The organism is Chryseobacterium sp. AG844 (genome assembly GCF_003182335.1).
Taxonomy (GTDB): Bacteria; Bacteroidota; Bacteroidia; order Flavobacteriales; family Weeksellaceae; genus Chryseobacterium; species Chryseobacterium cupriresistens.
Genome location: NZ_QGTV01000014.1, coordinates 1 through 115,343, shown reverse-complemented (window position 1 = coordinate 115,343; position 115,343 = coordinate 1). Strand labels below are relative to the sequence as shown.

Below are 115,343 nucleotides of genomic sequence, written 5' to 3'. Positions count from 1 at the left end.
TTATACAATTATGGGCATAATCACAGATTTTTTCCCTTTTATAAAACATCACTCTCTCAGTAAGAAAAAGACTCCGGATACTAACAATGTGTGATAACTGCAATATAAAAAACAAGCTGTAATACATAGGTTATAAAAACACCACCTTGTACTGCAGCAATTAAGTTATATTAAATTCCACGTCATGAACACAAATCATCATAAAGGTGACAAACCTTTCAAATTCCTGAAAACTGGAATTTACAGTCAAAATAAATTTATAACTTTCTTGCAAAGAAAATTAAATATTATCACAGAATTGACGCATTAAAAAGTTATGCTTAAAAAATACCCTAAAAGCGTTAAAAATAAATGTATTATTTCTACTCCATATACGACAATAATAAATAGAATCACATGACTTGCAGCATATTAATGTAATTTATTTAGATATACATTTACTGCTCATAATAGTTGTACATTCTCATTAGTACAATTGACTCTCCCCTAAAAAGGAGGGTTTTGTTATATACTCTCCTCCTAAGCATTAGAAAGGTTAATATCTGTAGGATATTAAATCGGACTGTAAAATTTACTATATAGTGTTTCCAGGATATGAGTGTAATTATACCTCTACAGAAATCTACTCATAATAGCAGGGATTTTTTATTTACACAGTTTTCGATTTTGCAAAATGTAATGACTTTTGTATGGGAAATTGTAATTGCTATGCGAAGCCGAAAGTGAAAATTCTAATTTTCATCATCATAGTGCCGTTGACCACTCCTTTAAAGATGTTATCGTTTTAGTAAGAGTAACAAATACTATATAGCTTTCAGAAACCATCAAAACGAAATAAGACAAAGCATCAATATTCCAAACAAATTTGAATTCTAACATTAAGCTATGATCGGAGGAATAATAAAGTATAGTAATGTTATGTTTTCTGAATAGCGTAATTATATATTGTATCTTCACTAAGATATAAATACAATCTTGTCTTAAAAATTCCTAAAAATGTTTTTTTCAAAATATAAACACGTTCTATTGTATGTAGCTTTTCTAGCTGATAATCAGTTAGAAAACATTCTATAGCATCTATATTTTCTCCAATTAATTGATCTTCTGATATAATATTCTGACTTTTATCGTGGAAGTAATATTTTTTACTAGTCATATCGATAAATAATTTTTATTTGTAAAATCTTTTTTCTGTTCAGAGTACTTTTCAAACTTTTAAAGTATTGACTTAACCCAAGTTGTGAACCAATTTCTGTGTTATCTCATTAGTTTTTATTTGAAATTTCAATATTTGGGCAACATCTTTATAATCATATGATTTGTACTCATTACTTGTTGCATAGTCATAAAACAAAATATGGTTTACTGCAATAATTCCTAATAAGTAATAACTTTTAATTTCCAAGATCATGTTTATGGATTTCCATGATTTTATAGGTATAAGTATCTCATCTTTGATTTATATTTTCCATTTATTCTGTTATAATCGAAATTTTAGCTTTCTCTCCGTTTTAATGATTTCCGATAGTGAGAAATTATAAGAAAGGTCGGTTTGGTAAGGAAAAAAGTTCTTTTCATGAGCCTTCAAACGTTTTTTTGGATTCATGATGAAATATATTCTATATCAACCATCATATCATATAAACTAAAGATGGCCGTTTCACTATATATCAAGCTATATAATGCATAACTTAAATAGGTTTATGGTACAATTGTAATAAAAAGATAAATTAAAAAAATAGCGATCAATACAATTCCCTGCATGATATTAGTTCTGCCTGTTGCCAGTGAAACAGTAATAATAAAAAGAGATAGCCCTAAAAGTATTGTTGATTTGATATCTATCCCCAATGTCATTCTTATACCGGTTATTACAGATATAATGGCAATCGCAGGAATACTTAGTCCGATACTCGCTAAAGCTGAACCAAAAGCCAGATTTAATGAAGTTTGAATCTGATCACTTTTTGCAGCTCTGAATGCAGCCAGACCTTCCGGAAGCAGAACAATACCAGCAATAATGATACCTACAAGAGATTTGGGGGCACCCACAGAAACAACTATATGTTCAACATCCTTTGAAAGAAGTTTTGCCAGCAAAACGACTATTCCCAGGGATAAAATTAACAATATACAATTGATATACAATTGTTTTGTGGAAATTATTTTATTATTGCTTTCTACAGGCAGATTCTCGGATAATTTGTTTTGTGGAGAAATGAAAAAGCTTCGATGTCTAAAAGTTTGGATCATGGTAAATCCAAGATAAAGCCCTAAAGAAATCAAGGCGATAAAAAGCAGTTGGAGGGACGTGTATTCGCCTCCGAGGTGACTTACCGTATAATTGGGCAGAATAAGCACAAAAATAATAACAGAGGTCAGTGTAATCAGTGCCGTACTTACCCCCTGTAAGGTAAAGCTCTGTTCTCTATATCGCAAGGATCCTATCACAATACAGCTTCCAATGATTCCCGTAAGGATTATCATCACTGCAGCAAAAACCGTATCTCTGGCAAGAGTAATGGTTTCTAAACCTTTTGCGCCCATCATAATGGAAATAATAAGCCCTACTTCTATGACCGTAATGGCAAATGCCAAAAGCAAAGTTCCAAATGGTTCCCCCAAACGATGCGCAATAACTTCGGAATGGTACACCGCAGCTAAAACACTTCCTATTAAAAATAAAGTAAGAATCACAGAGTAATACCCTGAAGAAAAAACAGAATTTCCAACATAAGAGAACCATGCCAGGATAGGAATCAAAAATGTCCACATCCTTAAATATTTTTTTATATACATAAAAACATTAATAATTTTTTTACCATTGAATTCTCTTTTGGAGAGAATCAGCAGATTTATATTCTCCTTTTCAAAAACAGTTTTATAAATGATTTGAAGTGGAACAGAGAGGTATGCCGGAAGTATTAAATAATGAAAGGAAAAGAAGTGAATACACTGGTTCTTAGAGTCCAGATTGTCAGCTCAATGCAATTATTCAGCAAGATACAAATAATCAATCACTTATTTGGAATTATTGAGCAGTATTTTAAGTTTGTAATCATTTCTTAGACTTAACCACCTCCATTACTTTATAAGGAGTCATCAAACACTGCTTTTATGATCAACCACATTTCAGATGTTCAAAATAAGCTGGAATTTTGTAAAAGTGTGATATGTGCAACATAAAAGAAACAATCTGTAATACAATAGATTAATAAATACCCAACTTTGTATTGTAGCAATGAAGTTACACTAAAACCTACCTTATGGACACAAACCACAACAAAGGCAACCAATCTTTCAAAATTCCAGGAGACTGGGATGTGCAATCAAAACAATTGAAAGAAAAATTTTCAACATTAACGGACCACGACCTGAAGCTTGAAGAAGGTAAAGAAAAGGAAATGCTGGAAAGAATCGGAAACAGATTAAGAAAAAACCGTGAAGAAGTTCTCAATATTATCAAAGAAATCAATCTTTCATAAATTGTTTTCAAGGACAGTTAAAGCCAATGAAAAGATATATTTATCAAACGCTTTCACTGGAAAAAGGGATGGAATATTAGACAGTTCTGTCCCTTTTATTTACAATACCATCTGCTCTTTTTATGTTTAAACCCACAGTGATGAATCATAGAGAACTTGAAAAATCGAAAGTATATATTACAAGCCAGATTGTAGATTACATTCCAAATTCTGTAGTCAGTAAAAATATACTTGAAAAACTGACCGGTAATATCAGTGTTTTATCTTTTGATGACAAAGAAGGGTTATCTGAAAAGATATCTCCTTTCGATACTGTTGCACAGATCATTGAAGGTAAAGCTGAAATCATTATAGACGGAGCTTCTTACTTTATGGAAGAAGGTGAATGCATTATCATTCCTGCCCATAAACGTCATTCAATAAAAGGAAATAAACGCTTTAAGATGATAGTAACAATAATAAAAAGCGGCTATGAATAATCTAAACACTATATCTATTTTAACGAAAAAGATATTTAAAAAAACAGTTGAAATCCAAAAAGAATTTCCTGAACTGTATGAACTTCTAGATGAAACTCCATTATTTTTTTCTGAGAAAGAAAAAAATATTACGATAAAAGATTTAAGACAATATCTTGTTTCCCTTATCATACAACAAAAATCCTTTGAAAAAGGAACTATGAAGAAAAATGATCTACAATAAAATTCTAATGAAAAAGTTAATCAAGCATCCAAAGAGCAAATCGGGTCTCAGAAATAAAAAAAATATTTCAAGAAGAGCCTATTATTCCCAGTTTACCTCTCTGTTCTATCTGCGAAATACCAACATCACCTTAGAAAGAGACGCTAAAGAAATTCTTAGAATGTTAAAAGAATTACAGCAGCTTATTAACAAATCAAGATTGATATTTAGCACATATTGCAGCTTAAGCCAGCATAACCTGTGGCAGTCTGTTTTAGAAGACCTGAGTGAGAACATAAAGAATATTAGAATCCAGTTTGAATATATACTGGGAAATATTATTAAAAAAAATAAAATCAATTCACTCATATTCTGGCAGCAAAACAAATTCTACACAGATGAAATGGAAGTAATCCATAAAAAACTTATTCTGTTGACTATTCAGATTTTACCGGAAGAAGAAAGATTATCTTGGAAGGTAAATATTTATAATTTTTATAATGAAATTTTTTCTTTACTTACTCCACTTATCGGGATGTGCAGGCTTGAATTAGACTTTATAGAAAAATATTCACCTAAAACCTTTAACCAAAATGTTATGGATATTATTAAAGATATTCCAGAAAATTACACATTACAGGAAGCAAAGGAATATGAACATGAATACATAAAAATATTAACTAACTACAGTCATGAATTATGTAGGAAAAATAATTTTTGGGGCAGCCTATTGTATATCCTTTCAGGCGGCTTGTACCCATTACCATCAGAACGTACTTTAACTAAAAAAAGGATCTACAGAAAAATAAAAGATAAACTTTCTTGACAAAGCATCAACCTAAATTTTCCATCCTATTAAATAGTTTATAATGAAAACAATACATCTCTTTCGGTTTAACGATTCTATTTTCCGTAAAATTCCTTTCTTCAAAGAAGAAAATAGGCTGAAAACCGATGTAACAGAAATTGATTTAATGAATATTGAAATAGTAACTGAATATATTGTGAAAACGCATGATGACTTTAGTTTCGACAACACATCAGTAAATGATCTTTTATCGATGTGCAAGAAAGCTCAAAAAATAATTGAACATTACTTTGTTTTGGGAGTGAATGATTATGATGTTATTTGACAATTACTAATCAGACCCTATTCAGATAAGGAAATAAATGGAATTAATCCAATATACTATCATTACTATTATTTTTTTGGTAGTGTCTCATTAACTGTGTAAGTTAAAAAGTTATTCTGGAAAATTTTGAGTCCCTTAGAGCTCAAAAAATTTTACGGAAATAACTTTTTATTATTTTTTAACCATTACATAGTTATGATAGACAAAGAAGACTTATTAAACGATAAGGATTTCTATAGATCCTTTTTAAATTTCCCACCAAATGTTTCGAGATCTCTTCGTTTATGGGTACAAGAACGAACAGCCAAATAGACAGTTATTATTCCAACAGTAATTTCTACAAGTGTTGAAAACTTAATTGCATTAAACAAAAGTCTAATAGAATTTGTATGATAAATTGGGGAGACATAATTCATTTTTAATTTTGCTTAATCGAACCAAATCATCGATAAAAGTGTTTGAAGATACGCTCGTCTTGGTCACAAGACCGACATTTGAAGATTTCATTCTTTGATGTCGGTTTTTTTTATTCCTAATCCGTTGTTATACTGGTGTATACACTGAGCAACGATATTCATTTTAGGTGTTTGAAAACTTTTTCCGTCAAATTCTACTTTTTGGGGAAATATCAAACACACTATAGTTCCCATTGTAAATTCTGATTATTAAAGATCAATAATTCAAAAGATAAAAACGAAGTCAAAAAAGATTATAATATTGGCTTTACTAATAAGCCGGCAGCCTATTTATCAAAGCAATAAACGATTTTTAATTACTTAACGGAATATTAAAGCAATATTTGCAGATCATATGTTTGAATATTTTATTATAAAAAAATAGATTGTCCAAAAGAACAATCTATTCAATATATAGCATTACTGTGTTTGTAGATCAGGTTGCAACTAATTAAAAAAAGCATTTACAAGCTTTATGAAAGAATCCTAATTTCTACAATCCAGTGACACTGAATAATAACTTTAGCCCAGACTATTATATAGGTAAATGAGTATCCTCAGAAGGCCGTAACTAGAGTATTATGTAACTTAGAAACACTACCAAATTAAATGGATTGCCAGCGTTTAAAGAAACCATTCCGGTTACAATAGCTGAATATTGTAATTTCACATGTACAGGAAGTATTTATTTCAACTTGTGCATGTACTATGCAGTTTAAAAACAAAACAACAATAGGTAATTTTTTTTCATTCTAGTGTTTATTTGTAATGTAAATGATATGAAATTAAAATCAATAATATTTATTAGGCATTATATTTCGTATTTTTTTATTTTTTTACTAAAACTAATTTACTCTTTCTAATGATAAACGTACTACTCTGAAAGAAGTAGGAGTACCGGAAGCAAGATAGGTAAATCCTCTCATTTGAATCTGATCTCCAGGTACTAAATCTACTATTACACTCCAGGTATTGGAAACGGTTTCATTTGCATAATTTGTTCCTGCCCCTCCAGGTACTGCGGTCGTGGAACGATTGCCTATCTGAACGCCGTTCTTAGTTGGAAAAGCCATGAAAGAATAAGTGGTGGGAACATTCCCATTTATTAACAGCCCTGCAGTATATGAGATTATATATGTTCCCCCTTGATTAGCAGGAACAGTAAGTGTGGTATTATTTGTTCTCCATGATGAAAGATTACCACTTCCCTGACTTATATCAAAGGTAGTAATAACATTGTCAACAGTCCATGGAACACTATTACCATATACTAATGCACTATATCCTAGTAGTGTACCACCAGAAGCCGGGGTAACAAGGGATTTCCATATAGTGCCATCAAAAAAGTAATATCCTACAGCTGTTACATTGATTGTTTTCGCCGAAGGTGAATTTGTTGCTGCTGTAACATAAACAATAGAACCTGTTTGATTAGTTGAATAAACGTTATCTTTTGCTTTTAACTGATCTCCTGTTAATCTGGGAGGTATAAAACCATCTGTTACGGTTGGACTTGCGGCTTGTCCTTCCACATCTAATGTAGCTTTAGGTATTGGAGTATTAATACCTACTTGAGATTTGTAAAATCCAAGAATCAGGATTGTACAGAATAAGAATAAATTTTTCATGTGTTTAAATAAATTTTACGTGTTTTATCGATGCATAGGCATTATGAAATAACCTCTAAAGAAATTTTTGGCGGTAATATGAAAGTTAAGAACACTATTTTTATCTATATTGAATCCCGTGTTATATAATGGTTCCGTTTACCAGTAAGATTTGACCAAAATAAAAAGCAGAAATCAAAGCAGTTTACCAATAATTGTATTTTTTTATTGTGTATTTTTTATTATCCAGCTTTTACACTTTATTAATATTTTTTTTAAAAATTGCCCATATAGCGCAACGTAAGATTAGAAAGCGTACCATTGGGGGTGATTGTAGCAGCATCTGTAAAAGTAGGGTCTTTATAATATCTGTTTATGGAAAATCGGATCCTGTCATTTACATTTAAAGTCACAAACCCAGAAATAGCTGTGTTGCTGTCAAGAATATTTTGACCGCTAGGAAACCCATATGCAGTACGCAGATTAGGTACAGGTTCTACACCATTGACCAAAATGATTCCTTCATAAGCATCTCTGGCTGGATTATTACCATTTGTGACATTGTGAAGAGAAATTACGCCCTGAACATGATAAGTACCTGCTTTTTGCACAACCAGTTCTCCAGCTGTATTGACTGAAAAGTTACCAGTATCATTAGCAATAAGTGTAGTACTATCAAAACCAAGAGTTCTTAAGTTGGTTGAAACAGAAGTTAAAGGACCTTCATCAAATACATTTTTACAACTTACATAAGTAATGGTTTTGTCCTTGGTCATTTTATTCATAGAAAAAAAGGGAATCCATGTATTACTTGTATTGTTCCACCAATAGAACCCTCTTTCAATAGCCACAGTGAGAGGATCTTCGAAGTCAAGGAAAACCAATAATCCATGCTGCTTGGCACTTGTTACATTCAGTGATGTTACCCTTGGTATAATTACTCCTTCGTTACTCTGCGGATTATCTTTATCAATTGTTTTAACTTCTAAAGTGGTTTTAGGAGCATTAGTATTGATGCCAACCTGAGAACTTAAAAAGCCAAAACAAAAGATGTTACCAAGTATAAGTAAAGTTGATATATTTTTCATAATTATTAATCCAGATAAGATAAGGTTAGTGTATAAACAGACTCTGGCCCAACTTCCGTAGTACATGAATTGATTCTCCGTGTCTGTACCGATATTCTCTGCCCTTTAGTTAATGTTATAATATTCGAAATCGTATGATTGGTACTTCTTTTAGCATTATCTGCCGCCGGTAAAGGTGATTTGGCTATAAGTACAGGAGTAGCCGCATTGTCTATAAAGATTCCCACTTCTGTTACCGTTGCCCCGGTATCACCTGTATTTTTGTATACACCACCGGTAAAAAACACTGAATAATTTCCAGTTCTCCCTACAACTACATCACCATTCTGTAATGTGTAATTTGCATCCGGAGCTTTCAAACCTGTAAAGGGGGTTTTAAACCAAACATTAGTATTTGTGTTACTATTGGAAATTACAGGAAATCCATTTCCTGAAGCAATCGTCTTAAATAGATTCTTTCCTAAAATCTTAGTCTGGAATATATACTGCCATAATTTTTTGGAATCATCCCAGAAATAGTATCCCTCAAAACCTGCCGTACTAGCGTTATCCAAAAAAACCAGCATTCCATTCTGAATCTGAGCAGGATCCACAGATGAAAATCGACTTACAGTTGGGAATAACATACCTGCAGAGTTTTCCGGAGTATCAGTATTTTTTGCCTGTATATCCAGCAGAGCCTGCGGAGCACTGGTGTTTATACCTATCCCATTCTGAGCAGACAAACATTCTACAGCAAGCATTAAGAAAAATAAAGTTATCTTTTTCATTACATTAAAGATTAATCATTCAGATATGTCATTGTAATACAGTTGGTTCCATAACCTGTGTATGATGTACTTCCCGTCTCAGTAGTTTTTTGTACTGTCACTATTATAACATCATTCTGAGCCAGATTTAAAATTCCACTAAGCGCCACGCTGGTTGCTGTTGTACCTTCATTAGTTATCGAATTGGAAGTTGTCAAAACTGTTAATCCGTTCTTTTTTATTCTATAAGTATAAATTGCTCTATTCTCATTAACTGTACCGACGTTTTTTTTTAATGCTGAATTAAAACTGACCAGATAGGTTCCGCTTTTTCCTACAGTAATCTGATTACCCGAAACAGAAAAACCTGTGGTATTATATGCCTTTAATGTATTAAATAATACATTATTCTCTGTATTTCCGGAAGCAGAATAACCAACTCCTGTTACTGCATAAATACTATCATCATACAGCCGGTTATAACTACTAAGAAAGGAAACCCAGCTTATGCCATCCCAATAATAAAAACCATCCGGAAGTGTAGCGTTCTGAAATAAAAAAATAGTATGCCCCTTCGACTGAGCAATAGGAAATGATTTTACTCTGGGAATCAAGATCCCATCCATCCCCGTAGGAGCCGAAATACTTGTCGGCTCCATATGAAGGCTTGCAATGGGAGAAGTTGTTCTAATCCCCACTTGAGCTAGGTGGAACATTGGAACTAATATAGCTCCATACATAATAAATTTTTTTTGCATGTGTATGTTTTTAGAATTGTGTTTTACCTTTAATTATACCTTACTAAGAAGGATATAATTATAATTTTTCATCTTAAACTGTATTCGTAACCGTGCAAATAATTACAGTGTTACTTAATGCAAATCACATGAAATTACTTTATATATGCAAAAAAAGCCAGGTACCAACGAAGTACTTAACATTACAAAACACTGATAATCAAACACAAAACCTTTTATTCTAATTTTCCCGAACCATAGAGTTGAATCATCCTCATCAGGAACTTTAATCCTCTTTCTTAAATTATTTTTTTGTTCCTGATGATCTGTACTGCTCTAAATATATGCTTGCTATATATTTCGTTGTAAAGCTTGAAAAATATATGCACAGAAGATAAGTTAAGAAACTTTAAGATTGGCATGTAGTTCCAGGGTCTTTTTCCGAAAGTCGGGAACTGTTCCTAACAAAGCACCCAAAATTCTGGACTGTTATTCTTTGCAAGTTGAATATCTGGTTCCAACTCGTGCCAATAGACAGCTTAATAGTACTACTTCAAGACAATATTCATTACGATACAATATAAAGTCGCTGATATAATCTTTATATATTGTATCTCTATACTTTTATCTTGCTGTAATCATAAGTTTTACTAAGACCAGAATATCCGTTATTTTTCATTTGCGCTTTTTTATATGAAAGAATCTAAAGCTCCAAGTTTTAAAGGGACGAAGCAAAACAATTCATCGATTAAATCAAAAGAAATAAGGCACCCACAAAGTACCTTAATAAAATTAGCGTAGAAAATATATTATCAGAAAACACTATTTAACCCAAGAGTCATATTCTCTTTTCAGAAGTATTTGAAATCCTTTCTAAATATTAATTTCTTTATCCGTCTTATTTCTTATCCAAACTACTATATCTTCCTGTGCAGGGATATTTAATCTTTTTCTTAGATTATATTTATTATTTTTTATCGTCTGGACAGCCTTAAAGGTATAATTAGCAATATCTTTTGTATTAAACCCTAAATAAATATAAGCCGATAAGACGAGTTCGGAAACTTTTAAAGTAGGATTAATACTGAGAATTTTACTACGAAAATCAGGATATACTTCTTGAAAACGTCCCCAGAATTCGGGATGGTTTTCTTTTGCCAATTGTATTATTTCATCAAAAGTTTCATTTACTTTTTGCTCTAATACTTTCACCTGTAAATCTTTTTGCCAAATAGTTGTTGTACTCTCTTTCAACAACAGATCCTTTTTCTGTATTTTGTTGTAATATCCAAAGCATCGTAAAACTATTAGAATAGTTATCCCTGAAAATAATCCTGTAATTATGTAATACCATTTCTTATTCGAATCTTGGATCTGTTTCTTTTCATCATCTATGATTTTTTTTCCAGAGGTCTGTAAAGCAATCAAATTACCTTTCTCAAAGCTATCCCTAATTTTTGTATATTTTTTCAGATATTCATTGGCTTTATAAAGATTATTCTGAAGATTATATATTTCAGCTATTTCTTTGTAATTCTTCATCATGTTTTTGGGTCTGTTCATCTTAATTGATAAAGCGAGAGATTTTTCGTAGAACTCCAAAGCCTTATTGTAGTTTTTTATACTTTCATAATACTGTCCGGACATATAATTAAATACCAAAAAGTCAAATGTCTCCGTAGAGTTTTTAAGTAAACCTTCAGCCTCGTCAAGATAAAATTTTGCAGAATCAGAATTTTTCTTATTTTCGAGAAAATAGCTTGTAAGATTAGTTGCTTCCACTACTCTTGGTAAAATTTTATAAGCTTTGTGTATATAATAGTACATGGAATCATTATATTCAATCAGTCCGAAGTTTATAGCTTTACACCCATAAATATAATGAAGACGTTTTCTCTTTCGCTGTTTATCTTTTATTTTCACAGCTTCTTGAAGTGCTTTATCAAAGCTTTCGTTGGATTTTGCTATTAATCCTAATTCCTGGTAGTTTTTTCCGTAAGCAGCAAAAAATGCTGAGAGTAATGCAGGATCGTCTTCAAATGTATTATACAAAGCTTCCGCCTTTTGCAGGTATAGCTGTTCTTCATTGTACTTTCCCAAGGAATGAAGAAAATTTACCATATGAATATATCCTCTTGCCTTGCCTTTTGTATAATTTATTTCCTCTGACAATTCTATTGACTTTTTAGTTTGTTCAATCCCATCATGAATTCTGCCTTTCTGAATGTATTGGCTTCCTATTTTGTTTTGTAAACGGTCTATTTGTTCAGGAGACCATTTCTGAGTATAGAATATACCGGACAAAAACAAAAAAAAGATTAATAATATCCTCTTCACTGCCAGGAATAATATACCCTTCTTATTTTCCTGAAAAGAAATACTTTTTGCCCCTACATCCATTGAAACATATAAATTATTATTAATTACACCTATCCCTTCCTGCGCGAAAATAATTTTGATAAGGGATAAAAAAAATAAAGTTATCTTTTGCATAGACATAATTATAATTTACTACAGTTGGTCAGCTTCTGATTTGTATAAAGTCCTTACTGCTATAGTTCCTTTTATAGTAGCTTAGGAAGTATCATTACATTTAACTGGGCAATTAGAAGAGTTTCAATCCAAATTCATTGAAGATAAAACACTTGTTTTCTAAAATAACCTTTACAAAACCACAAAAGGTTTCATTTTAAAACACTTGAGTTCACTTAAGTAAGCTTAAAATAAAAATGCATAAAAGTGCACATAAAATGAAAACCAAAGATTTTCACAAAATTTAAGTGTACTTATTATACATAAAATCTGACTCTTAAAACGTAAGTATTTAAAACCTTTGTGTCTTTTGTAATTAAAAATAATGAATATAAAACTTTAACCAGCTTCATCATTAACAGAATCTAACAACCCTGCTACATATATTAGAAAATAATCAAAATTTTAAAAAAGTCAACAAAAAACTCACACATTCAAAAATAATAAAATAATCCAAAAATACAATTAAATAAATGTTAAATGATAAAAAATAATAAATAATATTTAAAAAAAACAACAACATAATAGATAATTACACAAAACAAAGCAAGCGCAAAAATTAACACAATCATCAAATTATCAGCTCTTTATTATAAAAAAAACAACTAAATACATCTAAAATTGAGACAATTTATTTGAAATAACTAATGCAATTGTACTAAAGCAATGGACTGATAATTAAATAATCCGACTCTTATCTGTTCGATACATACCTTGAATTCGTTAAATAATACTCTTTGGATATTTATTCAAGTTCTATATAAGATTTACAAAAACCACCTGAAGACTAGCCGTACTTAGTTTGCCAGTTTTAGGTTCTTATAATTAAATTGCAGAAGTTTTATTTTAAGGAAAACGACGTTATAAAAATGAACTTTTCAGTTCTTACTTAATTTGGTTTAAACGAACTCAATCACCTTATAAGTGTTCAAAGATAATCCTGTTGGGGTCATAAAGATTAAAACAGCTTCAACTTAATCCAAATTGAGCCATTTTTATTTCAGACTATTCGTTTAAAACTTTTAGTATATTTAATCATGATTGTATAAATATTTTGAAGGGGCTAAATAATAATTGATGAAATTAATTCGTGTAATTAAAAGAACAATTAATCGCATTTTATTTATAAATTGATAGAAGTAGTAACAAAAATTTTTAAATCTTCATTTTAACCCTTCTCACCCATCCTGTTCAAAATCACTCTTCTCAGCCTCTCTTCATTTTCATCACCCCAATATCCTAGTGCAGAAATTATCGGAATCAATGTCTTTCCAAAATCTGTGAGAGAATATTCAACTTTTGGTGGAACCTGAGCATAAATTTTCTTTGTAACAAGTTCGTGCTCTTCAAGTTCTTTTAACTGGATATTTAAAACGCGTCTCGAAGCATCCGGAATTTTACGCTGTAATTCACTTGGGCGCAGATGACCCTCATTGATAAACCACAGCAGACGGATTTTCCATTTACCGTAAAGGACTTCACCGATAAGGTCAAGACCGCAGTTTAAATTCAAGGGTATTTTTCTTTCATGCATACACAAATTTAATCCAATGTGCCAAATTGCACAATAGGGGAAAAAATTATCCCTATGCAATTCAATTTTCCGTTATTGCCTGAAAAAGTGATACTTCGGAAATTTGTATCAAAGAATTTAACAATGGAAAATCTATTTAATTACAACAACGAACTTCAAGGTAAAATTGCCCTAGTAACAGGCGGAACAAAAGGAACCGGTAAAGCAATAGCAGAAAGACTGCTGCAAGCTGGTGCAACGGTTATAATAACTGCGAGAAACGCGCCTGAAAAAGAAAACAGCAACCTGCATTTCATTCCTGCCGATTTGAGTAAAGCAGAAGGAACACAAAAAGTCATCAGCGAAGTGCTGTCGGCTTATGGGAGACTGGACATTCTTGTGAACAACCTGGGTTCTTCATCAACACCCGCTGGTGGATTTGCAGCATTAACCGATGAAGATTGGGAATCAACCTTACAAGCTAATTTGCTTGCTCCGGTTCGACTGGACAGAGGGTTTTTACCACAAATGATAGAGCGAAAAAATGGTGTAATTATTCACATCGCTTCCATCCAGGGTAAATTACCCCTTTATGATTCAACCTTACCTTATGCAGCTTCAAAAGCAGGACTGAGAAACTATAGTAAAAGTTTATCGAACGAAGTTACCCCAAAAGGTGTTCGGGTACTGGCTGTTTCACCAGGGTGGATCAATACAACAGCTTCGGAAGCCTGGCTGGGTGAAATTGCGAGAAACGCAAACAGTACTATAGAAGAAGCGCAAAACAGCGTTATGGATGCATTGGGCGGAATACCTTTCGGAAGACCTGCCGAACCGAAAGAAGTAGCTGAATTAGTTGGTTTTCTTGTTTCACCAAGAGCCAGTTATTTAACCGGAACTGAATTTATAATCGATGGCGGTACAGTGCCAACCATTTAATCATCTTAAAATACCATACAATGAATTTACCAAACATTATTTCAGAATTGGTGAAAGCCCAAAACGAATTTAACAGTGCAGCCTATGCAAATTGTTTTGCTGAAAATGCGGAGGTATTTGATGAAGGCAAAACCCATAACGGAAAAGCAGAAATTGAAAGCTGGATTGACAAAGCCAACAAAGATTACAAAGCCAGTATGAAACCATTAGATTATAACGAAAGTGAAAACATCTTATCGGCGGAAGCTTCGGGAACATTTCCGGGCAGCCCAATTGTTTTAAAATATCATTTTCAATTGTCTCACGGACTCATTCAATCTCTGAAAATAACGGGTTAATATTTCAATAAGCCTAAATGTACTGGATTATGCTATAAAGTTATATATTTCAATGATTTACAGATGATTACTAGAGTCCCTTTGAAACGTAAGCACAGCTTTCATTAAAATCTACTTTTGACCGTTTCGTTTACAGTTGATATACTCTAATTTCGATGTAGGTAACTCAATTATTATTTTCTTCCCTATATTTATTGTTTATTCAATCAAAATCAAATGAATTTAGACTTTGAAACATTTAAAAAAGACATCAATTGGTTTATCAGGCCAAATGATCTTGTTACATTGTATGATACAGAATCAGTTCTGAATCTTTCCGATAATTTTACATCAACATTCCCTAAATTATCTCAACTTATTCAAAGGGCCAGAAAGCTGGAATTTAGTGTAAACAATAATCCCTACCGATTGTTCTCATGGACCAATAAGTACAATAAAAGCTGTGGCTGGTTAACCAAAATTGAGTTAGAAGATACGGATAACATTGTGTTAGCAAAAGAACATGAATTATTACTTAAAGAGATAGGCGGGATTTCAGAATCTTATCATCAGCCCGAACCGGCCCTGACTAATAATCAGGACTATTTATTCTTAAAATCTGCCTGCATAACGGGAATCGGCGAATGGGAAGAATATTATGAAAATCTTTGTGAAGAAGAACACAAACAACCGATACAATATAATGACTTCATTTGCTTTGCCCTGGAAGCTAATGGCAATATGACAATGTATGAAAAGAATTCAGGGAAGGTACTTTTATTTGCACATGATCATTGGTTTGAGAATGTTGATCCCCTTGAAGATCAGCCTGAATACACTTTTTACACAATACAAGATGTTGACAATTTTGTAGATTATGTTGAAAAGATGGCTGAGGAATGGTCAGAGGCTGTATTATAATGTAATTGAGACTGTTCTACATTTTAAAACTTAAACAGGAAATGATTAGAACTGCAACAGCAGCCTTATACAATATCAAAATTGTAAACAAAAAATCCCGGATAAACCGGGATTTTAATTTGTAATTCAAATTATTTTATCTCTACAGGAACTGAGATTTTGTCCCAATCCATTGTGAATCCGTTACTGTTTATTTTATAAACTAAAGTTTCCTGTGTTGCTGGCAAAGCCTTTGTTTTTACGTCAACACGTAAAGCATCTTTAGCTTGTTCATATTTATAAGCACCCCATTGTTTTGGTTCTTTGTTAAAAATGGCTGTCCAGGTTCCGCTTTGTTTAGGGATTAAGAAAAAGCTGTATTTACCTGCAGGCAGTTTTTTACCCTGAACGGTAATATCTTTATCCGTTTCAAAAGTAGTGGCTTCATTGGCTCCCGCCCGCCAAACTTTATCATAAGCTTCCAGACCGCCCCAAATTGTACGTCCTTTCACAGAAGGGCTGCTATAGTTTATTGTAATGTTGGCATCTTTAATTTTTCCTGTAGCCGTAGCAGGAGGGCTGGCAGGTTTTTTAGCCTCCTGTGCAAAGGCATTCATTGAGATCGTCATCGTAGCAACAAGTACAGTTGCAGATTTAAGAATCGTTTTCATAATATTTTTATTTGTTTGTTTTTAATATTGTTCGTTTACGAATTTACTGTTTTCTGCTTATAAAACAGCAAACCGATTGCAGAAAATATAATGACTGCTGCTGCCCCGATTACATTAAGCCAGAGGAAAGAAACGATATCGAACTGATACACGGCAATAACCGTAATTTCCGATAAAATGGCAGCAATAAATACATTCGGACCGTTGATCTTTTTATAGTAAAATGCAACAAGGAAAATCCCCAATATAGGTCCGTAGAAAAGAGAGCCTAATACGTTAACCGCTTCAATAAGTGAACCCATCTGAGTGGCAAACATAGCTACACCGATTGAAAAAATACCCCAGGCTAAAGTATGCAGGCGGCTGTATTTCAATTCGGTTTTATCATCAGGAATTTCTTTGCTGTATAGTAAATGAACATCTTTTAATGAGCAGGCGGCAAGGGAATTCAGTGCTGCCGAAATGGAACCCCAGCTGGCCAGAAAAATGACGGCAAAAAGCAGCCCGATCATTCCTGCAGGCAGTGTATTTTTCACGAAATACAGGAAAATATAATTCGTGTCCGTTTTCTCCGCATTATAATTTGAATTATTAATAGCTTCCTCTACCCTTCCATGCAATGCTTTTACTTGCGATTGCGTATCTTTAAAATCCTGAATCGTTTTGGCAAGCTGAGGAGAATTTTGTTCTTTAAGCTTTAAAATTTCTTTCGATTCTGCATTAAATTTTATTTGTAAATCCTGATGCTCTTTTTCAAAAACTGCAGCCTGCTCAGGTTGTTTTTCCTTTAAATACTCATAGGAGCGTTCGTTAAAATAAATCGGAGCCGGTTTCAGAGAAAAGAATGCGAAAAGCAAAGCACCAATCAGGAGAATAGCAAACTGCATGGGAATTTTAACCAGTCCGTTCAACAGCAAGCCCATTTTTGCATTGGTATTATCTTTCGCAGTGATATATCTACCGACCTGGCTCTGGTCCGTACCGAAGTAAGAAAGCGCCAGAAAAAAACCGCCAATCAAGCCACTCCAGATATTGTATTTATCTTTCCAGTCGAATTCGGTGGTGATGACATTGAGTTTCCCGGATTTTCCCGTCAGATACAGCGCATCACTAAAACCAATTCCATCCGGCATATTCTGAATAAGGAGATACCCTGCAAAAGCCATCGTTCCCAGAATAATAAGAAACTGTAATTTCTGGGTATGAGCAATAGCTTTTGCCCCGCCAACATAGGTATAAATCAACAGAATACCACCTGTTAACACATTGGTTACATAAATATTCCAGTTTAAAACACTTGATAAGATGATACTCGGAGCATAAATGCTGATCCCCGTTGACAAACCCCTCGAAAAAAGAAAAAGCAATGAAGTGAGTACCCTTGTTTTTTTATCAAAACGGTTTTCTAAATATTCGTAGGCGGTGTAAACATTTAAGCGCTGAAATATCGGGATGAAAGTAATACAGATCACAATCATCGCCAAAGGCAAACCAAAATAATACTGCACAAAGCGCATTCCGTCTGTATAAGCCTGTCCCGGAGCTGAAAGAAATGTAATAGCACTCGCCTGGGTAGCCATAATACCGATCAGCACAATATACCAGGGCATTTTATTATCTGCTTTCAGGTAGGATTCGTTGCTTTTCTGGCCACGGCCGATGAATACGCCGTAAACCACCACTGCAACAAGTGTAATAACGAGAACGGTCCAATCTATAGTACTCATGCCCAGAATTTAGTAAACCAATAATAAAATGCAATCTGCAAGATTAATGCAGCTGTTAATAACAGATACCAGGTATTCCAATTTTTAAGTTTTTTGTTCATTAGTTTTTCTGTGCAGATAAAAAGTTTAAAAATAAACGTGCTGCTCCGGCATTTCCTGCAGGCAGCTGTCTGAAAAATGCCAGTGGCGTATAAATAAAATTACCTTTCCCGTACTTCGCGTATAAAGTTGAACCCTGAAGAGGCTCTTCATCTGCATCGTGCATTTCAAAAAGCGGTTCATACGCTGCATCCCATTGAGCGGGGAAATAGGCACCACGCTCCTGTACCCAGCCCTTAAAGTCATCAGCAGTGATTTTATTCGGAAAGTTCAGTAGTTTATGATTGGGATTTAAAAACTTTACCGCAGCATTTTCTTCCGTAACCCGTTTATTGGCAATAATGAAATTGTACATTCCCAATTGATCAACGGTGGTATCCTGGTTGGTGTTATACTGCATCACCAGATTACCTCCGGCTTTGGCATAAGACCATAAAAAAGGCATCCAGCGTCCCAGCTTTTTCTCCGTGTTGTTGGCACGGACACCAAGCACGATGGCATCATATTGCGACAGCTTGTTTTGACTGCCGTTTCCACCAGATTCATCTAAGTTACCATAAAAATCTCCGTCTTTAAGGATATCTACCTGAACTCCTGCAATGCGTAGAAATTCAGGAATGAAATCACCCGCACCTTGTACATACCCCACTTTTTTAACTTTGGCCTGAATATCACCTTTCATCACCGTCACAGTGGCAGGCTCAAAATATTGTAAGGAAGGTAAATGCGGATACTGAATTAACACCTGTTTTTTATGATAAGTGACTCCATCCGCAACATAATTGGCATCCAGTTGCAAACGGGTTGAGTTTATTGAGGCAAGCTTAGCTTTCGGAATAACATAATCAAAGGTAAAATCTTTCCCTTTTACAGAACTTACTTCAGCACTTCCTAATTTTTCTCCCTTATACATCAGATTCAGAATTCCTTTATTGAACGGTTTGTTGGAATTAACCTTAAAATTTATACTCAATCGTAGATCTTCATTTTCTTTGACCAGATAAAGCGGCTGTGTAAATTTCAGCTCCACAGCAGGAACAATACGCAAGGCTTCCACCACATCACCACGCACAGGGTCCAATTTCTTGAAAGATAAAGGAAGCTTAACCTGAAACTTTTCCGAACCGATTTTTAAACCGACCCAAACATTCAATGGTGATTCTACTTCAGGCAGACCAACTAAAGTTTCATCCGGAACAGCGAAAGTTGCTGCGTTCACAGGTGGTTTTGCCAACCAGTAAGGTTCTGTAACTGCTGCATCCGCAGGAATCTGAATATCATGCTGAATGGTAATTAAGGAATCTTTTGACAGTTCCCTGTTGAAACTTTCTGATTGACTTAACCATTTAACATTTTCTAAAATGACAGGACTTACAGTTCTTGAAATCAGATTTAACCTGAAATTATAATGATCTCCGGCAACCGCTTCAGCCTGATTGGTAACCACCTCGCCCATAAACCCGGCACAACTTAAAATAATGTTGTCAAGAGATTTAACTTTATCCTTTTTCTGGTCCGAATCCCGCAGCGCCATGACCTTTTTTCTTAATGCAAGCAAAGCAGGCAGGCTCTGATCGGGGTTATTGAAATTGAAAGCGGAAATAATCTGATCTAATGACTGGTCAATATCAGCATTTCCCTGTGAAGTCCAGGTTTTAGTAACTCCGTCAAAAAGGCTTGCTTTTGCAGGCTCACCGGCAACGTGGGCAAAATATTCTGTTCTGATGCCGGCTACAGACTGGGTTCCTGCACCCTGGCTTTTATGTAAACTTCTGCTTAATCCTGCCAGCTCCCCATAGCCCATTCCCAGTTGCGCATCATATTGCCCAACGGTAACTTTCAGTTGATTTTCAGCTGTAGTATTAACTCCTCCAAACCGGAAAGTATTCCACAATACACGTTTTGGCTGCCATGTATTCACATATTTCAGCTGATCCGGGAAAGCATTTTTATCACCTGCCAGCTTAAAAGCTTTTTCCGCTACCACAGCCGAAGCTGCATGTTGTCCGTGCCCTGCCGCAGCAGTAGGAGGAAAACGACAAATGATAATATCCGGACGGAATTTACGGATTACCCAGACTACATCTGCTGTAATACTGTCTGCATTCCATTGTTTAAAAGTGTCGGTCGTATTTTTAGAAAATCCGAAATCAATAGCACGGGTAAAAAACTGTTGGGCACCGTCTAACTTTCTTGCTTCCAAAAGCTCATGCGTTCTGATTAAACCCAATGCAGCACCCTGTTCCGTGCCTAATAAATTCTGACCGCCATCACCTCTGGTTAAAGATAAATACCCCGTTTCTACATTTTGACCATTGATTAACCAGGAAAGCAATCCTGTATTTTCATCATCGGGATGCGCCGCAAGATATAAAACTTTAGGCAGGTTTTTAAGGGTTTTGATTTCGCGGTAAATTTCAGATGATTTTGAAGGCCGGACCTGCTGGGCCGAACAAAAAACAGTATAAAATCCAAGGATAAATACAGTGCTTACTTTTTTGAACATTTGAATTTGCTTTGCAGGCAAATATAAGTAAATCATCCTTCTTTCAACATTAAAAGAATCAGACTGTGAATTTTACAGAAAGGTTTTTCAAAATTAACCACAAAGTCCCAAAAGTTTTTATTGCTTAAACACCTTTGGTATACTTCTATACACAAAGTAGATAGCTTAGCTTAAAAAGCTTTTGTGGCTTTTATTACTCGTAAAAAACAAAAATTAAACGGTTAAAAAAATGAAATTTTTATCTTAAAAAACATATCATAATGAAACTGAATATTACCAATTAGTTAATTTTTATCAATCACAAAGGTTTTTTTTTCATTTTTCACAAAAAAAAGAATTATATTTGGTACACACAAAATAACACCCTCATATGAAAACAAAATTTACACACCTCACTGCTATTCTTATTTCAGGAGTTTCCTTTTCCCAAGTAGGGATTAATACTGCCTCACCTAAAACAACATTGGATGTATCTGCTACAAGAGATACTTCGGGGCTGATTACGAATAACTCACAAACATTCGGATTACAGGCCCCAAGACTCACCAGAGCTGAGCTTACAGCCAATACCGCTACCTATGGTATCAATCAGACCGGCGCATTAATTTATATTACGGACGTCACCGGCGGAGATGCCACAGGGCAACGTATCAATGTTACTGCTATGGGCTATTATTATTTTGACGGAACAGTATGGCAAAGACTGACACAGGCTACCAATGCCGTAGCTCCGGCAATTTCTGCATTACAATGTACTACAGCTTACTTAAGTCCTTCTACTTATACTCCCGGTACTCCTTACACCGGAAACCTGAGGGTTACCTATAATGGAGGAAACGGCGGAGCATATAATTCAGGAACTCCTTTTACTATCAACGGATTGACTTTCCAGCTAAGACCCGGAACTTTAGAGTTTGGTGATGGCGAACTGGTATTCTCAGTAAGCGGAACTCCCACCACTGCTAATGACATGACTATCCCAATGACCAGCAGTACGGTTTCTTTCCTAACAGCAGCGCAAAACTGTACCGCTACAGTGGGAAATAGCAGCCGTGCAGACATTACTCCTGTTGCTGTGATGGGATATCCCACCCTAACAACCGATTCCAACGGGAAACAAGCCTATACTTTTCCTCTTGCTACCCCGGATGGTAAGTATTCTATCAGAGTAATATTTGACACCACCAGTGGTACAACTGCTGCAGTTCCAAATGTACAGTTATTTAATAATACAGGGGCTACCGTGAATCTATATTGGAATTACAATACCGAATATGGCGGTTATATTGGAGCAGCTCAAACTACCAACAATATTACTTCAGGAGTATGGGGCGGTATGGGAGATGCAACAGCTACCTGGTTTCCTCAAGGCACCGGAGCAGTAGGAAGCGCTTACTGGGGGAACGCAGGGATTATAGATGGTTCCAGTGGCGGACCTGAGCATAGAAGATATACCTGGATAGACAGCAACGCTTCTTCAAAAACTGCTTATACCGCAACCATTATGGCAGGAGCCCCCACCTCAGGGAGTGCCCAACCCAACCTTTCTAAAATTTACATAAAGATAGAGCAAGTAAAAGCTCAATAATATAATGCCCCTGAAAAAGGGGCATTTTTTATTTTTAATGGGTTTCAGCTATCTTCTTTTCTCTTCTTCTCTGAAGAATAAGGTGTGCAGCATCCAGCATTTTCACCGTATGAATATAGGGCATAACGATATTCCTTTCCGGTAGATTTTCATAAACACCCATTGAAAAATAGACGATTCCGGACATAAAATAATCAAATTCTTTGAGGGTGTAGGCACTGAAGGCTTTTTTGAAAACCAGCAGAGGATTCCGGTATTCTTTCTCCGAAAGCAGACCAAGAACCCAAGGGGAAATCTTTTCCGATTGTGTATCGACCGTCCATTTTCTGTCCTTCAGCATCATGAGATATCCTGCCCGGATCAATGACCTCATCGACTGATGAAACTGGAAGATCACCGCCGGATCTTCATGGATCCAGCTGTTTCTCTTTACCGCATAATTCATAATGTTGCTGAGCCTTTCTTTGGAAACATCCAGCTCATTGAACTGAAAGAAAGTTTCTATCAGCTGCAAGCCGGAGTTCTTCTTTTCTGTCCGAAACCGGGGATCGAAGTTTGTTTTGCTTTTTTTCATTGTTTGTGTTTTTTAGTGTTGAAATTTTTCTTAACCATTAAGAGCTTTTGAGGGATGAAGAACCGTTAAGGAATAGCTGAAGCTATTTTTTAAGCGAACCGTTTTATCTTCTTCAATTTTCTTAATGGCTTATTTTTTATAAATGTAAGAAAAGAAATTCAATTACGGTCGATCGACCGTAATTTTTTATTATTTAATTATTTCATTTGTCACATGACAGATATAAACGAAAAAATTTGTTTATACATTACAAAGAAATGGTTGATACCTTGGCTTCAGGAAGGCAAGTCACAAAATTCTTTTGCCAAAAATCATGGTGTAGAAGAAAGCACCATTAGAAAAATTAAAAGTGAAGAAACTTACAGAATACCTGTTGAAACACTTTTTAAAATATGCGAAGCAAGAAAAATTAGTTTATCTGATTTCTTTAAACTTATAAATGAATAATCCTGACGAGAGTTGGGATTTTTTTTTGCGAAATTTTCAAATCTTTAAGAAATTCCGTGAAAATACGGATTAAAAATTTTAAGAGGCTTTTTATTTTTGGCATTTACGGAAATCCGTAATTACTTTCAAGCTATTACATATATTTTAGACTTATAAAAAATTAACAAATGTGGGCAGACAATGAAACATCTGAAGATTTATTAGGATTTAAGGTACATGCAGATTTATTAATAGACGTTATTAATGACAAAAATGTTTTACCAATTACAATAGGAGTTTTTGGAGATTGGGGAAGTGGAAAATCAAGTGTCTTACAAATAATTAAAAATGAATTTGAGAGTGAAGAAAACAAGGAATCACTATGTATATATTTCAACGGCTGGACATTTGAAGGTTACGATGATGCAAAAGCAGCATTATTAAATTCTATTCTTAAAGAAATAGATGGTAATAAAAAATTGTCCTCCGAGGTAAAAGATACTGTAAAAAATAAAGCTAAAAAACTTTGGAAATCTATTGATTGGATGAGAGGAGCAGGCATGTTGTTAAAAAATATTGCTCTTCCTGCCGTTTCAGCTTATTTTACCGGAGGGACTAGTTTGATTCCTTATACGATTCAAAAAATATCTGAATGGAGTAACGATCCACAGAAAATCATTGAAAAATTACAATCGGATGAAGGTAAAAAACTATATGAATCTTTTTTAAAAGAGAGCAAGGATGAAAGCGTACAACAAATTAATGCAGTTGCAGATTTCCGTAATGATTTTTCTGAATTACTCGAATCCACAAACTTCAAAAGGCTTATAGTAATTGTTGATGATTTAGATAGATGTACTCCTGAAAGAATTATTGAAAACTTAGAAGCAATAAAGTTATTTTTAAATGTACCCAAAACAGCATTTATTATTGGTGCTGATCCACGAATAGTGAAACATGCAATAGAACAAAAATATAAAAATAATAAAGAAATAGAAGAAGATAATAATAGAATTGTTATTGATTATTTAGAAAAATTAATTCAATTACCATATTCTTTACCACGACTTTCCGATTCGGAAGTTGAGACGTATATTTCTATGCTTGTTTGTAAAAAAGAATTAGAAGAAACTCAGTTTATCAAAGTTTTGGATGGGTTCAAACAATTTAGAGAGAAAAACAAATATTCTTCCTTTGGATTATCAAATTTTGAAAGTATTTTAAGTGCAAATGACTTTCAAAAAGTAAAATCAAACATTATAACAATTCCATCTCTAGTACCATTAATAACTAGTAGTTTGTATGGCAATCCACGCCAAATCAAACGATTTTTAAATACCTACACAATTAGAAAGAGATTGGCAAAAGTTGCGTCTATTGAGAACTTTCAGGATGCAATTCTAGCAAAACTCATGATTTTAGAATACTCTGAACCCAAACTTTTTAAGCAACTTTTTATTTGGCAGACAGATAAAGAAGGAACTCCTGAAGAGATCAGTGAAATTGAAGGCATCTGCAAGGATAAGGATTTAAACAAACTACTAACCGAACTAGCAGACTCAAAATTTAAAGATTGGAATAGGCCCAAAATAATAAATTGGCTTCAAGTAGAACCTTCACTACAAAGTGTTGATTTAAGGGATTATTTCTGGATAGCACGGGATAAATTGAATGACTCAATATCAGCTTCAAGTCTGATTCCTCCAATTGTAAAGGTACTCTTCAATGAGCTTCAACCCGATCAGATGACATCAACAGTAACAAGGAAAATAATAGAAGATAAGTTTAAGGAATTAAATGATGCTGAAAAAGAAGCATTCTTCAATTTATTATCCACCACTTTAAAGCGTAATCCTATTTCTAAAAGGAATTATGAAATATTCAATGAGTTAATAGAATTAAAAATAGAAAATGCTCCTTATCATTATATAGAATCACTAAAAGTTATAAATGATTTAGATATAGATGCATCTATAGGATTAAGACTAAAGAATTATAAATCACATCCAAATATGGGTGACTTTTTATCTGATTATTTTAAAGATAAGAAGTCTAAAGCAGCAAAAGCATTTAATTTAAAATAATATGGGAACATCTAAATCTTTTTCTGATGTTAAACACTCTATGGTTCCTAACTGGAAAAACTTGAGTTCTTCTTTAACATCAAATTGTAATGGATCAACATTATCTACCGAAAAAAAACAAGCAATTATGAACAACTTTGTCTCTTCTTTAGGAGGATCCGCTATAGGAGGACGAGGAGGGTCAAAGGTAGGAGGACAAAGTGGTATCAAAACAGCAAAGAAAATTGGAGGCTTTCTCTCAAAATTTGTTAGTTCAAATAATAAAATTCGAGAGGCACTTACTTTTATAGGAATTACTAACCTTGATAACAAAAGTGTTAATGATATTATAAATCATCTAATTGAATATTGTTCAACTGATTCAAGTTCAATTGATGATATTGCAGCAAAAGAAGCTACTAGACTATTAATGGAAGAATTAATAGGTCAAGCAAATTCCATAGATGAAGTAGAAACTCTCTTATCAGAAAAGTTTGAATCTAGTTCTTTAGAAGATATTATAATTGGATATTTTGGAAATTATATCAACGAACTTTTATCAAAATGGTTTTATGAGAATTTAATTAAAAATAAGAATGAAAATGATTGTAACAGCCTTTTTTCACAAATTAAGAGTTTCATCAAGGAAAGAGTTTCAGATATGCATAAAACAAATCCATTACAAAATGTTGATTGGGGATCAAATGATGCCGATACACTAATAAAAAATATTCAACAAGATGTATTAACCGTTTTTGAATAATTATGAAAGTAACAATAAAATTCGACCCAGCACAAGAAGGAAAATTTTCTAATATAAAGCTTTGCTTCATAGAAAATGGCATAGAAAGAAAGGTTCCTTTAACTTTTCTTAAATATGAAAATGTTTTCGATTTTAATGTAGATTTTACTACATTACGTTTCGATTTCTTTCTAATTTCTGCATTAGTATATGGTGTAGATAATTTATTTAATAGAGAAAAATATTCTAATGATGGTTGGACAAGAGATTTAGAGGTGGATTTTCCTGTCCATAACCTTAGCACTTGGCAAGGAAAAGAAATAAAATTAAAGAAAATCTTAGATTTTTTAACTGGTGATTATTGGACTATAAATTTTATCCAAAACTCACATGTGGAATATTATTTCCCTCGACAAAGAAGACGAAAAATTCCAGTTTACGACAAAAATTCAATAAAATCAGCAAGTCTTTTTTCAGGAGGTTTAGATTCTTTAATAGGAGTAATTGACGAACTTGAAAAATTAAATCCAAATGAAAGAATTTTATTGATTTCCCATTTTGATTATAAATCATCAGGCCCAAATGGAGACCAAAAAAGGTTATTAAATTATCTACAACGAAATTATCCAAATAAATTTTATTGGGTACAATCCAAATTAGCTCTTAGCAGAAAAGATGATAATGACAATAATATATTTATTGAAAATAATTATAGAAGTCGATCTTTATTTTTTATTGGTTTAGGAATATACATATCACCAATTAACACTTTAATAATTCCTGAAAACGGAACAATTTCTATTAACTATCCCTTAACACCTTCTAGGGTTAGCTCCTTGAGTACTAGAACAACGCATCCATTTGTTTTAAAGAACTTAAAAGAATTATTATTGGAAATAGGATTACCAATACAATTAGAAAATCCATATTCATTCTCTACAAAAGGCGAAATGATTGAAAACTGTTCAAACCCAAGAGCTTTGCAGTCAAGTTTTAGCTTATCCGTTTCCTGTGGTAAAAGAGGAAGAAAGCAACATTGGGCTATAAAAACAGGAACTGAACAATGTGGAAAATGTATGCCTTGTATATACAGAAGAGCTGCTTTAAATAAAATAAATCTAGATAATGAAATCTTTGGTAATGACATCTTACAACAGTCTTCATTAACTAATGATTTACCAGCATTATTTAGCTATTTAAATCGAAACATTTCCCTAGAAAAAATGAAAAGAGACATATTAATTAACGGCAATATAGATATTGATAACTTGGAAAACTACGCACAAATGGTTTTAAGGTCAAAAGATGAAGTTCTACAATTATTTAGAGATAAAGGTAATAACTTTACCAAATCTAAATTAGGACTTTTATGATTATAGACACCCATTGTCATATTGATTTATACCCAACCCCAGAAAAGGTATTACAAGAATGTATAGATACTAATATGATGGTAATTTCAATGACAAATCTGCCTAGCCATTTTGAAATGGGATATCCACATTTTAGAAACTTAAAAAAGATTAGATTAGCTTTAGGAATGCATCCATTATATGCAGAAATCCATAAAAAAGAATTTGGATTATTCTTAAAAAACCTTCCTAAGACATCCTATATAGGAGAAATTGGGCTAGATTTTTCAAAAGAGGGATATGCTACGAAGAATATACAAATTGAATCTTTTACTAAAATATTGGAAACCATTTCAGGAAAGAAGAAAATTTTAAGTATACATTCAAGAGGCGCGGAAAAAGAAGTTCTTGAACTTTTAAAAATGTACAATATAAAGTCTGCTATATTTCACTGGTACTCTGGGTCTTTAAAGCTTATTGATAAAATTGTTAATGAAGGATATTATTTCTCAATTAATCCAGCAATGATTAAATCTGAAAAAGGAAGGAAAATTATTGAAAAAATACCAATTACTAATCTATTAACAGAAACAGATGGTCCATTTACTAATATCAATGGAAATATATTAAGACCTATAGATGTTATTAATGTAAATAATTATTTTTCAAGCGCTTGGGGCAAAACCATTTTTGACGTTGAAAAGATAATTTCATTAAACTTTCGAAAACTATTAGCGAACATAAAATAATATAATTTTAGTCCCAATTTAATTACATAGTAGAAGTTAGAATTCATTTTTCAGCTCTCTCCAATATTGGATTATTTAATAATTTTCGTTTAATCACCCCATAGCAAAAACTTTCTCCAAAGTCAGAAGACTTTGGAGAAAGTTTTTGCTGACGATTCATAAAAAACCTACACCTTCCTAATTTCATTCCGCGTCAGACTGATATAATTAAACATACAAAACGTCGCCACCGCCCCGAAAGTATGCCACAAAAAGTGGGTTCCGAAGCTGAACCATTCCCATTTATCAGCGATACGGAAAGTCAGTGCAAAAACAAAGGACAGCACCGCAAAGCCTACCCATTTGCCGGCTTTCCATTGGGTATACATCAGATACCTGAGTACCGAGAAAACTACCAATGAGGCCATGATGGCATAATTGACGTTGATAAAAAGGGAAGGATTATCATTCAGAATCCAGTTTCTTAAAGCAAACATCAGAGCGACATATCCCAGAACCATTACAGCAGCATAATACCATCGGGTGCTCTGTGCTACAAAATAAAACCCGGCAGACAGGCATAATAGCATAATCGGAAGCCAGTCCATCATAATAAATACTGGCCATTGTCTGAAAGAATGGTAAACCGTTCCCCCAATGGCACCGATATATAATAAAACCAGGCAGTAGGTTAAAAAAGGATATTCTTTGAAGTTACCTTTCAGCTTAATGGTCCAGAAAATGGCTATGGCTAAAAACAATAAGGCTGTTAATGCATTGAAAGGCTCAGGGAACAACTGAGTCATATCTGTTTCTTTGTATAACAGGCCTCCATCCGGAGGTATCGGGTTTATCGACATTGTCTTTTTTATATTATATGGATAGGCCTGTTTTAGGATGTAAAATACAAACACAAGCCATTTTTTCTAAACATGAGTAAATCATACACTTACTTCTTCTAAATATAGAAAAAATTATGGCATCATCTATCTGCGTGCCCAAATTATATTTTATTGCAACTGTCCTCCTACTCCATCAAAGAAGCCAAAGCTGAAACTGTTATCAATTCTTTTTGCTGATAAAATAGCTAGCGGTAAATGCTTTTCAAGGAGGTATTTATTCGCCAGCACAAAACTAATAAACCTCTGTGGTGCTTTTGATTATGGAGTTCTTTGCAGTTCTTCAGGTATTTTTAATTAAGATTTGTTTTCAAAATTTTAAGTTTTTTTTAAATACCACATCTTTGCAGATATGCCGTTTGAGGCACAGCACTTGCAAAGTTCATAGTACCAATTTAAAATATAAAAATATGAACAACGAGAAAACAGTTTCAGTATTGAATGATTTACTGAACATTACCAACGACAGAATTCAGGGATTTTCAAAAGTGGAAGACAAAGTATGGGACGAGTATCCACAGCTGAGAGCAGATTATGATACCATGGTAGCCCAGTCTCACAAGATGAAAAACGAATTGAGCAATCTGATTACGGAAAGAGGCGGCACACCGGATCAATCAGGATCTACTGCAGGAGCCATCCACAGAGCATGGATTGATGTTAAAAATTCTTTTGCTGCAGATACAGCCGGCTCTACGTTAGGAAATGTTGTATATGGTGAAAGTGCTGCTATAGATGCGTATCAGGATGCATTAGACAGCGGTGATCTTTGCCCGGAAAGTTCCAGAGTGGTATTGGATCAGCTTCATCAGCTCAAGGCTTCTCATGATAAATTTGAAGTTCTTGAAGATCTAAAGAAGTAGATATCCTCTTTCTCATGAGGTAAGTTTTTATTTAATCATCACACAACAATCGGACGTTGTAATCGGAGGTCATAAACCTTCCGAACTTAACACAAAAAACAGTACTATGTCAAAGAAAATCGCAATACTGGCCACACATGGCTTTGAAGAGAGTGAATTAAGTTCACCTAAAGAATATCTGGAACAACAGGGATGGACCGCCCATATTGTAAGTCCAGAACCGGGAAGCATTAAAGCCTGGGCAGAAAAAGACTGGGGAAAGGAATATCCTGTAGATCAAACGCTGGACAATGCAGCCGCTTCAGACTATGATGCGCTGGTATTACCGGGAGGAGTTATTAATCCCGATCAGCTGAGGACCAATGAAAAAGCACTCACCTTTGTAAAGGATTTTTTTGCCCAGCATAAACCTGTAGCAGCCATTTGCCACGGACCGCAGGTACTGATCAACGCGGGTGTGGTAGAAGGCCGGAATCTGACTTCCGTCAACTCCATCAGCCAGGATTTAAAAAATGCAGGCGCACGCTGGGAAGACAGCGAGGTGGTAGTAGATGAGGGACTTGTTACGAGCAGAACACCAAAAGATCTTCCTGCCTTTAATGCCAAAATGGTAGAAGAGATCAGGGAAGGAAAACATACAGAACAAACGCTCTGAAACAAATAAAGTCTGGCTCTGCCAGGCTTTTTCTTTTCATCAAACATTTATATGCCTAAAAAGTACCACATTTCTATCTTATGGCAAAAAAATTGTAATTATTAAAATCAAATCACAATCGTATGAACAATATAGTAAAAATTACATTGGCTCTTGCAGCAGGAAGTTCTTTGCTTTATATGGGCCTGCGAAAGAAAGGCAAGAAAAGCAAAGTATATCTTGCCCCTGACGGAAACACTTATAAAGAAAACCAGATTTACCGTACTTACGATAATAAGCTTTATAAGAACGGCAAGGAGTTTCATTATTCCATGCCACAGTTAGAGGATGATCAGTCTTTCAATAAAAATTACAGTACGGTTACTGATACTGTTTATTCCAACTATAAAACCGATCATAAAAGCACCCAATATCACCACAAAGGTATAAGGCATCAATAAAACGAGGCCGCAGCTATACACTACACCACAACACTAACCACAAAAAGATAATAGTATGAGAAATTTATTATGGCTTGTTGCAGTCATCTGCATCGCAGTCTGGCTACTCGGAATGCTTGGAATCATTCCCGGTATGGACACAGGAAGTTTAATCCACACCCTTCTGGTGGTTGCCATTATTGTCGTTCTGATCAATATTTTTACCGGCAGAAAGCCTCTTAATTAAAAACAAAAAAATCAGAGTAGAACACCATCTACTCTGATTAATTTTAATAAGCTATATAAGATAAGGTTAGAATTCTTTTTGTTGAAAACTGTGCGTCATCATTGGGAATCCATATATTTTTTCAGGTCTGAAATAGTTTTAATTTTAAGTTCATCAGCCTGTTTCCTCCGCATCATCAAAGCATATGCATTGTTAAAACCAAGTGGCTGCAGCCATTCAATTCCGTATTGTTTCTGAAATTCCCGGTTGACATACTCCAATGTTTTTTCCGGACTTTTAGAGACTTCTTCTATCGTTTTTGCCGAAGGTTTCAGCAAAACAAGCAGTCCGGTTCCTGTGTATTCAGGATATACATCAATGGCGTCATTCATCAGGGCATCAAAGCAGATTTTCGTTCCGCCGAGCCCTGTTTTTGTTTCTACTTTATAATCTGTGTAGCCTTCAATGAGCATTTTGTACATTTCGGCCAGAATATATTGCTCACCAAAAATTTTGGATCCGATTTTTATGGTTTGGGAATTTCCTTTGCGTGGATCTTTATATAAATTTGTTTTCATTAAAAAATCTTTAGCAATTTTTTCGGGAGTCTGTTTAAGATAATCGGCTTTGTAATTCAGTTCTGTCATGATAGAATCATTGAATTTACCTGCCAAAAGGTTCAGTGTTTTTTCCAGTCCGGGAAATTTTTCCAATGTTTTTGTTTTGATTACCGGAGCCGCAAAATAAGGAGGAAAAATCTTTCTGTCATCTTCCAGAACATACAAATTAAAAGCTTTGATCCTTCCGTCTGTTGAATATCCGCTGATGAGATCCAGCTCTTTTTCGTAGGCTGCTTTGTACATAATGGCATCACTTACAACCAGTGGATGTGCATCAAGCCCATATACCGAACGAAGTCCCAGATTTCCGTCCTGCCGGCCCATAAATTCAGGGGTAAAACCTGCCTTAATCTTATGGTTTGAAACAGAAGTTAAAAGATAAACAATTCCGATAACAGCCAGAGCAGCCGGAATAATATATTTTAATTTCTTTACAGACTGATAGCTTAATTTCTGTAAAACGGCAATGGTCTGATCTAAGAGAACAGCCAGTAAAGCTGCGGGAATTGCACCGGCCAGAATCATATGGGTATTATTAAGGGAAATTCCACCAAAAATAAATTCACCCAAACCGCCTGCCGCCACAAATGAAGCTAAAGTTGCCACCCCCACATTGATCACCGCTGCCGTCCTGATTCCTGCAATAATAACAGGCATCGCCAAAGGAAGCTGAACTTTGAAAAGCAGCTGTTTTCCATTCATTCCCATTGCTTTTGCAGCTTCTGTTACCGCCGGATCTACTTCCGTTATTCCGGTGTATGTATTCCTGATGATCGGTAAAAGAGCATAGATCAGCAATGCAACAATGGCCGGAGCTGCTCCAATCCCGAAAACAGGAATCATAAAACCAAGCAGCGCAATACTGGGAATAGTCTGTAAAATCCCTGCCATTCCTAAAACAGAACCTGATAATTCTCTTTTTCGGGCAATGAGAATTCCTAAAGGCACCCCGATCATGATCGCCAGAAACAGAGATAAAAAAGTGAGTCCCAGATGCTGTACAACCTGATTAAGCAGTTTTTCATGCTGCTCCGTGATAAACTGCCAAAAACTTTGCTCGCTCATACAGTCTGGAATTTTCGGTATTCATTAAATGCTTTAACCAGATTTTCGTAATCTTCGGAAAGGAAAGTATCTGTACTCAGATGTTGCAAAGCGTCCCAAACATTGGTATTATCAGAAAACTGAAGTTCTTCATAGAAACGGCTGCCTTCAATCAGAGAGCTCAGATCTTTCAATCTGGCTACTTTGTATTCCAGTAAAAGCCGGTTTTTAGCAAAAAAATTCTTAACAAAATCATTTTTGGGCTGATACAACATTTCTCCCGGAGTTCCTGTCTGAATAATTTTCCCCTGATCCATCAGGCAGATTTTATGACCTAAATCGAAGGCTTCCTGAACATCGTGAGTCACCAGAATAATGGTTTTACTTTTAAGTTCTTCCAGGGATTTGAATTCTGAATGAATATCACTTTTGGTGATATTGTCCAGCGCTCCGAACGGCTCGTCCATCAGCAAAACAGGGACATCGGCAATCAAAGCCCTGGCAATTCCCACTCTTTGCTGCTGTCCGCCGCTTAATTCATTGGGAAACCGTGTAAGCACGTCTTCAGAGAGATGGAGTTTATCTAAGAGTTCAAGAGTTCTTGCGGCTGTCTTTTTTTTATCCCATTTCAGCAAATCGGGAATAACTGCTATATTCTGTTGTATGGTGTAATGGGGGAACAACCCGGAATGCTGCATGACAAATCCAATTCCCATGCGCAGCTCTTCCGCTTTTTGTAACTGAATATTCTTGCCATCAATCAAAATAGTTCCGGAATCTACTTCGATGAGGCGGTTTATCATTTTCAGCATGGTAGTTTTTCCGCAGCCGCTTGTTCCCAGAAGCACCAGAATTTCCTTATCATTGGCCTGAAAGGAAATATCATCAACTGCTTTTTTTCCGTTAAAACTTTTTGAAACCGATTGAACTGTAATCATAGGCAAAATTATTGTGCAAGTCTGATTCCGGTGAACTGCCACTGTAAATGAGTCGGGAAAAAGTTCCGGTAGGTATTTCTGCTGTGTCCCGGCGGAGTGGCTACCGAAGCACCACGAAGCACCATCTGGTTCACCATGAATTTTCCATTATATTCTCCCACTGCTCCAGCTTCTTTTGTATATCCAGGATACGGAAGATAAGCGGAATTCGTCCACTCCCAGCGGTTTCCCCAGTTGAAACAGGCTGATGCAGCTTCCCATTCAGCTTCGGTTGGCAGGCGTTTTCCTTTCCATGAAGCAAAAGCAGAGGCTTCGAAAAAACTGATATGGCAGACCGCTTCCTCTAAGTCGATTTCCTGTAAGCCGTTTAAAGTATAGTTCATCCACTTCCCATCAATGAAATGCCAGTATAAAGGGGATTTTACATTATTTTGCTTTACCCAGTCCCAACCCTCGGCGTGCCAGTGTCTGAAATCTTCATAGCCTCCGGCTTCCATAAATTCTACATATTCTTTATTGGTCACCAATTGACTGCTAATTTTAAAATCATTCAGATATACCCTATGCCTTCCCAGCTCATTATCAAAACAGAACCCTTCACCTTTAAAACCGATTTCATAAATTCCTTCTGAAAAACTGATCATTTCTGAGTTTCCGGCAGATTCTTTTTTTGAAATATTTTCTTTTTTATAAGCAGGAAATAAAGGATTGTGTCCTAAAATGTATTTGATATCTGTAAGTAACAATTCCTGATGCTGCTGTTCGTGGTTTAACCCTAATTCCAGCAGAGATTCCAATGGCTGTGTAAGATATCCGCTTTGAAGAAATTCATCCATCTTTTGATCCACGTATTCCCGGTATTTAAAGACATCAGAAACAGATGGACGGCTCAGGTTTCCCCTGTCGGTGCGGATAACGCGGGCTCCGATGGTTTCGTAATAACTGTTGAACACAAAATTATACTGAGGATCAAAAACTTCATATCCTGGAAAATTGGACTGTAAAATAAAGGTTTCAAAAAACCAGGTGGTATGGCCCATATGCCATTTCGGAGGGCTCACATCTACGACGGGCTGAACTACATAGTCTTCAATTTCCAGAGGGCCGCAAATCTCAACGGAACGATTTCTAACTTCAAAGTACTTTTTTGTCCAATTTTTATGAGTATTCGCTTTTACAGACAATACATCTTTTTTCATAAAAAAATCATTTTTAAATTATACCATCCAGATAGAATCTACAAACCAGTTTTTAGAATCTTTAATCTCAGCAAGAATATGAAAACCCGAGTCTCCGGCAAGTTTTCTGATATCCTGTTCAGAAAATTTCCGGGAGATCTCCATATCAATCAATTCATCTTTTTTGAAGGTAAACAAACAGTTTCCTATATGAACTTCCTGATCACAAAGACTTACCAGGAAACTTCTGCAATCTCCTGAAACCGGGTCATAATTTTGATAATGCTGGAAATTTTCCAACTTGAAATCTGCTTGCAGTTCGCGGTTGATTCTTGTAAGAAGATTTAGATTGAATGAAGCGGTAATTCCCGCAGGATCATTGTAAGCAGAAAGAATGGTGTGCGGATTTTTCTTGAGGTCAAATCCTACAAGAAACAGATCCCCGGAATTCAGTTTTCTTTTCACTTCACTGCAGAAATGGGCGGCTTCTTCGCTTTCCATATTCCCTATATTTCCACCTAAGAAAAGAACTACCTTTTTCCTTTTCGAAATTCCGGTGGCTTTATCAAGCATATCAAAATACTCTCCTTCCAACGGTAAAACTTCCAGTTTTGGCAGGCTTTTTTTCAGGTTTTCCTGCAAAACAGAAAGAATATTTCCTGAAATATCAATAGGCATATAGGTAAAATTTGTTCCTTTCTCTACTAAATTTCTGAGAAGGTAAGATGATTTCATTGCATCGCCAGCTCCCAGTTCTATCAGATCAAAAGATTCATTAATATTGGAAATTGCTTTTACAAGTTCCTCTGTTTTATTTTGAAATATATCCAGTTCACAATTGGTAAGATAATATTCCGGCATCGCCATGATCTGCTGGAAGAGATGGTCGCCTGTTTTGTCGTAAAAATATTTTGAAGATAATTTTTTCGGATGAGCGGACAATCCTTTTAAAATGTCCGAACCGAAATTATCGGCACCGTCATTTTTAAAATGACAATTCTGTTTTAACTGTACATTCATAGTTTATATTCTGTTTGGTCGTTCATTGAGTACAACTATCTTGCCGACACCGGAATTACTTTCCGCATATCTGTAAGCTTCTCCAATTCATCTAATTAAAGATAGGTTTTATTTGCGGTTTTAATGTACCACATCTCACCTTATTGAGAAAATTATCAATTTTGTCGGGTGATTTTATTAGACTGTATTGTTTTATAAAACATCATATTGTTAAAAAACACCGGTAGTTCTGCAAGTAAAAACTTTAGTAAAAAATAGCCTGTACATTGGATAATTATAAGTTTTTAACCTTTCCGGAAGTCTTTAAATGATTACATTAGCAAAGAATTAAAATGTGCTGAGATTTCTATGAAAAAAATATTCTGTGTAATGCTTCTTTCGATGGTACAGCCTATTATGGCACAAACCAGACTGGAAAAAGCAATTACCAATCTTGAAGATCATTACGAGCAGGAGAAAGTATATGTACTTACCGACAAATCACAATATGCAGCAGGTGATAAAATCTGGTTTAAAAGTTTTGTATTTAACGGTTACAACCGGTCGCCACTCTCTACTACCCTATTTGTAGAACTTTACAATGCTGATAAAAAATTAATCGACTGGAAAACTGTACTTCTTACGAACGGGGAAGGCAGCGGGGATTTTCAACTGAAAGAAGATCTTCCGGAACAGGTTTACTTTGTGAGAGCCTACACTCCTTATATGACTAATTTCAATGAAGACTTCCAGATCGTCAAAACCATTCCGGTTTACAATCCGAACTCTGCGGAATCATTGGTTATTGCAAAAAATTCCGACTGGTCTGCCAAAGTATTTCCGGAAGGCGGAACTTTCATTAACGGCACCTCTACCAAATTTGCTGTAAGGTTATCGGGTAATTCTTCCCTCCCGGAGAGCTGGTCCGGAAAAATAATTGATATTCAAGCTCCCAACACTCCTGTTACTACATTCAAATCTTTTGATAAAAATGTGGCTTCCTTTACAATAACTCCGGCATCAGGAAAAAAATACCAGGCCATTATTCAGGATAATAAAGGAAAAAGCCAGACCATTGATCTGCCGCAAGCTGCAGACAGCGGCCTGAGTATAGAGGTTGTAAGTTCCAAAGAAGGGATAAAATACAACATAAAAGGTATTCATCTGAAACAACAGCTTCAGGGTTATAAAGTTGTAGGACTCATCAACAACCATCTTGCTTACAGAGCCAATATCAACCATCTCGCCAATGAAGTATCCAGTCTTATTCCTACCAAAATAAGCAATGGTGCCAACGGTATTTTACAATTGGTGATTTTTGATGAACAGGATAATATCGTAGCAAAAAGGCTTTGCTTTATAAAACCTGCTGATTTAAAAATTGAGAAAGCAGAAATAATAGGCCAAAGCCTAAAACCAACACCAAGAGCATTCAATAGTATTGATCTTTCCCCCGAGTCTTATTTTAAACATTACACAGTTTTGGTGAGTGAAGATGACGGTAGCCAGACTCCTGAAGAGGAAAATATTCTGAGTGGACTTTGGCTGACGGGAGATTTTACAACAAGAATAGACAGCCCGGCGCAATATTTTTCTAAAAATGCCAACACTGAAGCTCTGGACGCCCTGCTTATTTCAGAAAACTGGAAAAGATTCGACTGGAATTCTGTACTCAGCGGCGCGGCACCCACCATTAAAACACAGTCTCAGCAATATCTTTCTTACAGGGTAAAACCTATTAAAAATAATGCCCTGATGATTAATGCGGCGGTCAATTTACTATCAAAATCGGGTGAAAATCAGCCTGTATTCGGTCAGTTCAAAACAGATCAGAATGGGTATATCTATTTAAACAACCTCAATAATGATGAACCGCTGGAGATCTCGGCCTTTGTGAATTCAGAAAATAAAGAATCAGGAAATGATGATTTATTTGTTACCATAGAACCGTTAGTAACTCCCTCCCCATTTACAGGTAATTTCCCGGCAACCCCATACACATTGGTAAAAACCGACAAAAATAAAAGCCTGCCTCCAACCATTTCCAGAGCGATCAACACTCAGAAAAATACTAAAAAGAAAGAGAGTAATGATATACAAATCCAGGCAGTAGCTTTGGTAGGAAAAAAGAAAGATCCGAAAGCAGAGCTGGATAAACAACTGTCCAGCGGCATGTTCAGTTCTGTCAATTCTACAGTATTTGATTTCGTTAATGAAGACCAGCATATTTCAGGATCAAGCAATATTTTAGACTGGCTGCAGGGAAGAGCTGCCGGCCTGACATTTCAGAAAAACAACTCAGGAGCAAGCGTTCCTTATATCCGCGGGCAGCAGGCTAAGCTCTATTTGGATGAAATACAGACCGATCCTACCATGATTACCAGTCTTCCGGTTAATACTATTGCGATGGTAAAGATCATCAAAGGATCCGGGTTAATAGGCGATGCCGTAGCCATCTATACCATGAAGGGGAATATGAAATCTAAAAGTAATGAAAAAGAATTGAAGAAGAACAATGTATCAATCATCAAAGGATATGATAAACCTTCAGAATTTCCTATTGAAATGATCGATGACGATGCTCCGGAAAAAATTGAAAATGATACCCGCGAAACCCTGTACTGGAACCCTGATTTATTTGACAGCGACTACGTTCCTCCAAGAATTAAATTCTTTAACAACGACAGCGCCAAGCAATATAAAGTTCTGATCATAAGCTTTGATGAAGATGATAATATCCTGTATGATCAGCAGGTTTTAAAATAGTAAAGTAGAGAGACTTAGATAGTCTCTCTATTTTATTTTGAAGAAGAAAGCCCTAAATCATAGTATTCATAAAGATACCGCTACTTTTCTCATTTTTATGCTAATCTACCACAGACTACCGCCTTGTAATAGTTCAACGAAAGTTCTTTAAAGTATTTATTGGTAAGCTTAGAGTCAGGAGGCTTTGCCCAGATGGATAAGGAGAAACCTATTTTTGCCTAATCCCTCAAGCAAAGCCATTCGACATATAGTTTAAGTTAAGATTTTCGGTTTCTAATAATTAATTCCAGATTTCTAATCAGAAAATGAAGGAAAACGCCAATACCAATACAATAAATTGTGATATAATGAATTGTATAAAATATATTGGCTATAGGTGTTAATGGAGACATATTTCCTGTGAATAAAGAAGATGCGCTATAGGGAAGTAATGTTGCATAAGTCCAAAAATTATTTTTGTCTAACTCAACTTTTTTAACTTTGTAGTAGTGGAGTTTATCTTTTAAATAACTAATATCATGAGTGATTACGCTACCAAATTTCATAGAATCCAATTCGTTTTGACCACCAGTCTTTGTAAATTTCCTTTTTAACCCCCCCTTTTTATCAAATATATAAATTGTTGCCATAAAATTCCTTCCAGGAATATTAAAATCAAAATCTGAATGTAATATATGATTCTCTGTAAAAGTTAATTGCTCTAATTCTTTTAACGATTTGTTTAAGATTGTATAATTTGCCAGTTTGATATTTTCAAGAGCTTTAATCTGAGAGGGAATATATTTAGAATCATCAATCCACTCATTCAACACTATCTGTTTTCGATTATCATGAATCGCCGTTTTAAATTCAAAGCTATTTGGGTTACTTTTAAGCATTAAAGTATATAAGAAAGGAAAAGCGACTAAATGTAATATCAACATGACTGCAAGAGATGAAATTGCATATTTAGATTTCTGGTACTTTTTAGAAATCCTATAGAGATATGCACAGGATGACAAGATAATCAGGATTAAGAATGTTGTTGAAAAAAAATTCACCAATACCAAATGATATATTAATTATGGTTAGTATCATATTAGCTTTTATTCGCAAAAATAAATGAGATTATAAAACCTCAATTACGGGAAACCGTATCCGTACTCTACAAGGTTCTCCCCGCAGCCTCGCGAATACTTTCGTGTTGGGCATCATAAATCAAATATTCTAAAAACAATAAAGCATCCTTGTCAAGGTTTAAAACCTTGACAAGGATGCCAGCATAAGTGTATGCCAGAAACAAAATTTTAAAATAATAACAAAAAACCTTTTCTGTTTTTCTGCAAAGGGTTTTCTGGTTTTGAAGCTGGAAGGCTATTATAAAGTTGACCAGAACAGCTGCTTATCTTTATTAAAAGTAGTGTTTATAACTGCAATATCATTAAAATACTTATTACAAAGGTGTACAAACAACGGACATTGTAGCTTCCATCTGCCTGTATGTCCCACCTTTATTACATTGACTGTATGCATAAAATTGTTCACCTGCATTTAGTATAAAAACAGCAGTAATATTGGTGTATCCATTTCCCATATAATTGGATCCATAATGCTGGGTAAGCTTATTTGTTGTGGTCTTTACTCCAACGGTTACTCCTCTGTAGGGGCTTTCTGCTTCCGTTCCTTCAGGAACCTGGTCAAAGTGGGCTGTGATACTTATTGTGTATAATCCTGTTTTGACTGCCTTAAAAGTACCGTTATCAACTCTTGTCAGATAGGTATTATCAGAAAGGTGGGTATTTTCAAACCACATGATGGCTGCGGAGCCATCTCCCGGTTTAGCGGACGGTCCGGTTCTTGTAGCAACCAAAACACTGGCCGGTACTTTGAGGTCTACTTTTTTAGCAACTCCATTAGCATCCAATGCCATCAACATGTCTGTGCTGTTCATTGTGGATGATGGAACATCTCTGAATCTTACATTTCCGTCTACATCCAGTTTTTGTGTAGGAGACATTGCATAATTGGTATCAATACGTCCTATTCCCATACTTCCGTTCTCATTAATTAAGACAGCTGGTCGGTCGCTGGTAGAAAATGTAAGAGATGAAGAATTGGTTGCCCCATTACCCCAGTAATTGGCTTTTATCCCTGCTAATGGGAAGTTAGCTCCTGAAATCTTTCCATTAAAGGATAATTTTCCAAGTTCTGCTCCGGCAGATAAGTTATTAGTTCCTGTTCTTTCCAGATTAATTAATGGAGAGCTATTCGTTGACTGAACTTTCAACTGGTTACTGTCAGTATTGCCGTTTTCTTTTATATGCAGGCCTGCCTCAGGTAATTGCGTCCCTATTCCCACTTTTCCGTTGTCTTTAATAACGAAATCGGTGTTTGAAGATCTGGCAGTTCCGGTAGAAGATGCTCCTAATTTCACCATTGTATTGGCGGGATCATCTATGAAAGCATCGGTTGTAGGATCCCCTACGGCGATAGTTCCCGAGTTCAGTTTTTGCCAGCGGTTCAGTTTGCTGTCAAAATAGAAATACCCGGTGCTGGTTACTTCTGCTGTCTGCCCGCCGGGAGCTGTATCAGCAGCTGTTACATAAACCAATGCTCCCTGTTGTTTTTGAGTATATGTCTTTGCTCTGAGTTGTGCTCCGGTAATTCTGGGCGCGATAATACCGTCGAATACATTTGTAGATGTGGGCTTACCTACTACATCCAGGCTGGCCTGAGGGTCTGGCGTGTTAATACCTACTTGAGAGAACACCTGAAGGCTAATTATTAAGCCTCCAAGTACTAGAAGTTTTTTTTTCATTATTTGATCATTTTGTTGGCGCAAAAGTAATGAGATAAGAGGGTACACCAACAATATCTATATACATCAATGATACACTTTCAACAAATTTTACATACATCAATTATGCATTTATCTAGTATATATGCGATATAAATGGGATATATTTTTCGTCTGTTTTAAAATTGTTCTAACTATTGATCTAAAAAGTGACAGATATGTTTTTGTTTTCTTATTGAGTTTTTTCTCATTACCTTGATCTGGTTTTAGTAGTAAAAAGCCAACATTCTAAAAACAAACAAAAAAAGTCACAAAAAGGTTTTATTTAAAACACTTATATTCACTTAAGTTAGTTTAAAATAATACCGCAGAAAAGCCTACATAAGATGAAAACCAAAGATTTTCACAAAACTCAGGTGTACTTATCACAAATAAGGTTGGTTTTGAAAAAGCTAAAGTATTTAAACTTTTGTGCCTTTTGTGTCGGAATTATACTGCACAGGAAAAACTGTACTTTGTCTTTTTTACCTGAGCTTGCTACTATGAAGAAGCCTTTTGCATAGTAAACAATAGGAATCTTCAAAAAAAACATCATCTTTCAAAAGAAACTCCCAAATATTCCGTTTAATTCTTAAATTTGGCTTATGCGAAAGAATTTTTATTTCATCCTTATATTATGTACTCTTACCAGCTGCTATACCTATCAGGTAAAAAAACCAGCGGTTCCGGCTGCTGACAATAATCAGGCTCCTAAAAAAAATACCGCTGCAGCGAATAATACTTCTGCAGAAATGACAGGTTCAAACCCTGCATCGCAAAGTCTGATTGCCCAACCTGCACCTGTGAATATTCAGGAGAAACTGGCCGCCGGTAAAAATGTTAAAATTGAAGTTGACAACAAAAGCTATAAGGTAATTGTTGACCGATGGGAAGGAGACAGTCTGGTAGTACACCCGGTTCGTAACGCTAAAAAAAGTCTGAAGTTCCATAAGAATCAGATCAACAGCGAAAGAATTGCAGAAAAACGCTTTTCACAGCCTATTGCTGATATTCTTACCGTTACGGCTTATGCCGCTATTGGTGTTGGAATCTATCTTCTGGTCAAATAGTTTTTAATTTCCCTATTCTTTAAATTCTCCCCGGCTCCGAACAGCAAAAATTTTGAAAATTGACAGAGTAAGAAGACCTTAGTATAAAATCTAACAAAACAGACTGTCTTGTTGAGACAGTCTGTTTTTATTATTTATTTTTTGTTGATTATGGCCAGATCACCCCGGATTGTTTAGGGCTTGTCCATGGTTTTCCTGCAGGACTTGTACCCGGATGGGCGGCAAGACATTCACTTACCCATGTAGCACCTACCGCATGTGATTTTACTTTTTTCACAGAACAATAGGTCGTTCCGAAGTTATCTTTATACAGCTGGTAGTTAGGATACGCACCTTTAGCTACTAACTCTTCATTATTAAGAAGCTCAACATCATCACTCACTTCCGCAGGATAATCCACAATAGCACCAAGAACCCACGCTATGGAATCTCTATTATTACCGGCTACCAGACTTGGCGGAGGGCTGAGTGTAATCTTGATTGTAGATTTTGACTGATCCACAGAGAAGGAAGAAGAATAAGTAGATTCTTTAACACTTGCCAGAGGAATTCCTAAGAAAGAAAGCGTAGCAGAAGAAGACTGTTCAAAGGTTTTCTGAATGCTTTTGTAATCTTCACCTGTTACGGTGATTTCTACCGTAGGATAATTGGAAATTGCCACCCCGTTCAGTAAACCGAAAGGTCCTTCAGGTCCGAATTTCATTCCCGGATCCGGAGAAAATTTGTATCCCGAGATATGTTTTTCTTCCTCTTTGTCTCTGCTGTTGATCTGTGCTTTACGGATAGGGTCAAACCACGCCCAGTACATATTGCCGGCAATATTAAAATCTTTTGGTCCAAAGTTTACCAGGGTAACTCCTGTAAACATCATTGATATTTTGATGGAGTTTTTGCTTGTCGCAATATTTTCACTGAAATAGTTCGCATTGCCTCCAATTCCTAAGGTAAAGAAATCAAAGATAGGAATAGAAAAACCCGTTTTTCCCTCTACGGAAACACGGAAACGGCTATCAGATTCACGGCTTACTTCCATATCGATCTGAGCGGTCTGAGACGTATTTTTAAGACCATTTAAAATCTGGTCAAGCGGAGTGGTCACCTCAAAAGCCGGTAAGATACTGTCGTCATTCAGCAGCAGTCCGCCATTTTCCTTTTTTGGATTCTGTACATTCTTTAAGGCTTTGGATAAGTATCCATTATTCATTGTCACATTGTTCTGCAAAGATATGGTGGCACCCAGCGCATCCAGATAACTGGCTAATACCGGGATAATAGGTTTTCCGCTTGCCGGTGTCTTATTCAGTAAGGCATCGAGGTTATCGCTTTTCTGAATCTGGTACAAAGTAGTAGCGGGATTTGCCCATTCTGTAGCAATTTTATCCATAATGATATCAATAGGCTGCATGGTATCGGTGGCAGGAGGAAGCGTATTATAAGCAGCTACCCAGGCGTTAAGCAATGCCATTTGCTGATCTGTAGCTCTTGTATGGGCATCATTCAGTACAGCTGTATCTTCTACAGATAGAGAATAGTTGACTTTTGAGAAAGCATCAATAAAGTAATTGGTAAATACCTGATCCAGCTGTACCGGCTCAGTATTGGCTCTGAGATTGGAAGATATCCAGTCGTAAGTTTTTTTATTAAACTTCAGGTTAGACGGATCCTGCCAGTAGTAAGGGAAATTTCCTTTTCCATTGATGGTGATCGCAGACAGTTCTGTACTTAAAACACTGGCAAGAATATCATTGGCTCTGTCTTTCAGTTCTGTAATAATTTGTGATGCTTCTACAAAGGGAGCAACATTTTCTGGATTTTTCATGATAATAATATTGGGTATGGTTCCTACTCTTTTGCTGGCTTTTCGGATACTGCCGTTGTTCAGGGTTTCGAAGCTTCTTTTGAACATACCAAAGTAACGGTGAAAAAAGAACGGATTTTAGGGTATAAATTTCCGATTTTGAAGCCGGGTATTTTTACTGTAGCCTATAGGCATTTGTACGTACGACATAATAGTGACCATCAAGCACGGAAACCACAAGACCTGTTTTTGGCCGTGTTGCTTTTGATAATCTAGGTTCACAAAAAGTTCTGGAAAAATGTGGGTTTATAAAAATCGGTACCGATAAAGGTTTTGCCAATGCCAGGCAAATAGAAATTGAAGAATTTATTTACAGACTCGACCAGATGGTGGCTCATTAACTAAGAAAACATTAAATACCAACCTTTTACACACTCAAAAACAAATCAATCCTTAAAGTGATAAAGAAAAATAACATCCCCTGTATAAGCTGGTTTTATGTGATCTTTGATCAGGAGTCTGGCCTCCACAATTGCTTTCACAGTTCCCCTGAGGTTAACCACAGATTTTACGGTTGCCTGCAGTTTTACTTCACTATTTACAGGGACAGCTTCTCCAAACTTAAGGTTTTCTATTCCGTAATTGATTTCCATTTTTACATTTCTCACATCTGCAATCTGTTTCCAGAGATAGGGAATCAGGGATAATGTTAAATACCCGTGAGCAATGGTTGATTGAAAAGGGCCTTCTTTTTCTGCCTTTTCCTGATCCGTATGAATCCACTGGTGATCCTGTGTTGCATCGGCAAATCTATTGATCTGATCCTGACTTATTGTATGCCAGTCAGAATCACCTAACATCTGCCCTTCAAGGGACTTATACTCATTAAAATTATTAATAATAATCATATCTTTTCTGAACCTTTTGAGGGATTAAATATGTACAGCTCATCTATTATTACTTTGGTAAGTGTAAATCAAGTCTGTCTATTTATTTTCCGGGCGTCCGGTTTTAGTGTGTCAATATTCAGACCAATTGCGCTCTTATTTTCATATCCCAGAAAAACCTCTCACATATAAGCAAGAGGCAAATGAACATAATGAAAATAAAAAATAATCTACATTACATCAATGTTCTTTCAAACAATATCCAGATCCTGAAGTTTCATGAATTTTGAATGAGAAAAATGTAAATACGAACCCTGATATGGCAAAGAATGTTATTCTAACCTATCTGCAAGCAAGATTTTTATTATGCTAACTTTACGTTAACAGCATTTAAACCTTTATCGCTTTTTTGTACATCAAAAACTACTTTATCGTTTTCGCAAATCATTCTTGTGTTTAATCCTGAAGAATGTACAAATATATCTTTACTTCCGTCTGCCGGAGTAATAAAACCGAAGCCCTTTGCTTCATTGAAAAATTTTACGGTGCCTTCTTGCATTGTAATTGTTATTAAAAATTGTGTATTATGATCTGTAAACGCTACAGATTTTATTTAAGATATTCTGACAGGTATTGTATTTCCCATCATTGGTTGAATATTTTTAAGGTCCGGGCGCTTCACCATCTGGGGTATTGAAGAAGCCGGATCTGTAATAATCTCTACGGGATTATTCAGAATTGTTTTGGCAAAATATTTTAAACTTCCCGGCATTGTTGCAGAAAAAAGTATGTTTTGTCTTTTATGGGAAACCAGATTCAATATTTTTTTTATATCATTAATGAATCCCATTTCAAGTATCTTATCTGCATCATCCAAAACAAATAACTCAATTTTAGAAAGATCGATATGTCTCTGATTTTCTACATCAAGCAGTCCTCCAGGTGTTGCTACAAGAATATCTACCCTTTTTCGGAGTGCTGCAAGCCGGCTGCCAATGGAAACGCCTTCATAAATAGAAAGCTGGGATAATGGCAGATACTTACTGTAAATTTTTAAATTTTCTTCTATCTGTATTGCCAATTCTCTTGTTGGAGTAAGGATTAAAGTCCGTATTTCTTTATGATCCGGAGTTTGTCTTTTCAGCAGCTGCAGAATAGGCATAGCAAAAGCACCTGTTTTCCCGGCACCTTTTTGTGCAGACCCTATAATGTCTCTTCCTGCTAAAATATGCGGAATCACAGTATACTGTATCTCAGTAGGCCTGGAATATCCTGCTTCTGTCACCGCACGGATAATAGGATTGATCAGATTTAAATTTTTAAAATTCATTATAATTCCGGATTCCGGTATTTTACAAACAAACCTGCTGAACAGAATTTGAATTGGAGTATTATAATGATACACAAAAGAGAATTCTTTTCTGCTCATCTTTTTCTTGCTTCAGCTATCATAATATCCTTGAATATATTATGGCTTAACCGGCAATAACGTGTCGCTCTTATCTACAATAGAACTTTATAATCTTTTATTTTCTGTAATGAAAATAAAGACTATAAATTGGTAGCTGAAAAAGCAAAACTGAAAGAAAAAAGTGATTTTAAACTATGACAGAATAGCAAAGGCAGTGACCTGTTTTTATAAATGTCCTGCAAACTTACAATAAAAAAAATGATTATTACTTTATTTAATTAACTGATTATCAAAAATTTATTCGTACCTTCTGCCAATTAACCAAATTGTTTGCTGACGCGGATGATTTTAAACTCCGGAATATGCAAGCTTCTTCCCCCACCCCCCAACCTTCTCCCAGAATATTAGAATCCCATTCAGGCCCACATGTAAGAATTGCTTATTTCATTATGATACATCATAAACCAGATGTATTTAAAAGCATGTTTGAGAAAATCTATACAAGAGATCAGTTTTATCTTATCCATATTGATAAAAAAGCGAAACAAGAGTTCATTGAAGAAATACAACTTTATATCGTTCATTTTCCCAATGTCTATATTCTGGACAGTATGAATATAGTTTCGGGAGGTTTCAACATCGTTCAGGCAGAATTGAACGCTATGGAATTTCTCCTGAATGCAAGTAAAGAATGGGATTATTTTATCAATCTGAGCGGTGAAGATTATCCACTGAAATCACAAAATATTATCCGTAAATTTCTTACCATCAATAAAGGCAGGAATTATCTTTTTTATTATGATCAGAAGTTTTACAGACCCGACACGCTGAAAAGAATACAAAATCACTTTACGGAATTGGCTTATATGATCTCGTCTTTCATCTACAAACGATCTTTTATGAAAGATGTGATTCCTTATATAGGTGGTAAATGGTTTATGTTTACAAGAGAAACCTGCTTATTTTTAACCAACAACAAAAAGGTAATGGATTTTGAAGACTATTATCTTCATACTTTTTTACCGGCAGATTCATTTTTTCAGACTGTTCTTATGAACACATCATTCAATGATATTATCGTCAATGATGATAAAAGAGCAGTACTTGAGACCTCCTTTTTTCAAAATACACAGAATACATTCAATTATATTCAATCATTAAAATCCGGTAATCAGCTTTTCATCAGGAAGGTTAACAAAAAAACGGATGAAAGTATCAGACAATACATTGAAGAAAGTTACCTTACTCCCCTTCCTTATGTGAATGAAATTGAAAGGGAGCTGAAGAGAGATAACCGTCAAAACAACTGATTTTTAACCTGCCCACCCTGAGTATTAACAGATCCTGTTCAGTGCTTTTCCCTTAAATCACTATATTTGATAGAAACATCATAAAAGCTGTTTCTCCGAATTTCAAATATGGAAAAGAAGTTGGCATCAGGACAATTGAAACTTGCAACACTGGATAGCCAGGGATTAACGCAACATGCGCCGTTCGGAACCGGAAAAGATGCGGTTCTTAATGCTTTGGAGCACCTTGGATATATACAGATCGATACTTTATCTATGGTGGAGCGTGCTCATCATCATACCCTCTGGACAAGAATCCCTGATTTTCATACAGATTATCTGGAGGAACTGGTAGAAGAACGTAAGGTATTTGAGTACTGGTTTCATGCTGCGTCTTATCTTCCTATGAAAGATTTCCGGTATGTTTTGCCTCAGATGCTGATGATTAAAAGAGGAGAATCCCGTTACTACAATGCTGATCACAGGGTAATGGAATATGTGAGAGACATCATTCGTAACGAAGGCTCTAAAAGAGCAAGAGATTTTGAGAATGAAAGCCATAAAGCAGGAAGCTGGTGGAACTGGAAACCTGCCAAGCTGGCTCTTGAGAGACTTTTCATGCAGGGAGACCTGATGATAAGCGGACGTGTGGGAATGCAGAAAACATATGATCTCACCGAGAGGGTTTTACCTTCTTCTATTGATACTACAGAACCTACTCCACTTGAGTTTGCAGAATATCTGGTAAAAACTAATCTGAGAGCTTATGGATTTACTACATTAAAGCAGATCACTCACCTTCGGAAGGGAAATGATGTAAAGAAAGATGTCAAGAAAGTCTTGCAGACAATGCTTGAAGAAGGATTGATATCTCAGGTGAAAACAGAAGGATTATCTTCTGTCTTTATGCTGAACCATGTTCTTGAAAAGACATTTGATCCCGGAAATTCCAATATCTGGCTTTTGTCTCCGTTTGATAACGCTATTATCCATCGGGACAGAATCAAACAGATTTTTGATTTTGATTTCCGCCTGGAATGCTATACTCCAAAAGAAAAAAGACAATACGGCTATTTCTGTCTGCCCATCCTGTTTGGGGATCAGTTTATCGGAAGGGTTGACTGTAAAGCGCACAGAAAGGAAAAAAAACTGGAGCTTATTCATTTACATATTGAAAACAGTACTATTGACCTTGATTTATGGCTAAAACCTTTCGTAGAAACTGTAAAACGTTTTGCTGTTTTCAATGGCTGCGAATCGTTGGCTCTGACTAAAGTAAGTCCGCCAAAGTTGAGTACATCTGTAAAAAAAGAATTATCCAAAGCAAAGTTTAAAAAGTAACAGATGTATCTGTTAAAAGGATAAATCGCATTATTGAGGTCAATAATGCGATTTTATTTTTACAGGAAGAATCCTATTAATTTAATTTCTGATTTGTTTTCTGAACAAAATCATTCCACTGCTGGTTCAGGTAAGCTGCAGCTTTCGTTTTCTCATTATCATTCATAGAAGAATAATTAATAGAATTGAAAACCAGTTTTTTCAGGGCTTTCACATCCAGCTCCCAATACACCTGTGTTACCCAGAAATCATAGCTGAGACCGGTATATCCATAGACAGAAGGGTCATCACTGCTGATGGAACACTGTACTCCGTTACTTAATAAAACTCTTGCCGGATGATTCCTCAGATCACTTACATATCCTAAGATCTGATTACTGATCGGGCTCACTTCCACCAATTTATCCTGTTTTCTGATCTGATCCATGGTTTTTGGAAAATAGATGAGATTCAGTCCATGACCGATTCTTTTATTATTGAGCGGTGCTACATCCAGAACATTTGTATTCAACATAGAATTGCTTTCTCCGGCATGAAGGAAAAGAGGCAGCTCTACCTTATACTTTGTACTAAGTTCATTCATTTTTGCCCAGCTTTTTTCAAAAAAACTGATATGATGACCTGCTGCTTCATCCGCTACAAGGTCAAAGCCTGAGATCATATCCGGAAATTCTTTCTTCATTTCAAATGCTGTTTCCAGCTGTTTTCCGATGCTTTCATTATCCAGAAATTTAAAACTTGAATAGATCAGTTTCAGGGTAAACTGCGGATCTGATTGGTGTACTTCTTTAAGAATGTCCTGCAGATCTGTGACAGAAGTTTTCAAAGGATATTTTCCATGCTTAAAATCGTAAAGCTCATCAAAGATATATCTGATTTCTACGTGCTGAACTTTGTCTTTTATCAAATCCTGAAATCCTTTCAGATAATATGCTTTAAAGAAAGGACGATACGGAAGCAGTAAACTGATACGTTTAAAACGTTTTTCAAATTCAATCCAATAATCTGTATAAGAGCAAAGGCTATCACGTTTCAGCGTAAGAAGATCCTGCAGTTCTTTTTCAAAACCAGGGTTCGAAGTAAGCTTTTTATCAAGGTTTACAAATCCGGCCGGGACTTTTCCTTTTTCAAAAAAGGCCAGCTGTCCGAAAATGAACTGATTGTTGTCTTTCTGATCGTAAACATAACATTCCTCATATTTCCTTGCAGCTGAAATGATCCATTTCACATCTGTTATTCCACCGCTGTGGGTATGCAGCAAACCTCCTTTCGGCATTGTCTGAAGAATTTCAAACAGCTTGCTGCTTTCTATTAATGGTTTTAATTCATTAAAAGAGCTGTTATATAAAGATATTTTCTTTGCTTCCGAATCACTGAGAAACTGTTTACGAATCTGGAATAGTTTTTTATCCAAAGCGATTTCTTCATCGGACAATTTTATATCAGCATCAAATGCCATTAATGCATTTTCTGTCTCTGATAATGCCAGTTTCTGTTGGTATGCAGATTTTTCGGTCACTTTACCTTGCCCCCAAAATAAGGGTGCTCCAAAAAGTGATATATAAATAAGGTATTTTTTCATCATAATAAATATTGGAGGAGTTTTTTGAACTATCGGCTATGCTTTAACCGTTAAAAGTAGCTTTTTACAGCAAAAATTGTGCAAAATAAAGCTAATTCAAAAATAATATTAAAATTTTTAAAATCTCCAGGTAATTATAATGAAATAAAAAGTATGCAACATCAATACTGCAGGCTTATATTGATCAAAGATTATTTATCATCCTTTACGGGAAAGAGGTTCTGAAATGCAGAGGAGAAGACTGGTGTTATTTTTAAACAGTTTGGTGAAGGATTATGGATGCTCACAACCTAGTTCATCGCAATTTCATTTATTTTTTCAATGAAACAGCCTAATTTTTAACACTTTTTTAATCTTTAGCCGTTGCACCTATTTTTAAGTTTAATTACCTTTGTCTCTGGGATGCGGAAAAGATTTTATCAATATTTGTACAGCTTGTTATTTGCGATGCTTACCGTTTTAGGATGGTATTACGGGCAAATTCAGCAGTATATTTCAACGGATATCTCTTCCGATCTTCATTTTACCACTGATCTTCTTGTTCACGAAAAAAAGAGCTTCAAAGACTCTTTTGCATTTCTTAGAAATAATGAAGCTCATGATACTTACAATGTCAGCCATCCCCTGTACAACAAAATCAGAGCTAATCTTTCTGAAAACGACAATGAAAATGATGACAACGTAGAGACCTCTGGTTCTACCGAGCTTCTTGCTCTTTTCAAAGATGGTTTCTGGCATCTGATTTCAGATTTCGTTACTACATTTCACAACAGACAAATCGCTGTTTCACTTGCCCAATCAGAACTTTTAAAGACCTTACATGATGATCTGTACCTCCAGTACAGGGTCATCCGACTGTGATTTTATACTATTTTTTTCGAAAACCTTATCCGCTTTCATACTCTGTTATGAGAGCCGATGACACTATTTTTTTCAATTATAAATTATTATAAAACAATATATTATCATGGTCAAGAAAAGTCTCATGTATATCAACTTGTGCCTTATTCTCTTGTTTGTAAGCTGTCAATCTGAAAAAAAGGAAAAAACAGAAGCAGCGTCATTCAACGTAACAAGCCCGCTTATCAAAGATACTTTGGTGAACAAAGATTATGTTGCGCAAATCCGTTCTATTAATCATATTGAGCTTCGAGCTCAGGAAAAAGGATACATCCAGTCTATTTATGTAGATGAAGGGCAGTTTGTACAAAAAGGGCAGCTGCTGTTCAAAATCATGCCTAATCTTTATGAATCTGATGTAAACCGTGCCAAAGCGGAATCCAAATACGCGCAAATCGAATATCAGAATACCAAAAACCTTTCTGACAAAAACATTGTTGCCCCTCAGGAAATGGCTATGGCTAAAGCAAGGTATGAAAAAGCACTGGCCGAACTTGCTTCAATGAATACCCATTTAAAATTTACCGAAATCCGTGCTCCTTTCAATGGAATTGTAGGAAAGCTACACGTACGTAAAGGAAGCCTTGTAGATGAAGGCGAGCTTGTAACTGAACTTTCCGACAACAGCAAAATGTGGGTATATTTCAATGTACCGGAAGCTGAATATCTTAATCAGATGGATGCCAAAAAGGATAATAATCCAATGCATGTACGTTTAAGAATGGCCAATGGCAAAGAGTTTACACAAGACGGTATCGTACAAACCATAGAGTCTGATTTTGACAATGAAACCGGAAATATTGCTTACAGAGCTACTTTTCCGAATCCAAAAGGGCTGTTGAGATATGGTGAAACCGGAAACATCGTTATCACCTCACCTTATGCCAATGCAATGATGATTCCACAGAAAGCGACTTTCGAGGAGCTTGAAAAGAAATATGTCTATGTGATCGGTAAAGATGGTAAGGTACATGCAAGAGAAATAAAAGTTGCTGCTGAATTACCGCATATTTATGTTGTCGCTTCAGGGCTTGGAAAGGATGACAGAATCCTTTTGGAAGGGCTTAGAATGGTTCAGGAAAACCAGAAGATCAGCTCAAAATACCAAAAGCCTGAAAAAGTAATGTCGAACCTGGATCTGTACGCCGAGTAACCCAAAAGCAGCATTATGTTTAAAAAAGTAATACACCGACCGGTTTTCGCCATTGTGATATCGGTTGTGATCCTGTTTATGGGAGGGATTGCGATGAAGCAGCTTCCTACGGAACAGTTTCCAAAAATTGCCCCTACCACCGTAGCTGTTTCTATTGCTTATCCGGGAGCGAGTGCAGATGTATTGGTAAAATCATCTTTGATTACAATTGAAAATGCCATCAATGGAGTTCAGGGAATGCGTTATATCACCACCGATGCTACCAGTGCCGGGGAAGCTACGGTGAACGTTGTCTTCGATCCCGGAACCGATCCGAACGAGGCAGTAGTTCTGGTAAAAACCAGAGTAGACCAGGTAATGCCTTTATTACCAGAACTGGTACAGAAAGAAGGAGTCGTGGTAAACCCGATTCAGCCCAGTATGCTGATGTACGTGAACCTTTACAGCACGAATAAAAGTATGGATGAAAAATTCCTGTACAACTACTCAATGGTGAATATCATCCCGGAAATTAACCGCATCCACGGGATTGCAAAATCTCAGATCCTGGGAAGCCGAAGATATGCCATGCGTATCTGGCTGAACCCTGACCGTATGCGTGCTTATGACATCTCTGTAGATGAGGTAATGAAAGCTATCGGCGAACAAAGTATCATCGGACGCCCGGGGAGAATCGGACAAAGCTCCGGTATTGCAGCACAGTCACTGGAATATGTACTGACTTATAAAGGACAATACAACAAACCGGAAGAGTATGAAAATATCATTGTACGTTCCAATGCCGAAGGAGAAAATGTAAAGCTAAAAGATATTGCCAAAGTAGAATTGGGAAGTGAATTCTTTGATATTTATTCCAATCTTGACGGGCATCCTTCCGCATCTATCGTTTTAAAACAGAATTACGGAAGTAATGCCAATGACGTAATCAGAGATGTGAAAGCGAAACTGGCAGAAATGAAAGGAAACTTTCCTCCGGGTGTTGATTATAAAATCAGTTATGACGTTTCCCAGTTCCTTGATGCTTCTATTGAACAGGTGATACATACTTTAAGAGATGCATTTATTCTGGTGGCCATTGTAGTTTTCATTTTCCTTGGTGACTGGCGTTCTACTTTGATTCCTATTATTGCCGTGCCGGTTTCTTTGATCGGAACATTCTTCGTGATCCAATTCTTTGGGTTAACCATCAACCTTGTTACTCTTTTCGCATTGGTATTGGCGATCGGTATTGTGGTTGACAACGCGATTGTAGTAATTGAGGCCGTTCACGCCAAAATGGAAGACAGTAATATTTCGCCTTATAAAGCGGTAAAAGAAGTAATGGGTGAAATTGCAGGTGCTATTATTGCCATTACAGCCGTGATGGTAGCTGTATTCATTCCTATTTCATTTATGACGGGTCCGGTGGGAACTTTCTACCGTCAGTTTTCGATTACTATGGCGAGTTCTATTGTGATTTCAGCGGTAGTAGCCCTTACGCTGACTCCTGTTTTGGCCGCAATGTTATTGAAAAACCACCATGGAAAGCCTAAAAAAGCCAATATTTTCACCAAAGCTTTAGACTCATTCAATAGTGGTTTTGATAAAGTAACCGGAAAATATGCTTCATTCCTTAGAAAAATCGTAAGCCGAAAAGTAGTAACGTGGGGAATTCTGATTGCTTTCTGTGCCGGAATTGTGATGATCAATAAGGTTCTTCCGGGAGGGTTTATCCCGAATGAAGACCAGGGAACAATCTATGCCATCATCCAGACTCCTCCGGGTTCTACCCTTGAGCAGACGAATAAGGTTTCCAGAACATTACAGAAAATCTGTATGCGAGTAAACGGTGTGGAATCTGTATCATCCCTGGCAGGATATGAAATCATGACTGAAGGCCGTGGTTCGAATGCAGGAACATGTCTGATCAACCTTAAAAGCTGGAACGACCGTGATCATTCTGTGAAGGAGATCATGGAAGAGCTGGAAGAAAAATCAAAAGATCTTGGTGCTACCATTGAGTTCTTTGAACCACCAGCTGTACCAGGATTCGGATCTTCGGGAGGTTTCTCCATGAGATTGCTTGACCTGAACAGAACTACCGATTATCAGGAATTTGACAAAGCCAATAAAGATTTCATCGCACAGCTTAAAAAGCGTAAGGAGCTTTCGGGAGTCTTCACCTTTTTTGCGGCTAATTATCCTCAGTATGAGCTGGTATTTGATAATAATGCAGCGATGCAGAAAGGAGTTTCTATCGGAAAAGCGATGGACAACCTCAATATTCTGATCGGTAGTACCTATGAACAGGGCTTTATCCGTTTCGGGCAGTTCTTCAAGGTGTATGTGCAGTCGTCTCCGGAATTCAGAAGGCTTCCTACGGATATTATGAACCTGTATGTGAAGAATGACCGTGATGAAATGGTTCCTTATTCAGCATTTATGACGATGAAAAAGACACAGGGACCGAACGAAATTACCCGTTACAACATGTACAATTCCGCAGCAATCCGTGGTCTTCCGGCTGCAGGCTATACAACGGCAGATGCTATCCAGGCCATCAATGAAACCGCGGCCAAAACACTTCCTCACGGATACAAAGTAGCGTGGGAAGGATTGTCTTATGATGAGGCACAACGTGGTAATGAAGCGATCTATGTCTTCCTTGTTGTTTTGGTATTCGTGTATCTGGTTCTGGCGGCTCAGTATGAAAGTTTTCTGATTCCGTTTGCGGTACTTTGCTCTTTACCGGTGGGAGTTTTCGGATCTTTCTTATTATTAAAAGCAATGGGACTGGAAAATGACATCTACGCACAGGTTGGATTGATCATGATTATCGGATTACTGGGTAAAAACGCAGTACTTATTGTAGAATTTGCCGTGAAAAGACGTCAGGCAGGAGATTCTATTCTCGAAGCCGCTATAGAAGGTTCCAAAGCCCGTTTCAGACCCATTCTGATGACTTCTTTTGCCTTTATTGCAGGATTGGTTCCGCTTGTTTTTGCAAGAGGTGCGGGAGCGATCGGAAACCATACCATTGGGGCATCTTCACTGGGAGGAATGCTGATAGGAACACTGTTCGGAGTGATTGTCATTCCGGGGCTTTACTACATATTTGCCAAGTGGTCTGATGGTAAAAAAATGATCAAAGACGAAGATGAATCTCCATTAAGCGAAGACATGATCCATTATGAATAAAAGAAAAATATATCAATATGCAGGTCTGGCAGTCGTCTTATTAAGTCTTACTGCCTGTAAACCTATAGAAATAGCACAGCGTGCTGAAAATAAAACCGTCCCTGAAAAATACGGTTCAGCAGAAAACGACACTATCAATACCGGAAAAATGAAGTGGAATGAATATTTCAGTGATCCACATCTCCAAGAGCTGATCAGTCAGGCCCTTCAGAATAATCAGGAACTGAATATTGTCCTTCAGGAAATTGAAATGTCTAAAAATGAAATCAAAGCCAAAAAAGGGGAATATCTTCCTTCTGTAGGTTTAAAAGCCGGAGCTGGTGTAGACAAAGTAAGCCGGTATACCAATATCGGAGCTATGGAAGCCAATACTGAAATAGAACCCGGCAGAGAAATGCCTGAACCTTTATTTGACTTTGGTGTTGGTGCCCAGGCACAGTGGGAAACGGATATCTGGGGAAAACTTCATAATGCCACAAGAGCGCAGGTACAGCGATATCTTGCCAGCATTGAAGGAAAGAATTTCATGACAACTCATCTTATTTCTGAAATTGCAGATTCTTACTATGAACTGTTGGCACTGGATAATGAGCTGGTTATTTTGAATCAGAATATTAAAATTCAGAATGATGCGCTGGATATTATCAAAGAGTTAAAAAAGAATGCGCGATCCAATGAACTGGCAGTACAGAGATTTGAAGCCCAGGTTCTGAAAACTCAGGGAATGCAGTATGACATCCAGCAGAAGATAGTTGAAACGGAGAACAGGATTAATTATCTGGTGGGAAGATTTCCACAACCCGTGGAAAGAAGTCAGAATTCTTTTGATTCTATTGTTCCGCAAGCGGTGTATGGAGGAATTCCTTCTGAACTTTTGGAAAACCGTCCGGATATCAAGCAGGCTGAATATGAACTGGCTGCTGCCAAGCTTGACATTAAAGTGGCCAAAGCAAGGTTCTACCCTTCTCTTGATCTTTCTGCAGGAGTCGGGTTACAAGCTTTTAATCCACTGTATATCATCAAACCTCAGTCGTTTCTGTTTTCTCTTGCGGGAGAACTTACAGCACCATTGATCAACAGAAGAGCGATTAAAGCGGCTTATTATAATGCCAATGCGAAACAGATTCAGGCAGTATATCATTATGAGCAGACTGTTTTGGGAGCTTATATTGAGGTAGCGAATCAGTTGTCTAAGATTCATAATCTGGAAAGCAGTGTGAATATCAAAACGAAGGAAGTGGATGCTTTAACAAAGTCTATAGATATTTCCAACGACCTGTTCAAATATGCCCGTGCTGATTACATGGAAGTTTTACTGACTCAAAGGGATGCTCTGGAATCCAGGTTTGAGCTGGTAGAGAAGAAAGTGAACCAACTTAAAGCGAGTGTTGCTGTTTACAGAGCGCTTGGCGGTGGTTGGGATCAGGCTCCGTTGGCAGTTCCGGATATTAAGAAAGAATAAATCCATATTTTAATCTTGTTTTCATAAGAAGTCTATCGAAAGATGGACTTCTTTTTTGTTATTACCGCATCTCACAGATTGACACAGAGGTTTGGGATAATTTTATATGATGATTCAAACCGTCCTTAGCCCTGATAGCAGCGGTTACCCCGCAGCAGAAAGTGGATTCAGCCAGGTGCGAGGAGTATGAGCGGATAGCAGGATGAAGCTCCTGATCCTTATTCTCATGAAAATACAGCTATAAAATAAATAAAAAGTCTACAAAATAAATAGACTTATAATTTTAAATTTAATTCACACATGAAAATTAACTTTTTTATTATTTTTTAACATTTTCAAACATGGAATTAATTAATTAATTAATTAATTAAAAATCAAATATTTACGATTCATAAATTTAATTCAAATCAATTAACCTACTAATTTAGTAGACTAATATGATTTATCTCATGCTCTCGTTTTATCTGGGTTCGTCATTTATTAGATAATTTTGACCCAGTTAACAAAATCATAAACTTTATTCTCATGAATAAGAATACCTTTAATTCTTACCTATGCACCATTACGGCGGCAGCTTCTGCACAGCAAAATTGTTGTGGAATGTCTGCCCTTTCACAGCACAACTGCATTTCTCAAGACATGTGCTTTGATATGATGTGCATGATGATGATGTGCTAACTTTTTAAAAGATACATTCATTACTGTAGGAATTAAAGCCAAAGAGTTCAAGGCTTCTTTCATCCGGGTACCTCTCCTGTAATTTTACTATTCGTTTTATAACCTCCCTGAAAAAGGAGGCGGAAAATCACATTTTTTAACGGGAGATCAGCAGTAATACACAATTCAGTTTTAAACCTAGATTAATATAATGAAAAAGAAACAATGTAAGCTTGGTGTATTGGCCTTACTCCTGTTCGCGGAATATGGTTTTGCACAAAGCAAAGACAGTCTTTCCAAAGAAACTTCCATCAAAGAAGTGGTGGTGGTAGCTTTTGGGAAGCAGAAAAAAGAAGAAATTACAGGTTCTGTACAGTCATTGAAGGCTAAAGATCTTTCAAATCTTCAAAACGGAAATATTCTTCAGGGAATTGGAGGAAAAGTAGCGGGAGTACAGGTGATTTCTTCCGGGCAGCCAGGCTCCCAGCCCACCATCAGAATGAGAGGAATAGGCTCTATCAACGCGTCCAGTGATCCGTTAATTGTACTCGATGGCATTCCATACAGCGGAAACCTGAACAGTATTGCCGCATCGGATATTGAAAGTATCTCTTTTCTTGAAGATGCTTCTTCGAATGCTTTATACGGTTCCAGAGGGGCTAATGGTGTTATTATTGTGAACACCAAAAGAGGAAAAAGTAAAGGTGTAAGTATTGAGGCCGATGTAAAAACAGGGGTTAACTTCAGGTCTATTGAGGATTATTCTGTCTTTACTTCTCCTCAGGATTATTACACCGCTTATTATAACAGAGCAAGAATTGGCGAAATTGCAAGACTGAAACAGCCGGGAGCTGTTCCTTCAGGCCCTTCTCCCCATGATGTGGGACTTGCTGCTCTTACCAAACTGGGATATAATGTATATAACGTTCCTTTTAATCAACTGATTTCAAAGGACGGTTTTTTCAATCCCGACGCAAAGCTGCTCTACCAGGACGACTGGAAGAAACTGCTTTTCAGGCCTGCTTTGAGAAGGGAAGCCACCGTAGGAATCAATGCCAATAGTGACCAGGTAAAATCATATACTTCGCTTAATTATCTTGACGATAAGGGATATTTAATTTCTTCAGGCTTTGAAAGATTCGGAATCAGGTCTAATGTAGACTACTCCATCACTTCAAAACTGAAATTAACTAGTGCTTTATCTTATACTTACAGCAAACAGGATTTTGGTGAGACCGGCGGTTTTTCCAACCCTTTCCAGTTTGCCAGAAATATTGCTCCTTTCTATCCTGTCTTCCTGCGGGACAACAATTACCAAAGGCTTTATGACAAGTATGGAAATGCTCTATATGATTATGGAGACGGCCAGGGACCCAACGGCGCCACAAGATCTTATGCGGTGTTTGAAAATCCTGTAGGCAACCTTCAAAAAAACAAATCTCAGACTGTAAGTAATATCACCAACCTTAATCTTGGCCTAAATTATGAAATCATTAAAGGGCTGGATTTTACCTATAATTTCGGGGCATATCTCGAAAATACCAGAAACCTGCAGTTCGGAAATACGGAAGGAGGAACTTCATCTTCTGTGGGAGGAACAATTTCTCAAGGTTCTAATTTTAAATATACCCTGAACCATCAGCAATTGCTTACTTACCAGAAAAAGCTGGGAAATCACAGCTTCAACCTCCTTGCAGGGCATGAGCTGAATAAGATCAAAGATGATGGATTCTCAGGATCAAAACAGCAGCTATTACTACCCGACTCTCAGTCATTTGACAATGCCGTAAAAATTACCGACTTATCCGGAATCGGTTATGAATATGCCGTAGAAGGGTATTTCACAAGGTTATTGTATAATTATGACGGAAAATATTTCTTTAATGCCAATATCCGTAGAGACGGTTCTTCCGTATTTTCTCCGGAAAGCAGATGGGGAAATTTCTATGGATTAGGACTTGCATGGAATATCGCAAAGGAAGATTTTCTTAAAGACAATCGTATTATCAATGCTTTAAAATTAAAAGCTTCTTATGGACAGCAGGGAAATGACAACATTCTTTTAAGTGGTTCCAGCAGAGATTATTATGCGTATCAGGATATCTACGGAATCAACAACTTCGGGGACGACAAACCTGTTCTATCGCTTAAAAAACAAGGAAATAAGGATTTAAAATGGGAAACCTCCAAAAACCTGAATGCCGGTTTTGAAATTTCACTTTTAAAAAACAGAATCAGTCTGAATGCCGATTATTTTGAAAGAAAAGTTTCGGATATGATTTACGCTCTTCCTCTTCCTCCATCCAATGCGGGTTCATATGTGAAATACGGAAATATCGGAGATATGACCAACAGAGGAGTTCAGGCTAATGTAAGTGTCGATATTCTTCGCGGTGATGAATTTCAATGGAGTTTTTATGCCAATGCTACTCATTACAAAAACAAGATTACCAGATTACCGGCTGAGCAGAGAAATACAGGGCTTGTTTCGGGCTTATTTATTCTGACCGAAGGCGGTGACCGATATACCTATTTCCTGAAAGAATTTGCAGGAGTAAATCCTGAGAATGGCGATGCTTTATGGTATCGTACAACCATCAATCCAACCACTCATCAGGAAGAAAGAACGGTGACCAGTAATTATAAGGAAGCCACCGACTATAACACCGGAAAGTCTGCTATTCCAAAAGTATATGGAGGGTTCGGAACAGATTTCAGTTATAAAAGATTCAATCTGGCAGTGAATTTTGCTTACCAGTTCGGAGGCTATGGATATGATGATATTTACAGAAGCTTATTCCATTCTGACAGCTATGGTTCCAACTATTCAACAGATCTGGATAAAACCTGGACCCCTGAAAATCCAACGGCTGCATTGCCTAGAGTAGATCTTAGCGCTACAAACCAGAACGGAAATTCAACACTGTATCTGATCAAATCGGATTATATCAGCCTTCAGGACGTAACCCTCTCCTATCAGCTTCCCGATGGTTTTGCACAACAGGCAGGCTTATCAGGTCTGAAAATCTATGTGACAGGAAACAACCTGTACCTATGGTCCAAGAGAAAAGGCTATGATCCGAGAGCTTCGCTGACGGGAGTTTCAGATGCCTACCGTTATTCTCTTTTATCCAGTGTCTCTTTAGGCTTTAAACTTAATTTTTAAAAGAACAGGAATGAACACAATACAATACTTTATAACAGCTGTAACCCTAAGTTTTTTGGCTACCAGCTGTGCCAATGACCTCAATACGTTACCGGAAGGGGATATTTCCGGGGAGCAGCTCAATAACGATGCAAACAGTCCGGAAAAAATTCTGGGTGGAATCTATCTTGATCTTCGAAGCAATGGTGCAGGCGGTACCACCGTTCACTCAGATTTCGGAATCATGGGAATTAAAGCAGGTGCAGATCTGATGTCTAATGATGTGATCCAGTCTACCAACCAGCATTTAGGAATGTTTTATAATTATGAAGCCACTAATGCCAGTAATATTGCTTCTGAGATTGTATGGACTACTTTTTATGCAAGAATATTCGTAATCAACAAGCTGCTGGATGGTCTGGATAAAAATGCCAATGCAAAAAACAGAGCCATTGCAGGACAGCTGCTCGCTTTAAGAGCTTATTCCTACTTTTATCTGGTGCGTTTTTATGCCCATGATTATAACGGACATCAGTCTGAGCCCGGTCTTCCATTGGTTCTTACCGCAGCTAATCCAAGTCAGGGACTTCCGAGATCAACGGTTGCTGAGGTTTATTCACAAATCAAAAAAGATATTGAAGAATCTATTACGCTTCTGGATACGTATGCCCGACCTTCCAGAGCCCAGATAGACCAAAGAACTGCTAAAGCTATTGCATCCGAAGTATTTCTTGAGACACAGGATTATATCAAGGCAGCCCAATATGCTCAGGAAAGTAAACAGGGAATTGCCCTTATGACCGAAGAAGATTATACCAACACCGGTTTTTCCAACATCAATAATCCTGAGGTAATATGGGGTTTTCATAATACCATTTCCACAATGAGCATCGGAAATTATTATGCTTCTTTCTTCTCCATGTTTGACAATACGAATGAAGGATATGCCGGAGCCGCACAGATCCGTAAGCTGATTGACAAGCGTCTTTATGATGCCATTCCGGCAACGGATTACCGTAAAAAAGTATTCAATGGAAACCAGAATGCTGCATATACATTCAACGGAAAAACGAAGAATTATCCGCCTTACGTAAGCTGGAAGTTTAAAGATCCCACGCTTTTTGAAGGAGATTATATTTACATAAGAGCATCTTCACTATATTATATACAAGCGGAAGCTCTTGCCAGACAAGGAAGAGAAGCTGAAGCAAGACAGGTATTATTTGACATTACCTCCAAAAGAGATCAGGCCTACACATTATCTACGAAATCAGGCAGCGAGCTGATTAATGAAATTGTCCTGCAAAAGAGAATAGAACTTTGGGGTGAAGGCTATGCCTGGTTTGATATGAAAAGATTAAACACCCCTTTAGAAAGGGTATACACAGGAACGAATCATACTTTTGGAAGATTCAACCTGACTCCTGATAAATTCAGATTCCAGATTCCTAATAAAGAGATTAATAATAACCCACAAATCAAGCAGAATGAGTAGATAAACCAAAAACAATTTTACATTCAAATATATTCAGTAACGAGGTGCCATTTACTTGTAAGTGGCGCCTTTTTTTATTGACTAAGGTAAGGTGCTGATATATTTTTGACTTTCATTTGCTAAAAACCTTTGATCTTCTTTCACCTTAAAATTATTTATGGAATTAAAAAAACTTTGCGTTTTTCGTTTTCAAAAACACACAAATAAGAAAGGTATAATTGGAAAACGCAAAGACGCAAAATTCTATTAAGAAGACTGCTATAAGGCGCAAGGATTTTATCTGTGATAAAATTGCATACTGTTTATTTCCAGGTCTCTTGCTTATTCTTTATTTCCAGGTCTCTTGCTTATTCTTTATTTTATAACAATATCCGACTTGTAATGATCTTTTACCATCTCTCCATTTTTATACAATCTCTGGTTAATCACCTTCCCTTTTTCATTAAAATAAAGCCACAACGCATTTTTTCTTCCTAAAGAATCCAGACGTCCCATTTCTTTCGGCATTTTATTATTATGAAGAATCTGAACAGGATACAATCCTTTCAGATCTTTCAGGGAATCCATTTTTGCAGGGATCAGTTCTGAATCATTCCCTATTTTGAAAATATATTTTTTTCCTTTATCACTATTCAAAATCAGTTCATCACCTGATATCTTATATTTACCTTCTGAAAAAGGAGCCGTTACCATATGATCATAGCTTACAAATTCTGTTTTTAAAAATTCAAAATTTCCATCTTTTATAAAAAGTGAATAGCTTCCATTTCCCGATTCCAATTCAACATATTTAGGATATTCTTTATCCTTTTTACAGGAAATAATAGTGAAAAAAATGATAGAAAGGCTAATAGTTTTAATTTTCATGGAAACTAAATTATTAAAATATTCTGATTAAAATAACAGTATATCTATATTCGTGTTATTTCAGATTCCTGCCCTACCTTTTTTCAAATTCTCTGAGTTTGTGCTTCATCAGCTTGATTTCTTCGGATTGGGTTTTAAGAATATTTTTCTGCAGGGTAATCAGCTGCGGATCGGTAAGATGAGCCTTTTGTGACATTAAAATAGCTGCTGCATGATGAGGAATCATACTTTTGACAAACTGTCTGTCATCAACATTCATCTGTTCTCTGATTCCGAACCAGGAAAAAATACCTGATATTACGGCAATGATCACTATAGTCCAATTTATTGCTTTGTTGGTATACATCTTTCGCATCACCCACAATTCAATGAGAAGCATCGCTGAAGTCATCAACAAAGCCATATATAGATTATTAATGTTCGAAATAAGATTCTTCAGGCTGTCTATCATAGCATACATAATGATATACATCGCACAAAACATCACTACAGCCATCAATACAAATTGTCCGTACATTGCAGAGGAAGAACGTTTTGAATGCTTTTCAACTTCCATGGAAGAAGATGCTCCATGCTTATGCTCTGTATTTTCCATAAAAAAGAAATTTAATTGATTATTGACATTTCTGAATAAGGTACCATCAGCATTTTTGAAGTATTACTCCTCATATAAATTCAAACCACCTTTAAAAATACAGACTTTTATCTTACTGATTTATGTTTTCACTCATATTAATTGACAAATATTTACTTGTTGAATCTAAGGAAAAATATATATTTGGAAGCTCAAATCTTTAAAAACAACCATCTACAAAAGATTCAATAAGAATTTTCTTACATCTCAGTTTTTAAAAAAAAATAAGTAATGACCAAAACACAATTATTTTTCACAGGCGTATTTTCTACGTTGTTATCTGTTGCCGCAACAGCTCAGAAACTAGACGCTTACACTCATAAAATCGACAGTATTATAACGTCTCCCAACCCGATAGCTTTCAATGGCGTCGTTTTGGTGGCTCAGAAAGGAAAAGTACACTATCTGAAATCCAATGGCTACAAAGATTTTGATAAGAAAATTCTTTTGAAAACAGGAGATCAGTTTGAAATCATGTCCAATTCTAAGCAGGTTACCGCAGTATTGGTTTTACAGGCCGCCGAACAGGGAAAGCTGAACCTTCATACTCCTATCAGAAAATACCTTCCTTCTCTTACTCAAACCTGGGCCGACACAGTTACCGCACATCATCTTCTGAACCATACCCACGGGATTAGCAATCTTGAAAAACCTGCTGCTTTCAAAGCGGGCACCCAGTTTAAATATGGTAATCTTTCCTATATAATGCTTGGTGAAATCCTTAAAAATACAACTGGAAAAAGTTTTGCTGAATTAGCCAATTCTCTTTTCAAAAAACTAAGAATGGATCAAACTTTTGCTTACAATACAAAGAATAATCAATCTCTGGTTGCAGGTTATATGAATGAAAATAATCAGTTTAAAAAAGTAAAAGAAACCTTCCTGAATGATAAGATAGCACCTGCTGCAGGCATTATTTCTACGGTGCAGGATCTTGCAAAATGGGATCAGGCTTTATTTAAAGGAAAACTTCTCTCTCCTGAATTTCAAAAGCTGATGCTGACACCTTCTACAACTTCTCAGCATAATGTGTTCGGAAAAGAAAGTATGGGATTCGGGTATAATATAAGATTTATCAAAGAGGCAGGACTGGATTATTTTGCAGTCACAGGTCTTGGTGATGGTTTCACTTGCCTTAACACTTATTTTCCTTCCACTGATACCACCCTGATTATTCTTGAGAATCAGATGCCTGAAAACAGCGAATACTGGAGTTTCAAAGAGGCTGCAATAAAGAATGTAATTCTTACAGCTATAGCTTCTCATTGATATTTTTTATTGATTAATTCACAAAACCTCATTTTTAACATTTATTTTTAATAAATTTTTAATTTAATTTTACATAAGGATTTTCAATCTGTTTTTCAACACATTACATTATATTCAGAATTATATACCTGATGTAACAAAAATAACAGCACTTTCACAAAAGAGAATAAAACTTCATGATTTACAATCGTTTATATAAACAATGAAGCCCATAGCATCAGCAGATGATCTCTTATAAATATTAAAAAAAAATGTTACTTTTGCTTTAACGAATTAAAATTGCTTTTTAGCTTTTTTATGAGTAAATTTATGTGCACCAAGTTATAAAACATTAAAATTCATTCCATGAGAAAAATAATTCTACTTATTACATGTATGTTCGGTATTTCAGTTTTCTCACAGATCAAAGTGTTGAAAAATGAAAGTTTGGTGGAAATTGGTAAAGATAATTCCGTTGGTCTCTATAAAAAGGAAGATAAATTTACAGTGAACTACCAGGATCTGAACACCAGCAACCTGAATACAATCCGGTCTTTTTCATTCCAGAACCTTAATGGAGATGTTGCCGGGCTCTATAAACTGATTATGGATGGTTTTATTTCCACTCCAGAAGAAAATATTATATTGGAACTGCCTAATGATATCATAGAGCTTCATTATGAAAAAAACTATGGGCAGCAGACCATGCAGTTTATTCAGGTGATCAACAAGAACCGGAAATACATTGGAAAATCACAGTTTTTAACCCAAAAACAGGTGGAGAAAATTTTTGGAAGAACGAATGGAAAGTATGCCATGTATGACAAACCTTCCGGTATAAACCCTTCAGCAGTAAAAGGAGCCACCAACACTGCTTCTACAGCAACTCCGGCATCTGGCGGAGCCAAGAAAAAATCAAGAAAATAATTATATTTTATAAATATTGCTAAACTCATTCTATCGGATGAGTTTTTTTATTTTATTTTTGCAGAAAGACATTACAATTTATGCCGCTTCAGATAATCAATTTAACCAAAAAATTTGGTGAACAGACTGCTCTTGACAACATCAACATTTCTATTGATAAAAATGAAATCATCGGTCTTCTTGGCCCAAACGGTGCCGGAAAATCTACGCTGATGAAGTCTATTGTCGGGGCTCTGAAAATTGATCAGGGAGAAATTATTTTTAATGGAATGAATATCTCAGATCATGAGATTGAAAGCAAAAAGAAAATAGGTTTTCTTCCGGAGAATAATCCGCTTTATCTGGAGATGTACGTGAAAGAATACCTTCAGTTTGTAGCCAATATCCACAAAATTTCAGAATCCAGAGTAGATGAAGTGATTGAACTCGTAGGAATTACTCCGGAAAAATCAAAAAAAATCGGACAGTTGTCTAAGGGATACAAGCAACGTGTAGGATTGGCACAAGCGATCATTCATCAGCCGGATCTGCTGATTCTGGATGAACCTACCAATGGTCTGGATCCCAATCAGATTATTGAAATCCGTAATGTGGTGAAACAGATCGGACAGCAAAAGACTGTTTTACTATCTACTCACATCATGCAGGAAGTGGAAGCGCTTTGTTCAAGAGTTATTCTTATCCATAAAGGAAATATTCTTCAGGACTGCCCTATTGATGAATTCAAAGGTAAATTTGAAAGCCTGGAAGATGCTTTTGCAAGTTATACACAGAATTTTGAGATTAAACCTGAACATTAAATTAGGAGGTCTATTTTGTAATTATGAATACAAAATTTACTTTTAAAGCTTTTTTACCAGCTTTATTGTTGATTGCCTGTTTATATATTATTATATCAATTATCCCCGGGATATTTATTACAAAAAATTATAATACTCCAGTATTTCCAAGAATATTTCTCCCAAGTATACTTATTTTTTCGTTTGTAATACTCTTTGGAGAAGTAAGAACAAAATTTATCAAGATAACAATCGATAAAGATACTATTGTTGTGAGAAGATTTTTTGGACTTCTAACTAAAACTTATAAAACTCATGAAATTGAAGGTTGGAAGTTTAGCCATTTGACAGGTAAAGGAGGAACTTACGAATATCTTTACTTGTATAAAGAAGGAAATAAAGTTGTAAAAATATCACAATTCTATCATAAAAATTATTTTCAGATAAAAAATTACATTCAAGGAAATTTTAAGCACTTAGGTTATGAAAAGTTATCTTACACAGATGAGTTCATAGAAATATTTAAATAATTATTTTTAATCTATTTTTAGCTCATACAAATTTATTATAATTAAAAAATCATTGTAATAAACTTTACGCACTTGTTCCTAAAAAGAACATTCAGCTGAAATATGGCTTTATATTTGATAGAGTCTGAAATGTTAACCAATAACCACTCAATATGATAAAGCATATTTTATTAGGGACTTTCTGTTTAGCCCAGTTTTCTTTTGTTCAGGCTAAAGAAGTTCCCGCTCCGAAAACAGACGGTTTTATAACTTCTTCTGCCCTTCAGCAGGTACCGAAGACTGTTATTATTAAAACCAAAAAGTTCAAGATCAGAATCGACAAACAACCGAATGGAAAATACCTTTACCAGTCCTGGAATGCTAATGCAAAGATCACCGCTAAGCCAAGCATGATCATCAGCGATGGTGAACTGATTCCTGACGGTACAGGAGGAAATTATTATATCGAATTCAGTAATGAAGGACACAGCTATCAGATCTGGAGAAATTATCTTACAGATTCTCCAAAAAAAGCACCTTATACATTAGTTGTAAATGATGCGAATGACCGTGAAATTGTTCGCCAGGACGGATATGTCGTGAAAAATTAGAATTATAAAAGCGGGAAGCTGAAAGAATGAGGCTGAAAGTTATTATAGTCTGCCTATAACTTCTCTTTTAGAACCCAAGATTGTTTTCCTTTCTTATAAAATAAAAGTCCTGTATTGATTAATGCAGGATTTTTTTATGTTCCAGATTGTTTTAATTCTGTGAAAAAAGTACTTTCTTCATAGCTTTCTTTTGCTGCTTTGTAACCGATATTGAAAATCTCTTCCAGTCTGTCTTTTCTCCGTTCGAAAGTTCCGTAGGAAGATAATTTTTGGGAAGAAATGAACCAGTCACAGTAATCAAATTTTATTTTTTCGATTCTGTAGGACAGAAGGTCGTAAGAGCGGGAAACAATAGCTTTAATAGAGTTTAGATCCTTAATCTTTGCTTCATTGGGTGGAGATACAAATACACCGATCAGCTTATCACAGTCTTCTCTGATGATATCTGCCGGAAAGTTATTCAGTACTCCTCCATCACAATACATTTCATCACCGATGATATAAGGAGTTGTGATTCCCGGAATGGAGCAAGAGGCAATAATGGCATCAACAATTTCAAAATCTTTATCAAAAATTTTCTGTGTACCTGCAACCAACTCTGTAGCTACGATTTTCACTTCAATATCAAGATCACCTAATTTCATTTCGTGGAAAATAGGTTTCAGGTAGTTTCTGAAGATCACTGAAGAAACCAGTCCCGGCTGATTGAACGTAAAGTGTTTCCAATTGAAAAAATAGACAGAATTGAAGAATTCCAGGATTTCTTCCGGAGTTTTTCCGACAGCATGGAGACATCCTACAATAGATCCTGCGCTGCAGCAAGAAAGAATATCTATCTCAATACCTTTTTCCTGTAAGAATTTTAATACTCCTGCATGAGCGATTCCTTTGGTACCGCCTCCTGATAAAACAAGTCCTACTCTCTCAAAATTCATTGAATAAATGTAAGAAAACAGTCTGAAATAATTAAGTTAATTTTTATAAATATGCTAATTTTAAAATTATTTTAAGAAAAATCGCTGTAATCACATTAAAATTCAATCAAACAGCTTTAAATCCTTAACCAGCCTGACCTTTACAATCTGCTATTAAAGCCTATACTTTTCAAAATTAATGTAAAAAATGATCATGCAGACATTAAAATATATACTATAGTTTTTTACTTTTATCAAATCAATTTTTAATAAATGGTCCTTGTAAAACAAATCGTTTAAAGTGAACAATAATAATGACTTAAAAGACCTTGCCAAATTATTTCTGAAGCTGGGAATCATTGGATTTGGAGGCCCTGCTGCCCATATCGCAATGATGCGAAAAGAAGTGGTAGCTGAAAAAAAATGGCTGACAGATCAGGAATTTCTGGATCTTATTGGAGCTACCAATCTTATTCCCGGTCCTAACAGTACTGAAATGGCAATCCATATAGGACGTGAAAGAGCAGGCTGGAAAGGACTTATAGTTGCCGGACTTTGTTTTATATTTCCTGCGGTTATTATTACAGGTATCTTTGCATGGCTATACAAAGAATATGGCCGGCTTCCTGAAGTATCTCCTTTTATTTATGGAATAAAACCTGCCATCATAGCGATTATAATAGGTGCTGTATTCCCACTGGCAAAAAAATCAGTAAAAACTTTCCCATTAGCGGCTGTGGGAGGAATTGTTCTCCTATGCTCTTTGTTACAAATCAATGAAATAGTATTAATGTTCGGAGCGGGATTTTTAATATTGTTAATAGAGTATCAAAGAAATAAAAAACTGAACAATTTTATTTTTATCAGTCCACTTCAGTTTTTACTATCCAACACTTCTTCCCTGCTCAATTTAAAATTATTCTGGATCTTTCTGAAAGTCGGAGCCATATTATACGGCAGCGGATATGTTTTATTCGCCTTTCTGGATACAGAGCTAGTTTCCAGAGGGATTATTACCCGTCAGGAACTTATAGATGCTGTCGCCGTAGGCCAGTTTACTCCGGGGCCAGTGTTTTCTTCAGTGACATTTATCGGATATCAGATCAATGGACTTCCGGGGGTTTTGGTATCTACTTTAGCCATATTCCTTCCTTCTTTTATATTTGTTGCTTTGTCCGGTCCTTTCATAAATAAAATGAGAAATTCTGCAACATTTTCTTCTTTTCTTAACGGTGTAAATATGGCTTCTGTAGCTCTCATTCTGTCTGTATGCATCACTATGGGAATTGACAGCATTACCGACTGGAAAACAACTCTTATCGCCTGTATAAGTATAGCTGTTGTATTCGGATTTAAAAAAATAAACAGTGCTTTTGTTGTTATCGGAGGAGCACTACTAGGTTTTTTACTAAGCTTTTTATCCTGAAAAATACTAATGAGTATACTTTCACAGATAAAAATCTTTGGTTGTATGTGTGTTAAACTTAACCGGTTTTTGAAACCTGTCAGGTTATTTTTACCTTTTAAAGAATCAATTGCCAGCCTTACACGCTATTGAAGAATCTAAATAATAATAAATTCAATTTGGAACGATTGGTTTAAATTGTATATTTGCAGTATGCCAAGAAATAAAGAATTCGACTATACGGAAAAACTGGAACTAGCCCGTAATCTCTTTTGGGAAAAGGGATATCACGCTACCTCAATGCACGATATTGTAGATGCTATGAATCTGAACAGAAGCAGTATTTATGATACCTATGGTAATAAACATGATTTGTTCTTAAAATGCTTATCCAATTATTCTGATTTCAAAGAAAATCAATATTACCAGTCATTACAAGCAAAAAATGAAGGTATAACCGCGCTTGAAAACATTATCCGTGATGTTGTTGAACAAACTGTAACTGATAATAAAGCATGCCTTACGGTGAAAACCATTTTCGAAATTGTTCCGGAAGATCAGGAAGCCAGGCAGCTTATTTTAAAAAGTGGCAAATCTTTACTGGCTATTATAGAAAAAGCAATATTACAGGCTCAGGAAGGTGGAAATATCAAAAGTACAACTTCAGCTCAGATTATTGCCCGCTATATATTATCTTCTTTCAGCAGTTTCTGGAGCCATTATAACCTGACCCAAAATAAAAAGGAAGTAATGGAAATGGTTGATTTTTTAATAGATCAAATTAAGAAATAATTTTTTTTATCAAATTCTGGAACGATCGGTTTAAATAAAAAAATGAAGAACAATATCATAATAACAGCTACTCTTCTGATATTCATATACATTACCAATATGAAAGCTCAGGACAGGCCAGCAATACAACAACAAAAAAATATGAACAATACAGATCTTGCGACACTTCGCAAAAACAAAGTGAAAACGTATTTCAAAAAAGTGGATGAAGGGCGATTTGACGAAGAATATTTTAATCTCTATACAGATGATGTAGAAATATATTATCCTAAATTCGGGTTTGAAAAGGGAAAAAATGGAATCACAAATTTTGGAAAAGTAATGGGTGCTCATCTTCAAAGCCTCAGCCATGATATTGATAATTTTAAATATGTAATTTCTGACCATAGTATTGTGGTAGAAGGGACAGAAAGGGGAATTACAAGATCCGGAAAGGAGTGGCCTGATCATAAGATTTCTTATGGTAAATTCTGCAATGTTTTTGAATTCGAAGATGAATTTATCAAACGTATACATGTGTATGTGGATCCTGATTTTGCTTCAGAAGATGCAGATAGAGTAAATATCTTTAAAAATCCATCGTTGCCTATCAACAAAGAATCTCTAAAAACAACAAAAGAGGTGATAGATGAATTTTTTGCTTTACAATCCGGAAAAAAGGAAGGAAATATTTTAGATTTATTTCTGATCATTTAGACTGGAACTTACCCGGAAATAAACAAAAATTTCCGTGGACAGGTAAAAGGCAAACCAAGAAGGAAATAGAAGAGTTTTTTAAAGAATTATACTCAAATGTCAAACCGGAAAAATTTGAAATTGACTTTATAGCTGTTAATGGTGAAAATGCCACTGCTACCGGACATCTGTCTTCAAAAATTTTAAAATTCAACAAGATATTTACTACTGAATTTGTTGTGATTTTTAAAGTAGTGAATGGTAAAATTGTGAAATATCATTTTCTGGAGGATAGCTATAAACTTAATGAAGAAATGCAGTCCGAAGCTATTAATGTGCAATAGAGATTTACAAAGTTATTATTACTTTCACTAAAAAAACCCGGAAAATCCGGGTTTTAATTATATATAAGATTCTGTATTTCAGATTAAATGTGAATCACTTCACCGTAAGCAGCAGCAGCGGCTTCCATAATAGCTTCAGAAACTGTTGGGTGCGGGTGAATAGACTTGATGATCTCATGACCTGTAGTTTCCAGCTTTCTGGCTACAACCGCTTCAGCAACCATATCAGTTACCCCTTCACCGATCATGTGGCATCCTAACCACTCACCATACTTAGCATCAAAAATTACTTTGATAAATCCGTCTGTGTTTCCGTTTGCAGTAGCTTTACCACTTGCAGAAAGAGGGAATTTACCAACTTTGATTTCGTATCCTTTTTCTTTAGCCTGCTTTTCAGTAAGACCTACAGAAGCTACTTCAGGGTGGCAGTAAGTACATCCAGGGATATTACCATAGTCGATTTTCTCAACATGCATTCCTTTGATTTTTTCCACACAAGTAATTCCTTCTGCAGAAGCTACGTGAGCCAATGCCTGAGTTGGGATAATATCTCCGATCGCATAGTAACCAGGTACTGAAGTTTCATACCACTCATTTACCAATACTCTTCCTTTATCTGTCTGGATTCCTACTTCTTCTAGCCCAATGTTCTCGATATTAGCAGCAATACCTACAGCAGATAATAAGATATCAGCTTCAAGGGTGATGTTTCCGGTAGCTGTTTTTACGGTAGCTTTTACACCTTCACCACTTGTATCAACACTTTCCACTGAAGCGTTTGTCATGATTTCGATTCCTGTCTTCTTCAGAGATTTCTCCAAGTGTTTAGAGATTTCTTCATCCTCTACCGGTACGATGTTTGGCATAAATTCAACAATGGTTACTTTAGTTCCCATTGTGTTATAGAAATCAGCAAATTCTACCCCGATAGCTCCGGAACCTACAACGATCATAGATTTTGGCTGCTCAGGAAGAGATAATGCCTGTCTGTATCCGATTACTTTTTTACCATCCTGTGGTAAGTTTGGTAATTCTCTTGAACGGGCTCCTGTAGCTATAATGATATGAGTTCCTGTATATTCAGTTACTTTACCTTCTTTATCTGTAACAGAAACTTTTTTACCTTTCTGTACTTTTGCAGTACCAAGAATTACGTCAATCTTATTCTTTTTCATCAAGAATTCGATTCCTTTGCTCATTTTGCTGGCAACACCACGGCTTCTCTGAATTACATTCGGGAATTCAAAGCTTGCCTCCACTTTATTCAAACCATAATCTTCAGCATGGTTGATATAATGAAAAACCTGAGCAGATTTCAATAAAGCTTTAGTTGGAATACATCCCCAGTTAAGGCAGATTCCTCCTAAATTTTCTTTCTCGATAATTGCGGTTTTGAAACCTAATTGCGCTGCTCTGATCGCAGTAACATATCCACCAGGACCACTTCCAATGACAATAATATCGTAATTCATTACTTTAAAAATTTTTATGCGAATTTAAGGAAAAATATTGGATGTTTTATGTTTGTTCAAACTGATCTTAAAATGCACCAATAAAGCTGTTTTCATTGAATTTTCAACAAAGAAAGAGAATACACGATGCATTCTCTTTCAATAAACTTCCCTTATGTTAAAAACTTTTCAAAACTTAACGGATAAAAAACTGGTTTTACTATTTTAACAACTGCAAAAATACTGTATTATTTTGCCTGTCTAAGTAATCGTTTCTCAGCTGCATATCTTTCATTCAAAGCTTTCATCTGATCTCTCTTCATCTTTTTGGTAGCAAGCGGGTGATTAAGGATCAGTTTTTTTTCAGTATTGTATTTTTTGGTAAGCTCTTGCATTTTAATATTGACCAACTCACTTTTTGAAGGGTGTGGAGGTACTGGCGGATGTTTCTGTGCAGCAACATTCATGGATAAACCTAATAACAATACTGTTGAAATTAATAACTTTTTCATAATGTTCATATTTTTGAATGTTTTCAATTAAACCAATATCATTTAATGAAATTCATTCCGGTTCACGATAAATCTTACATATATCATACCAAGATTTTTTTTAAGAAAGCATAGTATGTATCTCCAGGAGATGATTCCGCTTAAAATAATGTATATTGAGAAATGTCTGTTTCCGAACATTTATTGACATTAAAATCTTAATGATTTATTTAAAAAACATTTAAAATATTCATTATCAAATAATTTTCAGATGTTTTTTTTTATATTTTTGTGTTAATTAAATTATGCAATATGAGAAAATACATTTCGATCCTTTTATTGGCTGCTGTTCCATTAACCGCACAAGTAGGCATTAATACAACAACGCCTAACAGTACACTTGCTGTAAACGGTTCTTTAAGGGCTGGCTATACTCAGATTACTGCTACAACGTATAATATTCTGGCTACTGATCATTATATTACCTATGACGGAACTGCAGATGCCACCTTTACCCTTCCTGTGATCGGAACCGGGACAACCAGTTTTACAGGAAGAATTTATAAGATTAAGAACATTTCTCCGAACGCTATTACTTTACAGGCTTCCAGTGGAAATACTTTAAGAATTGACAATACGCCTGTTGCTTCTTTTGTAATCCCTACAGGAGCATATGCCGAAGTAGTAAACAACAGCAATACCTCCGGAGGAACATGGGATTTATCTTTTACAGTTCTTCCAAAACCAAGCAATGTAGAAATTTATGGTACACAGCTTTTCATTCCTCCTCATGCACTTGGAACAGCGGCCCTTGCTGACTGGACCAATCATACTAATACAAGCTTTGATTCAGGTTCCACGACTGACAGATGGTGGATCGTAAGTAAAACATCTGTTGACAGAGCCCATACTGCTTCCTATTCCAATACCAGCAGAATGACCCTTGTGTATGAGTATCAGGGTACCCCTTTCAATGTCACCAATATGTATCCCATTCTTACGGCAGGAAATAACTCAAGTTTCCCGGACGTATTTACAGCATCATTTGTAAGCCTTGCCAATAACGGTACAGGCGGCAGAACAAGACTTACTGTATCTGTAGCCCGTGTAGATTTTATCGGTACTAATGGAACTAATAACAGTAACTGGGCAGGAACATTCTTATTGAACGTTTTACTGGCCAGAAAATACTAGACAATCTCAATAATATATACAAAAAAGAGCAGAAATTTCTGCTCTTTTTTATGGTCACAAAACTTCAATATTTTGTTTTAAAGGAAGGTTCTTCGATGAATTACCGATCATAACTCTGTACGTTCCCTTTTCTACCACCCATTCCATTTTTTCATTTAAAAACTGTAATTGTTTTACCGGAACTTCTATAGTGACAGATTTTGATTCTCCAGGCTTTAGTTCTACTTTCTGAAATCCTTTCAGTTCAATAACTGGTCTTGAAACTGAAGCCAGCAGGTCTTTCACATACAGCTGAACGACTTCACTTCCGGCTTTTGAACCTGTATTTTTCACCTTGACTTCAGCAACAATGGTTTCATTTTCAGAATACTGAGTCTTGCTCAACTGAAGGTCAGAAATTTCAAAAGTAGTATAGCTTAATCCGAAACCAAAGGGATATAACGGTTCTCCGCTCAGGTCATGGTAATCATTTCCTCTTCCCGTCGGATGATGATGATAGGTTAAAGGTAACTGACCTTCCTGAACCGGAAAAGTGACAGGCAGTTTTCCGGATGGATTTTCAGCTCCGAAAAGTGTTTTTGCCACCGCATTTCCGCCTTCTTCTCCCGGATACCAAATATCCAGGATCGCTCCTACTTTATCTTTCCAGGATGTTGTTTTTATGGCAGACCCTCCTACTAAAACAACGGCAGTGGGTTTATTTAATTTTGAAACTTCGTGAATAAATGCTTCCTGATTTCCGGGCAGCCCCAGTGATGAACGATCCTGAAATTCGCCTTCATGAATTCCTGCCGTAATAAGAATATAATCTGCTTTTCGGGCAAGATCCAAAGCTTCTTTAACATCTTTCTGATAATCATATAAACCATAGTTCCAGATCAATTCCAGATTGGCTTCCCCACGATTTTCGTGAAATTCGATCTTTATATCATATTTTTTCCCTTTTACAAAATCTACATCCACTGTTTTGGTAGAATAGCTCAGCTTTTCCCACTGATCAATCACTAATTTTCCATCCAGGTATAATCTGAAACCATCATTCCCACGTAAGCCTATCTGATATTTTCCGGAATTGGGAGCTTCCAGTTTTCCGGTCCATCGGATACTATAATTGTCAGGCTGCAGTTCTCCCGGATCAGGAGAATATAAAGTCCATTTGAAACTGAGGTTTTCATCCTGCCTTCCAAAAGCCGGATTACCTTTTAAATCAGTATTGGCAAAATAGTATCCTGTTAATCCTTTTTTATTTTCAGAGGACAGATATTTGTTTGGAATTGTGGTAAAATCTTTTACATTCCAGTCAATTCCTTTTGAATACATAATTTCAGTCTCTGTATTGTTCACATAGTTTTTAAGGCCATCCAGTATATTTATTTTTTTGTTTCCGGGCCCTGAATAACCGCCTAATCTTGCATCCAAAGCATCCGCTCCTACCACCAGAATCTTTTTAACATTTGCCGGAACAGGAAGCGTCCGGTTATTATTCTGAAGCAAAACAAAAGACTCTGCCGCTGCTTTTTCTGCCAAAGGTTTGTGATTGAGTTTTTTTAATTCTTCAATTTCCTCAACAGAAACGTAGGGATTTTCGAATAATCCAAGCTCAAATTTGGCTCTCAATACTCTTGATACAGCATCGTCTATTCTGTCTTTTGAAATCCTCCCATCCAGGAACGGAGGCATAAAGAGTTGATAATGTTTATAGTCGGTTTGAAAAATCACGTCAAGTCCTGCATTGATGGCCTGTGCAGAAGCATCATCATAGTCTTTTGCTGTAAAATGCAGGACATTGGCGCCTCCTACTGCACTGGCATCACTGATGACAAAGCCATTGAAATTCCAGTCTTTTTTTAATTTTTCGTTTAATAACCAATGATTGGCTGTTGACGGTCTTCCATCAAGCAAATTATAAGAAGTCATCACAGAACGGCTTTTTCCTTTTGTAAAAGCATTGTTAAAAGGAATCAAATGGGTTTCTTCCAAATATCTTTTGCTCCAGTGAATCGGGTATGAATCTCTTCCTCCTTCTCCTACATTGGCCAAAAAGTGTTTGGGAGTGGTAATAATTCCCATCTTTTCAAAGGAAGTGACAAAACTTACGCCCATTACGGATGTCAAAAATGGATCTTCACCATAGGTTTCCTCTGTTCTTCCCCATCTGACGTCATTGGCAAGATTTACTACAGGTGTCAGAATCTGGCGGATTCCTCTCAGTTTTGATTCTTTTGCAATCGCTGTTGAAACCCTTGTCATTAATTCAGGATTGAAAGTAGCAGCCAGGCCAATAGCCTGAGGAAAAGCCGTAGCACCTTCCCGAACCAGCCCGTGTAAAGCTTCATCAAAAGGGATGATTGGAATTCCCAATCGTGATTCTTCCACAAAATATTTCTGAATGGCATTGATCTTTTTCACCAGTATTTCTGCATCTTCACTGGCATTGTATTTCAGCAGTTGTCCTGCTTCTCCTCCTCCCTGACTTCCTGCGCTTACCTGCAATCCAAAAATTCCATGGGAATACTGCCCTTTCGGAACGTTATCCAGATCTCCGGGAATCATGAAACACTGCCAGAATTTTTCTTCTGGTGTCATTCTTTTCAACAGATCCTGAACTCTGGCTTCAACGGGCTGCTTGGGATCTTTATATAAAGGTTTTTGAGCAGAGATAAATACTGAGCTCAACAAGAAAATTCCTAAAATTTCAAATCGAAGTTTAAAACACATCTAAAGAATAATTTAGTTTAAAATTTGTTCTTTTACCTTGAAGCAAAAGAACCAAAAGTTCAAGACCTGGAACTCTCCGCTAAAAATAAAATCTGTTCTCTAAAAATTCTAAAACTCGCGCGAATTTGATGTTAGTTTTTCTCTTCAACAGTTATCTCGCGCTCAAACAGTAGAATTTTCTTAACGTTCACAGACTTTATTCTCTTAACGCTCCGATTTCCTATGTCACTTTAATATAAAAATGAGTCACAAATTCAACTATTGCAGTATTTGAATGACAGTCGAATATTTTAACTGAGCTCTTTCTTTCGGTAAATTAATTTCAATTGAATTCCCTGATTTTTTCCATTGAATTTTGTTTGGAAGCCCTAAAATTTTCAAAGATTTTGGTGTAAAATTTTCCGGAATGGTAAAAATTAATGTTGATGGAGACTCATAATTTGTTTTTTCATCCAAGTGAAAAATATTTACTGTTTTCCCATCTTTGCTTTGGGTATAATAAAAATTTCCGTCGTGATAAGGCACAATGCTTCTTGTTGCAAAAACAGCGGACTGATTTTTATCCATCCAACCTGAAATTTCCTGTAATCTTTCATAAACTATCGGATCATAATCTCCGTTAGGTCCGGGCGCAATATTCATAAGGTAATTTCCTCCTCTTGAAATGATTTTAACCAATGTTTCAATGATCTTCTGGGAGGTCTTATAGTTGTCATTGGGAACATAAGAAAAGGAATCTCCAATAGTTATGCAGCTTTCCCAGGGAATGGAAAGCGCGTGTTCCGGAACTGCCTGCTCAGGAGTAACATAGTTTTCCCATTTTCCGGGAACGGTGCGGTCTACAATGATGATTCCCGGCTGATTTTTTCTAGCCATCGTGCCTATTTTGTCCATATCGATGTCCTGCTCTACTTTGATAGTGCGCTGCCATTCTACTTTTGGATCTATGGTGTGAAAAGGACGTACCCAGCCTCCATCCAGCCAGAGAATATCAACTTTCCCGTAATTGGAAGTAATTTCGTTCAGCTGATTAAAGGTCAACTTTTTAAAGTTCTCCCATCTTTCCGGATATTTCTTTGGGTCATAATTGACATTTCTGTCTTTGGGCGGAAAATAAGACCACCAATAATCATCGGAATGCCAATCAGGTTTTGAAAAATAAGCACCAATTTTAAATCCTGCTTTTCTGAACGTATTGAAAATTTCTTTCGTCACATCAGATTTTGGATTTTTTGAAAAAGGGGTTTGGGGAGAAGTAATTTTATAATCCGACTGCCGGGTATCAAACATGGCAAAACCATCGTGATGCTTGGTGGTGAAAACCACATATTTCATTCCTGCCTTCTTCGCCGCGTCTGCCCATTTCTGAGGATTGAACCGGGTTGGATTGAAGGTAGTCTGAAGATTTTCATAATTTTTTACATATTCGTAATATGACTTCCCGTGTTCAGGTTTTCTCTGTGTCCACGATTCATCTTCCGGGCATATGCTCCAGCTTTCAACAATTCCCCACTGGCTATAGGTTCCCCAGTGCATAAACAATCCGAATTTCATATCCTGCCACTGCTCAAGATTCTGGACAACCAATGGGTCTGTAGGCTTCTGATAACCTTCTGATACATTATGAGCTTGTGAAAAAGCAATTGAACTTATTAAAAAGGATGAAAGGAAAAAGGGTTTTATTTTGGATATAACCAGCATAAGGAATAGTTTTCCGCTAATTTAATTATCCTAACGGAAACCCGCAAACATTAGGATTCCAACAAATTACGAATGGCATCATCAAATGTGGGATATGAAAATCGAAATCCGCATTCTGTGAGCCTTTCAGGATATACATTTCTGCTTTTTAAAAGCAGTTCTGTTTCTGTTTTCAGGAATATAGAAGCAATTTCCAGCTGCCAGACCGGGGCGTTAAGTCCGAAAGGTATTTTCATTTTATTTCTCAGTTTTTTCATCATATTTTCATTGGAAAGAGGATCCGGAGCGGTTATATTCACTGCATCTGAGATAGTTTCATGCTGAATAATCCATTCCACTGCTTTACAGAAATCTTCGATATGAATCCAGCTTACCATTTGATTGCCTCTTCCCTGTTTTCCTCCTAAGCCCAACCTTGTAATCATTTTCAGTTTTGGGAAAGCACCGCCATTATTTCCAAGGACGATAGAAGTACGAAGGGCAACTTTTCGTATTTCTTCATTTTTAACTGCAAAAAATTCTTTCTCCCAGCTTTTGCAGATATTCATAGAAAAATCGTCTCCGATAATTCCGTTTTCTTCTGTATTTAAGTTATTTTCAGAGTGAACATAAATGGTTGCAGAACTTGCATTCAGCCATATTTTTGGTTTTTCAGAACATTCACCTACTGCTTTCTGTAATATTTTTGTACTGTTGATTCTTGAAGAATAGATCTCCTGCTTATTTTTTTCATGATACCGGCAATCAACAGATTTCCCCGTAAGATTGATCAGAACATCGGCATTTTCAAGGCTGTTTTTCCATTCTCCTATTGTTCGGGCATCCCAATAGATTTCGTTTTTACGATGAGGCTTCCTGGTCAAAATGTAGACCTGATATCCTTTTTCTGAAAAGTATTTTTCTAAGTTTTCACCGAGAAATCCGGTGCCTCCGGCTATGATTATTTTCATTGTTTTGAAGTTTAAAGTTTTGAGTTCATATTGAAGGTTTTCCAACAGATTTCGCAGATTTTCACAGATGATTATGTTGTATTTTCCTTGTGCTTATTTGTGAAAACATTGGTGATATTTGTGTTTAAAATTGTTGCAACTATTATTGGAAAGTGTTTTTTTCCCACAGATGACACAGATTTTCACAGATGTTTATGAATAAACAAGATGTTTTAATTTCTTCATTTTTCAGCTGATGTATTTCCTGGTTTTGACCTGAATTTCGGAGCCTTCGGCCAGCATTACGGAAAGAGGCAGCTGATGATTTAGGCATTCAAAATTATTTCCGTAGATCTTTTGAAAATCGATTTTCAGCTGGTGATCTTTTACGGTGTAGCAGTCCCATTTTGGATGACATACTTCGTATTCGGAGGTTGTATTTTCCTTTTTTGTAAAGCCAAAATAGTGTTCTGTGATAAATTCAAATTCTGAGTTCTCTTCCATTGGTTTTGCTGTATTTTCAGACTTAATCTGAATAGAATGCCAGTTTTTATCTTTCCATGAATAACGGATCAGCAGTTCATCCTCTCCTTTTTCCATTTGATTTTTCATCTTCATCGTGTGATAGTTTTCCTTGTAAACAGCATTGGCGACCATGCTTAATGCAGGTTTGGGAACAATTTCTTTGATAAACACCACTCCTCTTTTCCAGATGCCTTTTTCTTTTTTCTTGACATAAAACCTTAGATTCACTTCTTCAAAATTCCGGTGAAAAGGGATAGGAAGGCCTAACAGTCTGGTATTTAAAAACATGAATCCCACCAGGCTTACATAGCATTTGCCTTTATAAAAATCGAGCTCTGTTCCTTTTGGAAGATAGGGCAGCAAAACTTCAGGATTGATTTCATAATTGATGATCGCCAGCTTTCGCCATTCTGCTTTTAAAAAGTTCATAACACTGTTTTTAAGGTTAAAAAATCGCAATCCCATCACGGACAGAAGATTCTGCAATAGTTTTGATCATTTCATTTCTTCTGAGTAAAAATTTCCTTAGATATCCTTTAAGAAAAATTGAGTTAAATAATTTCCCTAAAATACCCAGCGGAGATTCAAATTCGAAAATATCTGTCATCAGGGTATTTCCATTTACGGATTTAAAAATATGTCGGTGGCGCATGGATTTGAAGGCTCCTTTCTGCATGACATCAATAAACTGAAACGGTTTTTCCATGCTGATAATTTTCGTGGTGAGATTTTGATAAACTCCCAGATGTTTTGCCCGCCAGGTTACGGTTTCGTTTTCTTCAATCAATCCAGAGGTACGTCCTGCAATGGCTTTTTCATGAGACTTTGAGGTTGACTGTTGATGAAGATCAATATTTCGTGCCAGATCAAAAACATACTGAATATCTGCTTTGATGATTGTATTTAAATAGATGGTTGACATTTTTAAAACGTTTTAGCTTGTTATATTTTAATTCCAAAAGTGGTCAGAATAATGATTGTTAGCGCTGTTATTCTAAATAATATCCAGGAAATGGTAGGAAGATAATTCAGCCTTAGTATTCTGCACCTTCTGATATGTTCCAGAAACATGATCAATACTACAATTCCAAAATATATCATATAAAAAACAGGAGTAAAACTGGTCATCAGCGCAGGAATTAACAGTAAAGTTCCGATTAAAGAAACAGTCATCATATTTCCGAGATAATCCCAGATTTTATCTTTGAGATAAGCTTTTAAAAAGATAGTCTGCCAAAGGATCTGGCCAAAGCAAACGGCAAATTCTCTCACGAAATTCCTCTCTAAATTCAAGTTCAGTTTACCGGAAAATATACTTAGGATATATGCTGAAAAAATAACAACAAAACCGATGTATGCCATTCTGTATTTCAGATTAAAATCCGGAACACAGGATTGTTCTGTATAGTCTTTTGAGGAAGGAATGATCTGTTTCCTGTTATAAGAAACGAAAGAATACAGTTTTTGAAAAAACCAATACAGAGGTTCTGTCCGTGCAATTTTTGCCAACAATGGAAAAGAGTTTCCAATGATGAGGAGCAGACTGTCTAATCCGTAAACGACTTCATTTTTGTTGTGATCTACCAGAGCAATTTCATTTTTCGCACGGTCGAAGTCTATCAGGATTTTATTTCTCAATGTGATTTCTGTAAAGGCTTCTCTTCCATCTTCATCCAGCATTCCGCATTTAGTAAAACCTTTGGAGTAGAGATTGCACATAGGACATTCATTGTCGTAGATTAATGTGTGGTTTTTGAGCGTTTTCATAATTGTGATTTATAAGATTCATAAGTAGTGTAACAGTCATAAACATACGCCGCTGCCATCACAGGGCTATATAAAAGAGCAGCCATTAAAACATATCCAAAAAAATCATTGATGTGTTTCTCTGTAAACAAGATGGTTACAATAATCCAGACCGGTACTATTACAATTCCATACGCGATATACAATGCTGACTTTTTTGTTTTGAAAAATAGTTTGATCAGGAAACTTACCAATTGAGGAATTCCTACTATAAAATAAAACAGAACAAATCCAGACAAACCACCCAATATAAAAGCCTGAGGCCCAATTATTATAAAGAATAACTGAATGTAATAATCATATTTTGCAAATGTTTTCATGGCAGCAATGGTTTTAAAGTGATCCTTTTCTTCTGAAATAAATAATCAGGAATAAGTGAATGATTAAATTTTTCATAATTATTATTAATTTTATATTTTCAGTAATTTTTGAAAATCACATTGAAATAAAAAAGGATTTTCACCCTCTTTATTTTTATTTCAACAGATTGGTAATCTTCCCTACCAGCCAGTGGTCATCACTTTTTATCGCCAGATCCATGATATTGTTGATTTTTCCGGTGACAGAACTGAAATCATTCATCAGCTTGATAAATTCCTGTGCTTCTTCCGAATCTTTATCCTCAATATTTTTTAACTCTTCAAGAAAGGAAATGACAGGTTCAATCTCTCTTTTTCTTCTTTCTTTGGTAATTTGCTTGAACAGATACCAGACATCTTTTTCTGCTACGAAATATTCTTTACGGTCGCCTTTTACAAATTCCTTTTTTACGATGCCCCAGTCTATCAGAGCACGTAGATTCATATTGGCATTTCCTCTTGAAATCTCCAGTTGTTCCATGACTTCATCTGTAGAAAGAGGTTTTCCGCTCGCCAGAAGCAATGCATGCACCTGTGCCATCGTACGGTTGATTCCCCAATTGGTAGCAAAGGTTCCCCAGGTTTGAATGTATTTTTCTTTGGCTTCTGAAAGTTGCATCTTGTTTCCTTTTTTAATTTCTGTAACAAATGTAATTATATTTTTTGAATTTTCAATAATTTTTGAAAATTAATTTAAGGTTATTTCTTTTAAAAAGATTTTTAATGATCCTTGTCAAGGTTTAAAACCCTGACAAGGATCAATGGATGTCTGTTTCAGTTTATCAAAATTAAGGTTCAATACTGATTGTAATCCCTTGGTTCCAATATTTTGCTTCCGGCATATAATACAGATATACGTTACTCGATTTTCCTGTATACGTTCCGGCAAATTCTACTTTGAGATCAAGATTAATAGTCTTTGTTTCCTCTGCATTGAAATGTTCCCAGTATAAAACCAGATAGTTATCGAAAATTTCATAGTAAGAAACCTGTTTTTTATCAACCATATCTTTCAATAAGGCATTTTGCAGCGTCAGTCCTGCCGGGATACCAATCTTTGCTATGGTCATCGGCAATTCACCGTTTATTTTGTTTTTTACAGTAATGGTCATTCTCCTGATCTCCCCTGTTTTTGACATTCCGGATTTTAATTTGGTCTCCATGGTAAGAGGAATATCCTTGCTTTCCGGAGCCTGAAGCGTGTAATATTGATATTCCAGCTTATAAGGCAGTCCATTCTTATTTGGATAATGAATATTAATCGTATTTTCTCCGGCTTTAAAAGCTGATGAAGTACTTATCATAGGTAAGGTTTGTGCTTTATTAATGGTAATCAGCGGTTTTTCAGTTCCATACAACTTATCATTTTTAGAGAAAAAATCAGATAATGCCTGGATTGCCAGTGTTGTGGCCTGCGTAGATCCGAATCCGAAATAGCCATTCAAACCAATAAGCTGATCAACTGCTTCAGCGATTTTCAACTGATTGAGTTTCTCATCTTTCTGAAGCGCCATTATATATAACGAAAGTGTTTCTGCATCTGCAGACATTCCCCATGAACCCGTAAAAGTAACTTCAGATTTTACCTTCTTTGTTTCATATTGTTTGTCCAGAATGTCTATCATATCGTCATATTCTTTTTGTTTCCCCAGATATGCTGCTGCATTAGCAAGTAAAGCCAATTGATAAGAATCTTTCGTAGCCAAAGCTCTTTTCAGCATTATCTGAAAGGAATCTTCAATTTCATTTTTAAAGCCCAGTTTGGATAAAGCATATACAACATACATATTTCTCGACCAGGAAAATTCAGAAAAGTCTTTTTGGGATTCATAGGGTTTTCTTACTTCGAATAATCCGTTTGCATTCTTTTTCGACAAAATAAATGAGGAAAGTCCCTGGATGAGCTTAGTATCCGGGTTCACATACTTCTTTAACTCCGTAAATTCCAGTAATGCGAATGCTGAAAGGGCGACATCTGATTCTCCGGAGCTGAAATATCCGAAACCTCCGTCTTTATTTTTATAACTCAGCAACTTCTGGAAGCCTTTTCTCAGGTTTTTTATCACCAGATTTTCAGTCGCGGTGTCTATTTTTTTATTTGATTTTAAATAATCAAGAATAAAAATGTTAGGATATACTGTTGAGGAAAGCTGTTCAAAACATCCATGAGGTTCCTTTTTAAGTTGCTCTATGTCTCCAAACATCTTCAAAGCCGTATTTTCAAATACATAATAGGATGAATACAGACTTCCGTTGATATACTCCGGAATATTGATTTTGAGATCTTCTGTTTTATTATTAATGATGGAAAACTGATGGAGAAATCCTTTTTCTTCTACTTTAAACGGAAGAATCATTGTCTCTCTGAAATCTCCTGATCTCACTGAAAACTGAATATCAGAATTCACAGTCTCATCAGCCTGTATTTTCACAAATAATCTTCCTGATTCTAATGGTTTCAGAGTGATAAGACTATCAGAACTGATGAGTTTCACATGGTTCGGTACAATAACGTCCATGGTCATTTTACGCGTTTCAGAAGAATTATTTTTAATTACCACAGGAATTGTCATCTGGTCTGTTCTCGTCAGGTACTGAGGAATTTTAGTATCTATCGAAATCAGACTCTGGGCAGCATATGTTGTTTCATCTCTTCCCAAAAGTCCTGATGCGGCAATTCCTTCTGTCATAATTCTGAAAGTGGAATTCGCATCTGAATTATAAAACTCTACTTTTGCTTTTCCGCTTTTATCGGTTTCTACTACGGGATTCCAGTAAAGCGCTTCTCTGTAATCAAAACGGTAAGAGGTACTGGTGGATTTATACTCAGGATAAACGAATTCTCTTGCCCCCTCATATGCTGTTAGTTTTCCATAAGGCACGGTTTCTATAGCAAGGTAAGATTTCGGGGTAATATCAAAACTTATTTCTGATTTTCTATTTTTGGATGAGTTGACGATCACTACTCCATTCACAGCTCTGCTTCCGTAAATAGCGGTAGCCGCAGCATCTTTCAAAACGGTAATACTGTTGATATCATTTGGATTAATCGTCGTATTAAAGTTTTCGACAGGAATACCATCCACAATGAATAGAGGGTGCTTATTGGTAATAGAGGCCGTTCCTCTGATATTGATCTGTTCTCCTGTCCCTGACTGTCCGGTACCTGTTATAACTAATCCGGCAACTTTTCCACTCAACAGAGAAGTTACGCTGGCATTCTGCATTTCCATAGAAGAAGATACTGTAGTATAAGCAACCGTTAATTGATCTTTCTTTACACCGTACCCCACAACAATTACTTCTTCAATACTCTTATTTCTACTGATGGTATCGGTTTTTGATCTGCCGGGATTATTCAGCTGACTGGTATTGTTTCTGTTTTCTTTTTTTACTTCTTCTTTTCTTTCAGCTTCCTTTACAATTTCTTCTACGTCTATATGGGTAAGTTTCTGTTTTGCTAAAGGATTAATATCCAGATTATAAGACAGAATTCTGATTTTCAGCTGATGTTTAGGCTGAAAAGACTTTGCAATAATTTTATAAGAATTATTTGCATTTAAATCCGAAAAATAAAACTTGCCGTTTTCAGCAACAGTCTGTTTGAGGATCTTTTTATTATAGGTGTCCAAAAGAAAAACATCTGCTTTCACCGGTTTTTTGTTTTCATCTTCTACCATGCCATAGATTGTGTTTTTCTTTTCAGGAAGGTATTTGTATTTATTGCTCTTCACAATTTCCGGAATAGGCTCAAAATATCGGTAACCGTTTGTCAGCATCACAAGATCTAAGCTTTTATCTGCTTTTTCTTCTTTTTTATCGAAATAGAACTGAGGTTTTTCAATTTTCCCTTTGAGCTCAGAGTCCATCAAAAGCCAGGAAATAATATGATTTTGTTTATCATCGGCATAAGTCCATAGCTTATCATCTACCACACTTATTCCAAGATTAGCGGGAACAGGTTTATTATTTTCATCGGTAGTTTCAATATTCAGCATTACTTTTTCCCTCGGCAGATAATGCTGCTTTACAGGGGTAACTTTTATATTCAGATGGTTTACTTTATTGGTAAAAACAATCCTTTCTGCAAGCGGCATACTATTTTCCAGAATGGTAAACCTACAGATTCCTGTGGGGAAATTCTTTTCTGCAATTTCCAAAGAATTCATTCCTTTTTTCAGCGAAATGATTTTGCTGTAAACGTCTTTTCCGCGGAAACTTCCCAGCAGGGTAATTGTTTTTTCCTGGGTAGAAACGATGGTAACATTCAGGTTTTTATTTTCATTCCGAATATTCAAAACCAGTCCTTCATTTTTTGCTGCCGGGAGATTAAAAGTCTGGGTAATATTTTCCGGTTTCAGCACTTTTGCATAATAAGTTTCTCCTATTTTAGGCGTAACCCGGAAGTTTCCCATTCCAAAATTATAGGCTGAAATTTCTTTTATTTTTTCATGATTCTGATTGTAAACAGCCAAGACAGCATCTACAGGCTTTTCAAACTCATCCAGAATTTTAAAGGCGATATTCTGTTCTATTCCATTGATAAAAGTTCCGCCTTCCGGTAAGAATTTCACATCCAGATTATTCAGAACAACAGGAATATTTCTGGAGATGGATTCGGTAAATCCGTCAAAATTCACCTTGATATTCAAAAGAGCATCAGAGGATTTCAAAACTTCAGGAAGCTTAAAGGTCAACAGTTTTCTACCTTCTTTATCGGTAATAAGTTTTCCTTCTGAAACGGTTTCTCCGTTGTGCATTACGGTGTAATCTGCTTCGTAAAAAGGAATAGGAAGATTGCTAAGACTTCTCATTGAAAAATCGGCACTTACCTCATCTCCCGGGCCATATCCTTTTGTAGGAAAATCAAGCTTCATTAAAATCCTTGGTGATACAATTTTCTGGAGGGTAATTTCTTTTTCGAAGGTATTTTTTCCTTCTTCATTCTGCATCCAGTTGGTAAAAGCTCTGATTTTATAGATACCCCCCTTCATGTCTTCAGCAAAATAGAAGTCTCCCAGGGCGTATCCATTGGTAATTTCATATTTCAATTTTTTCACAACACTTCCTGCAGGGTCTGTTATTTCGAAATTTACGACTCTGCTTTCTTCGACCGGTAAATTATTGTTTCCTTTTACCACATATATTTTAAAATACATTTGCTCCCCAGGTTTATAAAAAACATGATTGGTCTGGATGTAGGTTTTTTCTTTTTCAAAGTCCTGAAATGGTTGCTGGCCTTTCACAGAAAAGGCTGAAAACAATAAGCACAGCAGGATGATATAGGTTGATATAAACTTGAGATTCATGAGTTAAAATTTAAGTGAAACAATACAGCCAAATGTTTTAAAGGAAGGAAGATTAAAAAAATCCAATCCTCTTCCATTGCTCATATCGTAGAAATTCTGGTTGGGATCTACCCCATTATTAGCCTGCCAGAGCATGATATTGTTTACATAAAAAGTCAGTTTAAGATTCTGTTTCCTGTTGTTAATCGGGAAATCTGAGGAAACGGATATATTGTTGATTCTTATATAATCTGCCTTTTGAACATAATTTTCAGCCACGCCTAAATAACCATACCTCGACCACCTGTTTTCCATAACATTCTGGTTGGGATCATAGAAATCCACAGGAATCTGGTTGGCAGTTCCATTGGCCTGTACACCTTCGAAAATATAATTTTTGATGTTCCTTTCTTCTCCTGAGCCGTAAGAACGACCGTAGTAATCGAGAACCGCCTGTGTCCCGTTCCAAAGGTGGCCTCCTTTTTTCCATTCCCAATTGATATCTAAAGACCAGTTTTTGTAGGCAAAACTGTGATTGAATTTCATCACAAAATCCGATGTAGGATCTGCAATAATTTTCATTCCGTCTGCTTTTTTAGGAAAACCGAACTCATCAATGATCAGTTGTCCGGCTGCATTTCTTTCAAAGTAACTGCCTATCACAGCACCCAAAACCTGACCTTCTGATAGTGTTTTATAAATATCTTTGAATCCTGAAACCGCCAGATCCTGATATCCCGGAGCTATCCGGTCTACAATATCTTTATATTTGAAAAAGGAAACTTTATGGGTGGTATACATATCGTATCCCAGACGTAATCGTTCGTAAGCAAAATTGAATTCATATCCGCTGTAGGTATGATCTGCTATATTCTTTAACCTCAGCTGATTGTTTTCAAAGACAGGAAAAATATCGTCAGTATTCTTTTTATTAAAATATTCTCCATCTACACTTATTTTATACCCAAGATTCAGCCTGGCTCCAATTTTCCATTCCTGAGTATTAATATTAGATAAACCCCGGAAGCTTTCTACTTCCTGCACCGGAAAGTATTGATTGTAATTTTCCGCATTAAGCAAAGTAGTAGAATACGAAGCATAGGATCTTGTAATTTCCGGCTCGGAGCTTAATTGTGTATAGCTTCCCAACAATTTAAAATTGTAATTATACCAATTGAAGATCTCATTGAACTTCAGATAAAAGTTAGCCTTTGGAAGCCAATAATTATTTTTAATAGAAGTATTAGAGATATAAAATGAATTTCCAAGATTAAGACCTGCTTCGAAATCATAATCGCGGATGTTCATATTATAATTAAAAATATGATCCTGTGAAGTTCTCTGATAGAGATATCTTTGAAGGGTAAGGCTGTTATAAATGTCAGATTTTTTATCATTTAAAATAAAATTCAGGCTGAAAGTATTTCTAAAGTCATAGTTTCCCAATGAATAAGAGCCCTGTATATTGGAATGATAGGAGCTGTTGTTTTGAATCCTTTCATTCGATACACCGCTGAGGAAACCATAGGTAGAAGGTTTATATTGGTCCTGATTCCAGGTAGTAATACTTTCATAGGACTGAGTAATATTCAGTTTAAACTGATCCCAGTCTTTCGCTACGCTGAGACTCAACTGTCTGTCCCGATTCTTATAGCGGTATCGGCTATCCTGCTCCAAAAGGAAAGAAGGATTGTCTGCATATTGGCTGTAGCTTCTCTGCGAACCGTTATTCAGAAAAGTATTTTGTTCATTTGAAAAAGAAACCGGCGTTAACAATGAGTTTTGGTAAGCTCTGTTGAACAGCCCTATTCTATTGGTATTCGTAACTTTATCTTCTTCGTAGCTAAAAGCAAGATTAATGTAATATCCACCCAAATCTGCATTCAGTTTTGCTTTAAGGGTATTGGTAATATCAAACTGATCCATAAAATACATCTGGTTCTTTTGCTGCCCCAGATTCAGGGCAAGACGGAGTTTTTCATTGTTACCCTGTTGTATAAAAGCATTTAGATTCAACTGGTTATTATAACCTACTGTGGTTTTAAAAAGGTTATTATCATATCTTTTTGCACCCTGAAGTCCATCAACCCATGGAATCAGTTTTCCATTCTGATCATACTCATAAGGTAATCCGTTAAATCCAAGGGTAGATAGCTCTGGTCCAAAACTGAACATTTCATTCGTTTCAGGGCCTTTCCAAACAAGATTTCCATTTTCAGATCTTCCCTGGACATACTTATTTTGAGTCCCCGGAACAGCATTCCTGCTTTTAATATCAAAAGACGTGGTAAAGCTTCCGTTAAAAAGCAAAGTTGTCTTATTGATCCTTTTTAAAACATAAACACTATCATTCTTCTGCTTTAATTTTCTTATTTTATCAAAATAAGAATGTGATCTTTTACTGAGTTGAGTTTTAGTTTTTTCAATACTGAAATCGTCTTTAATCTCCTTTGAAACAAGACTGTCATAGGCTTTACTGTAAACATTTTCTACACTTTTACTTCCTGTCTGATTTTCCAGAATCGTTTTTAATTCCCTGAGTTCATAAGAAGAAATAACATGGGTATTTTTCCCCTGGTTCCACACTAGGGTATCATAAGGTTTAGCTGCAATAATGGCAAATCCTTTTTCATCAGTCAGTTCATAAATACCACTGTTTTTATTATAAACCTTTAAAAAGTTCTGTTCTTTATCCTTAGATGTTAAAAATTTTCCGGAATAGTACAATTGTGAATTTTGTGCCTGTAATAAGGTAATCGTAAATGGCAATAACAGCAAATAATTCTTTTTCATCAATTATTAGTATGCTTAAAAATATAAAAAAAGAAATTTCCGGGGAAATTTCTTTTTTTAAGATAATTAATTTTTTATGACCTTAAATGTCTCCCACAGATCATTAGTATGAATACGTACAAGATAAATCCCTTGAGGATAAGAAGTTAAATCAATTGTATTTTTACCTTCCGGCAGTTTTTCTTTTCTCATAATAATCTTTCCGGCAAGATCATAGATAAACAGTTCTTCAATTGGTTTTCTTGTTTTTATCTGCATTTGACCTTTTGTAGGATTTGGAAATAGTACGGTTTTAATATCAATCTGACTATCAATTTCTTTTTCCATTTTTTTGTTGATGTTATCATTTGAAATTCCTGCGCTGCATTCTGGTAAAACAGCTCTCTGAAGGATTAATCTTAATAATAAATCATTCAGTTTTTCAACTTCGTAAGAATCTATGGTAGGTTTGATATGGCTGTTTCCTATTCCACTGTCATCTGTAAGGAAAGTATAAGTTCCATTGGTGAGTAAAGCAAATGTACGCATCAGATATTCCGTTTGTTTATCAGTATCACTGGCAGCCAGCGGAATAATGGTAATTCCTTTCTTTGCTGCAGCTTTTATTGTATTATATAAATTCTCTATATTCTGTTCTGAATGGTGTGGTGGTGCATCCAGAATCAAAAACATTATTTTAGTAGAATTTTCATCACTCCACTTCAGCTCATCAACAGAAACTTTTAGTGCTTCTACAACAGCTTCCGGCGTATCGCCACCACCACCGGCCTTCTGTCTTTTAATAAATCCAACAAGATCTTCTGCTTTATTTGAAAAATCGAATTTTCGGGTCACATATTCATCTCCATGATCTCTGTAAAAAACGGATCCATACCTTACTGTTGTATTTTTAAGCTGTCCTTCGATCTTTTTTAAAACATCCAAAAGTTCAGACTGAAGATAAGAAATCTCATCCCCCATAGAACCGGTAGCATCCACTACAAAGGCAAGATCCAATACACGCTTCTGCAGACAGTGTTTATCCAGAATAATCAGATTTTGTCCATTTTTAAAGGTTCTGAGATTGCTGCTGATGATCTGCCCTGAACCATCAGATAAATAATATTTCCCTGGGGCTGATTTCCTATCAGTCATCGGTGATATCCACAATTCCATATTGCCCAGATTATCTGAAACAGCTTCCCAAATTGTATTTTTCTGGTCATCCAATAGTTTTATTTTCTCCCCTATTACCGGTTTTCGGTCTTTATTGACCAACTGAACTGAAACCCTTTTATCAGGGAAGAACTTCCATGTATTTTTATACTGATCCAGAATAGGAACTGCAATATCTTTCCAATAATCCCACTTAGAAAAATCGTTAACTTCTCCTGCTGTGAGCTGGCCTGCTTTTGGAAGTACTTTTTCAGGTTCTTCAGGTTCTTTTACTATTTCTTCTTTACTTTCTGAAGAAACTTTTTTAAGTTTTTCTATTTCTTCTGTAGATAATCCTTTTGTGGAAATTACAACAACTCCGTTGTTAGCTTTGCTTCCATACAGGGCAGTAGCTTCAAGCCCTTTCAGTACTTTCAATTCTTTTATTTTTTTAGGATCCAGAGTATTTAAAAATCCAGATTCTCTGCCTAACACAACTCCATCAACAATATATAAAGGAGCCGTCGACCGACCATCTATACTTTTTGTTCCCCGTATTAATATAGCATCATTCTTTTTAATTCCGGTTGACACTTCTACCCCGGCAACTCTTCCAGCTAGTGAAGAAACGGCAGCCGGAGCATGCACAGGAGTTTTGTCTGTAGAAGCAATCATAACCGTTGAGGAAGCGGTAACAGATTTATAACTCTTTTTAATCCCATAAGCAGTGACAACAACTTCGTCAATTTCTTTTGTTTTTAGGGTATCACTGTATATCTGAGGTAAAGATGCTTTTACTCTCTCAGAAGCTTCCAATGGCGGTATATTACAGATAGGATGAGATTTATAAGGATCTATTCCAGCAACTGATGAAGATTTACGTTCTGTGGGAAGAGGTACTGTTACAGGCAATTCTTCTTTTCTGATATTCTCCTTGATGGTACGGTCAATTTTTGCAATATCAGATTCGGTAATCGGGCCCCTTGAACTTGTATTCTCTGCAATTACAGGTTGTAAAGGTTCTGCAGTCTCTTTTTTATTCATAAAGTAAAAAGCCCCAAGACCAATCATCAAACTTGCTGCAATACCATAGGGCAGCCAAAGAGGAATAATCTTTTTTTTATCTTCTTTTTTATCTAATTTTTCTTCAATTTTCCCCCATACCTTCTCAAAACCAGGAAAAACAGCTGGCTCTTCTGAAAGCCTGGAAGCTTCATTGAATTGTTGATCTATATGATTATTTTCCATTGTTGTAAAAGTTTAAATGTTTTGATTTACGAGAAGTTCCTGGAGCTTTTTTCGTGCAAAATTGAGCTGGGATTTTGATGTTCCTTCGCTGATGGAAAGCATGGTGGCTATTTCCTTATGAGGATATCCTTCAATAGCAAAAAGATTAAAGATAGCTCTGCAGCCTTCAGGAAGAAAATTCAGTAAGCTCAGAATATCTTTTTCCAGGGAAAGGTTTTCCGTTATTCCTTCAGAATGATCGGTGAAATTTTCTTCCAGGGAAATAAACAGTCCTTTGCTGGATCTTAGTTTCTGCAGGCATTCGTTTACCGCTATTTTTCTTGCCCATGCTTCAAAAGTTTCGGGATTCTGAAGCTGAGTAATTTTCGTGAAGATTTTGTAGAATGTATCCGCTAATACTTCTTCTATATCTTCATCGTTTTTCAAATAGCGTCTGCAGACTGCGTAGAGTCTGCCCGCCATTTTCTCGTAAACTTTCCGCTGGGCATTGCGGTTGTTACGCTGGCATTCCAATAATAATTCTTGTTCCATAGTCAGGAGTTATACTATGATAGATGCGGAAACTTTTAAAAGGGTTGGAAACATGATCAACTTTTTTAAGAAAATAATTAAAAAATAAAATTATAAAGCAACTTCTTACTTCTTTTGAGTCTTTTTTTAATTTCAAATTTAACTTTTCCTTGTGTAACAAATCTCTATTATCAACGACTATTAATACAAATAATCTTTTTATAGTAATGAAAAATGCCAAAATTGCATCATTACTTTTTGTTTTGTCTGCAGGAAGTATGATGTTTGCCCAAGATGACTTAATCAACAAGTTAAAAAACAACCAATCACAAAATGCTAATTTTCAGTTCACAACGTTAAAAGACGTGGGTGCGACTTCTGTAAAGAACCAGGGTTCATCAGGAACTTGCTGGAGCTACTCCGGAAACTCTTTCCTTGAATCTGAAATGCAGAGAATGGGCAAAAAACCTGTAGATCTTGCTGAAATCTTTACCGCAAGAAATTCTTACCATGATAAAGCAAAATTATATGTTTTGAATAATGGCGCTATCAGCTGGGGTGACGGAGGAGAACTTCACGACGTAATCAATATGTACAAAAAGTATGGAGCAGTTCCTCAGGATGTTTACACAGGATTAAAAGCAGGACAGACTACCAATAACTTCAAGGAAATGCAGGGAAAACTGAAGCCGGTTCTTGACAGCCTTGTTCAGGCTTCTTCAAAAGGAAAGCTTACAGACAACTGGATGGATTCTGTAGATGCTATTCTTGATGAATATTTAGGCAAAGTACCTGCTAACTTCACTTATGAAGGAAAAAACTATACTCCGAAAACATTTGCTAAAGAAGTAGTAGGAATCAACCCTGAAGATTATGTGGAATTATCTTCTTATAAAGATTATCCATATTTTCAAAAATTTGTAGTTCCGATTCCTGATAACTGGAGCCACGATTCTGACTGGAATGTTCCGATGAAAGATCTTACTGCAATTATTGATAACGCTGTAAATAAAGGATATTCTGTGGGTTGGGCAACTGACGTTTCTGAGCCTTATTTTTCTTACAAAAATGGTGTAGCTTATGTTCCGGATATGGATCTTGACCAAATTACTGCAGAGAACAAGCAGACTTTGTTTACAGAGCCTAAAAAAGATAAAACAATCACTGAAGACATGCGTCAGAAAGCACTTAATAACCTTTCTACAACGGATGACCACGGTATGCATATCGTAGGACTCGCAAAAGACCAGACTGGTAAAGAATATTATATGGTAAAAAATTCATGGGGAGTAACCAATGATTTTGCCGGATATATTTATGTAACAAGACCATATGTTGAATACAAATCAACAGCAATTCTTGTTCACAGGAATGCCATCCCAAAAAGTATCTTAAAACAATTGAAACCGACCAGGAATATTGGTTTATAAGGAAATCATTTCTGCCATCTTACAGGCAGTTTTAGATATTTAAATCTGTTAAAACCCGCTCATTGAAATACTGTGAGCGGGTTTATTTTTTATCTTGTCATATTAAAATAATGTATTTCACATTATTATCTGTAAAGTGTTGTTGCGTTTTCAAAAAATATTATATTTGTGTAAATCAACAAATTATTACCTATGAAAAATCTAAGAAAATTATTAAAATCAGATCTAAAAAAAATCAATGGTGGAAATGCTCCTGATTGTCCGGAAGGGACTACAGCCTGCTACATTCCTGGCAGCAATGGAATCCCTCCCCGCTGGAAATGTGTCCTGGATTCAGTTGGGTGTCCATAAATTTACAAAACCGGCTTTCAGGAAATCCTGAAAGCCGGTTCTTTAATAAATAGGTGAAAATTAAATATAAAATAAAGTGAATTTATGCTGATTTAATACCAGATTGAATCGTCAATTCCTTTTCACAAATGAATAAATTATGCTGTTAAAAAAACACTGCGAAACGAATTCACCATTCCTTGTTGATATTAAAATAAAACGCCCATGCTTTCTGCTGAAAAATCCAGAAGAGCTTCTGTATTGCCGTCTTTGATCTTCTGTACCCACTGGTAATCCTGAAGAATAGCTCTACCTACCGCAACAAGGTCAAATTCCTCATTGTCAAGTCTTCTGATCAATTCTGTAAGGTCTCTTTTTTCTGTTCCCTGTCCTGCAAAAGCATTCAGGAAGTCTCCGTTTAAACCTACAGAACCTACGGTAATGGTTGGCTGTCCGGTAATTTTTTTAGCCCATCCTGCAAAGTTTAAGTCAGAACCTTCAAATTCAGGCTCCCAGAAACGACGCTGTGAGCAGTGGAAAATATCCACACCAGCTTCTTTTAATGGTAATAACCAGTCTTCCATTTCGTTTGGAGTGAATGCCAGTCTGGTTTTATAATCCTGCTGCTTCCATTGGGAAAGGCGGATAATAATGGTAAAGTCCTCTCCTACTGCTGCTCTGATTGCTTTTACTACTTCTACAGCAAATCTGCTTCTTTCTTTCAATGTTTTACCGCCATATTCATCGGTTCTGGTATTGGTTACTTCCCAGAAAAACTGGTCGATGAGGTATCCGTGAGCGCCATGAATTTCAATACAGTCAAAACCAAGATCTTTCGCTGACTTTGCAGACGCAGCAAACTGTGCAATGGTATCCTGGATATCTTCAATGGTCATCGTAGAAGCTTTTTCCATTGGAACCAACGGATAGTCTTCTGTCATTCTTGTATCTCCAACGTGCCAGATCTGAGGACCCATTTTACCTCCATTCTGATGTACAGTATCAATGACGTTTTTCCAGCCATTCAAAGCTTCTGTTCCATAGAAATCCGGGATATTCTGCATATTTTTTGATCCAGGTCTGTTGATAACAGTTCCTTCGGAAAGAATCAATCCTACTTCTGAAGCAGCTCTTCTTCCATAATAATCTGCAATATTCTGAGTGGGAACTCCATTGTCAGACTGTGCTCTGGTCATTGGAGCCATTACAATCCTATTTTTAAGCTGTAAATTCTTATATTGAAACGGTTTAAATAATGATGATGTGCTCATATTTAAATTTATATTTTATAATTGTTACACAAAGTAACTAATAATAGTTCATTTTTGTATCTTTTATTAAAAAAATAGTGGTAACTTCGCAGTAACTTACATTAGTAACATCAAAGTAACATATGAAACTGCAGTTTCATATGATATTAAAATAAAGATCTCTCTATGAAAAAGAATGAATTAATGCAATACAGCTGCCCTCTGGGTAAGGCCATGGCCGCTTTGGGAAGCAAATGGAAGCCTATTATTGTTCTGGTGATTAAAGACAGAAAATTACGTTTTGGAGAACTGGCAGTACGCATTAATGTTATTTCCAGGAAGGTATTAACTGATCAGCTTAGAGAAATGGAAACCGATGGATTGGTGATCCGTGAAGAGTTTAAAGAACTTCCTCCCCGAGTAGAATATTCCCTTACAGAAAAAGGATTGGCTCTGCTGCCTATTCTTTATTTACTGGAGGAATGGGAAGCTAAATATCAGGTGAAAGGACAGCATGAAGATAAAGATTGTGCTTTTCTGAATGAAGATGTAAAGAATAAAAAGGCTGTCAATGTTTGATAGCCTTTTATCTTGGATAACACTTTCAAAAAGGTAAGTATATCACCAAAATGTAAGCATATAGTTTCAAAACTATTTCTGATGCAAATTTGCAGAAAAATGTTCATTATGAATTACAAAGAAATTGCAAAAGAAACCATTGGAAATCTCTACAGAGCCCACAACAGCATTAGAAAATCCGGAATTGATGAAAAACTAATTGCCTTGGTGGAACTGCGTGTTTCTCAAATCAATGGATGTGCCTATTGCTGCAGTTATCACGCTAAAGAACTCTCTGATTTTGGCTTTGAACAGGATCTCATCAACAGACTTCCGGGCTGGAAACATACCAATAGCTTCAATGATCAACAAAAGCTTGTTTTAAGCTGGGCTGAAGCTCTCACTTATGGTAAAGATGACTGGCTGGAAATTAAAGCAAAACTTGCAAAGCAATTCACAGATCGGGAAATTGTAGAACTTACGGCAAGTGTAACGCTGATGAATACTTTGAATACACTAAGGATTGCGTTGGCGGAAGAGGATTAGCAAACAAAAACCGCTCCCAAAAAGGAAGCGGTTTCATATTTATCTAAAATCCCAATTAAAATATAGCTGGATATTTCTGAGGATTTGTTTCATTAAACATAGCGTAGATTTTTTCTACCATATCGTCTGCAGACGGCTTACTAAAGTAGTCACCATCACTTGCATATGCTGGTCTGTGATCATTGGCGGAGATCGTCAACGGATCTGAATCCAGGTATCTGAAAGCTTTCTGCTTTTCAAGGATCTGCTGTAAGATGAATCCTGTAGTTCCCCCTTCCACATCTTCGTCAATCACTACTAATCTGTTGGTTTTCTTAACACTTTCAGCAATTTCGTGGGATAAATCGAAAGGAATCAATGACTGGATATCAATTACCTCTGCGGAAATTCCTAATTTTTCCAATTCGTTAGCTGCTTCCGTTACAATTCTCCAGGTAGATCCGTAAGTGACCAATGTAACATCTTTTCCTTCTTTTGTCACTTCAATTTTCCCTACAGGAACAGTGAATTCGCCTAAGTTATCCGGTTGTTTTTCTTTTAATCTGTATCCGTTCAGACATTCTACGATGATTGCAGGTTCGTCAGCCTGAAGCATTGTGTTGTAGAATCCTGCTGCTTTCGTAAGGTTTCTAGGAACCAATACCAAAATACCTTTTGAAAGGTTCAGAATACCAGCCATTGGAGAACCTGAGTGCCAGATTCCTTCTAATCTGTGACCTCTTGTTCTGATAATCAACGGAGCTTTCTGGCCTCCTTTCGTTCTGTAATGTACCGTTGCCAGATCATCACTCATTCCCTGTAAACAGTAAAGAACGTAGTCTAAGTACTGGATTTCAGCAATGGGTCTTAAACCTCTCATCGCCATACCAATTCCCTGTCCAAGAATTGTTGCTTCACGGATTCCTGTATCAGCGATACGTAAAGCGCCATATTTCTCCTGCATTCCTTCCAATCCCTGGTTGACGTCACCAATGTTTCCGGTATCTTCTCCAAAGATTAAAGTTTCAGGATATTTTTCAAAAATTTTGTCAAAATTGTTTCTGATCACTACTCTTCCATCTACCTCTTCGGAACTGTCAGAATATACAGGTTTGATTTCCTGAACATTCTCAGCTTTCCATTGGGACTGAGAATATAAGTGAGAAGAATAGTTATCTTTTTCAACAGCAGATACTTCATTGTATTTCTGCATCAGCTGATTTCTTTCCGCAGAATTTGTTCCTCTTGTCGCCAGTAAAGTCTGTCTTACCAGATGGAAGATGTCTTTTTTAGCTTTTGAAACCAATTTGTTGAAATGAGCGATATAATTTTCAACTTCAGCATTCTGCCCTTTAAGGTTTTCTACTAAAGGTAAAACAGACTGAATAAGTTCTGAAATGGCTTTCTGATAATTTTCCCAGGCTGCTTTCTGTCCGGCTTTTGCTGCTTTTTTCGCTTCTTCATCAATAGCCTCCAGTTCTTCAGCTGTAGCAATCACTTCTTCTTTCCCATCAATTTCGATAGAATAGTTCAGGATCCATTCTTTGAATTTCGCCAGACCGTCATACTCAGCTTCCCATGCAAGACGCTCTTCGTTTTTATATCTTTCGTGAGATCCGGATGTAGAATGTCCCTGTGGCTGAGTAACGTCTACCACATGTACTACCACCGGTACACTTTCTGTTCTTGCAAAATGTTCTGCCTTAGCGTATGCATCTAATAATGCAGGATAATCCCAGGCTCTCACCTGAATAATTTCACATCCCTGGTTTTCTCCCTCTTTTCTCTGGAAACCACTTAGCATTTCACTGATATCCGCTTTTGCTCTCTGGTTTTTTGTAGGAACTGAAATACCATACCCATCATCCCAGATAGAAACAATCATTGGAACCTGAAGAGCACATGCAGCATTCAAGGTTTCCCAGAAGTGTCCTTCTGCTGTAGAAGCATCCCCAATGGTTCCGAAAGCAATTTCGTTCCCTTCTCTTGAGAATTTTTCTGAACCGTCAAATTTTACGCTTTTATAAATAGTTGAAGCCTGAGCCAATCCCAATAATCTTGGCATCTGCCCTGCTGTAGGAGAAATATCGGAAGAAATATTTTTCTGAGCTGTCAGATCTTTCCAGCTTCCATCTTCATGTAAACTTCTTGTTGCGAAATGCCCGTTCATTTGTCTTCCGGCTGAAGCAGGTTCTCTTTCCACGCTGGTATCTGCATACATCTGCGCAAAGAAACTTTCTACCGTCAAGGCATCTATTGCCAATGCAAAAGTCTGATCCCTGTAATATCCTGAACGGAAGTCTCCATTTCTGAAAACTTTCGCCATTGCAAGCTGAGGAAGTTCTTTTCCATCCCCAAAAATTCCAAATTTAGCTTTTCCAGTGAGTACTTCTCTCCTTCCGAGATAAGACATTTCACGAGAGATCCTTCCTAACCTGTAGTCTTCAAGTATCTGATTTTTAAAATCTTGAAAGGATATTTGCTGTGTTTCAATATAGGTTGTTTGCATAGCTAAGTAAAAAAGTTTTTAATCTTCAAGTATTTTGCTAATATACACTTTTTAAATTAATTTTAATTTTTAATAATCTTTTTTAAAAATTTGATAATAAAAAAAAATGTGCTTTATTTTGAAAAAAAATGTAAAAGATGGAAAAAAAATCGCCACATATATTGAATGCTTCCAGCAATCTTTTAGGATTTTCCCTACTCATTATCACCTCATTGAAAATCTCTAAAATCAGTCAGCATACCTATTTGGACGAATTTGCAGGATTTGCCTGTATTCTTTTTGCCTGCAGCTGTTTCTTTTCCTTTCTGGCAATCAGAACAAAAAATAGTAAGCGGGAATACACGTTTGAGAACATTGCGGATTATTTATTTTTAATCGCTTTATTTTGTATAGTTCTAGCCGTTATCATTGTAACCCTGAAAATTATTTAATTTAAATTTTTCGCTTAATTAAGCAATCGAAGGTAATAAATAAGGATAATTATATGAAAATACAAGAATTCATTAAGCAGTTCTTTTCTTATTTTTTACACTGAATCACTATCAGATTCTGAATCTAATAAGAAAAGTGCTGTATATACATTTTCAGTTTCCCGAAAATCTATATACAGCACTTTAGTTTAATTAAAGTAAAAATAGAATCAGATCTTCTGAACAGTTACATTGGTAACATTTCCACTTCCTGTAGATCCGGTTTCTGTCGAAATAATCGTAGAATTTTGATTCGGCGCTGCCGTAAAACGGATCTGATACCCAGCTGTAGGCGCAACAACCACGGTTGTATAATTCATCAGTTCACCTACAGTTCCCGAAGCAGCAACTGCGTTATAATGGCTTCCTCTTCCCAGATAATTCGCATCCGGTACAGGTCTGATACCGATGAGCAGCTGTGTTCCTGCGGGCATATTGGTAAAACTTGCCTGCAGCGTTACCAGATAATTTCCAGGCTGGTTAAAAGTCATCACCCCAGTTCCGGTATTATAAGAATAGAAAGGGGAAGTCGCTATCGGTGCTGCGAATAATAAAGTCGTGATCGTAGAAGAACTGATGTTCTGATTCGCTGCTAAACGCGCATGAAACAGTGAATAAGCAGTAAAATCTATGGTCTTCAGAATTCCGGTAGCATCAGCTACAACTACCCTGTCGGTTCCTCCGATACCAATATTCGAATTAATATTACGGATACGGGCATTTCCAGACGCAACATCTAATTTTTCAGTGGGTGAAACCGTACCAATCCCTACTTTAGCACTTGAAGTTACACTGAAATCATTATCCTGTTGAGCCACAGAAGGAATTCCTGTTGCAGGATTGTCTTTAGAACCGTCAATATGAAAAGTTGTCTGGGGATTTTGAGTACCTATTCCCACTTGTGCGTACGCGATGAAGCTTGAACTGATAGCACACGCTATCATCATTGTTTGAATTTTTCTCATTATTTGTTGTTTTTTTCTAACCACAAATAAACAAAAATTATATTGAAAATCAATGAATTATTAGTAATTATTTTGCTTAATTGATGCAAAATATTAATTTACAGTAATTTAATCTTATAAAAAAGCAAACTAATCACAACTCATTGAATTATTGGAAGATACGATTATTTTTCTTTCAATAATGAGGATCCGTTACACCATGCGTGATTACAGGAAAAAGGAGAATAAAAAAATTAAAACTGACCAAAAAGTGTTACTATCAGAATTTTCTTTCAATGACATAATCCAGCATAATATGCAGCGATTTTCTTGCTTCAGAATCCGGAAACTCATTCAGAATATCTTTTGCTTTCTGCTGAAATTCTTTCATCACTGTAATGGCATAATCCAATCCACCTGAACTTTTAACAAATTCTATAAGCTCTTTTACACGCTTAGGATTGTTATTATATCGTTTTATGGTATCGAAATAGTACTTTCTGTCTTTTTCACTGGCGATCTTTAAGGTATGAATCAAAGGCAGTGTCATTTTCTGTTCTTTAATATCAATTCCTACAGGCTTTCCTATGACGTTTGAACTCAAATAGTCGAAAAGGTCATCTTTAATCTGAAATGCCATACCGGTAAAAGTACCGAAATCCATCATCTTCTTGGCAAGAGCTTCATCAGCATTGTTGGAAAGAACTCCTATTTCACAACATGCTGCAATCAGAGTAGCTGTTTTCTGCCGGATAATTTCATAGTAAACCTCTTCTGTGATATCCAGTTTTCTTGCTTTTTCAAGCTGCAGAAGTTCTCCTTCAGACATTTCACGGATGGTTCTGGAAATAACCCCAAGCAGATCATAATCTTTGTGGTCTGTAGATAGTAAAACTGATTTTGATAAAAGGTAATCCCCCACCAAAACCGCAATTTTATTTTTCCACAATGCATTGATTGAAAAGAAATTACGACGTTTAAAACTTTCATCCACCACATCATCATGTACCAGAGTAGCGGTGTGGATCAGTTCGATCATAGAAGCACCGCGGTATGTTTTTTCCGTCACCTCACCCACCAGTTTGGCACAAAGAAACACAAACATAGGACGCATCTGCTTTCCTTTGGTGGTAACAATAAAACGGGTTACTTTATCCAATAAAGCTACTTTACTCTGCATTGACTCATAAAACTTCTGTTCAAAAAGTTTCATTTCATCATTGATCGGTCGTTTAATCTCTTCTACAATGTTTGCCACAATCTGCGATGCTGGGTGAATAATTATTAATTCTCACAAAGATAATTTTTTTCGCTCAATTTTAAGACAAATTAATCTTTGAGTTGTTCTTTCGGGATAAAATAAAATGAAGGTTTTGTAGTTCCCAACGGAGATCTGAACTTTTCCCCTGAAATATAAATTCCCGTTTCATCTGCACTTATTCCCTCAATTTGTGCTAATGAAAGCGCAGTCCCGAGGTAATAGTGCTTTGGTTTTTCTTTAAAAAATATTCCGTGTTCTGTTTCTGTAAAAATATCTAAAAAGACTTCTGTTTTCTTGGTATATCCTATCAAATAAAGCTTTTTATCAAAATAAGAGGCATCTGTAACTATAAAACCTGTTTTATAGGTTTCTATTTTTTCTGCTTTTTGCAGTTCTGATAGTTCAGGATCTACGATATAATGTGAGGTTGCTTTTGAAGCCCACTCTTTGGTAAATATATGCAGCTTTCCATTCAGATAAATCATAGCTTCTGCATCGAAATCGTTCTTTGTGTTTTTAGCAATAAATTCGGTCTGTTCAGGATAATAAAACAAAATTTTCGTTCCATCTAAGGCCCTTTCCGAACCTGGAATTTTAATGGCATTAGACTCATCGAGACGTTCGTATGGAACTTTGTAAATCGTCAGATCCTTTCTTGTTCCGGTATTGTTTCCGAAATCCCCGATATAAAAATTTTCTCCGTCATTGGCTAACGCTTCCCAATCTGTATTGATTAAATTGGTTTTCAGTATCCTGATAATTTCCCCACTTTTTTTATCCAATTCAAAAAGTTCGGCAGGATTTCCACTGTCATTGAATGTATACAATCTTCCGTTTAAAATATTCAGTCCTGAAGTTTCCTGAATTTTATCATCAAGGTAGTTTATTCTGTATTTTTTTATTTTCAGAAAATCAGTCCGCTGGGAAAATGCAGATTGGCCAACGAAAAGAGCAACAATCAGAAGGAGTTTTTTCATAAGACAAAAATAAGGTTTTATTGTGAGTTAGAGAGTTGGAGGGTTTGAGCTAAAAGCGTTTGCAAGTGATGCGAGATACGGGTTTCGGGATGCAGGTTTGAGGGGAGAGTGTGGATTCCTGTGGAATATAAATACTGTATAGCCTTTGAAAATGCCCATTCTAAAAATAGAAAAACGGACTAAAATAGTCCGCTTTTCCCTTAGATTTCTATTGATTTAAATCAGAAGTTAAGCCGTTTTCTGCTCTTTCTGATTTTGCTGTTGTTCTTTCTTTTGTGCCTGTTTTGCAAAATACTCTTTCTGATATTGCCTTACCGTTTTTCCCGTTCCATCATGTCTCCATCCCGGTGAATTGAAAATATAATTGATTCTGTCTGTAAATTTTAATCCAGGCTGCTTCAGATCTTTCCAGATTTTTCTCCATTCATAAAATAATACCGTATCCGGTCTGTTATCCGGCATTTTTGGATAGATTCCATATTTCACAGGTACATTCGGATCTTCTTTTTGGAAGGTTCCAAATATTTTATCCCAGATAATGAGACACATTCCCATGTTTTTATCCAGGTATTTTACGTTACAAGCATGGTGTACACGGTGATGAGACGGTGTTACCAGAATATATTCCAGGAATCCCATACTCTTCACTGTTTGCGTGTGTACCCATGTCCCATACACCTGTCCGATAGCGTATGCCACCATAATATGCCACGGGTTGAATCCTAAAAACGCCAGCGGTGAAAAATATAAATATCTGTAAAGCGGCTGTAATACAGGACTTCTGAATCCTGTTGTCAGATTAAAATATTCTGAGCTATGGTGCGTAATATGAACTGCCCAGAATGCTCTGGAACGGTGGTCCACATAATGCAGCACATAATAGGCAAAATCTGTGATGATAAAACAAGCCAGCAGATACCAGATACTAAGATCCCATGAGAAAATCCTGTGATGATAAAAGAAAAACATTACGCCCATGGCAAATGCCTTCATGATAAGGTCAAGACCAAAGTTCATCAATGCAAGATAAACATTGGTGGCAAGATCTTTCCCGCTATATAACTTAACTTCTGAAACGTGGCTGTAAATCATTTCAGCTAAAATGACAGTGGCATGCAATGGGATAGCCCATGCATACACATTTTCCAGCCCGTCCTCGCTCATAAGAAAATCCATCATCACAAAATAATTTGTGCAAAGGTAGGGTTTTAGGCTATTTTTTAAGAAAGTTTTAGGCTTTTTTTAAGGAAATTTTAATCTGTTGTTTTGTTGGCCAACTGTCCGCAAGCGGCATCAATATCACCTCCACGGCTTCTTCTTACCATTACAGTAATCCCTGCATTTTCAAGCTGACGGATGTAATTTTCTTCTGCCTGCTTGTTACACTGGTCATATTTTCCGTCCCCGATCGGATTGTATTGAATCAGGTTTACTTTTGAAGGAACCTGTTTGCAGTATTTGATTAAAGCTTTAATGTCTTCATCACCGTCATTGATTCCTTTCCATACGCAGTATTCAAAAGTAATCACAGAACCTGTTTTTTGATACCAATACTGAAGAGCATCCATAATATCCGTCAATGGGAACTTATCAGAGAAAGGCATAATTTCATTGCGCTTGGATTCGATAGCAGAATGAAGGGATAAAGCCAGTTTCACGCGCAGTTCATCATCTGCAAGCATTTTGATCATCTTAGGGATACCGGATGTAGAAACGGTAATTCTTCTTGGAGACATTCCCAATCCTTCCGGCTGGGTAATTTTTTTGATGGCTTCCACTACGTTTTTGTAATTCATCATCGGCTCTCCCATTCCCATAAATACGATATTGGAAAGCGGTCTGTCGAAATACATTCTGCTCTGGCTGTCAATCAGGGCTACCTGATCCACAATTTCAGCAACTTCAAGGTTTCTCATCCTTTTCAGTCTTGCTGTAGCACAGAATTCGCAGTTTAATGAGCATCCTACCTGCGAAGATACACAGGCTGTTGTTCTTGTTTCTGTAGGAATAAGAACAGATTCCACCATCAGTCCGTCATGAAGTTTCACTCCGTTTTTGATGGTTCCGTCAGAGCTTTTTTGAAGAAGGTCTACGGAAACAGGATTAATGGTATATTCTTCCGAAATTCTCTCACGAAGTGATTTTGAAAGATTCGTCATTTCGTCAATCGAATGGAGGTTTTTACTCCATAGCCAGTCATAGACCTGTTTCGCACGAAACGGCTTTTCTCCTAAAGACACAAAGTAGTCTTTAAGCTGGTCTAGTGATAATGTACGGATATCTTTCATTGTAAGGTTGTAGATTTTAGGTGGCAGGTTGCAGATACTATTACCTGCAACCTTTTACCTATTATCTTTTTTATAGAATTAACATTGCATCACCGTAAGAATAGAATTTATACTTTTCTTTTACGGCTTCTTCATAAGCATGCATTACAAAATCTCTTCCGGCAAATGCAGCAATCATCATGATTAAAGTAGACTTCGGTGTGTGGAAGTTCGTAATCATTGAGTTCGCTACTCCGAAATCGTGAGGAGGATAAATGAATTTGTTTGTCCATCCGTTGAAAGCAGAGATTTTTTTGTTTGAAGAAACAGAAGTTTCCAATGCTCTCATGGTAGTAGTACCTACTGCACATACTCTTCTGTGAGATTCTACCGCTTTGTTAATGATGGCAGCATTTTTCTCATCGATAATGATTTCTTCAGACTCCATTTTATGTTTGGAAAGATCTTCTACCTCAATCGGGTTGAATGTTCCCAATCCCACGTGAAGGGTAACTTCAGCAAAATTGATCCCTTTGATCTCCAATCTCTTCATCAAATGCTTAGAGAAGTGAAGACCTGCTGTAGGGGCAGCTACTGCTCCTTCTACTTTTGCATAGATTGTCTGATATCTCTCTGCATCTTCAGGTTCTACAGCTCTTTTGATATATTTTGGAAGTGGAGTTTCTCCCAATTCTTTTAGTTTTGTTCTGAATTCGTCGTAAGATCCGTCGAATAAGAATCTTAATGTTCTTCCTCTTGAAGTTGTGTTATCAATAACCTCAGCTACCAAAGACTCATCTTCAGTGAAGAATAATTTGTTACCAATTCTGATTTTTCTTGCAGGATCTACCAAAACATCCCAAACTCTGGTTTCTTTATCAAGCTCTCTTAATAAGAAAACTTCAATTTTAGCACCTGTTTTTTCTTTATTTCCGTAAAGACGTGCAGGGAAAACTTTTGTATTGTTGAAGATGAACAAATCTTCTTCATCAAAATAATCCACAACGTCCTTGAATAATTTGTGCTCGATAGTCTGTGTTTTTCTATCAAGTACCATTAATCTCGCTTCGTCTCTGTGCTCTGATGGGTGTTCTGCTAATAATTCCGCAGGAAGATCAAAATTAAAATCTGATGTTTTCATTTTTTAAATTACGGTTTAAAAATTATTGAAATTACAAGGTGTAATTTTCGGAGTGCAAATATACGACATTGAACACCCCTTTGTCAAGTATTATTTACAATCAAACATAAAACCGTGATTTTACGGGGAGTTTCAAGATATAAAAAGAGTATTTTTGGAAAAATTAAAATTCAATATGGAACCTGTAAGTAAAATATACTTCATTGATAATCCGTATCCTGACGGTCATACAATTGAAAATTTCAGCTGGAGTGGAAGAATTGATGAATCTGGATTTATCTGGTTTGATTTTCATTTAAAAACTGAAAAATATTATGCCAATGACAATGAAAACAATGAAGAAGAAGACGAAGATCTGTCCGACTGGGACTCCAAAATCGTATGGAGAAACTATCATGCCTGTACACTCTCATCCAACTATTGGGGTGAACAGAGAGGAATCAGAATTAATAATCTTGATGAAAAATTAGATTTCGATGTTGTTGTTCAAAATGATCTTTTCAGTAATGATCTTCCGTCTGAACACCATTCTGATGATGACGATCTTGCTTTCAACATCTACCTGCTGGGGCATGACAGCTGTGCCGGACATCAGATCCGGTTTTCAAAAAAAGAGAATCACCGGTATGATATTATATGGACAGGCAAAATAGCATTGACCTACGCAGGCGATTATGAGTTTTCACATGATTTCAAAGCAGAAATTTTCTATGCGCAATTTGAAGGCTTTCATTATCCTAAAACCTGGTCACTGGAAAAGGCAACTGAGATGTTCAAAGCCAGACTTGCCGGTTTTGAAGCGTATGAATTTGTGGATCTGAATCCTAAAAGTAACAAAAGGGAGTATAAACTCGACAAACTAAAATAATAACACTATACATCAACCGATAAAATTATCATTATGAGCAAATATTCAATAGAAGCATTTATCAACGAAACAAAAGAAAATCCACAACAAAGAGATTATTTTGAGCTGGAAACAAAGCATCTTCTGGAAATCAACCTTAATAATCAGGCGGTATGGACCAAAAGAGGAAGTATGGTAAGTTATGTGGGAAATATCAATTTTGAAAGGCAGGGAATGCTTTCCGGAGGACTTGGAAATCTTTTGAAGAAAGCGATCAGCGGTGAAGGTGCAAGGTTGATGAAAGCAGAAGGAACCGGAAAATTATATGTTGCTGATTCCGGGAAGAAAGTCCGTATTCTCTATCTGAACAATGAATCTGTTTGTGTAAACGGAAATGATATTCTTGCCCATGAACAAAGTGTAAAAAGTGATATTACTATGCTGAAAAGCATCGCTGGAATGATGTCCGGAGGTCTTTTCCAGGCCAAACTTTCAGGAACGGGACATATTGCTATTACGACTCACGGAGATCCTTTAACTTTACTTGTAACTCCTGATACACCTGTATTTACAGATCCGAATGCTACTGTGGCATGGTCCGGAAACCTCAGCCCGGAACTGAAAACCAATGTTTCTTTCAAAAGCCTTATCGGCAGAGGAAGCGGCGAAGAGTTTCAGATGAAATTCTCAGGTCACGGATGGGTACTGATTCAGCCTTATGAAGAGGTATATTATATGGAAAAATAAAAGAGACAAATTTTGAAGAGATTTAGTGTACATACTTTAATGATAATGAACTTTTTGGTGAGATTACAAAAATGACTTATCCTGAAATACGTACATTCTCCAGAGATTATATAGAAGGCACCCATCATCCTATTCCTTTGAAAGAATATCTGGATAAGGCAGGTTTCAACTATGATGAAACCACCGGAACAATAAGTACGCTGCCAAATCCGGGTTCAAAATAGCTGACCTTGGGAAAGGCATTGATCAATCAATAAATTTCATGCAGATAACAAAATATTTAATAAAAAATACAAATGAGCAAAACTGCTAAAAAAGTGAAAATTAATAATCTATATTTTAATAACTACAAAACTGTTCAATTTTAAAATCCAATAAGCCTCAAATTCTTACAAACCACCTTCATCACTTCATTCTCTTATTATCTATCACCTTCACGGGATTTACAAAAGTTTTAATATATTTAAAAAAAAATAGATGGACAATAGTAACTCCCGCAGAAACTTTCTTAAGACTGCCGCTTTAGCAAGCTTTGGGGCATTGGTTTTACCCAATTCTTTATTTGCTTATTCCAATGATTTTAAAACAGATAAAAAAGTCCGTGTAGGTTTTATCGGCGTAGGTCTTCGTGGTCAGGAACATGTGAAATTACTGGCAAAACGTAATGATGTAGAGATTGTTGCATTTGCAGATCCGGAAAAAAGAATGCTTGCCGCGTCTCAAAAAATCTTAAAAGACAACAATAAACCGGCAGCTCAGGAGTTTTCCAACGGGGAATACGATTATAGAAATCTGTTGAAATTAAAAACAATAGATGCTGTTGTGATCGCTACTCCATGGGAATGGCATCTTACCCAGGGTGTGGAAGCTATGCGTGCTAAAAAAATTGTAGGCATGGAAGTTTCCGGGGCGATAAAGCTTCAGGACTGCTGGGAATTTGTAAAGGTATATGAGGAGACGAAAGTTCCTATCTTTATGATGGAAAACGTATGCTATCGCAGAGATATTATGGCCATCCTGAATATGGTCCGTAAAGGAATGTTCGGAGAACTGGTACATGGAAGAGGCGGTTATCAGCATGATCTGAGAGGTGTTCTTTTCAATGACGGAGTTACTCCATACAATTCCGGTGCTGAGTTTGGAGAAAAAGGCTTCAGTGAGGCAAAATGGAGAACTGAACATTATGTTAAGCGTAACGGCGAGCTTTATCCTACTCATGGATTAGGTCCGGTTGCAATGATGATGGATATCAACAGAGGGAACCGTTTAACAAGGCTTTCTTCATTCTCTTCAAAATCTGTAGGGCTTCATAAATATATTGTTGAGCATCCCAAAGGGGGAGAAAACCATCCTAATGCCAAAGTAAAATTCAACCAGGGAGATATTGTAACCACTCAGATTGCCTGTGCCAATGGAGAAACCATTCTTCTTACTCATGATACAAGCTTACAAAGACCTTATGATCTTGGTTTCAGAGTTCAGGGAACCGAAGGGTTGTGGCAGGATTTCGGATGGGGAGATTTCAACCAGGGACATATTTATTTTGAAAAAACCATGAACCATACCCACCGTTGGGACAATACTGAAAAATGGATGAAAGAACACGATCATCCGATGTGGAAAAAGTTTGAAGCTACTGCTGCAGGTGCCGGACATGGCGGAATGGATTTCTTTGTGATGAATACTTTTATTGAATGTATCAAACGGAATATAGAGTTCCCGATGGATGTGTATGATCTTGCATTGTGGTATTCAATTACACCATTAAGCGAAGAGTCTATTGCCAAAGGCGGTCAGGTAGTTGATATTCCTGATTTCACCAATGGAAAATGGAAAACCCGTAAACCTGTATTTGGAATGACCGATGAGTTCTAAGAAAACATTACTTATACTGGCAGGCGGATTAGGAAGCAGATACAAGGGGCTTAAACAGGTAGACGGAATACTCGATAACGGTTCGCCAATTCTTGAGTATTCCATCTTTGATGCACTGGAAGCCGGTTTCCAAAAAGTCGTTATTATTGTCAACAAACTGATTCCTGAAAGTTATATTGAAAGGCTCAACGGCATTTCAAAAGCTAAAAATTTTGAATTGATCTGGGTATATCAGGAGATAGACAGCATTCCTATTTCACTGGAAGGTTTTGATTATCCCGATCGTAATAAGCCATGGGGAACCGCTCATGCCGTACTGTGCGCCAAATATTCAATACAGGAACCTTTTGTGATGATCAACGCGGATGATTTCTATGGAAAAGAAGTGTATCAGCTCGCTGCACATGAAATTAACCATCATCATATATCAGATACACAATTAGGAATGATTGCTTATCCTGTGGGTACAACATTGAGTGGAAATGGTACTGTAGCCAGAGGAATATGTACGCTGGATGCTGAAAACTACCTGATCAAAGTAGTGGAACAAACATCCATTCAAAGAATAAATAACTCAATTGTTTACATTGAGAACGGAGAAAGTATACAACTGGATCCTGACACCTTGGTATCCATGAATTTTTTTATTTTCCACCCACACATTTTCTGTTATCTGGACACCTATTTTTATGATTTCATAGAATCTGATCCACTGCCTGATCAGGAATTTTATATTCCTTCTGCAGTACAAAGAATGATGGATGAAAACAGAGTAAAGGTAAAGGTAAAAGTATCTCCTTGCCCATGGATGGGAGTTACGTATGCTGATGATAAAAAGGAAGTTAAAGATTTTCTGATTTCAGAGATTAAAAACAACAGATACCCGGAAAATCTATGGAGCTAAATGATATTGTTGCTGAATTTATCGGTACGGATAGTTATGACCTTACTCCTATTACTGACGGGTTGATCAATACCACCTATCTTCTGGAGGATAAAGGCCAGGGGAAAAAGTTTATTCTGCAGAAAATCAACAATCATGTTTTTAAACAGCCGGAAGTGGTCGTTAATAACCATTTAATGATTAATCAAGTTCTCAGGTCAAATCATTATCAATTTGAAATTATAGAACCTGTTCCTTCTCTTACCGGTAAAATTCTGGTAAAAGATAAAAATGGCCAGCCATGGCGTATGCTCAATTTTATAGAAAACAGTATAACATTCCTTACTGCTCCCTCTTTGCAGACGGCTTTTGATGCTGCTAAAACCTTCAGTTATTTTCTCAATACGGTAAATACTGAAAAACTGCCTGCCATTGAAGATTCTCTTCCCAATTTCCTGAATTTTGAGAAGAGGATTATAGATTATAAAAATGCACTCAAAGATGCGGCTCCTCAGTTAAAAGAAAATGCTAAAGCTGAAATTGAAATCACCAACCAGCTTTTATCCTTGCCGGACCGATGGATTGAAATGGAGAAAAACAATCAGATCCCAAAAAGAATTATTCATGCAGATGTAAAGATCAGTAATATTCTCTTTGATCAGAATCATAAGCCGCTGGCTGTGATTGATCTGGATACCATAATGATTTCTACCATTTTATATGATTTTGGAACGATGATCCAGTCGTATACCAATACCACCCAGGAAGATGATGGAAGTGCCATAGATAATTTCAACCCTGAAATGTATAAAGTCGTAAAAGAAGGATTTTTATTTCATTTAAAAGAAAAACTGACACCGCTGGAAACTGAGAATCTCGATTATGCAGCACAGGTCGCCATTTATATTCAGGAACTTCGTTTCTTAACCGATTATCTGAATGGGAGTACCTATTATTCTATCGCGCATCCTGAACACAATCTGGACAGAACTAAAAACCAATTGGAATTGTTAGAAGGATTGAGAGAATATCTGGGAGCTGGTGGAGAGTCGGAGAGTTTGAGGGTTTGAGGGCTGGGTTTATAAAGTATATAGATTCCTACTGAAAGACAAAGTGTACGGATAAATAAAGCGTCCCAGTTGTCCATTCCGTAAGAATCTAGCTTTATCTTCTCCCTCTCAAACCCTCTCATTCCCAAACTCTCAAACTCTCCCAGTCAATATCCCGAATCCCGCACCTCGAATTCCAGAACTCCTAATCACCCAAAAATTCCAAAATTCTTTTCCACTCTTCCAGCTTCTTTTCAAAAGAAACCGTATGAAGCGGGCTGGTAGAAGGCAATAAAAAAACGGGCAGCTTATAATCTTTCCCGAGCAGTTTCTGTAAGTTCTTGTATGACTTTCCGCCGTTGCAGAAAATAGCTTGGATGTTCGGATGTTCTTCTAACAGTTCTGCAATCTGATTGGCTTCTTCATTCCTGATTTCAGAATCCAGACTTCCTTTTCTCTCGCAGGAATCAATGACATCCCACAGGGCAATATGATGTTTCTTTATCGTTTCAATTCTTTGTGTGTAATCATCAGTAAATTGTTCGTTCAGCAATTCAAAAATGATTTTCCAGAATTTATTTTGCGGATGGGCATAATACTGCTGTTTTTCCAGTGATTTCACTCCGGGAATTGATCCTAAAATCAGAATTTCAGACTGAGCGTTAATAATGGGTGGAAATGAAGAAATACGGCTTTGCATATTCAAATATAAAGATTTAATTTATTTTAACTTTTAATTAGGCTGGAAGCCGGGAGCTTGAAGAAGGAAGCTATTGAAGGTTATGAAAAACTGGTTATCTGTATTTTCATCTTTTTAATAGTGATATCATTAATTTATGAAAACCTCTATAAATGTTAAGATTAACAGCAACTTCCAGCTTCCAATAGCCTGAATTTAATTTGCTAAACCCAACGTAGTTTATTTAGGTTTTGGCTCCTATGTTTGCAAAAGAATAAATTTACATACAAAGCAAAAGGGGTGAGAGAACAGTTTTGGCTAAATAACTCAGGAAGTATATTGTGCTTT

The 115,343-nt window shown here is 36.1% G+C and carries 98 protein-coding genes; 49 read left to right on the top strand and 49 right to left on the bottom strand.

Annotation, left to right across the window (positions count from 1 at the left end):
• Positions 1–1,701: 1,701 nt before the first annotated feature.
• Positions 1,702–2,799, bottom strand: coding sequence for a calcium:proton antiporter (locus DEU40_RS14665; protein ID WP_047430088.1), 1,098 nt, complete (start codon positions 2,797–2,799; stop codon positions 1,702–1,704).
• Positions 2,800–3,266: 467 nt separating this feature from the next.
• Between DEU40_RS14665 and DEU40_RS14660 the strand changes: the two genes are divergently transcribed.
• The 5 genes from DEU40_RS14660 to DEU40_RS14640 all read left to right on the top strand — a co-directional run bounded on the left by DEU40_RS14660 (position 3,267) and on the right by DEU40_RS14640 (position 5,299).
• A complete protein-coding gene (locus DEU40_RS14660; protein ID WP_047430084.1) occupies positions 3,267–3,485 on the top strand; it encodes a hypothetical protein in 219 nt (72 codons plus the stop codon).
• 140 nt (positions 3,486–3,625) lie between these two features.
• On the top strand, positions 3,626–3,964 hold the full coding sequence (locus tag DEU40_RS14655; RefSeq protein WP_181397976.1) for a cupin domain-containing protein: 339 nt from the start codon (positions 3,626–3,628) through the stop codon (positions 3,962–3,964).
• Entirely contained in the window at positions 3,957–4,187 is a 231-nt protein-coding gene (locus DEU40_RS14650) for a hypothetical protein (protein WP_076550606.1), read from the top strand. Before DEU40_RS14655 ends, DEU40_RS14650 begins: the two co-directional genes overlap by 8 nt.
• A gap of 7 nt (positions 4,188–4,194) precedes the next feature.
• Entirely contained in the window at positions 4,195–4,992 is a 798-nt protein-coding gene (locus tag DEU40_RS14645) for a hypothetical protein (RefSeq protein ID WP_181397975.1), read from the top strand.
• A 43-nt stretch (positions 4,993–5,035) separates the two neighbouring features.
• Entirely contained in the window at positions 5,036–5,299 is a 264-nt protein-coding gene (locus tag DEU40_RS14640; protein WP_110010511.1) for a heme oxygenase, read from the top strand.
• Positions 5,300–6,599: 1,300 nt separating this feature from the next.
• Here the strand turns inward: DEU40_RS14640 and DEU40_RS14635 are convergent.
• From DEU40_RS14635 to DEU40_RS14610, 6 genes are all read right to left on the bottom strand, one after another.
• Complete coding sequence (locus tag DEU40_RS14635; RefSeq protein WP_110010510.1) at positions 6,600–7,382, bottom strand: hypothetical protein; 783 nt, start codon at positions 7,380–7,382, stop codon at positions 6,600–6,602.
• Between the two features lie 254 nt (positions 7,383–7,636).
• Entirely contained in the window at positions 7,637–8,449 is an 813-nt protein-coding gene (locus DEU40_RS14630) for a hypothetical protein (protein WP_110010509.1), read from the bottom strand.
• 5 nt (positions 8,450–8,454) lie between these two features.
• Positions 8,455–9,219, bottom strand: coding sequence for a hypothetical protein (locus DEU40_RS14625; protein WP_146207864.1), 765 nt, complete (start codon positions 9,217–9,219; stop codon positions 8,455–8,457).
• 11 nt (positions 9,220–9,230) lie between these two features.
• Entirely contained in the window at positions 9,231–9,938 is a 708-nt protein-coding gene (locus tag DEU40_RS14620) for a hypothetical protein (protein WP_146207863.1), read from the bottom strand.
• Positions 9,939–10,808: 870 nt separating this feature from the next.
• Complete coding sequence (locus DEU40_RS14615; RefSeq protein ID WP_181397974.1) at positions 10,809–12,428, bottom strand: tetratricopeptide repeat protein; 1,620 nt, start codon at positions 12,426–12,428, stop codon at positions 10,809–10,811.
• 1,207 nt (positions 12,429–13,635) lie between these two features.
• Positions 13,636–13,980 (bottom strand): winged helix-turn-helix transcriptional regulator, encoded by a 345-nt coding sequence (locus tag DEU40_RS14610; protein WP_228406526.1) that lies wholly within the window; start codon positions 13,978–13,980, stop codon positions 13,636–13,638.
• 75 nt (positions 13,981–14,055) lie between these two features.
• Between DEU40_RS14610 and DEU40_RS14605 the strand changes: the two genes are divergently transcribed.
• From DEU40_RS14605 to DEU40_RS14595, 3 genes are all read left to right on the top strand, one after another.
• A complete protein-coding gene (locus tag DEU40_RS14605) occupies positions 14,056–14,919 on the top strand; it encodes an SDR family oxidoreductase (RefSeq protein WP_228406525.1) in 864 nt (287 codons plus the stop codon).
• A 20-nt stretch (positions 14,920–14,939) separates the two neighbouring features.
• Positions 14,940–15,257 carry a hypothetical protein gene (locus DEU40_RS14600; protein WP_110010503.1) on the top strand — a complete coding sequence of 106 codons (318 nt, stop codon included), beginning with the start codon at positions 14,940–14,942 and terminating at the stop codon, positions 15,255–15,257.
• A 216-nt stretch (positions 15,258–15,473) separates the two neighbouring features.
• Positions 15,474–16,157 (top strand): hypothetical protein, encoded by a 684-nt coding sequence (locus DEU40_RS14595; RefSeq protein WP_110010502.1) that lies wholly within the window; start codon positions 15,474–15,476, stop codon positions 16,155–16,157.
• 131 nt (positions 16,158–16,288) lie between these two features.
• Here DEU40_RS14595 and DEU40_RS14590 read toward each other — a convergent pair whose 3' ends face one another.
• The 3 genes from DEU40_RS14590 to DEU40_RS14580 form a co-directional block, all read right to left on the bottom strand.
• On the bottom strand, positions 16,289–16,807 hold the full coding sequence (locus DEU40_RS14590; protein ID WP_110010501.1) for a DUF2911 domain-containing protein: 519 nt from the start codon (positions 16,805–16,807) through the stop codon (positions 16,289–16,291).
• Positions 16,808–16,842: 35 nt separating this feature from the next.
• Positions 16,843–18,534 (bottom strand): sodium:solute symporter, encoded by a 1,692-nt coding sequence (locus DEU40_RS14585; protein WP_110010500.1) that lies wholly within the window; start codon positions 18,532–18,534, stop codon positions 16,843–16,845.
• A 100-nt stretch (positions 18,535–18,634) separates the two neighbouring features.
• The gene (locus DEU40_RS14580) at positions 18,635–21,139 is read right to left on the bottom strand and encodes a PIG-L family deacetylase (protein WP_110010499.1); all 2,505 of its coding nucleotides are present in this window, start codon (positions 21,137–21,139) and stop codon (positions 18,635–18,637) included.
• Between the two features lie 370 nt (positions 21,140–21,509).
• On the opposite strand from DEU40_RS14580, the gene DEU40_RS14575 reads away from it, so the two are divergent.
• Positions 21,510–22,727 carry a hypothetical protein gene (locus DEU40_RS14575; RefSeq protein ID WP_110010498.1) on the top strand — a complete coding sequence of 406 codons (1,218 nt, stop codon included), beginning with the start codon at positions 21,510–21,512 and terminating at the stop codon, positions 22,725–22,727.
• 34 nt (positions 22,728–22,761) lie between these two features.
• Here DEU40_RS14575 and DEU40_RS14570 read toward each other — a convergent pair whose 3' ends face one another.
• Positions 22,762–23,301, bottom strand: a complete 540-nt coding sequence (locus DEU40_RS14570; RefSeq protein WP_110010497.1) for a hypothetical protein — start codon at positions 23,299–23,301, stop codon at positions 22,762–22,764.
• A gap of 213 nt (positions 23,302–23,514) precedes the next feature.
• Between DEU40_RS14570 and DEU40_RS14565 the strand changes: the two genes are divergently transcribed.
• The 5 genes from DEU40_RS14565 (at position 23,515) to qatD (ending at position 28,633) form a co-directional block, all read left to right on the top strand.
• The gene (locus DEU40_RS14565; protein ID WP_047486272.1) at positions 23,515–23,748 is read left to right on the top strand and encodes a helix-turn-helix domain-containing protein; all 234 of its coding nucleotides are present in this window, start codon (positions 23,515–23,517) and stop codon (positions 23,746–23,748) included.
• Between the two features lie 167 nt (positions 23,749–23,915).
• Positions 23,916–25,811: a P-loop NTPase fold protein gene (locus tag DEU40_RS14560; RefSeq protein WP_110010496.1), complete on the top strand. Its 1,896-nt coding sequence runs from the start codon at positions 23,916–23,918 to the stop codon at positions 25,809–25,811.
• A 1-nt stretch (position 25,812) separates the two neighbouring features.
• Positions 25,813–26,553, top strand: a complete 741-nt coding sequence (locus DEU40_RS14555) for a hypothetical protein (RefSeq protein ID WP_110010495.1) — start codon at positions 25,813–25,815, stop codon at positions 26,551–26,553.
• Between the two features lie 2 nt (positions 26,554–26,555).
• Positions 26,556–27,905, top strand: a complete 1,350-nt coding sequence (qatC, locus tag DEU40_RS14550) for a Qat anti-phage system QueC-like protein QatC (RefSeq protein ID WP_110010494.1) — start codon at positions 26,556–26,558, stop codon at positions 27,903–27,905.
• A complete protein-coding gene (gene qatD / locus DEU40_RS14545; protein WP_110010493.1) occupies positions 27,902–28,633 on the top strand; it encodes a Qat anti-phage system TatD family nuclease QatD in 732 nt (243 codons plus the stop codon). The genes qatC and qatD overlap by 4 nt, the downstream gene beginning before the upstream one ends.
• 167 nt (positions 28,634–28,800) lie before the next feature.
• Here qatD and DEU40_RS14540 read toward each other — a convergent pair whose 3' ends face one another.
• Complete coding sequence (locus DEU40_RS14540; RefSeq protein ID WP_110010527.1) at positions 28,801–29,472, bottom strand: hypothetical protein; 672 nt, start codon at positions 29,470–29,472, stop codon at positions 28,801–28,803.
• A gap of 449 nt (positions 29,473–29,921) precedes the next feature.
• Here DEU40_RS14540 and DEU40_RS14535 point away from each other — a divergent pair, with 449 nt between their 5' ends.
• The 4 genes from DEU40_RS14535 to DEU40_RS14520 all read left to right on the top strand — a co-directional run bounded on the left by DEU40_RS14535 (position 29,922) and on the right by DEU40_RS14520 (position 31,695).
• Positions 29,922–30,374 carry a PA2169 family four-helix-bundle protein gene (locus DEU40_RS14535; RefSeq protein WP_110010492.1) on the top strand — a complete coding sequence of 151 codons (453 nt, stop codon included), beginning with the start codon at positions 29,922–29,924 and terminating at the stop codon, positions 30,372–30,374.
• A 106-nt stretch (positions 30,375–30,480) separates the two neighbouring features.
• Positions 30,481–31,029, top strand: coding sequence for a type 1 glutamine amidotransferase domain-containing protein (locus tag DEU40_RS14530; protein WP_110010491.1), 549 nt, complete (start codon positions 30,481–30,483; stop codon positions 31,027–31,029).
• A gap of 122 nt (positions 31,030–31,151) precedes the next feature.
• On the top strand, positions 31,152–31,469 hold the full coding sequence (locus DEU40_RS14525) for a hypothetical protein (RefSeq protein ID WP_110010490.1): 318 nt from the start codon (positions 31,152–31,154) through the stop codon (positions 31,467–31,469).
• Between the two features lie 55 nt (positions 31,470–31,524).
• A complete protein-coding gene (locus DEU40_RS14520) occupies positions 31,525–31,695 on the top strand; it encodes a lmo0937 family membrane protein (protein ID WP_047433678.1) in 171 nt (56 codons plus the stop codon).
• A gap of 98 nt (positions 31,696–31,793) precedes the next feature.
• Here the strand turns inward: DEU40_RS14520 and DEU40_RS14515 are convergent, their stop codons facing one another.
• Genes DEU40_RS14515 through egtD form a run of 4 tightly spaced genes read right to left on the bottom strand, consistent with a single transcriptional unit; the run spans position 31,794 to position 36,474 of the window.
• A complete protein-coding gene (locus tag DEU40_RS14515; RefSeq protein WP_110010489.1) occupies positions 31,794–33,359 on the bottom strand; it encodes an ABC transporter permease/substrate-binding protein in 1,566 nt (521 codons plus the stop codon).
• On the bottom strand, positions 33,356–34,276 hold the full coding sequence (locus tag DEU40_RS14510; protein ID WP_110010488.1) for an ABC transporter ATP-binding protein: 921 nt from the start codon (positions 34,274–34,276) through the stop codon (positions 33,356–33,358). The genes DEU40_RS14515 and DEU40_RS14510 overlap by 4 nt, the downstream gene beginning before the upstream one ends.
• 8 nt (positions 34,277–34,284) lie before the next feature.
• Positions 34,285–35,475, bottom strand: a complete 1,191-nt coding sequence (egtB, locus tag DEU40_RS14505; protein ID WP_110010487.1) for an ergothioneine biosynthesis protein EgtB — start codon at positions 35,473–35,475, stop codon at positions 34,285–34,287.
• Positions 35,476–35,493: 18 nt separating this feature from the next.
• On the bottom strand, positions 35,494–36,474 hold the full coding sequence (egtD, locus tag DEU40_RS14500) for an L-histidine N(alpha)-methyltransferase (RefSeq protein ID WP_110010486.1): 981 nt from the start codon (positions 36,472–36,474) through the stop codon (positions 35,494–35,496).
• Positions 36,475–36,822: 348 nt separating this feature from the next.
• Between egtD and DEU40_RS14495 the strand changes: the two genes are divergently transcribed.
• Positions 36,823–39,219, top strand: coding sequence for a hypothetical protein (locus tag DEU40_RS14495; protein ID WP_110010485.1), 2,397 nt, complete (start codon positions 36,823–36,825; stop codon positions 39,217–39,219).
• A gap of 257 nt (positions 39,220–39,476) precedes the next feature.
• Here the strand turns inward: DEU40_RS14495 and DEU40_RS14490 are convergent, their stop codons facing one another.
• Complete coding sequence (locus DEU40_RS14490) at positions 39,477–40,097, bottom strand: hypothetical protein (RefSeq protein WP_110010484.1); 621 nt, start codon at positions 40,095–40,097, stop codon at positions 39,477–39,479.
• Positions 40,098–40,651: 554 nt separating this feature from the next.
• On the bottom strand, positions 40,652–42,016 hold the full coding sequence (locus DEU40_RS14485; protein ID WP_110010483.1) for a hypothetical protein: 1,365 nt from the start codon (positions 42,014–42,016) through the stop codon (positions 40,652–40,654).
• Positions 42,017–42,639: 623 nt separating this feature from the next.
• On the opposite strand from DEU40_RS14485, the gene DEU40_RS14475 reads away from it, so the two are divergent.
• On the top strand, positions 42,640–43,104 hold the full coding sequence (locus tag DEU40_RS14475; protein WP_110010481.1) for a hypothetical protein: 465 nt from the start codon (positions 42,640–42,642) through the stop codon (positions 43,102–43,104).
• A 148-nt stretch (positions 43,105–43,252) separates the two neighbouring features.
• Here DEU40_RS14475 and DEU40_RS14470 read toward each other — a convergent pair whose 3' ends face one another.
• The 4 genes from DEU40_RS14470 to DEU40_RS14450 form a co-directional block, all read right to left on the bottom strand.
• Positions 43,253–45,010: a lamin tail domain-containing protein gene (locus DEU40_RS14470; RefSeq protein WP_228406524.1), complete on the bottom strand. Its 1,758-nt coding sequence runs from the start codon at positions 45,008–45,010 to the stop codon at positions 43,253–43,255.
• Positions 45,011–45,348: 338 nt separating this feature from the next.
• Entirely contained in the window at positions 45,349–45,810 is a 462-nt protein-coding gene (locus tag DEU40_RS14460) for a MaoC family dehydratase (protein WP_110010480.1), read from the bottom strand.
• Between the two features lie 343 nt (positions 45,811–46,153).
• Positions 46,154–46,348 carry a cold-shock protein gene (locus DEU40_RS14455; protein ID WP_110010479.1) on the bottom strand — a complete coding sequence of 65 codons (195 nt, stop codon included), beginning with the start codon at positions 46,346–46,348 and terminating at the stop codon, positions 46,154–46,156.
• 54 nt (positions 46,349–46,402) lie between these two features.
• Positions 46,403–47,218 carry a DEAD/DEAH box helicase gene (locus DEU40_RS14450; RefSeq protein ID WP_110010478.1) on the bottom strand — a complete coding sequence of 272 codons (816 nt, stop codon included), beginning with the start codon at positions 47,216–47,218 and terminating at the stop codon, positions 46,403–46,405.
• A 344-nt stretch (positions 47,219–47,562) separates the two neighbouring features.
• On the opposite strand from DEU40_RS14450, the gene DEU40_RS14445 reads away from it, so the two are divergent.
• Together DEU40_RS14445 and DEU40_RS14440 are read left to right on the top strand one after the other, a co-directional pair.
• Positions 47,563–48,510: a beta-1,6-N-acetylglucosaminyltransferase gene (locus DEU40_RS14445; RefSeq protein ID WP_110010477.1), complete on the top strand. Its 948-nt coding sequence runs from the start codon at positions 47,563–47,565 to the stop codon at positions 48,508–48,510.
• Between the two features lie 108 nt (positions 48,511–48,618).
• A complete protein-coding gene (locus DEU40_RS14440) occupies positions 48,619–49,830 on the top strand; it encodes a winged helix-turn-helix domain-containing protein (protein ID WP_110010476.1) in 1,212 nt (403 codons plus the stop codon).
• Positions 49,831–49,906: 76 nt separating this feature from the next.
• On the opposite strand, the gene DEU40_RS14435 is transcribed toward DEU40_RS14440, so the two are convergent.
• On the bottom strand, positions 49,907–51,415 hold the full coding sequence (locus tag DEU40_RS14435) for an adenosine kinase (RefSeq protein ID WP_110010475.1): 1,509 nt from the start codon (positions 51,413–51,415) through the stop codon (positions 49,907–49,909).
• A 423-nt stretch (positions 51,416–51,838) separates the two neighbouring features.
• Between DEU40_RS14435 and DEU40_RS14430 the strand changes: the two genes are divergently transcribed.
• From DEU40_RS14430 to DEU40_RS14405, 6 genes are all read left to right on the top strand, one after another.
• Positions 51,839–52,273, top strand: coding sequence for a hypothetical protein (locus DEU40_RS14430; protein WP_146207862.1), 435 nt, complete (start codon positions 51,839–51,841; stop codon positions 52,271–52,273).
• A gap of 106 nt (positions 52,274–52,379) precedes the next feature.
• Entirely contained in the window at positions 52,380–53,465 is a 1,086-nt protein-coding gene (locus DEU40_RS14425) for an efflux RND transporter periplasmic adaptor subunit (RefSeq protein WP_110010473.1), read from the top strand.
• 15 nt (positions 53,466–53,480) lie between these two features.
• Complete coding sequence (locus DEU40_RS14420; protein ID WP_110010472.1) at positions 53,481–56,642, top strand: efflux RND transporter permease subunit; 3,162 nt, start codon at positions 53,481–53,483, stop codon at positions 56,640–56,642.
• Positions 56,635–58,104, top strand: a complete 1,470-nt coding sequence (locus tag DEU40_RS14415; protein WP_110010471.1) for a TolC family protein — start codon at positions 56,635–56,637, stop codon at positions 58,102–58,104. Before DEU40_RS14420 ends, DEU40_RS14415 begins: the two co-directional genes overlap by 8 nt.
• A gap of 868 nt (positions 58,105–58,972) precedes the next feature.
• Positions 58,973–61,927, top strand: coding sequence for a SusC/RagA family TonB-linked outer membrane protein (locus DEU40_RS14410; RefSeq protein ID WP_110010470.1), 2,955 nt, complete (start codon positions 58,973–58,975; stop codon positions 61,925–61,927).
• A gap of 10 nt (positions 61,928–61,937) precedes the next feature.
• Positions 61,938–63,401, top strand: coding sequence for a RagB/SusD family nutrient uptake outer membrane protein (locus tag DEU40_RS14405; protein WP_110010469.1), 1,464 nt, complete (start codon positions 61,938–61,940; stop codon positions 63,399–63,401).
• A gap of 354 nt (positions 63,402–63,755) precedes the next feature.
• Here DEU40_RS14405 and DEU40_RS14400 read toward each other — a convergent pair whose 3' ends face one another.
• Together DEU40_RS14400 and DEU40_RS14395 are read right to left on the bottom strand one after the other, a co-directional pair.
• Positions 63,756–64,268: a hypothetical protein gene (locus tag DEU40_RS14400; protein ID WP_110010468.1), complete on the bottom strand. Its 513-nt coding sequence runs from the start codon at positions 64,266–64,268 to the stop codon at positions 63,756–63,758.
• Between the two features lie 73 nt (positions 64,269–64,341).
• Positions 64,342–64,863, bottom strand: a complete 522-nt coding sequence (locus tag DEU40_RS14395) for a DUF305 domain-containing protein (RefSeq protein WP_110010467.1) — start codon at positions 64,861–64,863, stop codon at positions 64,342–64,344.
• Positions 64,864–65,133: 270 nt separating this feature from the next.
• Here DEU40_RS14395 and DEU40_RS14390 point away from each other — a divergent pair, with 270 nt between their 5' ends.
• The 5 genes from DEU40_RS14390 to DEU40_RS14370 all read left to right on the top strand — a co-directional run bounded on the left by DEU40_RS14390 (position 65,134) and on the right by DEU40_RS14370 (position 68,976).
• A complete protein-coding gene (locus DEU40_RS14390; RefSeq protein WP_110010466.1) occupies positions 65,134–66,171 on the top strand; it encodes a serine hydrolase domain-containing protein in 1,038 nt (345 codons plus the stop codon).
• 345 nt (positions 66,172–66,516) lie between these two features.
• Complete coding sequence (locus DEU40_RS14385) at positions 66,517–67,077, top strand: hypothetical protein (protein ID WP_110010465.1); 561 nt, start codon at positions 66,517–66,519, stop codon at positions 67,075–67,077.
• Positions 67,078–67,157: 80 nt separating this feature from the next.
• Entirely contained in the window at positions 67,158–67,877 is a 720-nt protein-coding gene (locus tag DEU40_RS14380; RefSeq protein ID WP_110010464.1) for an ABC transporter ATP-binding protein, read from the top strand.
• Between the two features lie 23 nt (positions 67,878–67,900).
• Positions 67,901–68,386: a hypothetical protein gene (locus tag DEU40_RS14375; RefSeq protein ID WP_110010463.1), complete on the top strand. Its 486-nt coding sequence runs from the start codon at positions 67,901–67,903 to the stop codon at positions 68,384–68,386.
• Between the two features lie 152 nt (positions 68,387–68,538).
• Positions 68,539–68,976 carry a hypothetical protein gene (locus tag DEU40_RS14370; RefSeq protein WP_110010462.1) on the top strand — a complete coding sequence of 146 codons (438 nt, stop codon included), beginning with the start codon at positions 68,539–68,541 and terminating at the stop codon, positions 68,974–68,976.
• A 134-nt stretch (positions 68,977–69,110) separates the two neighbouring features.
• Here DEU40_RS14370 and DEU40_RS14365 read toward each other — a convergent pair whose 3' ends face one another.
• Positions 69,111–69,911: a patatin-like phospholipase family protein gene (locus DEU40_RS14365; protein WP_110010461.1), complete on the bottom strand. Its 801-nt coding sequence runs from the start codon at positions 69,909–69,911 to the stop codon at positions 69,111–69,113.
• Between the two features lie 280 nt (positions 69,912–70,191).
• Here DEU40_RS14365 and chrA point away from each other — a divergent pair, with 280 nt between their 5' ends.
• The 4 genes from chrA to DEU40_RS22860 all read left to right on the top strand — a co-directional run bounded on the left by chrA (position 70,192) and on the right by DEU40_RS22860 (position 73,106).
• Positions 70,192–71,316: a chromate efflux transporter gene (chrA, locus tag DEU40_RS14360; protein WP_110010460.1), complete on the top strand. Its 1,125-nt coding sequence runs from the start codon at positions 70,192–70,194 to the stop codon at positions 71,314–71,316.
• 192 nt (positions 71,317–71,508) lie between these two features.
• A complete protein-coding gene (locus DEU40_RS14355) occupies positions 71,509–72,087 on the top strand; it encodes a TetR/AcrR family transcriptional regulator (RefSeq protein ID WP_110010459.1) in 579 nt (192 codons plus the stop codon).
• A 42-nt stretch (positions 72,088–72,129) separates the two neighbouring features.
• On the top strand, positions 72,130–72,783 hold the full coding sequence (locus DEU40_RS14350) for a nuclear transport factor 2 family protein (RefSeq protein ID WP_181397973.1): 654 nt from the start codon (positions 72,130–72,132) through the stop codon (positions 72,781–72,783).
• Positions 72,720–73,106 (top strand): nuclear transport factor 2 family protein, encoded by a 387-nt coding sequence (locus tag DEU40_RS22860; protein ID WP_110010458.1) that lies wholly within the window; start codon positions 72,720–72,722, stop codon positions 73,104–73,106. Before DEU40_RS14350 ends, DEU40_RS22860 begins: the two co-directional genes overlap by 64 nt.
• An 83-nt stretch (positions 73,107–73,189) precedes the next feature.
• Here the strand turns inward: DEU40_RS22860 and lpdA are convergent, their stop codons facing one another.
• Positions 73,190–74,578, bottom strand: a complete 1,389-nt coding sequence (gene lpdA, locus DEU40_RS14340) for a dihydrolipoyl dehydrogenase (protein ID WP_110010457.1) — start codon at positions 74,576–74,578, stop codon at positions 73,190–73,192.
• 227 nt (positions 74,579–74,805) lie between these two features.
• Positions 74,806–75,069 carry a hypothetical protein gene (locus DEU40_RS14335; protein ID WP_228406523.1) on the bottom strand — a complete coding sequence of 88 codons (264 nt, stop codon included), beginning with the start codon at positions 75,067–75,069 and terminating at the stop codon, positions 74,806–74,808.
• A gap of 291 nt (positions 75,070–75,360) precedes the next feature.
• Between DEU40_RS14335 and DEU40_RS14330 the strand changes: the two genes are divergently transcribed.
• Positions 75,361–76,242: a hypothetical protein gene (locus DEU40_RS14330; protein ID WP_110010455.1), complete on the top strand. Its 882-nt coding sequence runs from the start codon at positions 75,361–75,363 to the stop codon at positions 76,240–76,242.
• Positions 76,243–76,296: 54 nt separating this feature from the next.
• Here the strand turns inward: DEU40_RS14330 and DEU40_RS14325 are convergent, their stop codons facing one another.
• The 12 genes from DEU40_RS14325 to DEU40_RS14270 all read right to left on the bottom strand — a co-directional run bounded on the left by DEU40_RS14325 (position 76,297) and on the right by DEU40_RS14270 (position 95,274).
• Positions 76,297–78,960 (bottom strand): beta-glucosidase, encoded by a 2,664-nt coding sequence (locus tag DEU40_RS14325; protein ID WP_110010454.1) that lies wholly within the window; start codon positions 78,958–78,960, stop codon positions 76,297–76,299.
• 258 nt (positions 78,961–79,218) lie between these two features.
• Positions 79,219–80,661, bottom strand: a complete 1,443-nt coding sequence (locus DEU40_RS14320) for an alpha-L-fucosidase (protein WP_110010453.1) — start codon at positions 80,659–80,661, stop codon at positions 79,219–79,221.
• 50 nt (positions 80,662–80,711) lie between these two features.
• Complete coding sequence (locus DEU40_RS14315) at positions 80,712–81,611, bottom strand: TIGR01777 family oxidoreductase (protein WP_181397972.1); 900 nt, start codon at positions 81,609–81,611, stop codon at positions 80,712–80,714.
• A 228-nt stretch (positions 81,612–81,839) separates the two neighbouring features.
• The gene (locus DEU40_RS14310) at positions 81,840–82,544 is read right to left on the bottom strand and encodes a YqjF family protein (protein WP_110010525.1); all 705 of its coding nucleotides are present in this window, start codon (positions 82,542–82,544) and stop codon (positions 81,840–81,842) included.
• 16 nt (positions 82,545–82,560) lie between these two features.
• Complete coding sequence (locus DEU40_RS14305) at positions 82,561–83,037, bottom strand: SRPBCC family protein (protein ID WP_110010451.1); 477 nt, start codon at positions 83,035–83,037, stop codon at positions 82,561–82,563.
• A gap of 20 nt (positions 83,038–83,057) precedes the next feature.
• Positions 83,058–83,882, bottom strand: a complete 825-nt coding sequence (locus DEU40_RS14300; protein WP_110010450.1) for a DCC1-like thiol-disulfide oxidoreductase family protein — start codon at positions 83,880–83,882, stop codon at positions 83,058–83,060.
• A complete protein-coding gene (locus tag DEU40_RS14295) occupies positions 83,879–84,241 on the bottom strand; it encodes a hypothetical protein (protein ID WP_110010449.1) in 363 nt (120 codons plus the stop codon). The genes DEU40_RS14300 and DEU40_RS14295 overlap by 4 nt, the downstream gene beginning before the upstream one ends.
• A 154-nt stretch (positions 84,242–84,395) precedes the next feature.
• Positions 84,396–84,899, bottom strand: a complete 504-nt coding sequence (locus DEU40_RS14290) for a GbsR/MarR family transcriptional regulator (RefSeq protein ID WP_034696386.1) — start codon at positions 84,897–84,899, stop codon at positions 84,396–84,398.
• Positions 84,900–85,068: 169 nt separating this feature from the next.
• Positions 85,069–89,589 carry a TonB-dependent receptor plug domain-containing protein gene (locus tag DEU40_RS14285; RefSeq protein WP_146207861.1) on the bottom strand — a complete coding sequence of 1,507 codons (4,521 nt, stop codon included), beginning with the start codon at positions 89,587–89,589 and terminating at the stop codon, positions 85,069–85,071.
• Positions 89,590–89,592: 3 nt separating this feature from the next.
• The gene (locus DEU40_RS14280; protein WP_110010447.1) at positions 89,593–92,361 is read right to left on the bottom strand and encodes a hypothetical protein; all 2,769 of its coding nucleotides are present in this window, start codon (positions 92,359–92,361) and stop codon (positions 89,593–89,595) included.
• A gap of 66 nt (positions 92,362–92,427) precedes the next feature.
• Positions 92,428–94,743: a T9SS type A sorting domain-containing protein gene (locus tag DEU40_RS14275; protein ID WP_110010446.1), complete on the bottom strand. Its 2,316-nt coding sequence runs from the start codon at positions 94,741–94,743 to the stop codon at positions 92,428–92,430.
• A gap of 12 nt (positions 94,744–94,755) precedes the next feature.
• Positions 94,756–95,274, bottom strand: a complete 519-nt coding sequence (locus tag DEU40_RS14270) for an RNA polymerase sigma factor (protein ID WP_110010445.1) — start codon at positions 95,272–95,274, stop codon at positions 94,756–94,758.
• 206 nt (positions 95,275–95,480) lie between these two features.
• Here DEU40_RS14270 and DEU40_RS14265 point away from each other — a divergent pair, with 206 nt between their 5' ends.
• Together DEU40_RS14265 and DEU40_RS22480 are read left to right on the top strand one after the other, a co-directional pair.
• A complete protein-coding gene (locus tag DEU40_RS14265) occupies positions 95,481–96,683 on the top strand; it encodes an aminopeptidase C (RefSeq protein WP_110010444.1) in 1,203 nt (400 codons plus the stop codon).
• A 192-nt stretch (positions 96,684–96,875) separates the two neighbouring features.
• Positions 96,876–97,034 carry a hypothetical protein gene (locus tag DEU40_RS22480; RefSeq protein WP_171006259.1) on the top strand — a complete coding sequence of 53 codons (159 nt, stop codon included), beginning with the start codon at positions 96,876–96,878 and terminating at the stop codon, positions 97,032–97,034.
• Between the two features lie 188 nt (positions 97,035–97,222).
• Here the strand turns inward: DEU40_RS22480 and DEU40_RS14260 are convergent, their stop codons facing one another.
• Complete coding sequence (locus DEU40_RS14260) at positions 97,223–98,284, bottom strand: NADH:flavin oxidoreductase (RefSeq protein WP_110010443.1); 1,062 nt, start codon at positions 98,282–98,284, stop codon at positions 97,223–97,225.
• 165 nt (positions 98,285–98,449) lie between these two features.
• Here DEU40_RS14260 and DEU40_RS14255 point away from each other — a divergent pair, with 165 nt between their 5' ends.
• Together DEU40_RS14255 and DEU40_RS14250 are read left to right on the top strand one after the other, a co-directional pair.
• Positions 98,450–98,842 (top strand): winged helix-turn-helix transcriptional regulator, encoded by a 393-nt coding sequence (locus tag DEU40_RS14255; RefSeq protein WP_047388122.1) that lies wholly within the window; start codon positions 98,450–98,452, stop codon positions 98,840–98,842.
• Positions 98,843–98,950: 108 nt separating this feature from the next.
• A complete protein-coding gene (locus DEU40_RS14250) occupies positions 98,951–99,367 on the top strand; it encodes a carboxymuconolactone decarboxylase family protein (RefSeq protein ID WP_110010524.1) in 417 nt (138 codons plus the stop codon).
• A gap of 55 nt (positions 99,368–99,422) precedes the next feature.
• Here DEU40_RS14250 and DEU40_RS14245 read toward each other — a convergent pair whose 3' ends face one another.
• The gene (locus DEU40_RS14245) at positions 99,423–101,855 is read right to left on the bottom strand and encodes a thiamine pyrophosphate-dependent enzyme (RefSeq protein WP_110010442.1); all 2,433 of its coding nucleotides are present in this window, start codon (positions 101,853–101,855) and stop codon (positions 99,423–99,425) included.
• A gap of 137 nt (positions 101,856–101,992) precedes the next feature.
• On the opposite strand from DEU40_RS14245, the gene DEU40_RS14240 reads away from it, so the two are divergent.
• Positions 101,993–102,286 (top strand): hypothetical protein, encoded by a 294-nt coding sequence (locus tag DEU40_RS14240; RefSeq protein WP_110010441.1) that lies wholly within the window; start codon positions 101,993–101,995, stop codon positions 102,284–102,286.
• A 209-nt stretch (positions 102,287–102,495) separates the two neighbouring features.
• Here DEU40_RS14240 and DEU40_RS14235 read toward each other — a convergent pair whose 3' ends face one another.
• The 6 genes from DEU40_RS14235 to queA all read right to left on the bottom strand — a co-directional run bounded on the left by DEU40_RS14235 (position 102,496) and on the right by queA (position 108,915).
• Positions 102,496–103,290, bottom strand: coding sequence for a hypothetical protein (locus tag DEU40_RS14235; RefSeq protein ID WP_110010440.1), 795 nt, complete (start codon positions 103,288–103,290; stop codon positions 102,496–102,498).
• A 259-nt stretch (positions 103,291–103,549) separates the two neighbouring features.
• On the bottom strand, positions 103,550–104,527 hold the full coding sequence (locus tag DEU40_RS14230) for a polyprenyl synthetase family protein (RefSeq protein WP_110010439.1): 978 nt from the start codon (positions 104,525–104,527) through the stop codon (positions 103,550–103,552).
• A 71-nt stretch (positions 104,528–104,598) separates the two neighbouring features.
• Positions 104,599–105,507 carry a hypothetical protein gene (locus DEU40_RS14225; protein ID WP_110010438.1) on the bottom strand — a complete coding sequence of 303 codons (909 nt, stop codon included), beginning with the start codon at positions 105,505–105,507 and terminating at the stop codon, positions 104,599–104,601.
• Between the two features lie 228 nt (positions 105,508–105,735).
• Entirely contained in the window at positions 105,736–106,686 is a 951-nt protein-coding gene (locus tag DEU40_RS14220; RefSeq protein WP_110010437.1) for a sterol desaturase family protein, read from the bottom strand.
• Positions 106,687–106,760: 74 nt separating this feature from the next.
• Positions 106,761–107,795: a 23S rRNA (adenine(2503)-C(2))-methyltransferase RlmN gene (gene rlmN / locus DEU40_RS14215; protein WP_110010436.1), complete on the bottom strand. Its 1,035-nt coding sequence runs from the start codon at positions 107,793–107,795 to the stop codon at positions 106,761–106,763.
• Positions 107,796–107,865: 70 nt separating this feature from the next.
• Positions 107,866–108,915 carry a tRNA preQ1(34) S-adenosylmethionine ribosyltransferase-isomerase QueA gene (gene queA / locus DEU40_RS14210; protein ID WP_034696367.1) on the bottom strand — a complete coding sequence of 350 codons (1,050 nt, stop codon included), beginning with the start codon at positions 108,913–108,915 and terminating at the stop codon, positions 107,866–107,868.
• A gap of 154 nt (positions 108,916–109,069) precedes the next feature.
• Between queA and DEU40_RS14205 the strand changes: the two genes are divergently transcribed.
• The 6 genes from DEU40_RS14205 (at position 109,070) to DEU40_RS14185 (ending at position 114,337) form a co-directional block, all read left to right on the top strand.
• On the top strand, positions 109,070–109,783 hold the full coding sequence (locus DEU40_RS14205; protein ID WP_228406522.1) for a hypothetical protein: 714 nt from the start codon (positions 109,070–109,072) through the stop codon (positions 109,781–109,783).
• 33 nt (positions 109,784–109,816) lie between these two features.
• Complete coding sequence (locus DEU40_RS14200; protein WP_047433734.1) at positions 109,817–110,509, top strand: AIM24 family protein; 693 nt, start codon at positions 109,817–109,819, stop codon at positions 110,507–110,509.
• 71 nt (positions 110,510–110,580) lie between these two features.
• Positions 110,581–110,733 (top strand): hypothetical protein, encoded by a 153-nt coding sequence (locus DEU40_RS22475; protein WP_181397971.1) that lies wholly within the window; start codon positions 110,581–110,583, stop codon positions 110,731–110,733.
• Between the two features lie 253 nt (positions 110,734–110,986).
• Positions 110,987–112,384, top strand: a complete 1,398-nt coding sequence (locus tag DEU40_RS14195; RefSeq protein WP_110010434.1) for a Gfo/Idh/MocA family protein — start codon at positions 110,987–110,989, stop codon at positions 112,382–112,384.
• Positions 112,374–113,288, top strand: coding sequence for an NDP-sugar synthase (locus DEU40_RS14190; RefSeq protein WP_110010433.1), 915 nt, complete (start codon positions 112,374–112,376; stop codon positions 113,286–113,288). The genes DEU40_RS14195 and DEU40_RS14190 overlap by 11 nt, the downstream gene beginning before the upstream one ends.
• Positions 113,279–114,337, top strand: a complete 1,059-nt coding sequence (locus DEU40_RS14185) for a phosphotransferase enzyme family protein (RefSeq protein ID WP_110010432.1) — start codon at positions 113,279–113,281, stop codon at positions 114,335–114,337. The genes DEU40_RS14190 and DEU40_RS14185 overlap by 10 nt, the downstream gene beginning before the upstream one ends.
• Before the next feature lie 184 nt (positions 114,338–114,521).
• Here DEU40_RS14185 and DEU40_RS14180 read toward each other — a convergent pair whose 3' ends face one another.
• Positions 114,522–115,016, bottom strand: a complete 495-nt coding sequence (locus DEU40_RS14180) for a DNA-deoxyinosine glycosylase (protein WP_110010431.1) — start codon at positions 115,014–115,016, stop codon at positions 114,522–114,524.
• Positions 115,017–115,343 lie beyond the last annotated feature (327 nt).

Excerpts from the sequence above, each read along its gene's own strand:
- DEU40_RS14665 (WP_047430088.1), bottom strand. The coding sequence starts at position 2,799 with ATGTATATAAAAAAATATTTAAGGATGTGGACATTTTTGATTCCTATC.
- DEU40_RS14660 (WP_047430084.1), top strand. The coding sequence starts at position 3,267 with ATGGACACAAACCACAACAAAGGCAACCAATCTTTCAAAATTCCAGGA.
- DEU40_RS14655 (WP_181397976.1), top strand. The coding sequence starts at position 3,626 with ATGAATCATAGAGAACTTGAAAAATCGAAAGTATATATTACAAGCCAG.
- DEU40_RS14650 (WP_076550606.1), top strand. The coding sequence starts at position 3,957 with ATGAATAATCTAAACACTATATCTATTTTAACGAAAAAGATATTTAAA.
- DEU40_RS14645 (WP_181397975.1), top strand. The coding sequence starts at position 4,195 with ATGAAAAAGTTAATCAAGCATCCAAAGAGCAAATCGGGTCTCAGAAAT.
- DEU40_RS14640 (WP_110010511.1), top strand. The coding sequence starts at position 5,036 with ATGAAAACAATACATCTCTTTCGGTTTAACGATTCTATTTTCCGTAAA.
- DEU40_RS14635 (WP_110010510.1), bottom strand. The coding sequence starts at position 7,382 with ATGAAAAATTTATTCTTATTCTGTACAATCCTGATTCTTGGATTTTAC.
- DEU40_RS14630 (WP_110010509.1), bottom strand. The coding sequence starts at position 8,449 with ATGAAAAATATATCAACTTTACTTATACTTGGTAACATCTTTTGTTTT.
- DEU40_RS14625 (WP_146207864.1), bottom strand. The coding sequence starts at position 9,219 with ATGAAAAAGATAACTTTATTTTTCTTAATGCTTGCTGTAGAATGTTTG.
- DEU40_RS14620 (WP_146207863.1), bottom strand. The coding sequence starts at position 9,938 with ATGTATGGAGCTATATTAGTTCCAATGTTCCACCTAGCTCAAGTGGGG.
- DEU40_RS14615 (WP_181397974.1), bottom strand. The coding sequence starts at position 12,428 with ATGCAAAAGATAACTTTATTTTTTTTATCCCTTATCAAAATTATTTTC.
- DEU40_RS14605 (WP_228406525.1), top strand. The coding sequence starts at position 14,056 with ATGCAATTCAATTTTCCGTTATTGCCTGAAAAAGTGATACTTCGGAAA.
- DEU40_RS14600 (WP_110010503.1), top strand. The coding sequence starts at position 14,940 with ATGAATTTACCAAACATTATTTCAGAATTGGTGAAAGCCCAAAACGAA.
- DEU40_RS14595 (WP_110010502.1), top strand. The coding sequence starts at position 15,474 with ATGAATTTAGACTTTGAAACATTTAAAAAAGACATCAATTGGTTTATC.
- DEU40_RS14590 (WP_110010501.1), bottom strand. The coding sequence starts at position 16,807 with ATGAAAACGATTCTTAAATCTGCAACTGTACTTGTTGCTACGATGACG.
- DEU40_RS14585 (WP_110010500.1), bottom strand. The coding sequence starts at position 18,534 with ATGAGTACTATAGATTGGACCGTTCTCGTTATTACACTTGTTGCAGTG.
- DEU40_RS14580 (WP_110010499.1), bottom strand. The coding sequence starts at position 21,139 with ATGTTCAAAAAAGTAAGCACTGTATTTATCCTTGGATTTTATACTGTT.
- DEU40_RS14575 (WP_110010498.1), top strand. The coding sequence starts at position 21,510 with ATGAAAACAAAATTTACACACCTCACTGCTATTCTTATTTCAGGAGTT.
- DEU40_RS14570 (WP_110010497.1), bottom strand. The coding sequence starts at position 23,301 with ATGAAAAAAAGCAAAACAAACTTCGATCCCCGGTTTCGGACAGAAAAG.
- DEU40_RS14565 (WP_047486272.1), top strand. The coding sequence starts at position 23,515 with ATGACAGATATAAACGAAAAAATTTGTTTATACATTACAAAGAAATGG.
- DEU40_RS14560 (WP_110010496.1), top strand. The coding sequence starts at position 23,916 with ATGTGGGCAGACAATGAAACATCTGAAGATTTATTAGGATTTAAGGTA.
- DEU40_RS14555 (WP_110010495.1), top strand. The coding sequence starts at position 25,813 with ATGGGAACATCTAAATCTTTTTCTGATGTTAAACACTCTATGGTTCCT.
- qatC (WP_110010494.1), top strand. The coding sequence starts at position 26,556 with ATGAAAGTAACAATAAAATTCGACCCAGCACAAGAAGGAAAATTTTCT.
- qatD (WP_110010493.1), top strand. The coding sequence starts at position 27,902 with ATGATTATAGACACCCATTGTCATATTGATTTATACCCAACCCCAGAA.
- DEU40_RS14540 (WP_110010527.1), bottom strand. The coding sequence starts at position 29,472 with ATGTCGATAAACCCGATACCTCCGGATGGAGGCCTGTTATACAAAGAA.
- DEU40_RS14535 (WP_110010492.1), top strand. The coding sequence starts at position 29,922 with ATGAACAACGAGAAAACAGTTTCAGTATTGAATGATTTACTGAACATT.
- DEU40_RS14530 (WP_110010491.1), top strand. The coding sequence starts at position 30,481 with ATGTCAAAGAAAATCGCAATACTGGCCACACATGGCTTTGAAGAGAGT.
- DEU40_RS14525 (WP_110010490.1), top strand. The coding sequence starts at position 31,152 with ATGAACAATATAGTAAAAATTACATTGGCTCTTGCAGCAGGAAGTTCT.
- DEU40_RS14520 (WP_047433678.1), top strand. The coding sequence starts at position 31,525 with ATGAGAAATTTATTATGGCTTGTTGCAGTCATCTGCATCGCAGTCTGG.
- DEU40_RS14515 (WP_110010489.1), bottom strand. The coding sequence starts at position 33,359 with ATGAGCGAGCAAAGTTTTTGGCAGTTTATCACGGAGCAGCATGAAAAA.
- DEU40_RS14510 (WP_110010488.1), bottom strand. The coding sequence starts at position 34,276 with ATGATTACAGTTCAATCGGTTTCAAAAAGTTTTAACGGAAAAAAAGCA.
- egtB (WP_110010487.1), bottom strand. The coding sequence starts at position 35,475 with ATGAAAAAAGATGTATTGTCTGTAAAAGCGAATACTCATAAAAATTGG.
- egtD (WP_110010486.1), bottom strand. The coding sequence starts at position 36,474 with ATGAATGTACAGTTAAAACAGAATTGTCATTTTAAAAATGACGGTGCC.
- DEU40_RS14495 (WP_110010485.1), top strand. The coding sequence starts at position 36,823 with ATGAAAAAAATATTCTGTGTAATGCTTCTTTCGATGGTACAGCCTATT.
- DEU40_RS14490 (WP_110010484.1), bottom strand. The coding sequence starts at position 40,097 with ATGCTTAAAAGTAACCCAAATAGCTTTGAATTTAAAACGGCGATTCAT.
- DEU40_RS14485 (WP_110010483.1), bottom strand. The coding sequence starts at position 42,016 with ATGAAAAAAAAACTTCTAGTACTTGGAGGCTTAATAATTAGCCTTCAG.
- DEU40_RS14475 (WP_110010481.1), top strand. The coding sequence starts at position 42,640 with ATGCGAAAGAATTTTTATTTCATCCTTATATTATGTACTCTTACCAGC.
- DEU40_RS14470 (WP_228406524.1), bottom strand. The coding sequence starts at position 45,010 with ATGTTCAAAAGAAGCTTCGAAACCCTGAACAACGGCAGTATCCGAAAA.
- DEU40_RS14460 (WP_110010480.1), bottom strand. The coding sequence starts at position 45,810 with ATGATTATTATTAATAATTTTAATGAGTATAAGTCCCTTGAAGGGCAG.
- DEU40_RS14455 (WP_110010479.1), bottom strand. The coding sequence starts at position 46,348 with ATGCAAGAAGGCACCGTAAAATTTTTCAATGAAGCAAAGGGCTTCGGT.
- DEU40_RS14450 (WP_110010478.1), bottom strand. The coding sequence starts at position 47,218 with ATGAGCAGAAAAGAATTCTCTTTTGTGTATCATTATAATACTCCAATT.
- DEU40_RS14445 (WP_110010477.1), top strand. The coding sequence starts at position 47,563 with ATGCAAGCTTCTTCCCCCACCCCCCAACCTTCTCCCAGAATATTAGAA.
- DEU40_RS14440 (WP_110010476.1), top strand. The coding sequence starts at position 48,619 with ATGGAAAAGAAGTTGGCATCAGGACAATTGAAACTTGCAACACTGGAT.
- DEU40_RS14435 (WP_110010475.1), bottom strand. The coding sequence starts at position 51,415 with ATGATGAAAAAATACCTTATTTATATATCACTTTTTGGAGCACCCTTA.
- DEU40_RS14425 (WP_110010473.1), top strand. The coding sequence starts at position 52,380 with ATGGTCAAGAAAAGTCTCATGTATATCAACTTGTGCCTTATTCTCTTG.
- DEU40_RS14420 (WP_110010472.1), top strand. The coding sequence starts at position 53,481 with ATGTTTAAAAAAGTAATACACCGACCGGTTTTCGCCATTGTGATATCG.
- DEU40_RS14415 (WP_110010471.1), top strand. The coding sequence starts at position 56,635 with ATGAATAAAAGAAAAATATATCAATATGCAGGTCTGGCAGTCGTCTTA.
- DEU40_RS14410 (WP_110010470.1), top strand. The coding sequence starts at position 58,973 with ATGAAAAAGAAACAATGTAAGCTTGGTGTATTGGCCTTACTCCTGTTC.
- DEU40_RS14405 (WP_110010469.1), top strand. The coding sequence starts at position 61,938 with ATGAACACAATACAATACTTTATAACAGCTGTAACCCTAAGTTTTTTG.
- DEU40_RS14400 (WP_110010468.1), bottom strand. The coding sequence starts at position 64,268 with ATGAAAATTAAAACTATTAGCCTTTCTATCATTTTTTTCACTATTATT.
- DEU40_RS14395 (WP_110010467.1), bottom strand. The coding sequence starts at position 64,863 with ATGGAAAATACAGAGCATAAGCATGGAGCATCTTCTTCCATGGAAGTT.
- DEU40_RS14390 (WP_110010466.1), top strand. The coding sequence starts at position 65,134 with ATGACCAAAACACAATTATTTTTCACAGGCGTATTTTCTACGTTGTTA.
- DEU40_RS14385 (WP_110010465.1), top strand. The coding sequence starts at position 66,517 with ATGAGAAAAATAATTCTACTTATTACATGTATGTTCGGTATTTCAGTT.
- DEU40_RS14380 (WP_110010464.1), top strand. The coding sequence starts at position 67,158 with ATGCCGCTTCAGATAATCAATTTAACCAAAAAATTTGGTGAACAGACT.
- DEU40_RS14375 (WP_110010463.1), top strand. The coding sequence starts at position 67,901 with ATGAATACAAAATTTACTTTTAAAGCTTTTTTACCAGCTTTATTGTTG.
- DEU40_RS14370 (WP_110010462.1), top strand. The coding sequence starts at position 68,539 with ATGATAAAGCATATTTTATTAGGGACTTTCTGTTTAGCCCAGTTTTCT.
- DEU40_RS14365 (WP_110010461.1), bottom strand. The coding sequence starts at position 69,911 with ATGAATTTTGAGAGAGTAGGACTTGTTTTATCAGGAGGCGGTACCAAA.
- DEU40_RS14355 (WP_110010459.1), top strand. The coding sequence starts at position 71,509 with ATGCCAAGAAATAAAGAATTCGACTATACGGAAAAACTGGAACTAGCC.
- DEU40_RS14350 (WP_181397973.1), top strand. The coding sequence starts at position 72,130 with ATGAAGAACAATATCATAATAACAGCTACTCTTCTGATATTCATATAC.
- lpdA (WP_110010457.1), bottom strand. The coding sequence starts at position 74,578 with ATGAATTACGATATTATTGTCATTGGAAGTGGTCCTGGTGGATATGTT.
- DEU40_RS14335 (WP_228406523.1), bottom strand. The coding sequence starts at position 75,069 with ATGAAAAAGTTATTAATTTCAACAGTATTGTTATTAGGTTTATCCATG.
- DEU40_RS14330 (WP_110010455.1), top strand. The coding sequence starts at position 75,361 with ATGAGAAAATACATTTCGATCCTTTTATTGGCTGCTGTTCCATTAACC.
- DEU40_RS14325 (WP_110010454.1), bottom strand. The coding sequence starts at position 78,960 with ATGTGTTTTAAACTTCGATTTGAAATTTTAGGAATTTTCTTGTTGAGC.
- DEU40_RS14320 (WP_110010453.1), bottom strand. The coding sequence starts at position 80,661 with ATGCTGGTTATATCCAAAATAAAACCCTTTTTCCTTTCATCCTTTTTA.
- DEU40_RS14315 (WP_181397972.1), bottom strand. The coding sequence starts at position 81,611 with ATGAAAATAATCATAGCCGGAGGCACCGGATTTCTCGGTGAAAACTTA.
- DEU40_RS14310 (WP_110010525.1), bottom strand. The coding sequence starts at position 82,544 with ATGAACTTTTTAAAAGCAGAATGGCGAAAGCTGGCGATCATCAATTAT.
- DEU40_RS14305 (WP_110010451.1), bottom strand. The coding sequence starts at position 83,037 with ATGTCAACCATCTATTTAAATACAATCATCAAAGCAGATATTCAGTAT.
- DEU40_RS14300 (WP_110010450.1), bottom strand. The coding sequence starts at position 83,882 with ATGAAAACGCTCAAAAACCACACATTAATCTACGACAATGAATGTCCT.
- DEU40_RS14295 (WP_110010449.1), bottom strand. The coding sequence starts at position 84,241 with ATGAAAACATTTGCAAAATATGATTATTACATTCAGTTATTCTTTATA.
- DEU40_RS14290 (WP_034696386.1), bottom strand. The coding sequence starts at position 84,899 with ATGCAACTTTCAGAAGCCAAAGAAAAATACATTCAAACCTGGGGAACC.
- DEU40_RS14285 (WP_146207861.1), bottom strand. The coding sequence starts at position 89,589 with ATGAATCTCAAGTTTATATCAACCTATATCATCCTGCTGTGCTTATTG.
- DEU40_RS14280 (WP_110010447.1), bottom strand. The coding sequence starts at position 92,361 with ATGAAAAAGAATTATTTGCTGTTATTGCCATTTACGATTACCTTATTA.
- DEU40_RS14275 (WP_110010446.1), bottom strand. The coding sequence starts at position 94,743 with ATGGAAAATAATCATATAGATCAACAATTCAATGAAGCTTCCAGGCTT.
- DEU40_RS14270 (WP_110010445.1), bottom strand. The coding sequence starts at position 95,274 with ATGGAACAAGAATTATTATTGGAATGCCAGCGTAACAACCGCAATGCC.
- DEU40_RS14265 (WP_110010444.1), top strand. The coding sequence starts at position 95,481 with ATGAAAAATGCCAAAATTGCATCATTACTTTTTGTTTTGTCTGCAGGA.
- DEU40_RS22480 (WP_171006259.1), top strand. The coding sequence starts at position 96,876 with ATGAAAAATCTAAGAAAATTATTAAAATCAGATCTAAAAAAAATCAAT.
- DEU40_RS14260 (WP_110010443.1), bottom strand. The coding sequence starts at position 98,284 with ATGAGCACATCATCATTATTTAAACCGTTTCAATATAAGAATTTACAG.
- DEU40_RS14255 (WP_047388122.1), top strand. The coding sequence starts at position 98,450 with ATGAAAAAGAATGAATTAATGCAATACAGCTGCCCTCTGGGTAAGGCC.
- DEU40_RS14250 (WP_110010524.1), top strand. The coding sequence starts at position 98,951 with ATGAATTACAAAGAAATTGCAAAAGAAACCATTGGAAATCTCTACAGA.
- DEU40_RS14245 (WP_110010442.1), bottom strand. The coding sequence starts at position 101,855 with ATGCAAACAACCTATATTGAAACACAGCAAATATCCTTTCAAGATTTT.
- DEU40_RS14240 (WP_110010441.1), top strand. The coding sequence starts at position 101,993 with ATGGAAAAAAAATCGCCACATATATTGAATGCTTCCAGCAATCTTTTA.
- DEU40_RS14235 (WP_110010440.1), bottom strand. The coding sequence starts at position 103,290 with ATGAGAAAAATTCAAACAATGATGATAGCGTGTGCTATCAGTTCAAGC.
- DEU40_RS14225 (WP_110010438.1), bottom strand. The coding sequence starts at position 105,507 with ATGAAAAAACTCCTTCTGATTGTTGCTCTTTTCGTTGGCCAATCTGCA.
- DEU40_RS14220 (WP_110010437.1), bottom strand. The coding sequence starts at position 106,686 with ATGATGGATTTTCTTATGAGCGAGGACGGGCTGGAAAATGTGTATGCA.
- rlmN (WP_110010436.1), bottom strand. The coding sequence starts at position 107,795 with ATGAAAGATATCCGTACATTATCACTAGACCAGCTTAAAGACTACTTT.
- queA (WP_034696367.1), bottom strand. The coding sequence starts at position 108,915 with ATGAAAACATCAGATTTTAATTTTGATCTTCCTGCGGAATTATTAGCA.
- DEU40_RS14200 (WP_047433734.1), top strand. The coding sequence starts at position 109,817 with ATGAGCAAATATTCAATAGAAGCATTTATCAACGAAACAAAAGAAAAT.
- DEU40_RS22475 (WP_181397971.1), top strand. The coding sequence starts at position 110,581 with ATGACTTATCCTGAAATACGTACATTCTCCAGAGATTATATAGAAGGC.
- DEU40_RS14195 (WP_110010434.1), top strand. The coding sequence starts at position 110,987 with ATGGACAATAGTAACTCCCGCAGAAACTTTCTTAAGACTGCCGCTTTA.
- DEU40_RS14190 (WP_110010433.1), top strand. The coding sequence starts at position 112,374 with ATGAGTTCTAAGAAAACATTACTTATACTGGCAGGCGGATTAGGAAGC.
- DEU40_RS14185 (WP_110010432.1), top strand. The coding sequence starts at position 113,279 with ATGGAGCTAAATGATATTGTTGCTGAATTTATCGGTACGGATAGTTAT.
- DEU40_RS14180 (WP_110010431.1), bottom strand. The coding sequence starts at position 115,016 with ATGCAAAGCCGTATTTCTTCATTTCCACCCATTATTAACGCTCAGTCT.